Source organism: Alteromonas sp. MMG017, from assembly GCF_018100795.1.
Lineage (GTDB): Bacteria > Pseudomonadota > Gammaproteobacteria > Enterobacterales > Alteromonadaceae > Alteromonas.
Window position 1 is genome coordinate 1 of record NZ_JAGJDY010000002.1, and the last position, 115343, is coordinate 115343.

Here is a 115343-nt window from a genome sequence, read left to right on the forward strand (position 1 = left end):
GAATTCCGAAATAACATGGGTGTCTCGATAAGAGAGTATCGAAATAACATGGGTGTCTTGATAAGAGAATACCGAATTAACATGGGTGTCTCGATAAGAGAGTATCGAAATAACATGGGTGTCTTGATAAGAGAATGCCGAAATAACATGGGTGTCTTGATAATTACGGGCACAAAAAAACCGCCTGATTGGCGGTTTTTTTATGGGTGTCTTTGTAAAAAGCTAGCGCGTAGCCTTACTTTTTATCGAACAAGATATCCATTACATCGGCAAGTTCACCTTTGCCTTCGCGAATTTCTTCTTCGCTTAAACCAGCGATTTCATGTGGGAATACTAGCCACTCGTCACTTTCGTTAACGTAGTAATCTGGCACGATGTCGGTCGTGTTGTTCTGAGGCTTGTACCAAGGGCATGCAATACGAATGTCTTTTGGCATGTTTAAACGCATCAGTTTGCGAATTTGCTGAATAAGCGCATCAACACTGCGGCCTGAATCGAAAACATCATCAACAATAAGTAGCTTATGTTCTGCGTCAGCGTTTTCTACTAGGTAGTGCAAACCGTGAACACGAATTTCTTTAGACTGCTTATTAATGCCATAGTAAGAAGAAGTACGTACCGCAATGTGGTCGGTAGAATAGTCTTTAAACTCAAAATATTCTTGTACCGCTATGCCGATAGGTGCTCCACCGCGCCAAATACCAATGATGAAATCGGGGCGAAACCCGTCATCATACACCTTTGCTGCTAAACGAAAGGAATCCTGAAGCAACGCTTGCGAGGTGATAAAATTCTTGTTCATGACGTCTCACTGGCCGAAATTTAAAGACCGCGATTATAGTGAATTTCGCCGCAATTTGCACGGCAATTTCACTAACTTATTCGTTTTGAAGTGCTTGCGAAGGTTGCGTTTTCATGGCACGCCTAGCAGGGTAAATACTCGCCACAATACAAAGCAACAGTGAAAATAGCGTGACAGAAACTATTTGCAGCCAGTGCATATCAATAGGCAGCCCCTGCCCGTCTGACGACAACGCAATAGGCACATTAAGCAAACTCATGACAGGGTTTAACAGTAAAGTAATAACCACACCTGCAACTAATCCAATACCCGCACCTTTCACGCCATTAAACAGCCCGTTTAAAACAAATACCGTCATAATGGTGCTTGGCAGCATGCCTTGGGTTTGTAATACCGCAATATCGCCCTGCTTTTCCGACACCACCATCACCAAAGACGAAACTAAATTAAACGCCGCTACAGCAATAATTAACAGCAGCATTAAGAACATCATGTTCTTTTCCATTTTTACTGCATCGAACAAGGGGCCTTGTCGCTCACGCCATGTTCGTACCGGCAAATCCGCGTCAACAATAGGCTTCAGTGTGTCTTGATACAAAAAAGCATCATCTAAAAATAATCTGGTCGCTGTATTCTTGCCCGATACATCTCGCAATAGCCGGTTCACATCATCAAGCTGCATATATATAACTTTGTCATCCATTTGCGAGCCCATATCGAACACACCTGAAATAGTCACCAACCGTTGGCTTGGCATACGGCCAAATGGGGTGTACACGCTGGCACCCGCCACCATTACTCGAAGTTTGTCGCCGGCCCGCACATTTAATTGCATTGATAGCGCCCTGCCAATAATGGCGTTATAGCTACCTGCCGTTAGGCTATCAAAACTACCCTGCTGCATCTCGTGAGCTACCATGGTGTACTGCGTCATGCTATCAGCTTGCACGCCATGTAACTGCACACCCCGTAAGTCTGAACGAGACTGCACTACCGCTTCGGCTTCTCGAAACGGCATGCTTGCCACCACATTGGGCAGACTCATTACAAAGCTTTCTTCAACAGGCGCATTAATTTCAATATGCGGCACTATGCCCAAAATGCGTTGTTTTAATTGAGCCTCAAAGCCGTTCATTACCGAAAGCACAATAATGAGCGCCGTTAGGCCAAGAGCAATACCAGCTACCGAAAAGCGATTGATAAAGGAAACAAAGCTATTTTGGCTAGACGACTGCGCCGGGCCAGATTTCGCATATCGATAAGCAATAAATGCGGGAAGAGGGAAATACATAATGCGCGCTTAGTCCAAAGGTGTGATGACGGGGCAATCTCAAAATAGTAAAGTGCGTATACTACGTGTAAGCTACTGGCCGTACAAGATAAGTGGCGGGAGATATGATGGAAAACCTAAGCCTAGAAGAAAAAAAAGCCCAGTTCGATGAGTATTTCTCTATTCAGCACAGCGTTAATATTAACGTAAAACCACTGGCTGAAGGTGAATCCGTGCCTTCTGAAGCGGGTTTAGAGCAAGCCATGCCCTACGCATTTCGCGTGGCCAGCGAAATGGCTAGCATTGAAGCCCAAGCACTTCGCCCGTTACGCCATTTAAGCGATCACGCTGAATCCTTGGCTGAATATCTAAATCACCAAGCCCGCAAAATAGATTTGATGATGTCATTTATTTTGCACCAACAAGATGAACCAGATCATCGTTTTAGCACAATAAAGCTCGGGGGCGGTGGCGTTATTATTAAAAGCCCAACCACCATGGACATTGGCAGCCAAGCTGAACTGAAATTATTTCTTGATACCGAAGCGGCCGCCATCTTTTGCTACGGGGAAGTTATTACTTGCGAGAATGTTGAGGATGACTACCATATAGCTTTTGTTTTCAATAGCATCCGAGAGCAAGATCAAGAATTGCTTGTTCGTGCCAGCTTGCATCTGCAAACGCAGCAACTTAAAAAGCGCGCGCAAGATAAGGCTTCGGGATCCTAATACTAAAATAAAAGCTAGAAACTAAACACCAGAAAACAAAAGCCCAGCAACACATTTAAATTGAATAAGTAGTTTATAGGACGACATGACAGCAACTCTTTTATCTTTGCCTTTGCCGACCCAGAAAAAATCTGCCTCTGTACAAGACCACAAACAGTGGGGTCAGTTACAAGGCAGCAGCGCTGCACTGTGCATTACGCAAGCACAAGCCCAATACAACGGCCCTATTGTGCTGGTGACAGCCGACACACCCTCGGCGCTAAAATTAGAAAAAGAGTTGGCGTTTTTCATGCCTGGTGGCCAAGCAGGTGAATCCAATGTACCTATTACCGTATTCCCCGATTGGGAAACCCTGCCCTACGATTCGTTTTCACCGCACCAAGATATTGTTTCTCAGCGCTTGGAAACCTTATTTCGCTTTACCCAGCAGGTAAACGGTATTTTCATTGTGCCGGTAAACACGTTAATGCAACGGTTGGCACCTACCGATTACCTCGCAAAATACTTGTTGATGCTGAATAAGGGAGACACCCTTGATAGAGACCAATTCAGACGCAACTTAGAGCAAGCTGGCTATTTACACGTTAGTCAGGTTATGAGCCACAGTGAATTTTCAGTGCGTGGCAGTATTATCGACCTATTCCCTATGGGTAGCGATAAGCCGTTTCGAATTGATTTGTTCGATGACGAAGTAGACTCTATTCGCTTTTTCGATACTGAAACCCAGCGTTCGGGCGATGCGGTAGAAAAAATAAAGCTGCTACCTGCTCGTGAATTCCCCACCGACAAAGAATCTATTACGCTTTTCCGTCAGCGCTTTTTAGAAAAATTTGATGCAAACAACGCCTCAGAGTCGGTGTTTTCACAAGTCACTAAAGGCACCATGCCAAGCGGTGTGGAATACTACTTACCGCTGTTTTTTGATAAAACCGCCACGCTGTTCGATTACTTGCACCCTAAAAGCGTATTGTTATTACACGGCGATGTGCAAGAGGCCAGCGAGTTTTTCTGGGCCGATATTCAAGAGCGTTACGAACAACACAGATACAACCCCGCTAGGCCTTTGCTTCCACCTGAAGATTTATTTCTACCTATTAATACCTTATTCGGTGAAATTAAACAGTGGCCGCGGGTAACCCTTTCAAAAGAAATCATTGAAGAAAAGCCGGGTAGCTTCAATTTAGGTTGTGACAAGCTTGACGACATTGCCATTAACAGCCAAAAGAGAGTACCTGCAGAGCAATTAATTTCCACGGTAAACAATGCCAAAAAGCGCGGCGCTAAAGTGCTCTTTTGCGCAGAAACCCAAGGTCGCCGTGAAGGGCTGCTAACCGTACTGCAAAAGGCGGGCATTAAGCCCAAAGCCGCTGAATCATTCAACACCTTTATTAGTGCCAGCGACAACATAGGCATTACGGTGGGCATGGTTGAAAATAGCTTTAACTGGCGCAGTGATAGTGGCGAGTTGTTGTTTATTACCGAAACCGAGCTATTAGGCCATAAGGTCAGCCAGCGTAGGCTTCGTGATAAACGCACGGCTACCGACGAAAGTGCCATTATTCGCAATTTGGCCGAGCTTACTACTGGCCAACCCGTAGTGCACTTAGATCATGGTGTGGGCCGTTACATTGGCATGCAAACCCTTGATGCTGGCGGCGTGACCACGGAATACTTGTGCATTGAATACGCTAAACAAGCCAAGTTGTATGTGCCTGTAGCCTCGCTTCACCTAATTTCTAGGTACACGGGCGGCGATGCCGATCATGCCCCGCTTAATTCACTAGGCTCTGATGCATGGAGCAAAGCAAAACAAAAAGCGGCTGAAAAAGTACGCGACGTAGCCGCTGAATTACTAGATGTATACGCACGCCGTGCCGCCAAGCCTGGCTTTGCTTACAATATTGATTGGGACGACTACCAAAAATTCTCCGACAGCTTCCCGTTTGAAGAAACGCCCGATCAAGCGCAAGCTATTGCGGCGGTTATTCATGACATGGGTAGCCCACAAGCCATGGACAGATTGGTATGTGGTGATGTAGGTTTTGGTAAAACTGAAGTGGCCATGCGCGCAGCGTTTTTAGCCGCGAACCAAGGCAAACAAGTGGCTATTTTGGTGCCCACCACTCTACTTGCTCAACAGCATCATGAAAACTTTAAAGATCGCTTTGCCGCATGGCCGTTTGAAATTGAAGTGATGAGCCGATTTGTTAGCGCCAAAGGTCAGAAAGAAACCATGCAGCGCCTAAGCGAAGGCAAAGTAGATATTGTAGTCGGTACGCATAAGCTATTGTCGAACGACATTAAATTTAGCGACTTAGGCTTAGTGATCATTGATGAAGAGCATCGCTTCGGAGTTCGCCAGAAAGAGAAGCTAAAATCGCTTCGTGCTGATGTAGATATTCTTACTCTTACTGCCACGCCAATTCCTCGTACGTTAAACATGGCCATGTCGGGCATGCGCGATTTATCGATTATTGCTACCGCGCCAGCAAGACGTTTATCAATTAAAACCTTTGTACAACAACGCAATAAAGCCACGATACGTGAAGCTATTATGCGGGAAATTCTACGTGGTGGGCAGGTGTATTTCCTTCACAACGAAGTAGATAGCATTGCCAGAACCGCTGAAGAAATTGCCGAAATTGTACCTGAAGCTCGCATTGCCATGGGCCACGGCCAAATGCGCGAGCGTGAACTTGAAAATGTAATGAGCGACTTCTACCACCAGCGCTACAACGTGTTGGTGTGTACCACCATTATTGAAACCGGTATTGATGTACCCAGTGCTAATACCATCATAATGGACAGGGCCGATCATTTAGGCTTAGCCCAATTGCACCAATTACGTGGTCGTGTGGGGCGTTCGCATCATCAAGCTTATGCGTATTTGTTAACACCGCATCCTAAGCGTATGACTAAAGATGCCGCTAAGCGACTAGACGCCATTTCTAAACTTGAAGATTTAGGTGCAGGTTTTGCGCTAGCCACCCACGACCTTGAAATTCGTGGTGCAGGTGAGCTGCTGGGCGATGACCAATCTGGCCAAATTGCCAGTATTGGCTTTAGCCTTTACATGGACATGCTAGATAGAGCGGTAACATCACTAAAAGAAGGTAAAGAGCCATCGCTAGACGATGCCATGGCCGGTCACACCGAAGTAGAGCTTCGCATTCCAGCCCTACTTCCCGATGACTATATTGCCGATGTTAATACCAGGCTGTCGCTATATAAACGTTTAGCCAGCTGTAAAAACCAAGACGATATAGACGAATTCCAAGTAGAATGTATCGACCGTTTTGGTTTGCTACCAGAACCCGCTAAAAACTTAGTTGAAGTAGCGGAAATAAAAATAAAAGCAGAAGCTATTGGCGTGCTTAAAGTAGACTTGTCAGCACAAGGCGGTACCATAGAGTTTACAGATACCACCAAGGTTGACCCTGGCTATATTATTCAGCTTGTGCAAACCAAGCCAAATACCTTCAAATTTGAAGGCAGCCAAAAACTACGATTAGTAAAACAGACTGATACTGCAAAAGCGCGCATTGCGTTTATTAGCGATATCATTGCCGACCTTGCAAAGGAGTCGCGATAACATGAGGTTTTTTCGTTGGAGCCCACTACTTGCTGTATTGGCTTCTACCCCGTTGTTGGCAGATGACGACTGGTGGTTTGATGTTGAAGTTATTGTTTTTGAAAGAAAGGTGGCAATGTCAGCTCTTGAAGAGCAGTTTGATTTAGCCGACTCTTTAGCCATTCCCGCCACAGATGCCGATGTAATAGGTGCGGTTATAACCCCAGATATCAGCATGCTTAAACAAGGCATTGCAGTTTGTGGTGAGACCAACACCCTAAAATGGCCTGAATTTGATTACTTTGCGAGTGCTACTAGCGAAGTGAATACGCAACCTGGCCAATTAAATGGCCAATTAGCCGGGCAAGCGACGGGTATTAAGCCAGACACTGCCTATTCAAACCAAACCCAAACCACTCAAACTAACTTCGCCGATGAGCTAAACGTGCTGTCATTAAAGGGCTCTCAGTCATTCACAGATGCTCAAGCATTAACTGATGACTTATCAAATGATGGCTTATCGCCAGAAGAAATAGCCGCTCATTGGGTTGCGTTTTTAGGGTTAGATGAAACTGAAACCATTACCGTACCGAACCAGCCGTATTGTGTGGAGCATAAGCCTTGGTTGAGTTATTACGACAGTAAATGGCATATTCATCGACCAGACAACCGCTTACCAGCCCCAAAAGAGCTACCAATTACACCTGAAGGCAGCGATTGGCCTCTGGCCAGCCACGCCCATTTATTGACGAAGAACGCACAAGAAATGTCGTCGTTGTCGCGTCAAATCAGGCAAAATCGCGACCTTACGCGCTTGCTACATGTAACCTGGCGTCAGCCGGTAAAATTCGGTAAAGACAACGCCTTTAATGTTCGCCTTTTTGCTGGTAACAACTTTTCCGATGAGTTCGACCAAGACGGCGTTCAGCGCCCGCCCCAGCCACCTTTGCGCTTTGGTAACTCCGCGTCAATCTCTGACAGCTCTGGCTCAAACCGCTTTGATGAAAACAGCTATCAGAATTTGGAAGACAAAATCCAGCGTCTTGATGTTAGCTCTGGTTCTGGAAGCTCTGGTTCTGGAAGCTCTGGTTCTGGAGGCTCTGGTTCTGGAAACTTAAGTTATGCTCGCTCAGCAGGCGAATTAAATGAAAGCCAAGGTTACACCCAACAGCTTGCATCAAATACCGCTACCACAGACACCATGACCAGTGACTTCTTTTATGATTTAGATGCACGGCTTGCTAGCCCCTCACCTATTTTGTTTGAAGATTTACTGGCGTTAGATACCGCCGATGTGGTGGACGATGCCGATGAAAGCAATATAAGCGCCGCATTTCGTGCGCCTATTTGGAAAGTAGACGGCAACATGAAAGTATTTTTGAAATACATAAACCGCGTGCCCTATTTGCATATTGATAGCGAGCTTTTTTATCGCCAACCTATTCCTGTTAATGGGCAAAGCGCTACTAGCTTAGCCCCCTCTATTAGCAGTACGGACAATAGAGTAATCAGCGATGCTAATGCTAACAATGTTACCGCCAATGCTTCGCCGGAATATCAATTAGTATCGTTACCCTTTAGTGAGCAACGACGCGTTATCAGTAATCAGCTTCATTACTTTGATCACCCTTTGTTTGGCATGGTAGTGCAAATTCGCCGTTACAAACGCCCTAGCGCGCCCGAAGAGTAAGCTTCAGAAAACTATTTCTGAGAGTATAAAACTAAGGACTACATACTAGCATGAAAATTTATACCCGCTCGGGTGACAAAGGCAGTACCCAAATATATGCCGACAAGCCAGTAAGAGTTGAAAAGGATGATGCAGTAGTACAAAGCTACGGTGATATTGATGAACTAAACAGCCACTTGGGTTTGTTGGCTGCGATGGTAGCGGTGCATTTGAAAGAAGATCTTTACACCATTCAACGTAACTTGTTTCAAGCAGGCTTTGCTATTTCAGCCAGTTCTACCCTAACGCAAGACGATATTACTAAGCTTGAAAGTGATATTGATAAGATGACAGCCACTTTAGGCCCGCAAACGACATTTGTATTGCCTGGTGGCAGTAAAGCCGCTGCGCAAAGCCATGTATGCCGTGCCGTTTGCCGACGCGCAGAACGGGCGGTTATCGTACTGACTAAACATTACGATGTACCCGCTGTAGTACCCGCTTATTTAAACAGGTTGTCTGACTACTTGTTCACCTTCGCCCGCTTTTTAAATGCCGAAGCCGGGTTCGACGAAGTAGCCGTGTAAACACGGCTAACGCTTCACGTTTTTCACGTCTTTCACGTCTTTCACGTCTTTCACGTCTTTCACGTCTTTCACGTCTTTCACGTCTTTCACGTCTGTGATATTAGCGCCAATTAAACGCTAATCAATGGCTAAACAACGCTTATCTGTTCAGATAAGAAAACTAGGTGCGCGTTAATAGCACCCCAGCGGTAACCACAAACGCCACAATAATATTTAGCACTACGCCCTCCCGCACCATTGTTTTCACCGTAAGCTCACCACTGCTATACACAATTGCATTTACCGGCGTTGCTACTGGCATCATAAACGCGCAGCTAGCACTAATAGCAGCAGGCATCATGAGAATAAGCGGATCGACATCTATTGCCACGGCCGCGCTGGCTAAAATAGGCATTAGTAACGTGGCAGTGGCCGTATTTGAAGTAATTTCGGTTACAAAGCTTACCGATAAACACAGCACTAACACCAATAAGAACAAAGGTAACACTGCTAAACCCGTTAAGCCTTGGCCTAATAACTCGCTTAATCCCGACGCCGAAAAAGCTTGCGCCAAGCAAATCCCCCCAGCAAACACCAACAGCATACCCCATGGAATTTGCTGCGCGGTATTCCAGTCAAGCAAGTAACCTTGCTTGCTACCCGTAGCAGTAGGTTCGCGTTCACCATTTGGAATAACACACATTAGCACTACCCCTGCCAAGGCAATGGTACTGTCGCCCACAAAATCCATACCAAACCATGCTGTCCAATATGGCCTAAATACCCACGCCATCGCCACAAAAGTAAACACACCCAGCACACGGGCCTCTGCACTTCGCCAAGGGCCAACATCGGGTAACCCGCCTGTTTTCTCGCCTTTTAAATGCCGAGTTAACCACAGCGCCATTAACGGCAATGCCACCAACACAATAGGCACACCCGTTTTCATCCAGTTGATAAAACTAATTTCTGTGCCTGTGGTGTGCTGATACACACTCATAAAAATGATATTCGGTGGTGTGCCAATAGGCGTACCCACGCCGCCCACACTGGCCGCATAAGCAATACCCAGTAGCACGGCTACACCCAATTTGGGCGAGTTAGACGCATGAATAATGGCAAGAGCGATAGGAAGAAGCATAAGTGTGGTGGCAGTATTTGAAATCCACATACTTAAAATGGCTGAGGTAAACATAAAGCCAAATACCAGCCTGCGGGCACTGTTCGCACCGGTTAGCCGAATAAGGTACACCGCTAACCGCTTATGTACACCCGATTTCTCTAGCGACTTAGACAACATAAACGCGCCCATCAGCAACAAGATAACGTGGTTACCTAACGCCGAGGCGGCTTCTTGATAACTAATAACCCCCGCCATAGGAAAGGCGAAGAAAGGAATGAGTGCGGGCAGCGCTATGTGCAGCGCTTCGGTAACCCACAACATAGCCACCAACACGGTAATGGCCGCACTAATGGCCATAATATGTGACAGGCCTACAAACAACAGCACTCCATACAGAGCAACTGCGCTAACCAAGGATATTATTATTAGTTTCGGTTTAACCGATTCCATAGCGCGACAACACCTTTAATGCGTTTTTATAAGCTGCACTGGCATGCACAGCTGGTTTGCGCCCATAAAGTGAGGTTAAAGCCTCGAAAGAATTCGTTGAATGAGGCAACGCATCTACAATAGACTCTGCCCCTTTCGGGTTGTTACATGCCAATACCATATGGCAACCTGCCGACAACGCAGCCATAGCACGGTCGACATAATTTCCGGCAACACTGGCACCATGCATAGATAGGTCGTCAGAGAACACTGCACCGTTAAAACCCAAGTCTTGCTTTAATATTTTTTGTAACCAATGCTCGGAAAAACCGGCTGGCTTGCTATCAACTTGAGAATAAATAACGTGCGCTGGCATTACACCATCTAGCAACTGTTTAGAAATTAATCTTTCAAAAACAACCATATCAGTTTGTTTAATTTCTTCAAGCGCTCTTTCGTCTATAGGTAAAGCCACATGAGAATCTGGCGCCACACTGCCATGCCCTGGAAAATGCTTACCAATGGCAGGCATATTGGCTACCTGCAACCCTTCTATTAGCGCACTGGCCAAGGGGATAACCTTTTCTGCGGTTTCGGCAAATGCTCTGTCGCCAATAACTTTCGATACGCCATTAATATCAAGCACGGGCGCAAAACTAAAATCGATGCCTATTTGCTTTAGTTCATGCGCCATAATAGTGCCGCAAGCCTTAGCCAATGCTAGCGTGGCGTCGTTTACGTTAGCTTGGTTAGTTTTATCTATTGCGGTGCGGTCGTACTCTTTGCCCGCCGTATGCGCGTCTACTAACGCGGTTAATTCACCCATAGCAGGCAATGCAGTAAAACCATCACGAAAGCGTTGTACTCTGCCCCCTTCGTGATCTACCGCTATTAACAAAGGCTTATTCGCACTTTCTCGAATTTCTTTTACCAACTGAGTAAGCTGTTCGCCATCGTAATAATTACGGCTAAATAGTATGACCCCGCCCACTACAGGATGTGCTAGTTTTTCTCTTTCTTCAGGCAATAAACGCTCTGCCTGACAATCTAGCATTAACGGGCCCATAGTGTTTCTCGCAAACGTGTCATAAAACATCACTTCAAATTTGTATGTAGTGTGGTTAGGATAGAGAAAAAAATGGAGTAATACACGTGTTAAATTGGATTAAGTGGTTGGTTTTAGGTGCAATTGCATTAGTCGTTTTAGCACTAGGTGGTGTGTATATGGCGTTGCACTTAAGTTTACCCACATTAGACGGTAACCACGCCACGTCTCGCATTACCGCGCCCGCTACCCTTGCCCGCGACAATATGGGCCATGCAGTAATACATGCACAAGATAAATTCGACGCCGCTTATGCCCTAGGCTTTGCCCACGGCCAAGACCGTTTCTTTCAAATGGATTTACAACGACGCAGCGCGTCGGGCCGCTTAGCTGAATGGGTAGGCGATGTAGCGCTAGAGATTGATAAAAACGCCCGCTTCCACCAGTTCTCAACACGGGCTGTAAAAGTTTTCGACAGCCTACCATTAACCCATAAGCAACTGCTGGTTAGTTACTCTCATGGTGTAAATGCTGCGCTAGACGAATATACCGTACCGCCTTTTGAATACATTGCAGCAGGTTTAACACTAACGCCTTGGCAGCCCACCGACAGTATTTTGGTGGCCTACAGCATGTATTTAGATTTACAAGGCGGGCAAATTGAAATTGATTTGGCACGTACTGCACTAAAAGAAACTTACGGCATGCCCTTATATAACTTCATCACCCAGCCTAGCCGTTATCAAGCGGCATTAGATGGCAGTGAGTTAGCGCTTTACCACGCAGATGTACCGCCTTATCCGGTTTTACCCGAGCCAGCTTTAACAGAGCCAACTTCTCCTAAAGCTATTTCAACTGAAGCTATTTCAACAGAGCCAAGCCCTTCTGAGTCTACCCCGTCTGAGCCTAGCCAGCGCGAGCAGGCCCCTAAACCTAGTGGCGGTATTGATGATTCGGTGCCACCTATAACAGCAGAAATATCACTACAGTCATACAACGCAGAAGAACTGCCTGACATAGGCAGTAACAATTGGGCAGTAACCGGTAACCTTACCGCTACAGGGAGTGGTTTACTGGCTAACGATATGCACCTAGGTTTGCGCGTGCCTATTATTTGGTATCGCACTCAACTGAATTACAAAGACACAACACAAGCCACCTCAAACGAAGGTCAAAGCTTTGGTTTGTCGAGCACCAACTCATCCGTTACTGCCGTGTCGGTAACTGGCGTATCACTTCCAGGGTTGCCTGGCGTTATCGTTGGCACTAACAACAAAGTGGCGTGGGGCTTCACCAATGCCAACTTAGATAACCTTGATTGGATAGCACTTGCCGACGACACACCTACTCAAATGGTAGATGAAGTCATAGTAAGCAAAGAGGTATCGCATAATTACACGTTAGAGCTTAGCGAGTATGGCCCCGTTAAACACGTTAACGGTAAACGTTACGCATTAAATTGGGTGGCACATCATCCTTTTGCGGTTAACCTTGCTATTGTTGATTTGGGTACAGCTAACAACGTTGATGATGCTATTGCCGTTGGCAAAGACATTGCTATACCTACCCAAAACATGGTGATAGTAGATGATTCAGGCAGCGCAGCATGGTTACCCGGCGGCGCAGTAATGAACAGAGAACAGGCTTCATTTACCGCCATTGACGAAAACTCAGTGGCAACAACCCAGCCCACTCGCGCCACTAACCTTCCAGTAGTGAAAAACCCAAGCAGTAACAGAATATGGACCGCCAATGCGCGGGTAATTTCCGCCGATGATGTAGCAAGGTTAGGTGATGGCGGCTATGCCCTTGGTGCTAGAGGCCAGCAAATAAGAGATCGTTTATTCGAAAAAGACCAGTTCAACGAAAACGACTTTTATGCCATTCAGTTGGACAACCATGCGCAATTTTTACTTCCATGGCAGCAGTTGTTGTCAGGCCTGTTGCTTAACGACAATATTGAATTTAAAGCCGATCTTGCCTATTTGCGTAAATGGGGCGAATGCGCGTGCGAAGAATCTGTAGGTTACACTCTGGTAAAACATTTCCGCAAAGAAGTGGTAAGCCAGCTATTTGGAAACATACTCAATAGTATTGATACCCAAGGCGTACAGAGCCGTTCGTTACTGCGCGGTATAGAGCCTGCGGTATGGCAACTTATTCACACCCAGCCCGATAGCTGGCTGCCTGAAGGTTCTGAATCTTTTGATGACCTACTTGTAGATGCCTATAGGAAAGCCAAACATTCGCTGTTAGATAAATACTCGCCAGTTGAAGCTAATATGGAAGACTTACGTTGGGGCAGCGTAAATGCACTTACTGTGAAGCATCCGTTTTCAAAACAAATTCCCTTTGTGGGGCATAAGCTAAATATGGACACGGTAGAAGGGTTTGGCGATACCTATATGCCAGCGGTACAGTCTGCTACTTTTGGGGCTTCTGAACGCTTTTTTGTAAGTCCAGGTCATTTAGATGATGCTATTTTAACGCTGCCGGGAGCACAGTCTGGCCATCCACTGTCGCCCTTCTTTAAGACGGGGTTTAGTGATTACGCCACACAAGCGGCCACCCCACTATTACCGGGCAAACGTGTTCATTTACGTCAATGGTATCCGAAGGACGAAGGATAAACCGATGACCCCTGCAGTTACCCTACTAAAGAAAAAGCGCATTGCCCATACTATTTTAAAGTACGATCACGACAGCAATGCGCCCTCTTATGGCCTAGAAGCAGCCGATAAACTAAACCTTGAACCACGTTCGGTATTTAAAACGCTAGTGGTAAGTGATGAAACCAATAAATTAGCTGTGGCGCTAGTGCCCGTAAACACAACGCTGAGCGAAAAAAAGCTGGCAAAGGTATTAGGTGTTAAAAAAATCACCATGGCCCCAAGCGAGACCGTGGTTGCCACTACCGGTTATTTGTTAGGTGGAGTAAGCCCATTAGGGCAGAAAAAGCGCTTGGTAACCGTGTTGCATGAAAGCGCGTTAGCTTTCGACGTAATTTATGTTAGTGCAGGTAAACGGGGTTTAGAGCTAGAAATAGCGCCGCAACACATTATTAGTTTAATGCAGGCCAAAGCCGCAGAGATTGCCGCGGGGTAACAAAGTAAGGTTATCGTTAACCTTAATTTTCAAACTTACTTTCAGCCTTCTTTTAGCTTTGTTTTAGCTTTGTTTTTACTTATTTAGGCTCGTCTATGGTTAGCGACAGCGAGTCACCCTCAGCACGTGCTAACCAGCGCTGCTTCGCTTCATTCAATGCCGCTTCACTGGGCGGCGTTGTGCCCGAAATTGCAGAGGCCATTTGAACAATAATAGCATCACGTTTTTCAAGCAACGCTTCTGTACGCTCGTATAAATCGTACGCCTCAGGGTATTCTTCTTTTAAATTACCCATATCTTTCAGTGCGTAATAACGCGCTTCAAACGCTTCGTTAAACAGTTGACGTTTAGCGTTAAACACCACGTAATCGTGAGCTTGTTGCGAACCTAAGTATTCAATATGTGTTTGCGCTAAATAGCCTGCTTTGGCAACCACTTGCGCTTGTTCCATCCACGTATTAATGGCTTCTTCGTCGCCATTTTTAACGGCCTCTTTAACCCCAGCTTGTAAATCACTGGCGTGCAGAATTTCCATTAAGGTAATAACAGGAACTTGTGCCGACGCTTGATCGCGCTGATTAGTATCTTCCGCTAAATAAACAAACCAACCTGCAACGGCAAAAACAATACACATGAAAACAGCAGCAATAATGAGAAGCGCTTTAACCACACTTTCCTCCAGACATAATGAAAAGAAACGCAGCAACAAGGTTACTGGTTTTTAAAAAGGCAATACAAAAAAGAGCGAGTTGCCCCGCTCTTTCATAAGTATTGTAACGACCGGTAGATTACTGGTCGATAGGTGAAGAGTTTTCTACGCGACTCTTCAATTTCTGACCCGGGCGGAAAGTTACCACCCGACGCGCTTTAATTGGAATGTCTTCACCGGTTTTAGGGTTCCGGCCCGGACGTTCATTTTTATCACGCAAGTCGAAGTTGCCAAAACCTGACAGTTTTACTTGCTCACCAGCTTCTAAAGCGCCTTTTATCTCTTCGAAAAAAAGCTCTACCAGATCTTTAGCATCACGTTTGTTAATGCCTAACTTTTCGAATAGGTGTTCAGCCATCTCGGCTTTGGTCAATGCCATAGTTTACTCTCTTAACGCGGCCTCAAACTCAGATTCCAGACCTTTAACCACAGTATCTACAGCCTGCTGAATTTCAGCTTCTTCTAAGGTTTTTTCCGGATCTTGTAAGTGAAGTGACAATGCAAGGCTCTTGTAACCAGGTTCAATTCCCTTGCCTTTGTACACGTCAAACAAGTTTAAGCCAACTAGTTGATTTACGCCAATTTCTTCTATGTAAGAAAGAATATTTCCTACACTCACTTCATCTTTAACCGTAATAGCAATATCACGGCGGTTCGATGGGAAGCGGGATACAGGCGCAGCAGACGGTAATTTGCGTGCAGTTACAGCTTCAACTTCAAGCTCGAACACAAAAACGCGACCATTAACACCCAATACCTTCGTAAACTGCGGGTGTATAGCACCAATATAGCCAACTTCTTCATCATTAAGCAAAATTTTTGCAGTCATACCCGGATGCAACGCACTATGTTGGGCACTTACAAAACTAAACTCCCCCGTTTTACCGGTAAGCGCTAGTAAAGCCTCTACATCTGCCTTTGCATCGAAGAAATCAACTGGGTTGTCGCCTAAATCCCAATGCTCTTCGTTACGACGCCCTGCTACTACACCACCAATAACCTGCTGTTGCAATACACCATTAGGCGTATCTTGTTGAGGTATAAAGCGTAATCCTGTTTCAAAAAGACGTACTCTGCCCTGTTGACGCTTTTGGTTGTAAGCTGTTGCACCTAATAGGCCAGGCCACAAGCTAACGCGCATTACAGACATGTCTGATGAAATAGGATGCGGCAATACCATGCTCTTCGCATCAGGAAATAGCGCACTTTGAATTTTAGGGTCGACAAACGAGTATGTAATCGCTTCATTATAGCCACGGCTTAATAATAACGACTTCATCGAGTTAACCGACAACACTGCTTCTTGTGAAGGCAACATAGACAACGCAGCCGTTGGCGCAACATGTGGAATGTTGTTATAGCCATACACACGCGCTACTTCTTCTATCAAGTCTTCTTCAATGGCAATGTCAAAACGATAACTTGGCGCCTTCGCTTCCCAACCTTCATTGGTTTGGACAACGTTTAAGCCAAGACGTTCAAGAATTTCAAGCACTTGAGCGTCGTCTATGGTTATACCTAACACGCGGGCTAAACGATCACGTCGAAGTAAAACACTGGCTTGTTTAGGCAGTTTGTCTTCTTCACACGCTTCAACCACTGGGCCTGCTTCACCACCGCATATCTCTAAAATAAGGGCTGTTGCGCGCTCCATGGCGTTACGCTGAAGTTGTGAATCTACGCCACGCTCATAGCGGTGCGACGCATCGGTATGCAAACCGTACTGACGTGCGCGGCCCATAATGGCATCGCGGCTGAAAAACGCACTTTCTAGCAAGATATCTTTGGTTTCTGTATTTACACCTGAATGTAAACCACCAAAAATACCTGCCATAGCAAGGGCTTTATTGTCGTCAGCAATCACTAACGTATCGTCGTTAAGCTTAGCTTCTGTTTCATCTAGCAACGTAAGGGTTTCACCCTTATTCGCCATACGCACGTTTACACTGCCTTCAATTGAAGCAAGGTTAAATGCGTGCATTGGTTGACCAAGCTCTAACAAAATAAAGTTAGTAACATCAACAATAAGGTCGATACTGCGAATACCACAGCGGCGAAGCTTTTCGCTTAACCATAGCGGCGTAGCAGAAGCTACGTTAACATTGCGCAGCACTCGGCCTACATAACGTGGGCACGCTTCTGGGGCGCTCAAGTTAATCGTAATGCTGTCGTCAATGGTAGCAGCCACAGGGCTAATAGCCGGTTCGCACACGTCTAGGTTGTTTAACACACCCACTTCGCGTGCAATACCACGAATACCAAGGCAATCGGCTCTGTTTGGCGTTAAATCTACTTCAATAGAGGTATCGTCTAGGTCTAGGTAATCACGAATATTAGTGCCAACTGGGGCATCGGCTGGCAATTCAATAATGCCATCGTGATCGTCGCTAATACCTAGCTCGGAAAAACTACACAACATGCCCATAGAAGGCTCGCCGCGCAATTTTGCTTTTTTAATTTTAAAGTTACCCGGTAGCACCGCGCCTACAACAGCAACGGCTACTTTAATACCTTCACGGCAATTCGGCGCACCACAAACAATATCGCGAAGCTCGCCATCACCTACGTTTACTTTAGTAACACGTAATTTATCGGCATTTGGGTGTTGGCCACATTCAACCACTTCCCCAACCAATACGCCGCTGAATTCACCGGCAACAGGTTCAACACCATCAACTTCAAGGCCAGCCATGCTTAACTGTTCAGACAGTTCGTTAGCCGACAAAGCAGGGTTAACCCATTCTCTTAACCACTTTTCACTGAATTTCATGCTTACTCTCTGCCTTAGTTGAACTGTTTAAGGAAACGAAGATCGTTTTCAAAAAACGAACGCAAATCATTCACGCCGTAGCGCAACATGGTTAAACGCTCTACGCCCATACCAAAGGCAAAGCCAGTGTATTGTTCAGGGTCGATGTTTACCGCTTTAAGTACATTAGGATGTACCATGCCGCAGCCTAGTACTTCTAACCACTGGCCGTTTTTACCCATCACATCTACTTCGGCAGATGGCTCGGTAAACGGGAAGTAAGACGGACGAAAACGCACTTCAAGCGACTCTTCAAAAAAGTGATTCAAGAAGTCGTGCAAAATACCTTTAAGGTCGGTAAAGCTTACGTTTTTGTCTACCATCAAACCTTCAACCTGATGGAACATAGGCGTATGGGTTTGGTCGTAATCGTTACGATAAACACGCCCTGGCGAGATGATACGTAATGGCGGCTGTTCAGCTTCCATAGTACGAATTTGCACGCCCGAGGTTTGGGTACGCAGCATCATGTCTGGATTGAAATAGAAGGTGTCGTGATCGGCACGGGCTGGGTGATTAGCCGGAATGTTCAAGGCGTCGAAGTTATGAAAACCGTCTTCAATTTCAGGGCCGGTTTTAACTGCAAAACCAAGCTCACCAAAGAAAGATTCAATACGCGCGATGGTACGGCTAACCGGATGCAAGTTGCCCGGCGCTTCGGTGCGGCCAGGTAACGTAACATCAATGGCTTCTTCAGCAAGCTTCTTGTTAAGTTCTTCGCTGCGCAGGGCTTCACCTTTCGCAGAAATAGCTTGCTGAATTTGCTGTTTGGCCACGTTAATTTTCTGACCAGCCGCTGGGCGTTCTTCGTTAGATAACTTGCCAAGCCCTTTAAGTAAGTCGGTAAGTTTACCTTTCTTACCCATGAATTCGACCCTAACTTGGTCTAGAGTGGCTGCATCTTGTGCAGCGTCAATCAGTTCTTTTGCCTGATTGATAATAGCGTCAAGCTCCATGTTTTCCTCAATTGACATGATGACTGGATAACCACGGTGCACTATGTATAGCTTTACAACATAGCCCTGTAAAAGGCTAACTATAGTGCGTGAATTTGTGGCTTGCCTGAATAAAGGCGACAGTTTACACGACTGATAGACATAACCGCTACCCTATATGGCTGATATTGGCAGATTTTTGTACCAAGCTAGGGTAAAACATCCCGGATAGGGGTTTATCGTTACCCTAATATCAACATTTATTCAATTGACTGCCTATATTTATGTGTAAACGCCAGACTGAGTATACCAATTAGCTTTATAACTGTGCCGCCTAAAAAGAGCACCGCTACATTACTAACGTGACAATACATGCTATGTATGCATTGTTCAGACATGAAGATAAAAGTATGGTAACGTTGAGTAGTTGTTGTCACATGAGAGCTAATGTTGTGCAAAAGTGGGTTAAGTTCACCGCGGCGTTCTTCTTGTTTTATATCAGTCTTCCCGCGTATTCAAACGAGCAAGCTAACTGTTTAAGTTGTCATGCCAAACAAGTAAATGAATGGCGGGAATCTGATCACAGCAAAGCCATGAGCCATGCATCAGAACAAACCGTTTTGGGTAATTTCAACAACGTAACTACTACTCACTTATCTCAAACTGCGCGCTTTTACAAAAACAGTAACCAGTTTATGGTCTCGCTTACCGAAGCGAGCAAAACAACTAATTACACTATTTCGTATGTGTTCGGACACTTCCCTTTACAACAGTATTTAATTGAGACTGAATTGGGCCGTTTTCAAGTATTCCCTTTTGCGTGGGATAGCAGAAGTCAATCAAATGGAGGGCAGCGTTGGTATCCTAATTATCAAGCTGAAGACATTGGTGAAAAGGACAGGCTACACTGGAAACAGCCAATGCAAAACTGGAATGGTATGTGTGCTGACTGCCATTCGACCGGTTTGAAGCGCAATTTCGATAACAAAACACATTCGTTTAACAGCCACTTTGACACAATTAATGTATCCTGTATTTCTTGTCATGGAAATATGAAAGCACACCATGATTCCGCAAAGGTCACACAAAGCTTAGCGCCTTCACAAAAACAGTATTCCCATACCAATCTTTCAACAGTTGAGCAGAAAGCACTGGGGCAGTGGTTATTAGAAAACGACGAAAAAATAGCAAGCTGGAAAGAATTAGATAACGGTGAATACAAGCCAGCTAAGCGAGATAACCGTTTCATGGATACCTGTTTTGGCTGCCACTCGTTGCGCTCGCCTCTCTCTGACGGAATTAATCCCGAACAAGCTTATTTGGAACAATTTACGCCTTCGTTGCTTATTTCTCCCCTTTACTTCGACGATGGGCAAATTCGAGAAGAAGTTTATGTCTACGGCTCGTTTCTACAAAGTCGTATGTATGAAGCAGGCGTAAACTGTATTGACTGTCACAACCCTCATACAATGAAAGTGAAAGCAAAAGGGAATGGCTTATGTTTGCAGTGTCATTCAGCAAACGCCTATGAAGGTGAAAAACACACAAAACATCCGAGTGATAGTGAGGCTAGCCGATGTGTAAATTGCCATATGCCTACTCGCACTTACATGGGGGTTGACGCAAGAAGAGATCATAGTTTTAGTATTCCCACCCCTCACGTATCACAGAAAACCGGCGCACCCAATGCATGTCTAAATTGTCATGAAAACGACAACTCATGGGTATCTGAGCACTTAACTGATTGGTATGAACGTGCGTCTACCTTAAGTAATGAAGAAGAAAAATATATTGATTTTATGCACGGCGAGCCGATGAATAAAACAACTATGCTTGGTCTAGTTCACGCTAAATCACTACCTATTATTAAACGTGCAACCGTTTTATCGTCTTTGCCTACTCGCTTGAAAGCATTGAGCGACAGAGACCTACGAACATTTATTCGAAATAAAGAGCCGCTATTACGGCTAGCTGCAGCGCAAGCAGGTAGAGCTCTTCCATCCAATGAGCGAATAAAATCATATACATCATTGCTAAGCGACAAATACAAGGCGATAAGGGTTGCAGCAGTAAATAACCTCATCGGTTTTGGTTTAAAAACTGACGCATTTAAAAAAGCGCTGAACGAACTTAGTTTATCCAACGAAGTTAATCAGTGGCGTGGCGAAGGAAACTTAAATCAGAGTTTAGTTAACTATCAATTGGGTGATATCAATGAAGCCGAAGCGCTATTAAAACAAGGTATTAAAATAGATCCTTACTTTGAAGCAAATTATATCAATCTCGCTGAACTTTACCGCAGCCAAAATAAAGCAGAGCTTGAAAAACAAACCCTTGAAGATGCGGTAAAAGCGGTTCCAAATAGCGACCTTGTTTACTATTCACTTGGTATGTTAAATATTCGCCTACAAAATAAACCCACCGCCGTTAAGTTATTTAAAAAAGCGACTGAACTAGCACCTACTAATGCGCAAAACTGGTATATTTATGCCCTTGCTTTGGACAATATTGGACAAACGCAAAATGGTATTACCACGATTAAAGAAGGCGTATCACATGTGCAAGAGAGAACCCTTGTAGAATTAGGCATGTCTCTTTCTAAAAAGCAGGGAGATCGTGAATCGTTTAGTTACTTTCGTTCAAAAATGCCGGATTAAAAAGAGAAATCAACGGCTCATCCCCCTCCCTCTTTAGTTTATTAACAATTTAACAACAATTAATTGCAATACGCCCCAAAACAAAACATCATATCTTAAGCAAGGTATCACCACTAAATTGGAAGCTTACGTTATGATGAAAAAACAATACAAGAGGGTTTGTCTGGCCTCGTTATTACTGAGTATGAACACTGGGTACAATGCATATGCAGATAGCCTTTTACCGATGTCAGACCCATCAAACAAGGGAAACTGGGTACTTAATACAGAAGTTAGTGATGAATTTGATGCAGACAAAATTGATGAAGACAGGTGGTTTATTGTCGGTAAATTCAAAGATGGCGTACCACAATATGTGCACCCAGATAAACCAGAAAAATGGGTGTGGAAAGGTCGAGCACCGTCCCAATTCTCTGGTCGTAACTACCGTTTAGAAGACGGAAAACTAATGCTTGAAGCCCGCTGGGAACCGGACTTCCCTTTCACTGATGAAGTTAGAAAACCGGTATTTGGTGAGCCGATGAAGCACGAGAATATCACCACCCCCTGTTTCATCGGCCGCCGCTCTTTTACCTATGGGTACATTGAAATAAAAAGTAAATCTGCAGATGCAGAGGTAACCAGTGCTTTCTGGTCTATGGGGCCCAAGATGGAGTTCGACTTTTTCGAATCGTTTGGTGATAGCCGTGAAGACCCAAATAAAGATCATTTAGACAGCGAGTTATGGTGGTCAATTCGAGACTGGGAAAAACCTGTTGGGGGCAAACCTAGCTACACAGAAAGAAAGCAACTAGGTTTTAGAATGTCCGATGACTTTCATGTTTATGGCATTGAATGGAGCGAGAGTGGCATAAACTACTACATTGACGGAAAGCTCTTTTCCTCGATGACACCAAAACAAGCAACTGCGTGGGCTAAGCAAAACCGTAAAGATCTTCCCGATGACTATAATGGCTATGTCGCCACCCGTCCTATTAATTTATGGCTGGATATGGAAACCTTCCCTTGGCATGGCTACCCAAATAGTCTGGAGGATTTAGAACAGAACAGCCCTGAGGATAAAAAACATGATGGTGTGGTAGACTTTGAAGTTGAGTATATTCGCGTGTGGCAAAAGCCTGAAGCTAAGTGATAAAAACTACATACTTTCTAAATAAAATACCGAATCAGCAGGCTGAGCAACAAAACTGTTCTTCAGCCTGTATTTTAACTGAAGCACGCTACCTGGTAGCGTGCTTTTTAAACCAGCAAAGCGGCAACTTACATAGGGTTTTGCTTTTACGGCTAAAATTTTCATATGGCCAATTTCTTTAAGACCATAATTAGCAAGATGTAAGGATAGAACATTTTTTAATGTTAATACTCGTACACTAATTCGCCATTTATGTAATGCTTTAAAACCTTAATCTCTCTTATCAGGTTTGCAGGCACTGTACGAGGATCATGGGATAAAACTACAAAATCAGCGAACTTTCCTTTTTCTAATGTGCCTCTTTTTAGTTCGTCGTTCAGTGAGTAACTATTTGTTACTGTGTAGGCGGTGAGTGCTTGTTCTACCGATATTTTTTGTTCTGCAATCCAGCCTTGGGGGTTAGTATTATCAAGAGTGCTTCTTGTAACTGCGGCATAAATGCCTTCAAAAGGTGACAAAGGGGCAACGGGCCAATCCGACCCAAACGTCAATAACCCACCTTGCTCCAAAATAGATTTAAATGCATAGGCTGTAGGCAATCTTTTAGGGCCTATTCGCTCTTCTGCCCACTGACCATCATCGATTGCATGATAAGGCTGCATGGATGCGATAACGCCAAGTTCAGCTAACTTTCTGATTGCATCTTCAGAGGGGTGTTGAAACGAACGCTCTTATCTTCATAATTTCGCGTTTTTCTGCGAGCTTAAAAATGTCTAGCATTGTTGTTTCAGATGGATAAGCAGTTACAGCATGTACTTTTGATATTCCCAAACTCAACGCGAGCTCTTGCGCCATCGCAAATTGTTTCATTAATTCATCGTCACTCGGCGATGGTAAAATATTTAAGATAAGATTAAGGGCGTTTCCCTTTAAAAGTCCTGTAGGCTCGCCATGTTCGTCCCGTACTATGACTCCACCTTTTGGATTTGGGGTATTGCGATCAATACCAGCAAGCCTTAATCCCAGTGAATTTACTAACGCTTGGTGTCCGTCAATTCGAATAACATAAACTGGGTTATTTAATGTAACTGAATCAATCCAAGATTTATCGGGCAGCATTCCGCCCCAGTTTTGATGATCCCAGTTGCCATTTAAAATCCATTGATGAGGGGGTAAAGTTTTTGCGTAAGCGGCCATTAGTTGGGTAAATTCTTTTGGAGTAGTAACGGGTCTTAAATCGATACTAGCTAGTGCAGCGCCCCCCTCCATGAAATGCACGTGGTTATCTGTGAAGCCATGCATTACAAACCTCCCACCGAGATCTACGATCTTCTCGCCTTTTAACTGCTTAGGTATATCGTTTCCAACAAAGACAATCTTATCCTTGTCTATGGCTATTACAGACTGTTCTGTTTTACCCTTTGCTCCTGTCCATACTGTTACGTTTGTAAAAACAGTAGCAGCCGAAGTACATAGTGAAAATACAGAGATGATTAAACCAAAACTTATCAAAAGAAATGTGTTCAATTTTAATAGCCTTAAATTGATTAGCGGTTTGCTTGTAGAATACTAGGTTGCACTTTAAACGTTAAGTCGCATTAAAGCTGAAAACTTAGTCTATTACTTACCGATCCTCAATACTTTGTTTATGAACAATAATTTTACAGTTTAACCTTCGATCCAGCCTCTCTATCTTCTAAAGACTTTTCTTCACCATTAGGCCAAATAACATGCACTTTCTCAACGCTGTCACATTCACCAATACCAAAGTGCATATTATTGTTTAACATATAATGGAAACCGTCACCCGTGGCACCAACATGCTGCGTTTGTTGTTTGCCGCAGGCTGTAATAGTGACTTTAGCGCCTGTTGGCTGAGCTTTTTGAACCTCAGATACTCCGACTTCTACTTTGATGAAATTACCCAACGCATCTTTTTGAATTTGGTTTTTAGCCAAATACCAACGCCCCCTCTCATTGCCGTATACCACGTCAACCCGACCATCTTGGTCATAGTCGAAAGCAGTTATTCCAACACCTGTAGCGCCAATCTCATCGGATGTTAAGCCTGCGTGAGAGAACTTACTAAAGCTCTTCCCCTGCTGATTCATCAATACGTAGTGCTCAATAGGTAGCGCCATATTTCCATAGGGGGTTATGGCTAAATCCATAAAGCCGTCGTTATTGAAATCTGCCACTGCAACACTGGTGGTTTGTTCCTGTATATTGATACCTAAGCGTTGGGTAACATCTACAAATTTGCCGTTGCGATTTTCTAGTAAAAGAGCAGGTAAAGGCTTTCGCTTCATCTCATCAGGGTGATTAACAACATTCTTTATTACTGCCGATAATCGCGACTTCACTGCACCACCAATACGCCATTTACTGTTCCCCAAATAGCCAATATGTAGGCCTTTTAGTTCGCTATCTGCCGGCCAGCCCATTGCGTTTTGTGGTGTTATTTCAAGACGACCATCCATATAGTGAGCTGCACGCACTGCTTCAACAACTTTCCTCTCTCGGCCTAGCTGAATGTTATAGGTTGCCCACGTTTCTTGGATGTTTTCCAGAATAAGATTTTCACCTTCAATAGTGATGTCTTCAAACATAAAACTTTTTCTAAATACAAAGAACGCAAAGTTTTTATCTTTAGGGTCGTAATAAGATTCCTGTTGAAATTGATATTGGCTGCGGGCTAGAAACAGGTCAAAGTCACCGTCGTTGTCATAATCTATTTCTGCAATATTGATCACATTGTGGGTATTAGCTAAATCACCTAAGACTTCTTTTGTACTATCAACATAACTTCCTTCGCCCTGGCCTATCGATAGCGTCATATCTTTACCACCAAAAGTAAGTACGTCGGAAATATCGTCATTATTCACATCAGTGACCAGCGTTTTAAACGATAGCGGGTCATGAGGAATAGATAGTGTTAGAGGGGGCGAAAAGTTCTTGCCCGAATTAAAGTAAAGTTGATTTGTTGTCAAAGACTTTACGCGTTTAGGCGCAAAGCCGGTTGTGAATAAATCCAACTTATTATCACCATTGGCCTCTAGAAATTTAATGGCCCGTCCTCTACTGGCACTGAAGTGCGAAAACGTGCCGCCTTTTGTGATATTTCGTTGTTTGTCCACACTGAAATAAATGGGTCGCCTTGGATTTCCTCCATCGCCACCACCTGGTGATACAACAATATCCATCTTGCCGTCACCATCGTAATCCGACACGCCTAAACCATGTGTGTCTCCAGTTACTATTACAATAGGTTCAGAGAAGTGCCCTTCGTTGTTCCAGTAAATAAGTGCGTTAGTACCATGCTGAGTGGTTATCACATCATCCCACCCATCTTGATCAACGTCGGCAGTAACAGCGGCTCCCCACTTTCGTTGAAGAGACTGAGTAAAAGGAATAATCCCATTCGTTCTTTTGAAAACCAGCGGGGGGAGTTTGTTGGTTTACTCATTGCTGAAGCATGCTCGCTAGCGCATCCACTAAGTAGAGCCGATGCCACTATGGACATAATGCAACACGCAAAAGACACATTTTTTACTGGGTTCATTTTTACTCTCTCAATCTGTCATTACCAGCTAACAATAAAAAACAACTGAAAAAATACATATTAGTTATTAAATTTCACAGCAGCATGTACATATTATATATTTAAACATATTATGTTTATGGTTTGTTATTAAAATTTATCGGTAATATTAATTTTTACGTGGAGAACATATGAAAAATTTCTGCTTTATCAGCATTGTTGTGGCAATTTTCACTATTACAAACAGTGCACACGCTGCTGAAAATTTACAAGTGGCAAAGCTTTTTGCAAATTTGCCAGATAACTGCCCTACGCCAGATGCTTTTGCAATCGCGCCAAATGGATCGCTTACGCTTTCATGCCCTAATTTCGCTAATAACAAGCTACAAGGAGAGTTGTTTTCTGTAGACAAATTAGGAAATGTAAGCCATTTAGTCACTGTTCCAAAACTTGGCCTATCGAAAAAAGCCAATCCAATGGGGATCGCATATGACTCTCAGGGTGCACTATATGTCGCAGATGCAAGAGGAATCAAAGATGGGCGTATTCTTAAAATGTCGTTTGACCAGAACAAGTTGGTTAAAACAGAAATAGTTGCGTCCGGTATCAATCCTAATGGACTAAGAATTCACGACAGCGCGGTATACATTACTCAGCCTATGATGCCTAAAATCAATACAGACGGAATGACTAGTGGAATTTATCGATTCTCATTAACTGACAGAGACAAGACAATGACTAATTCATTACTGGATAAGGAACTCATTTTCAATGTTCAAACCGATAATCCAGATATTCAAGTAGGTCTTGATGGACTGGATTTTGACAAAGATGGCTATCTATTTACAACTGATTTAGGTGATGGCGAAGTGTATAAGTTGACGCTAGACAGTGATGGGAATGTTGTAAGAAAAGAACTGTATATGAACATTCCGAATGACGCTCGAATAGATGGCATGGTGTTTGACGATGAAGGTAATTTGTATCTCGCTGGCTTTGGTCTAAATCAAGTTTTTAAAATAACATCCAATAAACGGCTGATAAAAATTGCCGACTATCCCGATAATGATGGAAGTAATGGTCAAATTGATCAACCCGCAGACCTCATGGTTTACGACGGAAAGCTTGTAATTTCGAACTTTGACCTGATGAAAGGAAATGGGCTTCGTAATACTGAACATAGCAAGCCCTACACCCTGTCATATATAAATCTAAAGAAGTTTTAGAGAAAAGTACGATACCTGCAATGTCGTAAAGTTGTAGCATAGCCCCTGTAAAATAGGCGTCGGCTCATAAGGGGCTAAATAGAATGAAGAAGACGCCAATTTTGCCTTGTCTTTAAACAATCTGATCCTATCGACACATTACTGCTAGCGTGAACATTAGTGCGCAGACGCCGGACGTATCAACAGCTTCCCTTCAGACTCTTTCCCATCTGACGGTTTCTGCCAGTAGTGGTCCATCCTATCTATATCGTAATTTTCAAACTTGCGTTCTAGTAGCCAACGAGGTCTTTCTAACGTGGACTCCCATTCGAATATTTTCTTGAACAGCATTTTTACAAGTTCTGGATTCTCAGCGGCTACATCTCTAAATTCCTTTTCATCGTTATCGATGTAATAAAGCTCTGCAGGACGGTCTGGAAAGCGCATTAATTTCCAGTTTCCAGCGCGTACAGTGGCTCGCGTATCTTTTTTCCAATATAGAAATTCATGGGGTGCATCTTGAAGCGTACCTTGAACAAAAGGTATCAAGTTAACACCGTCTATATTTTCTAACGTTGATGTATCACCACCGCCAGCCGCAAAAAACGTAGGAAGTAAATCTAATGTACTTACAGGATGCGTGTACGTAGTTCCGTGATCAAATACACCAGGCCATTTCATAACGTATGGCACCCGTACCCCACCCTCCAAGTGATTAGATTTAGTTCCACTTAAAGGGAAGTTATCTGAAGCGTTCATATCGGTAGGGCCGCCATTATCATTGGTGAATACCACCAAGGTGTTATCTTCAATACCTAAGCGTTTCAGCGTGTCTAATACCTTGCCAGACGCTCGGTCCATGGCATACATCATGGCGGCAACTGTTTTTCGCTTGCCGGTTAGATTAGGAAATTTCGCTAAGTCTTCTTTTGTAGCTTCCATAGGAGTATGAGGAGCATTGAACGAAAGGAATACAAAAAACGGCTTTTCAGCCTCTGTGCTCCGTTCGATAAAGTCTATTGCTTCATCGGCAAGTTCATCTGTTAAATATTCTTTGGGCTCTTGGTATTGAGCAAAATTTCGCTCCATCAATTCAAGTTTTGAAGGCGCTTTTCCCTCATCATAAGCAAAATAACTGCGCGCACCGCCGCGAAAACCATAGAATTCATCGAAGCCTCGATTTAACGGATGAAATTTATCAGCTCCTCCTACATGCCACTTACCATAATAAGCGGATGTGTAGCCTTGCTCTTTAAGGTAATCGGCCATCATTTTTTCTTCAACAGGTACACCCATTTCGTCCCCATCAAGGGCTGAATTCTTACTCATATAGCCTGGAACGTTATTTTCCTCAAAGCCAAAGCGTTGCTGGTAACGTCCGGTTAATAATCCAGCCCTTGACGGTCCACATGTAGGATCAGAAACATAACCTTGCTCGAACCTTACTCCCTCGTGAGCAAGCTGGTCGAGGTTAGGGGTTTTTATTACTTTACTTCCTTGAAAGCCAAAATCACCATAACCAGCATCATCAGAAAAAATAAAAACGATGTTGGGTTTTGATTGCTGTTTCGAGTCAACTTCTGTGCCGTGAATACTTCCTTGAGCAAACGATATTGCTGGGATCACAGATAAACACAGTGCCCATAATCCAAGCGCCTTGTGATTATGTTTTTTCATTGCTTTGTCCTTCTAGTACAAATTTATAAATACAAAAAATCATGTGAAGTTTTCTTCAAACTGCGGACGGATCACAAGTTCGTGAATATGCACTAACTCCTCTGCCTGCAGTAAATTAAAAACTGCCTTCGCGACATCTTCGGCGTGCAAGTATTCTGGTCGCTGAGCCTCTCTAAAGTCAGTATCAACTCCACCGGGGTAAACTGAGAGCATCTTAATATTGTCGCCGCGTAACTCCTTTCGCATCACTTTGGTATAAGCATCTAGCGCCGCTTTACTTGCCGTGTAAGCGGCTATTCCAGGGTTTGAGAATAAACAAGCCGTAGAAAGAATATTAATGATTACGCCCTGCTTGAGACTTTGCATACAGGAAGCTACCGCCTGCATACATCGTATTGGCGCATAGCAATTTACTTCCATTAACCAATCTAGTTCTGAAAGTTCGGTATCTAGTCCTGTTTTCCTAATATTATTAAGCCCAGCACAGTTTACGAGAACGTCTACACTTCCATGTCTTTCAATAGCACGTTTAAAGAAACCAGAGGTTTGTTGAACATTGGTTAGACAAAAGCTCTCGCTGTAGAGCGAGTCAGAAGGTAAATCCCTCACTGTTTGCATCAACTTTTCATCGCTACGCCCACACAGGCTCAACAAATATTTATCGCCTGTTAGAAGCATGGCTAATGCCTTGCCTATTCCAGAAGATGCGCCGGTAATTACAATATGCATTTTCCTATCTGCCATAACGGCACCTTGACGCATTGCTATCTCGCTTTGTCATTATTCGCCAACTCTTACCACTTCAGGTAGGTATTCAACTTGCTAAATGTCTTAGTAGCTTGCGTTTTATCACTCCACGTGATGGTAACGGTTACAGGCTCATCACAGCTCCCCACACCAAAATGTAAAGCATTGTTAGCGCTTAAAGAGTAAGCAGCCGATGTTTGTCCTACTTTCTTTCTTTGCATATTGCCACACGCTAAAATCTCTACAACCGATCCCATAGCGTTACCATTAGCCTTCGGAGAAGAAGGAACATATATTCCGAAAAAGTTATTTTGTGAGAATGTATTGTGAAAGAGGTGCCATTTGCCACGATCGTTACCTACAAGCAGGTCAACTTGACCATCCAAGTCGTAATCTAGAGGTTCTACACCAAGTCCTAACGCACCAAGCTCCGCACTTATTACGCCATGAGATGCATTCAACTTTAATTGCTTACCTTGTTCATTTGTAAAAACCAACGCTGTATTAGGGTGAATAAGATCGCCTTTCTGGGCGATTACAAGGTCGCTATAACCATCGTTGTTGATATCAGCCACTGCAGATGCAACCGTGTTTGCCTGATACATTATCCCTAGCTGCTGAGAAACATCTTCAAATTTCCCACCGTTATTTTTTAATACCACATCGCGTATAGCTTTAGGTTTTTCCATATGTGGGAATGCGGCAACGCCTTTTATAACCCCCGTGGAAATAGAAAAGGTTGCTGTCGCAAATTGCCATTTATCATTTCCAACATACCCAATATATGCTCCTTTTTTGTCTAAGGTGTCAGGAAAACCAAGCGCGTCACTATTTACAATTCGCACATTTCTGCCAATGTGCGTTTCACCTTCAAACGCGTAGGGATAAGCAGATTCACCAACAAACAAATCTTTTGTTGGCCATTGGCTTTGAAAGTTGATCAGCTCTATGACTGGACCCGCTTTAAACTGAGGGAATTTATGGGCACCTCGCAGCCAATAGTAGCCCATTAATTGCTGGCTTTTATCGTAGAAGGTTTGGCCAGGTTGATATTCAACCGAGCGTGTTATGAATAAATCAAAGTCTCCATCGTTGTCGAAATCAATTTCATTAAAACTTGTCACGTCATGTAAGGGGAATGGAAAAATGCTGTCAGTGACTTCATTATAATCAAATGCTTCAGTCGCTTGATAAGCCCTCGCCTTATCGTTGCCATAAATTATAAGATCAGGCAGACCATCGTCATTAAAATCGGTAACCAGTGTTTTCTGCCCATCACCTTTCACTGAAGGAAATTTAATGATTTCGTTAAATTGACCATTCTTAGTATTTTTAAACACATAGCTTTCACTCTCTCCTTTCATCTCGCGCGATGGGAAAGCAAAATTTAGCATATCAAGCCAACCATCTTGGTTTAAATCTATTAGTTTTACCGTTCGCCCACGCATAAATGGCATGGGGTTATCGAAGTCTGGCATAGCTGAAATTGAACGGTCTTTACCTATGCGGAAGAGCTTAGTATTCCTAGCATTACTCCCGGAACCGCCTCCTCTTGAAACCGCTATCTCTGTGCTACCGTCTTTATCAAAGTCCCCGGCAGTAATGCCGTGCATGTCCCCCATTATGAGATCATAGGGCTTAGCAAAGCGTCCGTTATTGTTCCACAATACCTTTAAACTAAAACCGTGATCGTTCAACAAGAGATCTGGATAGCCGTCCTGATCAAGGTCTGCGACAGTCGGCACATCCCATTTACGTAAATTACTATTTTTAATCGGAAAATTGATTGTATCCGGCTCGAATTGAATGTTTTCTTTATCACCAGTAACGGTATGAAAAGTGCCCTTATGATTGAAATTCTCTGCACTAAGTGCCGTGTCGTTTTTTTGTGGAACACTTGCACAAGCAACATTGAAAGTACTGACCGCAAATGCTATCAAAATGACTTCTAATATCTTTTTATTTGGAAAATCGACACTCTTAAAGGTGCCAATAAATAGACGCTTAATAAACATTTTTAGTTCTCTAGGCAACGAGCTATTTCAAAATCAACAAGCCCTTATCAAATACCACCTTAATATACATCATATGTTTTGTGAATGTTAAGTAATTTTACAAATAATATCTGACGCCTTAGTCGGTTGAGTATTTGAAATGACTTTTGATGCCAAGGAAGGTATGGCTTGTTTTCTCGCCATATCCTAATGAAGAATGGATTGTGGTCTAACACAATATATTTAATAAAAGCTCGTAATTTTCGGTTGATAACAAGTGCGACTTGTTTAAGGACCTCCCCTAGCTACAAACTCTCGCCTTAACCCATTTTTACTAGAAAGCCCTATCCTCAACACTTTCACCTATATTTTTTACGATTCATTTCAATGATTTACCTCTATAAACACAAAACATTGTTAATTAATTGTGAACTATGTTTGAATTTATAAACATCATATGTTTATATTTGTTAAATGAAAGATAAGGTGTTTTCAAATTAGTTAAAAAACGCTGAATTCGCTTGCTATCAAAATGAAATGCCAACAGTGCCTTTTTTTTAGATAGCGACGTGAAAACTTATCCCGTTTGGCATTTCGTATTGTCTGCCAGTGAAACGTTGATATGCAATACTTTAAATCAGAGATAAAGCTTTAAAATCAATAGATTAAAATCAATTAGGGAGCTTAAATTATTTTATTGAGAAATAAATGAACTCATTCAAACTACGTTATAACGATAGGTAGAAAACCACATGCACAACATATTTAAACTTAATGCGATTACGACCGTGGTGCTCGCATCTTGTTTGAGTCAGCCTCTGTGGGCTCAAGAAGCCCCCCAAGAGCGCGACGAGCAAGAAATTAAAAACACAACGAAAAATGAAAAAGAATCAGATATCGAAGTTATTGAAGTACAGGGAATTAAAGGAAGCTTACAAAAGTCAGTAAACTCCAAACGATTTAACGATAGCGTTTCAGATTCAATACACGCAGAAGATGTAGGGAAGTCAACTGACCAAAACATCGCTGATGCTCTATCGCGCGTTACCGGCGTTACTGTGCAAGAAGAAGCTGGAGAAGGTACCAGAATTTCTGTACGGGGTGCAGGTCCATCACTAAATCAAGTGTCTATCAATGGCGTTGCACTTACAGGCGGATTAAGTGGTGGCGGTGGTAACGGTGTTAACAATAATAGTGTTGACTTGAGTTCATTTTCTGCAGATATTTTATCCTCGATAGATGTAGTAAAAACAGCAGCTGCCGATCAAGACGAAGGTTCTCTTGGCGCAAATATTGAGTTAAAAACAGTACGCCCTCTCTCTTTAAATAAGCCACGGCGATCTTTTACCTTCGAAGGTAGATACAACGAGTTTGCTGATGATGAAGATTATCGAATTGTTGGAAGCTTTTCAGAAAAACTATTTGACGATCGACTCGGTTTTATTATCACCGCCACTAAAGATAGGCAAAACACACGCGTCGATAGAATTGATACTGATTGGGCAAACCAAGCAGTACAAATATCAGATGCGCTGGATGAAGGCAGCCGAGCAAGATCAGCAACTGATTTAGCAACAGGGCAACCTATTAGGGTTCTTGGGTATCAGCGCGACAACAGTGGCGAACTTATCCTTGGCGAAGACGGCCAACCTATATCGAACCCGATTGAAAGCCTCTTAAATTACGACCCAACAACTCAAACCCTGGTTGAGGGGGATTTATTCGTTATGGGTCGCGAATTTATAAACTACAACTTGAATACTGACCAACGCGACAGACTTTCTATATCGACTGGTATCCAGTACGAAGTGAGTGACGACACTATGCTTCAAGTCGATATTACGCATACAAATCAGAAGATACTCACAGACAACCATCGCATGTTCATGAACATTGCGCCGTTGACTCCTCTTATTCACCAAGATGATAACAATGTAGCGTTGAATGTTGTCGATCTTTCAACGAATACACTACAGCGATCAACGAGTCGCTCTATTACAGGGGGGTTCAACAGAGCAAGGGGGCTGAGGGAGCTAACGACTAACGTAGTCACGTTAGATTTACTTCACAGCTTTACTGACGACCTAACGATGAACTTTAGAGCGGGTTATTCTGGCTCAAAAGATGAAACGCCTGAAAGAGCTGACCCCGATGCCTTTTTTACAATAGGTACAGCAACATGGGGAACTGCTGGACGAAACGTTGTTGAAGCGATGCCGTCAGATATTCTCGAATTGGTTGGCTACGATTGTACTCAAGGTTCATTATCAGATTGTGAGTATTTCACGGGAAGTACACCGGGCGAATTTGATGCCTTTGACGGTAGTGCAAACAGCGTGACCAGCCGTTTCAATCCGTTTGACTTGCAACATAATCATCTTGGAAATCTAGCGTTTAGAGAAAACAAATTTAAAGATACGAACAAATCTGTTTTCATCGACTTCGACTATGCGCTTAATAATGATTACGTAACCAGTATAGAGTTCGGCGGGAAATACGCGCATAGAAACCGTGACGTATCGATAAAAAATACCGCGATTACTAACGGCGAGGACCTGATTGCTTTAGACGATCCTGATGCAGAATTTGACGTTCGGGGTTTAGCATCTATTCGTGTCGCAAATATGCTTTCAGACGAAGCATTTCCATATGATAACTACGGCGAAGATTTACAAGCAAACCTAAATAATGAGTTCTGGGGTGGTTGGCCGTTACTGGATGCCCAAAAAGCGTTAGAACTGCTCTCTGGTAAAGACCCTTCAGAGATTGGCGTACGGTTTAGCGACCAAGGTACCCGTGAAATCACCACAGAGACAATGGCTGCATATTTCAAAGCTAACTTTGAATTTATGGATGGCCGACTTACCGGTAACGTTGGTGTTCGCTACGTAAAAGATGAAAACGAAGCTTCTGGCATTGGCGGTATTAATTATATTAGAGCACCTCAAGTCATCGACCCTTACAACTTGTTTGTAGAAAGAGACTTAGGGAACACAAGCCTAGCCCCCTGCCCGCTAGGCGTACCGATTGCCAATGGCGATACCCGCTACACGCCTCAAAATGAAGCTGAATTGAGTAATTGCTGGGCCTGGGCATTAACCCATGGATACAACTTCAACAACGCTGCAACCATACCTTTTGACGTTAATACGGGTCAGTTTCTTGTTATGGGCCCTGATGGACAAACTGGTATAGACGTAAACCGCTTGGTATTTCAAGATGAAAATGGCAATTTCGTCTTTAACGAATTACCCGGCCAAATTTATGACGCTAACGGCAACTTAGTGCCAACAAACGCATCTAGCTGGGCGCGATTTAACCAAAGTGGTTATGTATGGCCTTTCTTGGATAGAAGTACATCGTTTACCGGCCCTAATGGTACAGGTCAAGAAGTACAAGTTAGAACAGCACCAGTCACTGATTCAGCTTCAAGCTCTATTTGGTTACCCAGTCTAACCTTAAATTATGCGCTGAACCAAGAAACTATTGTGCGCTTTGCGTTAACCAAAACGATGACTCGTCCGCGGTTCGACTCTTTAAACCCCTCCGCTTTCATCCGCGAAAATCAATTTGGTTTAGCGTCTGGGAACGCAGGTAATACGGCGCTTAAACCGCTAACGTCTAATAACATTGATTTGTCTTACGAATGGTATTTCAGCAATTCAGGATTGTTGTCTGCGGCTATATTCTATAAAGACATGGATAACTTCGAAGAGACCGTTGTTACCCCTTTTCACTATCGCGATGTAAGAGAAGAAGTTGATCTGCAAAGCTCTGATCTACTTCTCGACTTTGATGAAAACCGCACACCCGGAGGTGAAGATGATTGTCATCCACTTCGACTTTCTGCGGGCTTCTTCGAACAATGGAGAATTGAATGTGATGTTGCCAATATCAATACTTCAAAAAATGGATCAGGTGCAACTACTGAAGGTCTAGAGCTTGGCTACACACAAAACTATGATTTCTTACCGGGAATTTGGTCTGGTTTTGGTGCAACCATTAACTACACCTACCAGAAATCTGAGTCTGATCCTGTTGAAATTGGATCGTCTGGTCGTTTCTTGAAACCACTACCCCAACCTTTTACGCCTAGACATTCCGCTAACGCGACACTGTTCTATGAAAAAGATGGTATTCAGTTAAGACTAGCGCATCGTTACACAGGTCAGCAATTAGTTAACCGCGGATTATCTGGCGTATCGCTATGGCAGGATGATTCCCACAGACTGGATCTCAGTGCGTCTTATGCCATTAATAAAAACCTTACTGTTACGTTTAACGCGCTGAACATTACCGACGATACCAGAAGAAACTTTGTAACCGCTGCAAATGCTATTAATCCAAATAACGTGAATAGCAACGAAATTGTGCTTGATGAAGGCAGTATTTACGAAGACAGCAGTATTCCTCAAGAACGCACGGCATCGTTATTTAAGTTCGGTCGTCAGTTCCGAGTAGGTATTCGCGGAACATTCTAATCATTCAATTTATTCGGCCAGATTTAACTCTGGCCAATTTCATATTTTTGGAGAAGTAAGATGAAAAAAAACTTACTAAAAATATCTGCTCTCGCTGCTACGATAACAACTGCGCTCACAGGATGTGGCGGTGGAACAGACGAAGGTTTTAACCCTAATTTCAGTGCCGACACACCACTTGTTATTTCTATGCCAGTGCTAAGTGCTGAAATGGCGGAAGAGTCTGGTGAGCAAACTATCGATCTTGTGGCGGGCGTTACGGTAGATGGTCAACCTGCCCAGGGTAATATCGTAATTTCTGATTTACAGTTCACCACTTCACCTTTATACAGAACACCGCAATCGCCTTCTATTGGGCAGCCCAACCAAACCATATCACCTTTCACAGTAGAGGGCAGAAACTTGGTTGTGGATACTGATTTATTCGCTGATCGATTAAGCACATGCGATACCAGTGACAACTTCGGTTCAACGCCTGGTTCTGAACCCGATGGCATCTTAGATAACCCTCCATCGGTTACTTATACCATTGACTTTGCCATAGACAACGGTTTTAACTTGCAGCCTGGCGAGATTCTGCCTCGACGGATTCTTGAACTCACCGTAAACGCCATTTTCGATGAAGTAGAGAATGTAACGGCAGAACCGGTAAGAGTATCACTTGGCAAAGAAGGTGCACTATTCGCTACTGTGTTACCACAAAAGGCATGCGATCAACGTTTATCCTATAACGTAGCGGATGAAAGCATTGCTACGATAGATGACAACGGTAATATTACGACTATCGCTATAGGTGAAACAACGGTAACAGTCACCAGCTTAAGTAACCCCGAACTATCTACAACAGTGGCTTTGGAAGTGTTCTCTGAGTTTACTCTAAATTTGACAAATAAAGACACTGATGAAAATGGGCTAACAACCGAAATTAAGACTACTCCATCATGTGTTTCTGCTGGTTTATATGTAGAACCACAGCCGGCTTCAGGCGAAACGCTTACTGGAGAGTATACCTACGAATGGTCTTCATCTAACGACATCGACTTCCCATTAACTGAAACAATACATTTCGGTGAAGGTGGAATCGGCCGCTTTAGCACAGGTGATTTAAACAACGTAGGCTCACAATTTGAAGCAAGTGTTGCTTATTTATCGGGTAATACAGGCACGTTCCCTAGCGATGAGGTTGAGAGTAAAAGTGCGACTGTTATTGTTGAAAAGAACTTAATGTGTGATCCGGGTACGTCGGCGCATCCAGCAGGGTTTAATACCGACTTTAACTTAGATGGTGAGGGCGCCCCTTGGAAACCAGATGGCTTAGTGACTACTGTAAACGAAGCCTTATCAGGTAACGCGTTAGAAGTAACTATGACCAATGCCAATTCAGGCTTTACGCGTATTTTACAACAAGTATTCAATAAGCAACGCAATTGGCACAGTTCAACCTATGGCCTTGGTGGTGCAAGTGTAGGGAAAACCTACAAGTTTGCAATGTGGGTTAAACTTCAAGAAATGCCTCAAGAAGAAGTGCAGTTACGTCATGTTGTGCTGCCATTTGCGTATGAAGGTGGACCCACAGGTCCGGGCTTCGACAAAAGGCTAGATGCGGCTGGAATATTTACAGCCATGTTAAGGCCCACCACTGAATGGCAACTCATTGAGTTTGTTGATGATGCTACTGGGAGTCGGCAATGGTCAGTGCCAGAAAATTGGTCCCTAGTTACAGATGTATTCGTATTTTATGAATTCATTGGCTTCCCAGTAGGCGCTAAAGTATTGATTGATGAATACTCTTCGGTAGAAGTTCAGTAACTACAAATTGTTAAGGCGACACAAAAGCGCGGCCAGAAGGCCGCGTTTTTTTATCCTACACAAAGCAAAATAAAATCAACAACTACGACAAAAACATTCATTAACGGGTGTTGGCGAACTAACGAAGATAATCATGGCATTGATTGTTGATGCCCCCACGATTAACAGTATGCATCAGCTAATAATATTGAAATTCATTGATAACCAAATGGTTGAACGGGTAATTCAGCGTTCGCGCTAGAGGCCCTATAATTGTCAATACCGATGGTAACGCCGATGTGTACTTCGTGTTTAACCGATAGCATAAAAAAACCTCCTAGATAGGAGGTTTGTTTTTATTAGAAGTGAGTTAAATACTGCCTAGGATAAAAGCTAACTAAGCAGAACCCTAAAATTACTCCATTAGCATTGATACACGCTTAGTCGTGTAGAACTCTTGCAAGCTGTACTTCGAGCAGTCTTTGCCTACACCACTTTGCTTTAGGCCACCGTGAGGTAGCTGAACAGAGTAATGCGCTTCGTTAATGCACACACTCCCAGCCTGAATCCCTCTAGCTGCGCTAAATGCTCTGCTTAAATTAGTTGTATATACGTATGCAGCTAACCCAAACTCCGTATCATTAGCTTTAGCGATAATATCGTCGGCATCTGAGAAAGGAATAATAGAGAGCACTGGACCGAACACTTCGGTGCGAGCCACTTCCATCTCTTCGTTCACATTAGCAAGAATGGTCGGTTCCAAATAGAAACCGGCAGTTCTACCAACAGGTATCCCGCCACCTAATGCTATTTCAGCGCCATCCTTAACCGCGTCTTCAATGAGCTTTAGAATACGCCCACGTTCTTTTTCACTGCTTAATGGCCCCATAAGACGCTCAGCGTCATCACCTGTACCTAATTCAATACCACTAGCGTGAGTTACGGCCTTATCAATAAACTCGGCTACGCAAGACTCGTGAACAAAACAACGGTTTGGCGATACGCAAACTTGACCTGAATTTCCATACTTAAGATTTACAATATCAGTTACTGCTTTATCTAGGTCTGCATCGTCATAAACGACAACAGGCGCATTACCACCTAATTCTACCGAAAAGTGTTTTACACTAGTGCATGCGGTTTTCATTGCATTAACACCAGCTCGGGTAGAACCAATCATAGTGAATAATGCTGTGGTATCGCTTGTTAGCAGTGGATTCGTATTATCGTAGTTGTTGCTAGTGATGATATTGATAACGCCTGCTGGAAAGCCTACTTGGTGAGCAAGCTCGGCACACTTAAGTGTCGCAAGTGGCGTTACCTGTGATGGCTTGATGATACAGCTACAGCCAGACGCAAGAGACGGTGCTAATTTGTAACCTAAGTTAAGCAGCGGGAAATTCCACGCTAGATAACCTACCACTACACCTAGCGACTGACGCTGGACAAAATGGTGAAAACGCTCGTCTGGATCTACAATAACTGGCTGCTCGATACGCTTCGCTTCTTCAACGAAAAAGCGTAAGCAATTCGTTAGCATGCCGAAATCATATTCAGCATTATCACGAGGCTTACCTGTTTCCTCAATAAGTATTGCAATGATATCTTCGGCGTTAGCTTCAAGAAGCGTTGCATATTCAAGAATAAGTTCTGCACGTTGAGCAAGCGGTGTATTTGCCCATTGCTTAAAACCCTCATTTGCGTAGTCTAATGTCTTCACAACTTGAGACTCTGAAATGTCTGGCACTTGAGCAATCAACTCACCCGTTGATGGGTTGAATACGGGGAAAGTTTTATCTGCGCCTGTTAACTCGCCATTAACTAGCATATTAAACGTGTGGTTCATTTTGTCTCCGTTTCGCAAAACACGTAAGGTTTCATTGCGTCTAAATTGATTTCTACACCCAACCCATTTCCAGAAGGCACATGAGCATCACCATTTTCAACAACCACTTTTTGAGAAAATATGTCGTCACGTAAAGGATTTTCAGTGCGATCGTACTCTAAGAAAAGCGGCTTTTCTTCCGCTCTACCAGGTTCGTGATAAGCGGTTGCCAAAAAGTGACAAGCACTGGCCAAGTTAAACTGCGTGCCCCAGACATGAGGGATCATATTCAGCCCTTGTGAAGAGGCTAAGGTTCTTATTTTTAATGCTTCGCTTGGCCCACCACAATAACCTAAATCGGCCTGCACTAAATGTACGCCACCAGCGCTGAGTAATTTTTGAAAACCAAAGCGGGTTTGTTCGCACTCACCTGTGGCGATGGGCGTTAAACACTTATCACTTAATTGTCTGAACTGGCCTGCATGCTCAGGCGATAACGGCTCTTCAAACCACGCATAATTGCACTCGTCTAACACTTGCCCTACTTTTACAGCTTCGCTTAAATCAAACGCATGATTTGAATCTGCCGCTAAAATGGTGTTGGGAAAACGCGCTCGCATGGCGCGAATAAAGGCAATATCAAAGTCTGGATTTTTACCCACTTTAATTTTTAGCGCTTTATACCCTTCATCTACGTAGCCTTGCGCCTCATCAAGTAAATGGGGTAAAAGTTTGTCTTCTGGTAAGTCGATATAATACATACCCGTTGCGTAACAAGGCACTGTGTCACGGCACTTTCCCCCCATAAGCGTACTAACACTCTGGCCTAACGCTTTACCTTTTAAGTCCCAAAGTGCCATGTCAATACCTGACATAGCAGCGGTCATAACGCCTGCTCTTGCGAAGTCCAGTGAAGCTCGCCACATAAAATGCCACAAGGCATCGGTAGAAAGAGCTTCATGCCCAATTATACGAGGAGCGTAGAACTTCTCTACGGCCGCCTGAATGACGTCTGCTGGGCCATAACATTCCCCCCAACCGCTTACGCCATTGTCAGCAATAACTTGAACAACAAGCACATTCCGCTGATCATAAAACCATTGAGAAAACCCAAAAGGCTGCTCCAGATGACACCGCAGATGATACGTTTTGATACATTCAATTTTCATTTTTAGACTCAACTTTCAAGACAGCCGTCAGTGGTATCTTCAATACAATATCGTGTAATATAACAAATATAAACATATGATGTTTGCATTTCAACCATATTCACAGCCTTTTAACAAAAAAACTAAAAATTCACTTAGGAACCAACGTTGCATCGCTATTTCGAACAAAATGCAATCAAAAAGGCTTATCAAGAAAGCTCACGGAATCGTTACTGTAAAAAAATAGGGATGTTGGCAGATAGCAAAGATGCTTTCTGTCTGAAGATAAAGGGAAAGGCGTGTAGAGAAAGCCTGAACCTTATGAATGGCGCAGGCTTTTATTATACCTAGCGAACTATTAATCCACTTTTATTGTTACGCTATCGGTTTTTCCTTTATTCTTTGTTTTAACAGTAATCACCGCCTCACCTTTATTTCGTGCTGTCACCACACCAAGAGCGTTAACTGTTGCTACCGCTAAATTACTACTGGAATAAGTCACTGATTTGTTTGAAGCACATACTGGTGCAACTACCGTATTTAAATTGGCTGTTTGACCAACGTGTACACGATTATCGTCTATGGATAACATCACCCCCGCCACACTCACCCAGCCACCATCACACGAAACGGCATCTGAAGGAGTAACAGTTATCACCGTGGCATCTGTAAAGCCGCCATCATTCGTTTTAGTGGTTATTCTGACGCTCCCTTCACCAACAGCGGTAACTAAACCAGCATTATTTACCACTGCTATTAACGGGTTACTTGTGTTAAAAGTCACTGTTTTATCATGTGCATTGCTTGGACTTGTAGTCGCCGTTAGCAATATCGTTTCACCAACAATTAATTCATCTCTGGCTGGATTGGTGCTTACGCCGGTTACGTTCACAGGCTCTGAAGAATTTCCTCCGTTACTCTCTTTAGATACAACGATATCATCAGCGTATGCCTGAACGCCTTTTTGACCATTCCAAAAGAAAATTTTAGCCTTGGTGTTAGACTCACCAGTGGTAAAAGTTGTGCTTAGCTGCTGGTAAGAGAGGCGCTTAAATCTAAGGCTTTTTTCATTACCACCATATTCTTTTACGCCCAGCCTTACTTTTTCTGTCAACGAAGAAGCCTTACCATAACCCGATAGGGTGTATGTGGTATTTGGCTGAACATCGATAATTTGAACTAATGCGCCTGTACCATCTATATAGCCAGCGTTGCTACCACGCTTTGCATTGTTATTGACAATATCGACATTCCCCCAACTATTAGTCCACGAAGTGGCGAGATTGTTTTGTTCAAAACTGCTGTTAAATACCAAATTTTCAAGCGAGTCCCCGCCAGAGTTATCTGTATTTACCGTAACGGAAACCACGTCAGCAAATCGTCCATCAACCGTCTCGACGTCAATACTCGTGGTACCTTTTGAATAGCCCGTAAGTACACCGTTACTATCCACATCAACAATAGACGAATCGGTTGAAGACCAAGTCAGTTGCTTATTGGAAGCATTGCTCGGTTGTACTGAAGCTGCCAACTGCAAAGATTCACCAACATTGATTACCCTGCTATTACTCCCCGTAATACTCACCCCAGAAACAGCGACACCTGCGGTACTGCCTGACACAATGTTGATATTATTAATCGCATTTTGTAGAAATATATCGCTGCCGTTGGAAGACTTAAATACGGGCGCTAATGCGTAATAATGACCCACGGGTAACTCGGCTGCTGGCATGACGCCGCTTAAATCCAAAGATATGGTTGTTTGTCCTGAATATTTCTTGTTATCGTTGACAACACTAGCATCATTGGCTGATGCGACAATTCCTACGAACCCTTGCGCATTCTTTTCCACTAAGTTAACAGTTATACCGTTATACTTGTCTGACACTACGTGGAAATTGCTCCCACCGTGATAGTTAACCACCACGTCTAACGTGCTGCCAGAGCGGTAGTTCGTTGTAGTATATTTATCTACATCATCTACCCAAATTGATGGCAATACTTCCCATGTTTTTACATACTCAACTTGCATAGTCGCATCTTCAGGAAAGCCCTCTTTTATAATATTGTCAGGGTTTGGATCGGCTCGTTGACAAGCAGAGTTATATTTAATTAAGTGACGACGTAGACCTTGAGAGAAAATCAAATGCATGGGCCTATGCCACCATTTGTTGACTTTCTCTCCCACTTTTACACCATCCACATACCAGATGATTTTGTCAGGACGATTTTCTACTGCATAAGTATGAAAGTCTTTTGACGGATCAAATGGCGCTTCATAGTGCAGCAACTGAGCATCAGGGTTTGGCTTGGGTCGTTTCCAAACTATTTTTCCATTCTCTTCAACTCGGGCGTGAAGATTATGGTCCATATCATTAACTTCGTCGAAGTCGGTCGGACTGCGCCAATCGGCTTGCTGTAATTCGACAATATCTATCTCGCTATAATCGACATACTGCTCTCCCTGAACACGGGGGAATGGGTGGCCGTCGCTGTATAGCCAAAAAGCAGGGCTTAATCCGGGGAAAATGTTTACACCTTTAATAGAAGCTTCGTAGAAACCATAGGTTCCTTCCACTGTAGAGCGTACAGCACCAGACTTATAATAAAGCTCTCTTTGAACAGTCTGAGATGGACCTCCAGCAACACCGTCCCAACAGCTGTCTTGAAATGACCTAGTATGCGTTTCCTGTGTAGAAGCAATTTTTAATCTGCCATTCTCTACAAAAGCATTGTCATTATCGAATGTCCAAGCGCCTACATTTAAACTGGCAGGCGCATTTTGCCACTTACCATTGTTAAAGCCATTTTCAAAATCATCTGTTTGCGCCCCCAGCTCCTTAAACCTTATTTCTCCCGCATTCATTCCCGTTGGTCTGACAACTTCCGCATTCACTTGAGTGCCAATGGCAATGACTGCGGATACAAATAAAAATTTAGTCTTCATTTTGTGTCCTAATAGTTTGATGAAAGAAGTAGGGCAAGACATTTGTTATATGTATTATTTAGATAAACATATCATGTTTGATAACATTATGTGAATTAATTGTTATAATATTAATAAAAAAAACCGACATCATATGACGTCGGTTTTTTGTGATTGGCGAAGCAACGTTAATTGTTAATCTAGCGCAAAGGTTTCGCCGTAGCGCGGCATATCCTCGCTACGCCATTCGTCGCCTTCTTTATGGATGTGAAACCATTGTGGCGGTTTGTTTGACCATGCCCAATGTCCTGCATCTTTAATCATGTCAGCAAGAAGCTTTGGGTGCTGTTTACTTAAATCTATTGTTTCACCCATATCTTCAGCAACATTAAACAACTTCCAGCCATCTGTGGTGGTAGTGCGAACGGCTTTAAAATCGTCACGACGAACAGAAACATCATGCCCTCCTTTTCGATGTCGCATAATAAACAAGCTGGCGCCTTCGCGGGCACTCGTGTTATCTACGATATGCGGAAGAACGTTTTTACCATCAAGTTTTTTACCAGAAGGAATATCACTATGGGCAAGGGCTAGGAACGTAGGGTAATAATCTAAAGTTGAAATAGGCGCATTGTACTGACGACCGCCTATTAACCCCTTAGGCCAATGGAAAAACATAGGAACGCGATGGCCGCCTTCTCTTGCACTGCCTTTCCCTTCTTGCAAGGGTAGGTTTACCCCGCCCCATTTGCGTTTGCCACCATTATCACTCACAAAAACAATGAGTGTATTGTTAAATTGGTCACTCTTTTTAAGCGTATCGACCACTTCGGCAATACCGCGGTCAACTGCGTAAACCATTGCCAAATAAGTACGACGTTTTTTATCTTTAACATGCGAAAAGAGTGCGAGGTCTTCTTCTTTCGCCTCTAATGGCACGTGAGGCGCATTGTAAGCTAAATATAAAAAGAACGGCTGCTGCTTGTTCTCACTTGCTCTGTTAATAAAGCTAACCGCTTCTCGAGTAAATGCATCGGTAAGATACTCAGTTTCTCTTACTTCTTCGGTATTTCGCATCAAGGGAGTTATGTAATCGTTAATGCGTTTAAGGCCGGAAGTTTTCGCAATTTCATATTGGGCGCGGTACTGCTCTGGAAAAAATTTGTGACCACCGCCCAAAAAACCGTAAAACTCATCAAAGCCTCGGCTATTCGGTTGATAAGGTTTTTCCTCACCCAAATGCCATTTTCCAATAGCGCCGGTATGGTAGCCAACTTGCTGAAGCGCTTTACTAATAAACATCTCATTAGTATCGATGCCAATGGTAGAACCATCTACTGGAAGGTTAAAATCTGCACCAATTTTATGGGGGTAGCGTCCTGTCATGAGTGCAGTTCGACTAGGCCCACAAAAAGGATGAGCAACATAGCCGGAACTAAAGCGCACCCCTTCGGTAGCAAGCATGTCTAAATTAGGAGTTTTAACGTCATTATCAAAACCGTGATAGCCAACGTCCGCATAACCTTGATCATCGGTTATGATAACCAAAATATTGGGCCTCTCCGCCTCTGTCGCTACAGCAGGCACAGCTGATAAAAAACTAAGCGCCGCTATTAACTTAATGGCTTGTTTTTTCATTACGAGTGTCCTTTGAATAATGTTTGGCGTGGTATTCTAGTTTTGTGAGCGCTGGGTCTTCAGTTCGTTTAAGCTCAGACATGAGCAGCTTAAGCATGTCCCCTCGAACACCCGCATAATTTTTATTTTCAATAAGATTAGTTACTTCTCCTGGGTCTTTCTCAAGATCGTACAATTCATCTAAATCCTCACCTGGATTCCAAACCAATTTATATTCAGGAGTACGAATTGCGCGAATACCAAACCAGGAGCCGTTGTACCACTCGTAAGCATAGAGCGCTTTATCTACTTGCCCCTCCTCTGCTATATCACCTTTTAACATCAAGGGCATTAAGCTGTGGCCGTCGTAGTCTTTGTCAGCATCTAAGCGCATCATTTCAGTCAATGTAGGGGTAACATCAATGAGCGACACTTGGCGGCGAACAACCCGAGGTGCTATGTCAGGATCTTTAATGAGAAGCGGCATACGCATTAGCTCGTCATAGGCATAGGGACCTTTGTCATATAGCGTATGCTCTCCTAGCATAGAGCCCTGATCACCAAACAAAACGATATGTAGATCTTCATAAATCCCTTCATCTTTTGCTTGTTGAATAAGGTCTCCCACAATGCGGTCTACCATAGCGATAGCGCCATAATAGTGAGCGCGCGCTTTACGCCAATCTATGCCACGCATATGCCCAACATCATGCCAGGGCCACCAGATCTCCCCCTGTGCCATGGGTTTATTAACACGTTCAGCAAGATGATTAGCCGGTAATTTTAGTTCATGGGGGTTAAACATACTGGCATATGGCTCGGGAACCCGATAAGCGGGATGTGGCTGATTAAAGCTGATTACACCAAAAAAAGGCCGTTCATCTCTCGCCATTTGGCTAAGCATTTTTTTACCCGCAACGACTTTTTTATAGGCTTCAGTATCTTCATATGAACCAGCAAGCGTTTTGTAATATTCATGCTTCTCGCTATTGGCGTCTAGGTTACCTTCATAATAGCCCTTTACTTGTTGTACCTTGTTGATGGGCGTGTAAACTCGAGAATAGCGTTGTCGTGGTTCATGACCATGTGAGAGGTCAATTTCAGCGCCTCGCAGTGCCGTACCTTGAGCACCTAAATGCCACTTTCCAACGTGGCCGACAAGATAACCTGCCTCAGATGCTTTCTTGATCAAACCGCCTTCTTTCAAATCTAGCTCAGCTAAACGCGTGTGGTACAGTTCTACATTGTCATCAAGACCTGTTTTATGCCCCCATTTTCCAGTGTAAAAAGCTGCCCTTGATGGTGAGCATAATCCAGTGGTAGACATTGCATTGTCAAAGCGTGTACTTTCGGCCGCTAATGCATCAATATTTGGTGTGCTAACAGGCCCCCCTCGATAAGAAAAAGTATCGAATCGCATATCATCAAACATTAGAATAAGAATATTTGCGGGACTTTCTTCCTTTTCCTTATTTGTATTTTTATCTTTTCCGACGCTGTCGGAAGCAATTGACCATTGGCTTATGGTAATGAGCAAAACACCCACAAACTTTGTTAATAACCGCCAACTAAAAAATTGTGTTAATGGCATAGAATTCCCCCTTCTACTACTCATAAAAATGTTGAAGTTCCCTTTTTAATACCCGCTCATAAATGCGTGTGGGTTATCGCTTGTAGCACTGCTTTTGCATCTTAATCACGTTAAAATCGGCTAAACCACTTTTCGCTACGTTTCCCGAAAACACGGTTTGTACGGCAAATATAAAGTTCAATCGCGAGATGGTATAATCAATTTAAACATATTATGTTTAAATGTAAATAGACAAACCTTTCCGTTAACACAAAATGTACAATGACAAGTGAAAACATTGACTTGAAAACTGAGTACGAAAAGGAGAATAAAGAAAGGGGGGGGATGAAATTTAGAAACGCATATCACTGGCTATTCAAGAACGAAGACCAGCATTGTCAGGGCAACACGCTGGCCTTAGTAAAAATGAGAGGTGAATTACTCCTCTCTAAAATCGTTACCAAATGCTTCTTTTAGTCTTCTGATAGCATCGTTGAGTAGTTTTTCAGTAAGTACTTCGGCTCCGTCACCGTCGCCCTTTGCGATAATTTCATATAAATCTCGATGAAATTTAACTGAATCACTGTTTTTCCGGGGATCTTGATTAGTAATTCGCACACTTACCAGCAATGCCGAATAAATCATACCTTCCATAGACGTTAGAAATTCATTTTGTGCAGCACGTAATACCGCTTGATGAAACAGTGCATCAGCTACAATAAATTTTTCTAAAGAGCCGGATTCTTGTTCCATGCGAACAACGGCTTCCTCAATTTCCTTCAAGGCTTCCGGGTTGGCGCGTTCGGCGGCCCAGCGGGCTGCTTTAGGTTCGAACGCAAGCCTTACATCCATAAGTTGGCTGATAAAATGCTGATTAGGTGGTGCCGTGATATGCCATGCTAAGACATCATCATCTAATAGCGTCCACTCGCTGCGAGGGCGTACTTTTGTACCTATACCTCTTCTTACATCTAAGAGCCCTTTACCTACTAGAATTTTCACCGCGTCGCGAATAACAACACGGCTAACTTGATAGCGTTCTGCTAGGGAGTTTTCTTCTTCTAGTAGCGTGCCTGGCTCTAAAGAGCCTGCAACAACTCGACGACCAATCTCTTTCGCAACCTGAACCGACAAGCTCGGCGTCATTTTAGCGGCGCGTTTTAGGTCGTAATAAACTAATTCATTCATTTAATTGAATCCGGTTACATTAAACATATGACAAATTCAATCATAACACTTTACATTGAATCACGCTATTAAGCTTAAACTACAAGACAAGTAAGCCACCATAGCTTAACGCATTTTATGTCAACAATTAAAAACCTAGTGTGCTAGTTATAACAGTATCGTAAATTCATAAAAAACCAAAACTAAAACCACTTAGTATCTGGTGAATTATGTCTGGCCTAGGTAGATGTAAACAAGTATTCATACTCTGGCGATAAAAGTAAAAGGTAGTTGTTTCCAGGGAAGTATGGACATATCGACAATGAAACAGGCATAACACTCTCAACTTACAACAAAATTCATCTTTACACCGTTATACCTAAATTTACATCTGCCTAGTAAGCCAAGACATTTTTTAAAAAACGCTCACAAGGCTAATCTACTTACACGTAGAAAACACCTTAACAAAAGCCTTCGCGCGTTCACTTATCTCGTTTATTGACATTGATGGGGAATACAACTGTGATCCCAATCCAAACCCTTTAGCGCCCTTATTTAAAAAAGGAGCCATTGCCTCTGATGTAGCGTCAATGCCCCCTACAGGATACAAATTGATGTGTTTTGGCAACACACTTTTAATAGTACTCATGCCCGCTACACCAACCATGCTAATAGGAAATAATTTAAGGTTTGTTGCTCCGGCATGAACCGCATTAAATGCCTCGGTTGGGGTTACCACGCCTGGGTAAGTAATACACCCTGCCCCAACAGACATTTTTATAACATCTGTGTTGCAGTTAGGGGTTACGACGAGGTTTGCGCCTGTAGCCAAAACGTCTTCCGCTAAATCTATTCTGGTGACGGTTCCAGCCCCTAGTTCGAACTCTTTTGTTCCATACTCTGACACTAATAACGAAATACTTTCAATGGCCCTGGGACTATTCAATGGTATTTCAATTTTAGTAAAGCCAGCGGCAACCAGAACCTCAGACACCTCCAAAATAGATTCTGGGGTTATCCCACGCAAAATCGCGATTAGCGGCAAATCAACTCGGGTTTCAACGACCATGACTTAACTCCTTAACTATTCGAGACATGCCATGTAGAAAGCACGTATTTCCTGAAAATGTGTGAGTTTCTATATCAAATTGACGTGCAGCTAATTCGTAACGTTGACACAAAGCTTCACCTCCCACCAAATAGATGTTTGGCCGCTTAATACTTTGCAGTTCGTTTCCGATAAGAATACCTGAGAGGTAATCAGCAATTTCATTATCATTAAGTTCTCCGAATAATCGAAGCGCACGTGCGGAAAAAATATCATTTAGTAAGGTACCAGCTGCCGCTTTTTTTACCCCTTTGAGGAAAGCATCTACATTCACTTCTTTTCCTGCAGGTGAGGGTGGCTTAACAGAGGAGTATTGGCTCAATAAAGCGTAAAGTTCACCAGTGAAATACGTAGAAAAATGACTTATGGCACCATTCTCTATAAAAACATGTTTGCTATGGGTACCAGGAAGTACCACTTGCGTATTCTCCGACTGATTGAACAGTGACAAACCAAAGATTTGTACTTCTTCTCCTCGCATCACATCACAAAAAAGCGCAGAGGTACGATAGCTTACTCCCGGTAAAATGTACGCCTGAGCCCCCCAAGGAAGTTGAAAGAGCAGCGCATTCTTCGCAATATCAGATACGGTTGCTTTTGCCTTCACATAGGGCACATTGAACCATCCAGATGCGGAACCAACCATGCCAGCCATAACAACAGTCTTGTGCTGATAGTCTGACGTCATTTCTTTTAACTTCTGTTCCAACGCCTCAGCAAACTCTGCATGCTTTATTTGCAATACACCTAACGGTGCTTCTATTGTGCTTACTAGCGAACCTTCGCTATCAAGCCCAAATAGGCGAAAATTACTCGTTCCCCAATCAACAACAAATGTCGCTATGTTTTGACTACGCATTTCTGTTCTTTTGCTCCATCGTTGTGTTCTTTGTTAGTTCAACTTCAAGTGCTTCAATTGTTTTTCCTTTGGTTTCTGGAAGGTAGCGATACATAAGAATTAGCCCAAATGCGCCGATGCCGGCGTAAAGCAAAAATATGTTAGCCACGCCCATATTATCGAGTTGCCACGGGAAAAATTGCTGAATTGACCAAGAGGAAATGGTTTGAACCAACGCAGCGAATGGCAAAGCTACGCTACGCACTTTATTAGGGAATATTTCAGAAAAGATAACCCACATAATTGGGCCGATAGATAAATTAAAAGCCGCTAGAAATGCGAAAATACCAAATAAAACAAGGACCGCATTAACATTACTAATTGTTTTTTCGATAATTACTCCACTTACCAACGGCAGTGTTTTCTTATCAAATTGCTTAGCGAGTTCTGTCTTTAATGCCACATCCGAACTAAAACGCTTTCCAGAAAAAGGAGCAAGCAAAGCTATCGAAATCTCTTTTTCTTCAAAATGGGCTGTTAATTCTTCCATAGCGCTGTCGTTGAATTCGTAGGAGGCCTGTTTAAACCCAATGTAGGTAGACCCATGCGCAACAACAACCAGAGCAAGGCCCGCTAGCGTGAGTGTTCGTCTTCCCAACTTTTCTACAAACCCGATCGCTACCAGGGTAGCAACCAAACCCACAACCCCAGTGGTAATGGTTTGCATAAAGGTATTTTCAACGCTCATTCCCACTTGCTCAAATACCATGGGAGCAAAAAATAATACGGCGTTCATGCCTGTTGCACCTTGCACTACCGCATAAACCACAGCAATGAAGACAACGAAACGCAACTTTGCACTAAACAGTGTTTTAAGCTGAGAGAAAGTATCTAAGTCGGTATTGTTTTCCAACGATACCTTTACACCCGTTAGCAACGCTTGCGCACTGCCCTTAGAGGCGATCATTTCGAATACAGAAAGCGCTTCACCGTCCCTTCCCTTTTTCGCTAGCCACCGAGGCGACTCAGGAATACAAAAAATAAGTGCTATCCAAATGGCGTTGGCAAATAGTTCTGCGCCAAGCATTACACGCCATATATTTTCTTCGGTAAGCCAAGAGGAAGTAGGCAATGCTTTAACTAAGAAGTAATTAATAACAAAAGCACACAGCAAACCTAAACCAATCATAAATTGGTTAATTGATACAAACTTTCCTCGCTTTTCTGCTGGTGCAATTTCTCCTATGTACATCGCAGAAACGGTAATGGATGCAAAAGCGACTCCACCAATGAATCGCCCTACAAAAAGCATTTCATAGCTAAGCGCAAATGCAGAAACCACAGAGGAAAGAGAGTATGTACAGCCAATCGCAAGCAAAACGGTTGCTCTACCAAATTTTTCACAGAAGGTGCCGGTGAAAAATAGTGCTAAAATAACACCAAGAAGTGCACCTCCCACTAATGTCCCTTGCTGAATTGAATCTAATTCAAATTCCGCACTTACGAAACGTAGTGCCCCAGAAATGTTCGCGGCATCTAAACCAAAAATAAAGCCACCAAAAGCGGCAACAAGGGCGAAGAACGTAACGTTCATGTTTGCAGAGTTAAATTTAACGAGTTGTCGCATAACTTCACATTTAATATACTACCAATATAAACATATTATGTTTAATGTGAAGATTATTCAACCCTTAATCAACATTTGGTTAACGGTTGGGATGATATTCGCTGAGTTAACTTCAACGCAACAGCACGTTAGTTGATTCTTCTACATGAATCCGATTAATTTAACGAAGTAAATTAAACATACTATGTAAATAAAAATAATATGTTTTATTGTATGATGTGTCGTCATTAAACCTAATGAAGAGTGCCTGCACATAATGCGGCTTACAGGCACACTTAATTCGTAAGAAAGGAGGGAAAAGATGGTAGCTCAAACGGTTACGATTAAGGATATTGCTAAGCTGGCAAACGTTTCAATTGCCACTGTCTCTAGGGTTTTAAACCACAACGGTAAAGTAAAAAGTTCAACGAAAACTAAGATTCAGCGCGTAATTGATAAAATGAACTTCAAACCAAATGCCTATGCTAGGGATTTAGTGAGAAGTCGTGTTTCGTCTTTGGGCGTTATCTACCCACACTTTTCCTTTGATTGCCATGCGTTTATTGGCATAAGTCAGAAAAATACAGCAGCTCCACTTCCTGCTTTTATAGCGCAGACCGCCCATTCTGAACTCGAAGAAGGCGTATGTATTCAAAATATGAATGCAAGCTATTGTTCTGGCATTGTTTTATGTCAATCAAGAGCCACAACCCAAACATTAAATAGTTGGGCAAAAAAACTCCCCCATTTATTCTGTATTGACCGACAACTTACCTCTTCACCGTTTCAAAACGTAACTTTCAATCATTTAGAAGCCGGCGTTTTGCAAGCAACTGAAGCTCTTAAAAACGGCGGCAAATACGGAATTGTTATTCACTCAACTAAAATGGACCATGCCAGTTCGCAACGCTTTGCAGGCACAATAGGAAGATTAAGTGGAAGTAAGCACAACATAGAATTTGAGACATTCCATATAGACCTATGCAATATAGATAGCTCGATAGAATTAGTAATGAAACACGAAGCGCAATTTAAGCGCGCAGACTTTGTTATTGCTGAAAATGACTTTTCTGCATACGGTGTTGTTGAAGCGTTAAAAGCACTGGCAGTTAACATACCTCACGAAGTCACGGTTATTGGGTTTGGAAACCATATGATTTCCACAATAAGCTACCCTAAGCTGACCACCGTTCAGTATCCCTTTCACCAAATGCTACATGAAGTAGTACATCGAATTGAAAAACAGACTATTCAAACCAACCAGTTCCGCCCTACGCTTGTAAAGCGTCAAACAAGTTGAGCAGACATTTGCTACTGTAGCAACTTAACTTCTTGTTCTGTCTGCCCCTATTTTATCCGCACTTCCCGACCCACAATTATTGATGCAACCCTATGAAGCTGGCTCTCATGTTGCGTGATGGCCTTCATGATTTGTTCTTCACTGAAGGATTTGCTGAGCAATTCCGCTATCGCTCATCCGAAATAAAAAAAGCACCTCAATTGAGGTGCTTTATGTTACCACTTAAATATACGTTAGCTTAAAATATAGCTCTGGCACCAATGACATATCTTGCACCTGGATCTTCAATTCCACCAAATCGACTTTCAAATCTGCCCGAACGCTTAACAAAAGAGTTCGTTAAATTCGTAGCCTCTAAAAACACTTGATATTTTTCACTAACATTCCATGCCACGCGTGCATCTAGCTGGTCGAAATCTTCAGTAAAAATAGGCTCTGGACCTTGGCGGCCGCTAAAGAAACGGTCTCGATTATTATAAGCCAACCGTGCCTCGATTGTGCTGTCATCGTAGTAAAGCACAAAGTTTTGCGAATCACTAAGGCCTGGAAGCGCAACGGCAGCATCAATAAGCTCATTACCTACTTCATCGTCAGAGTTCACATAAGTTAAGTTTGCGCTAACACCAATATGCTGAAGTAGCCCTGGCAGATTATCGAATACATGCTGAAACGAAATCTCGATACCGTCAACCACAGTAGAGTTTAAGTTTCGTGGTCTATTAATATTTAAGAATATTGTATCGCCTTCAATATTGCTTCTATCCTCGGTAACTTCATCTAGTCGATTGCCCGCTGGAAGTGTTATCGCTTCTCGTTGCTCTTGCTGTGCGATAAACGCTGACACATCTTTTCTAAAGAAACCAACACTTACTGCAGAAGCTTCGTTGAAGTAGTATTCAATCGACAAGTCTATGTTGTCTGATACAAACGGGTCGAGATCTGGGTTACCTGATGACCCCGTTAAGTCAGAAAGTCGCAACTCTGGTGCCGTGTTAATGCCAGGGTTTAAGTCAGCCAAATTCGGACGGGTTAAAGATTTTGAATAAGAAGCTCTTAACACCCACTCATCCGTTACATTTAGTCTTGCAGCAACAGAAGGAAGAAACTCGTCGTAATCTTCTGTCTGCTTAATAAATTGAGCCGGTAATCGAGTACTCAACAATACGTCAGGTCTAGTTGGGTCGGGAAAGATAGTGGCAAACGGTTCAGCAAAAGCTTCTGATGTTGTTTCTGTTTTGGTGTACCGGAAACCTACATTAACCGTTAGCCCCATGTCAGCGACTTCACCGGTTAGCTTGGCATTAGCATAGGCAGCCATTGTTTTTTCACCAATAACGAAAGCGTTTCGTGGTACGTCTATTGCGTTGAATCCAACCCCTCCATCAGCGCGAGGATTTGAAGGGTCTAATCCTAACCGAATGGCACTCGTTCCTAACGGTAGGTTATTTAGGAGATCACGCTGAGCAAGTGCTGCGTCCGATTCCAAGTAGGCAATAACCTCTTCAGGATCGTAGGCTAAATATTGAGACGGTGCATTTAGGTTAATGCCGTCTAAGAAATTATCGTTGTTTCGTAGCGTAAATAATTCAGCAGGAAGTGGAATCTGACCTTGTAGATAGGCATTGTTAATACCATTACCACCACCTGGCGTACGCGCGTCTGAGCGGGACTTTTCTTGATCTGCGTAATACGCACCGAAAGTCACATTCTCAAGTACCCCTTTATCTAAATACCATTCAAAGTCGGTACGCAATTCTAAAATTTCATCGCTACTACCTTGTCCTTCTCGCGTACCGAACCATGAATACGTATCATTGGGATCAGGCGCGGTAATTTGATCGCCCACTACACGGTCTAAACTGTTAATTTGACCGTCACCATTAAGATCGCTGGTTGCCAGTTCAAATTCGTAATTAGTAAATAAAGGGGCGTCTAACCCTTGTGTATTATCATAGCGTTGCACCGCTTCTGGACCCGCTACTACGAAGAAAAAGTCATCTCCAGCAGAATCGTCCTCAGCTTCAGAATAAGACAAATCGACCGTAGCAATTAAGCTATCGCTAATATCCCACTCTAAATTAGCCCCTACCTGCCATACTTGCGAAACACGATTGTCTTCTACAGCAGCTTGAAATGGGCGACCAATTTGATCCCAAGCAACAAGCACATTGTTTTCGTCTGTAATGGCATTATTGTAGGTAGCACGTTCATTAAACATGAAGTTGTGAGTCGTTTGATTGGAAATATCAAATTGGCTAAACAAGCCGTCCATCGTTAACAAAGCCGTGTCAGAAAGTTGATATTGGAACACCCCTGTTAAACCAAGGCGTTCACGATCTTGAAACTGACGAGCGTATCGAATTTGCTGTTGATGAATATAGCGCCCTGCGCCGTTCCCTTCCCCATCAGCGAACAAAACAGAAGCCTGTTCTTCGTTAACTTCTGGCCCAACAAAAGGACCACTCGTCACAGCGTCTTGCGCCGATTTACGTTTTTGATAAGACAGCGAAACCAAAGCGCCCATTTTATTGTCATCAAACGTATTGCTATAAAGCCCGAAAAATTGTGGGGCTACATCGCCTGAGTTGTCTTCATAAACAGCACGTGTACTCAATACTGCTTTTTCTTCACCTATACTCAGTGGACGTTGAAGCTGTAAATCAATGGTTGAGCCTATGCCACCTGCTTGCAAATGAGAAGGAGCAGACTTATAAACATCAGCGCCCCCTATAAGTTCGGCTCCCAACAAGTCGAAACGAAAGTTTCTTCCTGCCGTATCAGTAGCCAAGCGTCGACCTTCGACTAAAACAGAGTTGAAACTAGGCCCGAACCCTCTAACGGTAACTTGTGCACCTTCGCCACCCGCTCTATCAATAGATACGCCAGGAATACGCTGCAACGACTCAGCTACATTGGTATCTGGGAACTTACCAATGTCTTCTGCAACTATGCTATCAAGCACTTCATCGCTGTTCTTTTTCTTGGCTAAGCTTTGGCTAAGGCTAGCCCGAATTCCTCTTACTTCAATAACTTCTACGCTACTGTCATTACCATCGACGCTTTGCGCGAAGCTCGTTCCAATGGAAAATGACTGTGCTACTGCTAACGCTATCGCCGTATTTTTCACGCCACTAACATATCTACTGTTTTTCATGATCTGTTCCACAAGCCTATATAAATTTCACTGTGTTTTTCACTTAGCGTATTCATGTTCTGATGGATGGTTTTAACACACTTTTTTAAGACGCACCCAAAGAAACATTAACAACCCTAAAAGATAATACAATTTTAAACATACTATGTTTGTATGATCAATATAAATTTAACACTAAATAAACATGAATTTAAATTAAGGTTTATAAGAGGAGAACAATAAGAGCTTGAAAAGAGAAGAAAAACGTAACACATCACAAAGTGATGTGCTTGTTAAGCGGTAGATGTAAAACAAAAGGTGCCCACTAGGGGCACCATTTTTAATTAGTTAATCCATTCCACCTCTAATAAAAGTACTTCTTCAGAAGCCAGTACAAACGAGGGTGACACTTCATTACCGGTCATCAAATTAGTTACTTTCAGGCTTCCCCCATTTCTGTGTGAAAGCAAGACATTTACTGGTTCATGTCCAACACTTAAAAGGTTAACAAGATATTTGCTTCCCTCAGTATGCGCTACACGAGTAATGGTGGTTTTGTGTGATAGCGGGCTTTTTATATCAAATTTGATATCAGGCAAGCTAGTGGGGTTAACTTGCTCGAGCGCAGCAGATTGTAGCGTGCTAATGCCACTATCTGGCGCCAAGAGTTTAAGATTCCCCTTCCCAGGCGTAAGTGCTTTAGTGCGCTTCTGACCGTATTCGTTGAACATCAACGACTTGGCATCAACTACCACCGAACCACCGGCATTTAAATACGCTTGCAACGCATTAAACTCGCTATCGGTTACATGGGGGGTGTTGTAAATTACTATGGTATCCCAAAGCGTATTATCCTGCTTCTTGATGATATTTTCGGTGGCGTAACCTAAAGGGAAACCTTCAAAAAACATAGATTTATACAGTTGTCCTTGCTTGGTCATATAATCTTCGACATTAATTGCTGACGTTTCAGAATAAAATAGGCGAATGGGCCTAGACTGCTTACGCAGCGCTATTATTTCTTCAGAGAACGAGTTCATGTCGAACATCACTTGCGTGACTTCGTTGGCAACATGAGGCTGCATATTATTTGAACCGGCAAACGCGCCTGCAAGTCCAGGGTCGAAGAAATTGAGTTCGCCTTCTAGACGGTCTTCTGGTGAACCATCTGGATCACGCATCCAGAACCAGCCCATATTGGCGTCCATACCTTGAAGTGTTGCTAACCAATAAACGTTACGCACGTAGCTTACCCGTGGTTCCATAATCTTCCACTGACCTGAAGACAAGAAGTGCGACTCGGAATTAACGTTAATTTTATGAGGCGATACCGACTCGGTAAAATCGTGGATCATACTCATACCGTCCCACTTGTAGGTATATTTTTCCCACCAATCAGACGAAATGTGCGGGCGAATACTTGGGCTTCCCAACGCTTTTGCATCATGCCCAATCATAGTAGTAAGTTCAGTTAAGGCTTCTATATCGATGCCATGAGAACGCGAGTCTTCATAAAAAGTACGTGGGAAAATTTTTATATGGGTATCAGCTTCTGGATTAACCGCATGCAGTTCGTCTTGCATAAAGGTAAACCACGACGTAGCGCGGTACATGTTATAGCGGTTCCAATCAAACCAGATTGGCTTTCCGCGTAAATCAGCATTAATAGGAATTTCAATATTTACGTCTGCAAAACTATTAAAACTAGTGCCCCAGTTTTCATTTAGCTGGCTTAAATTATTACTATATTTCTTTTTCAACCAACCTTGAAATTCAGCTAACGTATAAGATGATATCTCTTGCATCTCTTCATAGTTACCCGTCCAATGCCCAGATTCTGAATACCAGTGCGGCTCGTTTGCTAAAACAAACCCTAATTCAATAACCTTTTTGTTTTTTGTTACCTCTGCCGCTTTACGAAGTATTTTACTCCAGACGTCACGGGCAAGTGGATTATCTAAATCGAACCCTTGGAAAAGCGAACGCCCCTTTCTTATTTCTGGTTCTTTGGCTTCTACCCATTCTGGTATTCCCATTAACCATGCCACCAAATAGCCGATATTATCGTTGGGTATTTCTGTTAACTCTTTAAGCAAATCTTCATCAAACGAACCATCTTCTTTTACCAAAAATGAATTGATAGCACGGTCGTGATCTACCGGATACAAATTTTCTCCACCATGGTACAACGCACCTAAGTAATCGTTGTAAACATCTGGTTGTCCGAGAGGCTGCCCTACAGACTTTGAAAAATAATCATATAAAAATATAGGTTTACCATTACTAACAAACATATCGTCAGCCGCTTTGGTATCTTGCCAATCTACCTTTACCACAGGCCGACGCGTAATTTCATTGCGAAGTACTTTGCCCAGCTGCTCAATAGCCGAATCAACAATATCGATAACCTTGCGACGTTCAAAATCGGGAAGGTCAGCAGCAAGTTTCTTTTTATTCGGAGCAAAGTGCCGTTCGTAACCAAACGCGGCTTCTATAGCGTCAGGGTTGGCTTGGTCCCAGTTTGCAAATTTTAAAAATTGGTTGGCAAACCAAACCACTGCTTCTTCGCGCGTAACATCAATGTTTTTAGACTTGGCTTGGTCCATCATAGTTTCAAGAGCGTCTATTTTGCTACGCGCTGTTATTTCTAACTTGCTAGCATTAGTTAACCGCTTTATTTGCGCAGTCTTTGGTGACATGTTTTCAACATTTTCTACTTGCGTGCACGCGGCACCAATCATCATAAGCGGTGCCAATGCGGCAACCTTGAATTGGCGTTTCATGGTTCAGTTCCTAATGTAAGTACACATTGCTATTTGTTATTAACGTTAATATTAGTAGCTATGCGCATCTGATTATCTATTTTTTAACATACCATTAATACTACATAAGCAAACATCATATGTATAGTCTTATCACGTAATTTTCACTACTAATAACGCGTTCTTTTCCAGATAACAGAAAACAAAAAGCCCGCTGAATAAGCGGGCTCAATTTTCACGTTTAGCGATTGCCTTATTACTGCCAAATCACAGGCATAAATACACTCATCTCAGCTTCACCTCTATTACTCCATGCAAAGTAAGGTACAAACTGCGCTGAATATTTATTAAATTCCGGTTGTGTTATATCACGATACATTTCGTTAGAAGCAGCTTTCGTAGTATCTGTGCGCAACATCACATCAGCATGAACTGTTGTTACACCACCTAACAACGAAGCCTGTTTCTGCGCGGTGAATGGTGCGTTACTTGGAAGATATACATCAGTAATGTTAACTGATTCAGGCAAGTCAGGAGACTCAACACAATAAACTATGGGGCCGCGTTTTACCGCAACTTGATTACGTACTTCTTCAATACGATTATGGCCTTCAATTAATTTAATGTGCATGGGCATGTTTAGCTCTATGGTATCGCCCGCTTTCCATTCCCGTGAAATAGTGGCAAATTCACCTGCAACTAGCGGTATATCGATAGCGTTGCCATTTATTTTAAGGCTATTGTCTTTAGACCACTCAGGAATACGTAACATAATATCAAACGCGTCTGCTTTGCATGAATCTACGGTAATGTTTACTAGCCCTTCCCATGGGTATTCGGTGCTTTGCGTTAGTTTTAACGTTGAACCATCAAGCAGCGTTGTTTCTAGCTTATTGCCACCATACAAGTTTACCGAAATTCCATTTTGGGCAAGGTTGTATGCCCATAGAGAAGATTTAGCAACCGTACGAACAAGATTTGGTGGGCAACAAAAGCAGAAAAGGTAAGGCTCCCGATCGGGTGATTCCGTATTCATGTTTTCATAATCACGCGCACCAATTATTTTACGAAGCGGATTCGCGTAGTAATACTTAGTTCCACAAACACTAATACCAGACATCATAGAGTTATGAAGTACAAGCTCCATTATATCTGCGTACTTAGACTCGCCATGAATACCCAATAACCGTTGGCTAAACATTGCATTACAGATGTTTGCACAGGTTTCATTGTAGGCGGTTAAATTGGGCATCATGTATTCGTCTATAAAGCCTTCTTCAATCATATCTCTACGCGGCGACGCGCCATAGTGAGTTTGCCCCACAGCGCCAGTTGCATACATCTTTTTCTGCGTTACGTTTTCCCATAATCGGTCTAGCGCATCAATTAGCGCTTTTTCGCCGGTTTCAGCATACACGTCGGCAGCACCAGCGTAGTAATAGAGCGCTAATACTGCATGACCAGCCGCCTCGGTTTCTTCACGAAGTGGCACACGTTCTTGAACCATATCCCCAATGGGGTAACCAACAGTTGTTGAGTCGTGAACCATTTCCGACTGACCACGGTTATTAATGAATTGCTCAGCTAGTTCGAGATAATCCTTATTTCCTACCGTGCGGTAAAGTTCAACCAATCCCATTATTTGAGTTTGGTTGAAACCAAATCTGCGAAGTTCTGGAGGATTAGGGCCGAACTTAGCCACTAAAAGATCGGCATTCTTCAAGGCAATATCTAGAAAGTTTGTTTTACCCGTCATGCGGTAATGAATACACCCAGCCGTATAAAGGTGACCACAGTTATACATTTCGTGGTACTTACGATTAGAAAAGTGTTCAATACCATTAATTTGGATATAGGCGTGAAGGTAACCATCGTCTTCTTGTGCTTTTGCAATAATGTCTATAATTTCGTCGATTTCTTGCAAGAGCTTTTGGTCGTTATTTAAACCATACATGTAACACGCGGCTTCCATCCATTTGAAGAAATCAGCATCGTGCCAATATTCGCCATTGAATGAGCCATTGTAGTCACCGGTCACAATTTTAAAATTGTTTAGTGCATGACCAACCTCTCCGGTTAACAGACTGCCCATATAGGGGATCATAGACTCTTCACATAACTTCGTTTTCTCGGCCCAGAATCCGTCAGTCCATTTGCAATCCCCCATAGAAATAGGCTTGAGCTTTACATTAGGGCTTTTAGACGTATCAACTTCTGTTTTGTTGTGAGTAAACTTTTCTGGCATGGACAACACCTCATTACCGATAACTAAATTAATCTTTAAATAAACGGCACGGCTATACAGTTAAAATAACCGCTGCTGAAAACAATTTATTTGTACCTTTTGGTTCGATTTAGTGCGTAGTTAAGGAGCTTATATGCTTGCATCACCCAACGCACAATTGCGATCAATGTAAACATATGATGTTTAATAATTCAAGAAATATTAACAACTACACTAAACAAATATGAGACGGCAGAATTGTATTAATTCAGCGCGATTTGAATAAACATGTAGTACAAATTTCAACCAGGGCAGCACCACTTACACCCTAGCCAACCAAGGCATTTACAACGCTTTTGAGGATGACTTCTTTCCTGAAGAGCACATTGAGATGTATAACGGCCCCGACTACGACGGCGGCCCAATTGGCGATGGTGAATCTTTTGGCGATTTTGCGAGAATTTCAGAGAAAACCTCGGCAGGCGAAACCATTTCAACTTACAACTTAAGCATTTATTTCTTTGACTTAATTAATGACTTTTTGGTGTTTAGTGAAGAAACTGAACTATTCGACAAACAACCCGACTTCTCGCAGCCCTTTTCGTGGATTGACCTAGACGTCACTGATGATAACCAGAAAGGTAGCGGCACCCTTCGCGTAAGAGAGAGCTTTTACCCTGCCGCTGGCGGCTTCGAACGCAATATTGATTCCACACTAGGTTTTACATTGGCTAGTGTTAATGCAGTTAGGGTGAGTTCGCCAAGTACTTGGATGATTATGATCATTTTTTGTGGTTTGCTTATAAGAAAACGCATGACTCTTAAATAAAACATTTATAAATTCAATTAGTAGTTCGAACACACCTCTCTCTCGCAAGTTTCGGGTAGTGCGACAGTTTGAAAACTTTAGCTGGAGTCAGGTGTGCATGTCGCCCGTCTGGATGATGAAGCCATCATTTTTGCGCATCCTGAGTGTTAATTTCCCACCTTATCAGATGTAATTTTTGGTAGAACCAGCCTTAGATAATGCTAATGCATAAAAAAGAAAAATAATAAAATAGTTATATAAAAACGAAGTTAGCAATTTTTTTGTTCCGACTAATCGCTTGTGTAGTTTAAATCGTATTACTAGACTATAAGTCTCTTCCGTAAAAATACGTTTATTCGCGCCAGAACACACGTGTTTTTTCTTTTTCGACTCAGCCTAAGGATTTTCTCATGGAATCCCTTTCTATGCGTTACAGACAGTTATTCTCTTTATTTATTATAGCGTTGGTGGTGGTACTAGCATCTTGCTCAGTGTCGAATCCCCCTCAAAAAAGTAACTCCGTTAACAACCAATTGGGAGCGGTAATTCAAGCTCACCTTGCTGCGAGCAAAGCGAGTAATGAAACCGACTTAACTACTGCCCTATCAAGAATGAAGATGTCGAAGTCGGCTAAAGTAATTATCTCGAAACACAACGATAATATTATTCACTTATATAAAACAGGAACATTATTGCTAGTTGTACAGAACAAATATCGGGGAAATGAAATTTCAGAGAAATTGGCTTATACGGATGATACACCTTCGTCAATTTCAACCCTTGTTTCTTTGTTCCCAATAGATGCGTATAGAATTCTGACTTACGCGAGTGCAAAGAACCTAATTGACGAAAGTAGCCTGTTAGCAATCGCGGTTGAAAATAAACTAGACCCAACAATTGTATTGGATGCTTCTGCCACAGGCATGGAAAATAGTGCCACCCCACTTATACACTCAGTTGGCCTAGTAATTTACGGGCAAGACGAGGATAGTACGAGTGAAGTAAAATACAGAAAAGTTGGCAATAATAAATGGCTTCCAGCATTAGAGCTTGCATGGGAGCCGATATACGGTGCACTTTCAGGAAGCATTGTACATCTAGAGCCAGATACCCAATATGAGGTTGAAATCTTAGTAACTGATTACCACGACACTAAAAAACAGTACTTTTTCGATTTTAAAACGCGCCCTAATTCTCCCCCGATAGATCCTGAGAAAATTTATTACCTTTCTGAAATATACAACGGAGGTCAATTAGATTTAGAAGCACTAAATATACACGGCGATGAAAACGGTTACGCAAAAATTATTGGTGACGGTCCGGTTATAACTGCTTCTGACGAGTTCCTGTCGGCTGTAAACATCGGCTCCCAAGCTTACATTATGCTTGAAAATCTCACTATTAAAGGTGGGCAAAGATATGGGGTTTACTCAGATAAAACTCATCATATATGGATCAAAGGTTGTGACATATCTGAGTATGGAAATGTAGCAAATGATTATAGAGGTGGTATTGGTTATAAGTCTGTCGAAAGCACTTCACCTATTAATTACGACTCAGGAATTTACTTAGAAAAAACAGGGGTATCAGTAATTGAAGACTGCATTATTGAGAACCCAAATGGTAAAGCGAATCACTGGGGCTTTGGCCACCCCAAAGGGCCAAATGCTCTACAGATTTACGCATACCACCCAGAAGAAGTTTACCGTGGACAGATAATTGTAAGAAATAACCGCTTCTTCGGCACCGACTCAAACAGGTTCAATGACGTAATTGAAGGTCGAAAAAATGCATATAGAACTGGTGGGTTTGTACGTGACTCCGCTATATATGGGAATTATTTAGCGTACGCAAATGATGATCTGATTGAAATAGATGGCGGCCAACGGAATGTATTAGTTTATGAAAATGAGATGACACAGGGCTATGTTGGCATAAGTATTGCTCCTAATATGTTAGGACCGAGCTATGTTTTTCACAACTACATACATGACTTGGGCGATGAAACTGGTAAAGAATGGGCAGCCATAAAAGCAGGAGGGTTGCTGTCAAAGCCAGCCGGAAAAACATATATACTTGAAAACTATATTATTACAGATAGAAACGGGATAGCGGCCTCAAGCGTGAGCAGCGACAGGACCTTTTGGGTAGAAGCGACCAATAATATAATAATCAATAGATTATTTAATAATGCTGTTGGACTTGGGATTTTCGATAAAGAAAAATCACCCCTGTCGCAATTTACAAACAATGTTATCTTTAATACCAAAATAGGTAGACCAAACTTAGATGTAGCGTCCGATAGCTTACTTACCCACCCATTAACTACCGACACGGTCTTTAATTACGGGCTGAAAAATGAGCCGAGCATCGTACTGCCTATCTCTGATTCACATTTGGTGCCTAACTTTAGTCGATTATCGGATAATAATTCAACTGGCACGCCGCTTGCCTTTAATATTGAAATTAAAGAAGAACAGCTTTCGTCATTTGATAACCAAACTCAATATGGCAATGTAGATGTAGAGAATGAATCTAGTATCAGACTCAGTGGGAATATTTGGTATAAGCTCCCGTTTGAATATGTTATCGAAGATGACACTATATTGTCTTTAAATTATGAGATTATCGGTGAAGCTGAAATTGTTGGTATTGCACTAGAAACAAATAATTCACTTACCGCATCCAAAGTTATTAGACTTAGTGGTTCACAACAATATGGAAATAATCTGACTCAATTAGTTGGGTACGATAACTACGGGGAAATTACTATAGAAGCTGGTAAATACCATTCAGGGAAAATCAACTATATCGTGTTTATATTGGATAACGATATAGAACAAGAAAAGAATAACAGCTCGGTTACATTCTCAGAGTTGAGAATAAGTAAAAAAATTGTTGGTATGAATTATACCGATGAAGGCAAAGATATCGTAATCGGGTTAACTAACTAGATAAAATTTAAATAAAAGCAATGCACTTAAAGGTAAAGCATAAATGCGAAATTTAATAAAACAAAATGCTGAAAGTTTTCTATCACGTTACCCAAAAGTCTTTTTTTGTCATATACCCAAATGTGCAGGGGTGTCACTATCGAACGCAATTCACGCTTCTCTATACCCTAGTATTTTTAAAGCTACTAGGATAAGTAGCCATATAGATCTTAAAGCTAGCAAAATAAGTGCTCAACTATTAGATATAGATATGATCATGGCTCGAGAAGTGCAGCTGGCTTTTCATCTTAGCGACAAGTACAAACGATTTACGACAGGTCATTGTAGAGCGAGACCTGAAATTGTTGATAACTTCAGTGATACTTGGAATTTTGTAACTATCCTACGAGACCCTAACAAAAGATTTGTATCTGAGTTTGTTTACAACAAATACAAAGAATCTGATTGGATGAGGCATAGTGATGAAATAGAGGATTATCTAGCGTCTGCTGCAGCACTGCATTCTGCGACCACATACGCCAGATATTTTTCGAAATATAATAATGCCGAAGAAATTTTTGCTAACGAAGACGAAGCTATTACCTCCGCTATTACTAACTTGAAGAGTTTTGCTGTATCTGGAACTCTAGAAAAGTTAGACGAGTGGCAAAACAAATTTAACTCACATTTTCAGACAAGAATAAAAATAGATAGTAAAAATTCTAGTCCCAATAAGACAGCATCATCAAACCTGTATGAAAATAAAGATATAATGAGTAAAATTCAAAATATTAGTAGGATAGATTACGCAATATATAGCTCTCTTGTTAACACGTAGCTATGAAGTGTTTTTATTAAAAGTTCAAAATCTTCCTCGAACACTTCATAATATTGGTAAAACATTCAGTTAATACTCTCTAAAAAGGAAATCTATCAATGAAACCAGTCATTTTAGCTGGCGGCACAGGAAGCCGTTTGTGGCCGAAGTCTCGTGCGGCGCTACCAAAACAATTTTTGTCGTTAACATCAGCCAATACGATGTTACAAGATACTGTTACTCGTTTAGGTGACAAACCCACAGAAGCGCCTGTATTTATTTGTAACGAAGCACATAGATTCCTCGTCGCGGAGCAATTAAGACAAAAGAGCATCATCCATGGCGGGATTCTTCTGGAGCCTGTCGGTAGGAATACGGCGCCGGCAATAGCTTTAGCTGCAATACACGCAATAAAAGCTGGTGAAGACCCGACCCTACTCGTTCTAGCCGCAGACCACTTAATACAAGATAACGAAGCTTTTCATTCAGCCATAAATCAAGCCGAAAAACTTGCAGAAAAAGGGAAACTAGTGACGTTTGGAATAGTTCCTACTAAAGCTCATACTGGCTTCGGCTATATCAAATCTGGAAGTTCACTAGAAGTAGGCTTCGAAGTAGACAGCTTCGTAGAGAAGCCAGAATTATCTATAGCTAAAGAATATATTTCATCCGGTAACTACTACTGGAATAGTGGTATGTTCATGTTCAAAGCGAGTAGATATTTAGAAGAGTTGGAAAAATACAGCCCAGAAATTTTAGAAGTTTGTAAGCAAGCAATTGAATCTGAAACTCCCGATTTAGACTTTATCAGAGTCGATAAAGATATTTTTTCTAACTGTAAAGACGACTCAATTGACTATGCCGTGATGGAAAAAACAACTAGCGCAGCCATGGTGCCTTTAGACGCTGGTTGGTCTGACGTGGGAAGTTGGACTTCACTGTGGGAAACCGCTAAAAAAGACGAAAATGGTAATGCTACTATCGGCGATACTATCTTGGAAAACACCACAAATAGTTACGTTAACTCTGAGCAGCGACTAGTAGCAGTCATTGGCTTGGATGATGTAATTGTGGTTGAAACTAAAGACGCAGTAATGGTTGCGCATAAAAATGATGCTCAAAGTATTAAGAATGTAGTCAGTAAACTAAAATCTGACAAACGTCCCGAATTTGAGTTTCACCGTGAAGTATTTAGGCCTTGGGGTAGCTACGATTCAATCGACAACGGATCGCGATTTCAAGTTAAACGAATCACTGTTAAACCCGGCGAGAAACTATCGGTGCAAATGCACCATCACAGAGCAGAGCATTGGATAGTCGTTTCTGGTAGCGCGAACGTCACCATAGACGACAAAACCAAATTAGTAACTGAAAACGAATCTGTCTATATTCCAATAGGTTCCGTCCACGCGCTTGAGAACCCCGGCAAAATCCCGTTAGAGCTTATTGAGGTCCAGTCAGGCGCTTACTTAGGTGAAGATGACATTGTTCGTTTTTCAGATAGATATGGAAGAACAGCGAAGTAACCACCGTTACAAGGTTTAGTAAAATCGTAAAACGGATTTAATTAAGGAATATAAGTGTTTAAACGTATAAAAGGTAGCCCAAAAGTCGAAAGTGCTCTGAAACTACAGAACAAGGTGTATTTCTGGAACCCTAAAGACAAGAAGCCCAACATCGGAGACTATTTGGCATATGAAACAGTTTTATATGCCTTAAACCTTAGAGATAAACATCCACTAGATATTGATACAGGTAAAATATTGTCCATCGGATCGGTACTTCATTTTGCGAATGATAATGATGTGATTTGGGGTACAGGAAGAAACGGAAAAATTGATGAAAATAAACATACCTTCTCTAAATTAGATGTGAGAAGTGTACGTGGCCCTTTGACCAAAGAGTACCTAGAATCTAAGAATATAGAGGTGCCTGAGGTATTTGGTGACCCTGGTATACTAGCACCATTCCTTTACCCTAAAGACCTGTTGAATACAGTAGGTAAGCAACGCAAAAACGGGATTGCCGTAATTCCACAATTAAATGATGACTTCAAAATTTATAGTGCTTACGAGAGTCAACTTGTTTCACCAAGGCAGCTACCCGCAAACTTTATCTCTCAAATATGCAATGCTGAGAAAGTAATTACGAGTAGTCTACATGGAATTGTTCTGGCAGAAGCATTTGGCATACCAGCAGTGTTTTACGACTCAGGTAGTGGGGAAAACATATTCAAATATAACGATTATTATCAGGGTACTGGCCGGAAAGATTTTGCGATAGGAAAGTCTATAGAGGAATGTTTAGACCTTACTACACAGCCAATTCCTGACCTCCATGAACGTCAATTGGCACTTTTTGCAAGTTTTCCATTCGATCGCTTTCAGTAAAAATACTAAAATTACTTTAGTAAAACCAGTAAGTCTGTTACTGGTTTTACCTTCTACTGTTGCATTAATACTTCCCACTTTACCCCGACACACTAGCCTGTATTTAAACAGGCCAAAACTTCCTTATTAGTTCCTCAAGATTTAATGATTCAAAATAAAAATATTAGGGCTTAGTTATTTTACAGCTTATCTAAGCTCTAATCATTTTTGCCGATAAAAGTACAACCTGAATATCTTTTCCGCTGGCGAATTTTTAATAGAATAACATCGTGCATTTTTAGTCGACAAAGCAGTATTGTAATATCTTAATTTTCTGAATGGGGAACGGGAATGGAAAATAATTCTGTAGGTAAAATAGCAAAGACAAATACGTTAGTTCGATTAGCCACAAAGAAAAAACCACTTGCCAACTAGGGGCAAGTGGTTTTTATTACCGAATAGGATTTTACATAAAAGCTAATTAAACCGCTTTACGTGCTCTTGAGGCGCCAAGTAATAATACTGAAGCAAACATCAACCCCAAAACACCTGGTTCACTCACTGTGGCTACAGGAGCTGAAGGTGCCGCAGTAGGAGCAAAGCTACTATCTGTAGTAGATATACTGTATAGCGACTGGCCGTCAACACCATTTTGATCTTGGTCGTTAATGAAAACCAAATAGTTGTATGTGCCAGTTAAATAGTTGCCCAAGTCGACTGTAAAAGTAACCGTAGAACCTTCTGTTGTATAAGTATTAAAATCCTGAACACCGAAAGTTTGGCTTCCAGCTAACTGAAAATACCTATCACCGCCATTGTTATAATCGGCTGACGTATCAAAAATAGTGTCATTATCGAAACCGAAACCGTGTAATTCACCGATTGATGATGAAGAAAACGTAATTTCCAATATAGTGCTGCTATCGATTACATAAGGACCGTTAAAAGCAACCCAATTGTTCCCGAACATATCAAGTGATGTACTATCAGTGCTTGCTACCACAGTACCATCTGTAAACTGGTTACCATAATTGACGAACGGCTGACTCATATCCAATGTAATTACGCTTGCGCTACTGCTGAAGCTGAATACAGCTAGAGCCATCAACAAATACTTTTTCATTTTAAGTCCTAAATTAACAACTAATACTAACCAAGACAAAGCAAATACCTTGCCAAAAAACAAAAAACCTTAACATTCATAGACTTGAAACTTTATGGAATTATAAAACCACCTATAAACGTCAAGCTTGTAAAATATACTGACACTTAAAATTAAAAAGGCTTTATTGATTTTTTTTCAATAAACCAACTACTTCACCCACGCTACTTCTAAAGAATATCATAATCACAATAGCGTAAGTTAATCCACCAACACAAATGAGCGCAAGTAGATCAAAAATCAAAGGGATACTATATAAATCCAAGTACACTTCAGCAACCTTTATTGCCGTTATCATAACGAAGCTTGAAATTATTGATGGTAAACAGAGTTTAATCATCTTTCCTAGTTCAATGTCGTAGTGCTTCTTAACTACACTTACAATAATAGGCATTATTAAATAAGAGGCTACAGTCATTGAAATAAGCATAACTTCGACACCGAACCAAACTGTACAACCTGAAACTAGGACACTTCCAATGACGCTTATAAGCTTCAATCGCAGGGCATCTTTAGTTTTTCCTTCAGATATTAACAAATTGGGTAAAAACCATGTGAGGGTTTGAGCTATTATCATTGATGTTGTAATTTGAAGGAATATAGCACTCTCTGAGAATTTCGCACCAAAGGTTAGAAGTATGAACTTCTCACTAACTGCACCTAGCCCCAGAAAACTCGGTATTACTACCAATGAGGTGAAATGCAGCACTTTATAGAAAGCTGCAACTTTTTTTTCATTCGCAACGCGTGACATCGAAGGTACTATCATCTTATTAATTGAAGTAATCGATAATTGGCTAAGAACTTCGGTTCCTTTTTTCGAAACAGAAATTAATGCGAATTTTTCTGCCCCTAACACTAAACCCACATATAAATTTGATGCCTTTCCGTGCAAAAAGTTAATCACCGCAATAGCAAATAAGGGTAAACAGAAAGAAGTAATTTCATTTAAATGTGAACGCTCTATGCTAAGTGAGACTTTTAACTTTGCCTTAGCAAAAAACCAAATAAGCACAACAGTATGTTGAGTTATTTTACCGACAACTACTGACCAAAGCCCTATTCCATTATATGCTAAAGTAATAGTTAACAAGCCTGAAAACACCGCAGCGCTTCCTTTTATTGTTGTAATCTCCTTGTTAAGAAAGTCCCTTTCCATTTTTGCAGAAAAAATAGATTGAAGGCCTACAAGTATTGGTAAAATAGAGAGAGACAGTATCACCAAAGCGGCAAGCTTCGAATGGGTATAAAAAGCAACTCCCCCACCAATTAAACCTAGTAAAAATGTAAGTACCACTGAAGCCGAAAGAACAAATGTAAATACACTCGAAAAATAACTTAAATCCCATTCTTTACGTTGGATTAAATTTTGGTTTACTCCAACATTTGTCAACATGTTTGCAAATTCAACTATCAGCAAACAAAAAGTGAGAACTCCGAACTCTTCAAGAGTAAGTAATCTTGCCAGGTACATATAAACGAAAAGATCTATGAAGCTTATAGTAAAAGTTCGTACAACGTTCCACAGCGAGCCCGTGAGTGTTTTCTTTTTAACGTTCAACTTTAATTTTTCCGAAATCAGTCTAAGATTTTAGCCCAACAGGACTGAAGGTTTGCTCTAGAGTAGTTAGCCAGCGAGCTTTCAATAACACGGCTTCTGTCTATATATATTTCTTGGAGATAAAGTGGATTAAGCTCAGCGAAATCGACCACATTTACAAAGTTATGTCTCTCTGATTTTGCAAGTGCAAATCGAGACTGTTTAGTAAGTACATTGCAGCCATAAGATATTGCGTGATAGAAAGTACCTGAAGAAATCATACTTTCATCTTCGTGAGGTAGGATTATGAAGTCTGTGCACTCAAGTAAATTTTCTAATTCACTGTCAGAAACAAAACCGTTCACCCAAGTTGCATTAAGTTTTCTTCGTATTATGATCTCCATCAGTTCGGAAGCATATGATAAATCCACACATTTCCCTCTAATGATTAACTCTATTTCAGGCGGCCATTCTTCTAGTAGTGTGTGTAAACCCTTGTATTTTTTTACTGCTCCGAAAAATAGAACTTTTTTTGCTTTATTTTTAGAAGTATTTTGAACAACACTAACTTTACTACTTAGCTTTTCATCCGCTAAATAAAGTGGATGAATGATACTCGAGCCACCTAAATACGATTCCAAGTATACTTTCTCAAATTGGAAAAATTTTAAGAAAAAACAGATTATATTATAGTAAAACAAACTTCCAACCGAGTTATGAGGCTTAAAATTATGTTTTATCCATACCCTTTTGGAGGAAAAAATTGGCGACAATCCAATTAAAACTAGAAATTTAACGGTTATTAAAAAAGCTTTGAGTTTTCCTATATCTTTTCGATAGGGTTGATCCTCTACCCAGTTTAAAACTAATGGAGTTCTGTTTTTAAGATTAGAAATGATACTTTTTAATGAAAACTTGACCGGTTTGTAACCAATTTTTTCCAAAATATTTTTGTTTATTTCAATAAATTGGTTACTGTGTGTGATTGGTTCAAAAAAAATTTTTTTCATTATATATTAATACTTACCAATTGTTGTAAAACATGTCATTGTAAAGTTAAATATCCATAGGAGTGTTTAGTAATTTACGCTTGATTGCAGCAATGAAGAAAACTAATGTTGCTCGTATTCCGGCCATTTCAATAGCTTTTTTTACCCACACCACCTTAGCGTTTTTATGTTTTAAAGAGAACAAAATTTGTTCGCAAACCCGCTTCTTAAACCAGTAATCACCGAGAAAAATTTTATGTTTGTAAGCTGAACCAAGCCTTTTGTCGATATCAGTAGGTTTCATTTTGCGTACTTTTGCACCAATACCATCTTCATTTTGAAATCTATACAGAAAAATGGGGGTAGGCACATTTACAAACGTCACACCTAACTGGAACAGTCGAACGTACATGTCCCAATCTTGCCCATTATTCAACGACTCATCAAAAGCGTTTTGCAGTAATAGTTCACGCTTAGCACTAAAGCCGCTCATTCCACAATAGGTATTTCCTCGCAACAATGAAGATTTGGTAACTAATGTATCTTTATTAACTACAACTACTTCCTCTTTGCCTAGCTGCTTAAAGCCAGAAACACAAGCATCTGCACCTTTTTGGTACTTTTCATTTAAAGTAGTTAAATATTCCGGTAACCAAATATCATCGTCATCAAGAAAGGCAATGATATCGCCACTAGAATATTCAACGCCTAAATTCCTGGCTTTATTCGCACCACATGAAACACTTTGCCTATAATACTTTGCATTCAATGAACTAATAGCAGGCATTACGCTTTCATACGAACAGCTTGAATTGTCGTCAATAATAATAACTTCATGCGGCGAACAACTTTGGCTTTTAATACCATCTAGGGCTTCTAATAAGCAGTCGGGGCGGTTGTAGGTGGTTATCACTACTGAGATTTTCAAACTCATTGGTTATCACCTTTTTTGCCAATCATTTTAATCAGTGAAATAGTATTTTCCGCAATCCTGTCCCAATTGAATTCATATAAAAATGCACTTTGATCTAAGTCTAAATTTAGGGAATCTAAACTTGTTATCTTTTCAGATAATGCTGATGTATCGCCAACGGGAAAATAACTGTCTTTGGGTGCTTCAATATCTTTATTCGGTAGAATGTCACTTAACAAAACTGGCGCACCCGCACTTATGGCTTCTAAAGCTACAATAGGTAAGCCTTCGTGGTATGAAGGCAGAACAAACACTTTCGCATGTTTATATAATGCTTTTAATTCATCACCCGATCTTCGCCCAGCGAAAACTATATTTTCGCTTGCTTCGCCCACCAAAGAAGAAGCATATTCATCTTGGTGATCGGCTTTACCCACAATCACAAGTTTTAAATGGGTACTCGAAGCCTTATAAGCGGTAACAAGATCGTGAAAGCCCTTCTCGGGTACTAACCTGCCCACTGTCAGAATGTAATTTTGTGAAGATATAGATAGTTCTTTCGGAAGCGTGCTTGCATCTATTGCCCCGGTAAAGGATGGAAGCATTCCATTTGGTACATAACTAATTTTATCGGCTTGCTTCGGAAATTGTACTTTTAATCTTTCAGTAAGTGTTTTACCTACTACAAACATTTTATTAGAAAAAAGCACACCCATTTTTTCGCCAGTTTTAAGTATGAATTTTGCCAGTCCATTCCATTTTTGCCTGTCGTAGTCTGCACCATGATGGGTAACTACTACTTTCATTCCTAGCAATCTAGCCAGTGGGGTAAACAAAGCAGGGCCAATAGCATGAAGATGAATCACATCTGGATGTACAAATAGCCTAGCGTATAAAATAGCAAAGAAAGTATGCATAAACGTTTCTAAAAATTTATGTTGTAACGTCCATACACTTATTACGTTAACGCCTTTATAAGTATACTTTTTCTGGTTCACATAAGGAGAGCGTGCAATTACTGTAACCGATACACCACTTTCAACCATACGAGGGTACAACTGTTGACAATGAGACTCTATTCCCCCCATTACATCAGGTATTCCACGCAAACCTATTGCACATATCTTCATATTACCTCGCGAACCTCATGATTTGCTTTTCTGGCATGTACTTTAGAAACAGCCGGTTTTTTAGACGTTGCTGTTGAAAACACTACGCCTATCAAAATGGCAAAAAATACTAACCCTTCAATATTCCACAATGGCATGGTTGCCATATTCATGATCAAAAAACCCACAATAGAGAAGGCAACTATTTTAGATAGCCCCTTATTGGCAATTTTGAGAGCTTGTAGCAAACAATTTACGCACATAAAAATAAACGCAGTGAAGCCCAAAATACCGTATTCATACAAGTTTGAAACGTAAGTATTATGCGCGTATTTCGCAAACACACCTTTCCAAGAATCAGGCCCAAACCCTACCAATTGGTTTAGCATATTAGCATTCGCAAATGCGTCGATATATTGGCTCCAGATGAACACGCGGGCCGACATGATATCTTTTTCTGCTTCACTAAAATAAATTGGCGCTTTGAAAATGATATCTAAATTACTGACTAATAAGCCAACGTCTGCAAAGCGCTCACGCATCGTAAAAGAAAGTAACATAAAAGCGGTAACTAAAAACATGATTACAATAGTTAATACCGGCGCTTTCTGAGATGGCTTTAACCTTTGCTCAACCAAGGTAAAATAAAATACCGCAGCAATCGGCAATATAGTTAAAATAGCGGTTCGATAGTTAACTAAAACAAGAAGAAAAATAGATAGTGTAAACAAGCTGGTCCTAAAGCGAATAGAATTTCTTTCTGTAAGACCTACAACAAATACAAAGCTTACAATTATCATAGAAAAAGCTGCTTCATGGTTGTAACCACCAATATAACTTGTAGATCCATCCGCCTCCGCCGCTTTTGCTTGGCCCAATAATATCGATAATATTTGAAGCGTTACCGGCATTACAAACGCTACCAACAGCTTCTTAAACGTTTCATTCTGCCCTTGGCTTCTGATAGACAAAAACAACGCACCTGCCAACACCAAGAAATAACACCACTTCACCAGTACATTGATGGTGCCTGGAATTTGCATATTCACGAATCCACTTACTGCAATGGCAATAAAAAACACATAAAAAGGAAACAGTTTTTTTAACGTAAACACTGCAGTAGGAATTAGCAGTAAGCCCAACCCCGCTACGCCTATACTTCCCAATGCGTTAATTGAAAAACCAGCCACTAAAGACGGGTAAGTAATAGTATGAAATGCAGATAAGAAGTAACGTAGCCAAATTGCACATATAGCAAAGGCTAAATACTTATTGCAGTTACCGGTAATGGTTCTATAAACCAATATTAGGCTTACCACCCCTACCAGTAGTTTGATTGCTTCAAACATAATTAGTTAGTCATCTTTTTCTAGAATGGCACTTACACGCTTATGAAAAGCTGCATAAGAAAACTGTTGCGCACACGCTTGGCTTTTTTCTACATAACGCATTCTGTTAGCACTACCTTTGAATAACACCAATGCATCGGCAACACCTTGAGCGTTATTTAACTCACACAGTATGCCATTCTTTTCTTCGCTGGCACCAGATACTTGGTAAGGGTATTGTTCAGCAATAATTTCTGCGGGACCCGATTCACAATTTGTCGCAATAACCGGCTTGTCTAAACACATGGCTTCCACTATGGCATTGGGAAAACCTTCTGCATTGCTGGTTGAAACAAAATATTCTGCCTTGGCTACGTACGGGTAAGGGTTTGGCTTAAAGCCTAAGAAATGTACTTTATCTGCTATGCCTAGTGTTTTTGCTAGCCCTTTAAGCATGGCTTCTTCATCGCCTACACCAAGAATAACCAGGTCTTCAACTATATTGACTTTCGCATAGGCATTTAATAATAATGAAAAGTTTTTGTTTTTAACTAACCGCCCTACCCCAATAATGTATGGGGCTTTGGGAATGTCGGTTACCTCTTCACTCGCAAGCTCATGAAGCTGGGCAATATCGTACGGGTTATATAAAAGGGAAATTTTTTGTTCAGGCACCGCATAATTTTCAACTAAATCGGCTTTTACGCCCTCAGACACCGCTACAACATTGTTAGCCCGCTTATACAAAAGCTTAACTAAAAATCGGCTTACAACATCTTTTAAACCGCCTGATAAATGGCTAGTGGTATTCACTCGCTCGCTAATAATGGCGCGGTAACCTAACGATTTTGCTATCGCAATGTTTAAGAAATTGCTACGGGTTAAGAAGCTGAAACATATTTGCGGGTTTAAGGTTTTAAGCAGTGGTTTTAGCTGTTGATAACCGGCTTTAAGGCTGCCATTACTGGTAAGCACCGTTTTAGTAACATATGGTGGGCACTGCTGGCTTTCTTCAAGGGTATCTAACAGTACAAGGTGAACAGGTACGTTTGCGTGGGAAAAGTAATCTTCCATAATTGCTAGCAACTTTGCCATTACCCTTTCAGCGCCACCGCCTTCAAGGGAATTAATTATAAATACCACTGGGCGGTTACTTTTCAGCATGAAACGTCATTATCCTTGTCTTTAGACTAAATGCTAATGCTAATATTAACACAGCTCGATTTTAGTTTTGTAGTAAAATTACAACATTACAACTAGTAGCACTTTTGCTCTATTGTGAATAACTGGTGCGAACACTAGGGGTTTGGGTTAAAACCTAACTGTTTGTGCAGCTGTTTCTTTATAAGCTATCTTTTAAGCTGACTTATTAACTATATTCGCATAGTAGTAATTAATGTTCAGGCTATATACGGTTACTATTATTGTATACGGTTTCTACAAGTATTATTCAGAATGCCATTCATGAAACATGCCAAATATAAGTGCTAACTATTACACCAACGATACTACGTTGAAAACACTTCCAACTTTTCTGTAAGTTTGACATTATCAATTTACTGCCACATTTTTAATATACTATGAAGTGGTTAACTTTTTTTTACAGTTACTTTTTAGTGAATTCGTTTCACTAAGGTGCATTAAGGCTCAATTGGCATGGCAACTCGCAACGCGTGTAAAAATTACCGCCGAACCTGTATTTATGCTCTAACGGGGTTGCTTTTTAGTGCGGCATCGTATGTTGTTGCACAACAAAAAAATATATTCACCCCTGCAGTTTATAGCCGAGTTGAAGCGCTGTTTGGTAAAAATGCCTCTTCTGATGTAGCAAAGTGGCGACAATTAGTTACCAACAGTCAGAACGAAGATATTGATGAAAAGCTTTATCAGGTTAACCGTTTTTTCAATCGGTTTGAATTTGTGGACGACCTGAAGCATTGGCGTCAACCCGATTACTGGGCCACGCCTATTGAATTTATTGCAACAGGTGCGGGCGATTGTGAAGATTATTCTATTGCTAAGTACTTTTCGTTAATAGAACTTGGCATTCCTGAATCGCAACTTCGCCTTATGTACGTTACCGCGTTAGAATTGAACCAACCCCATATGGTATTAGCCTATTATCCAAGCCCTACCTCTATTCCATTAGTGCTTGATAATATTAACCGCCGTATACTACCTGCAAATAAGCGACGTGATCTTGCGCCCGTGTACAGTTTTAATGGTGAAGGTCTTTGGGCTGCAAAGTCTATGGGAACAGGCAGAAAATTAAGAGGCAGCGGCCCCATGAAAATGTGGGACGACATGATAGATCGTTTAAACAGCGTAATGCTCGGAGATACACAAGAACAATGAAATTATCTACCCAACTAAGCGTTAGCTTGCTCATTTTTTTACTGGCCGTGTTCGCCGGTTCTTTTTTTATTAACGTAAAAATGACCAAAGAATATGTGAATGAACAATTGGCTACCCATGCACAAGACACCGCCACCTCTTTAGGTTTGGCTATGGCGCCTTATCTGTCGCAAGAAAATGGCCAAGCAGTGGCTGAAACTATGGTAAATGCCATATTCGACAGAGGTTACTATCAAACAATTTCGTTAAAAGATGCCAATGGCGAAACGCTCATTATTAGGCAAAACCCGAATAAAATAGACACGGTACCGAATTGGTTTACAGAAGCGGTACATGTAACCCCTCCCGTAAAAGATACCGAGCTGAACGATGGCTGGACTATCGCAGGGCAGCTTTCAGTGCAAAGCCACCCAGGCCTTGCCAACGAAAAGCTTTGGGACAGCATTACGCAAAGTGCACTAATGTTTTTTATTGCCTTTGTAATTGCTTACTTAGTGCTGTTGGTAATTATTCGTCAAATTACTAAACCTCTGGAAATAGTGACTGAAAAAATTGGCGATATTCAAAACCAAAAATTCTCAGAAATTGATTATCAACCTTTCACTAAAGAGTTTTCTTTTATCACGCTAGCCGTTAATAAGCTGTCTAGAGCGGTAGAAAGCATGTTTAAAGAACTAACCGCGCGTGCGGAACAATTCAAGGCGATAGCTTATGGCGACACCCTAACAGGCCTTTCTAACAGAAATGCCTTTAATCGACACATGAACGCACTATTAAGTGGCACGGCTACGGTAGAAGAAGGTTATGTGGTATTGGTTAGGTTAACGCAGCTTGCACGGGTAAATAACCTACTCGGCGGTGCCGAAGGTGATGAATATGTAAGTGCGGCTGCAAAAAAACTGAAACTGGCTGTAATGCAATTTCCAGATAAAGTGACGTTATTTAGAGTGTCGGGTTCTGATTTTGCCTTACTAATGGAAGCTGTATCGCAACAAGAATGCGAAAAAAGACTTAAAAGCCTTAGCGATGAAATTAACAAAATAGATTTTCTTAAAGATGGCGACAAAACTGCCTGGATTGGTGCCGCTAAGTATTCAAGTGAAAATAGCTTTTCCGAAGTGATGGAAAAAGCGGATAGCGCTCTGCTGGCGGCAACGAAGCTAGACAGAGGCTGGCAATTTGCTTCAGAGCTTACGTACATACATAGCAATACTGAATGGCGCGAAAGGCTAAACAACATATTATTACAGCAGTATGCCGACATTTTAATTCAGCCAATTTTTAGTACCGAAAACAAAGCGCCTTGTTATTACGAAGGTTTCGCGCGCTTTAAAGATGTGTCTACCAATACAGATATACCCATGTCGCAGCTAATACCAGCATCGGAGCGGCTTCACTTAATACCCCAAGTAGATAGGCTTGTAACATCTTTAGTGGTGAGTAAATTAATGGCATCGCCACATACTGTGGCAGTGAATATTGCTACTGCATCAATTGCGAATGCCGACTTTTGCCAATGGCTAAGTAGTTACCTTATTGAAAACAAATCGTTATGCGATAGATTAGCCTTTGAAATTGAAGATTCAGCTATTATTTATTACCGTGAAGCAACCCTTAAATTCTGTGAAATGGTTAAACGTGCAGGATGCACAATTACTATTGAACATTTTGGCGACAATCTTGCATCATTAAGTGGGTTAAGGGCTATTCAGCCCGACTTTGTAAAAATATCCGGCAAATTGACCAAGGATATTCATGAAGACAAAGACAATCAGCTATTTGTTAGCAGCCTAGTAAGTATTGCTAATGGGTTACAAATTAAGGTTATTGCAGAGCTGGTTGAAAGCGAACTTGAAAGTAATGCGCTGAATAAGCTGCAGGTTGTTTATCAGCAAGGTTATCACTTTGCCAAGCCTACAGCATGGCGTCTAGGGAAGTAAAAAGCTAAGACAAGGGGCGTTCATTTGGTATACAATACCTAATGTATGCAAACAGAATTTTTGAAGTAGGAACTATTATGCGTAATAGAGTTATTTTTTCTTTAGTAATGAGTGTGCTTATTGCTATTTCGCCAGTGGCTATTGCGCAAGAAAGTGCAGGTAGCGTTCCAGGTTTGCAAATTAGAAACCAGTTATTAACCGTTATAGATAATGGTACTCCAGCTGAAGAAGCGTCGGTTACCGTTAGTAACGATGTGCTTGCGAATGGCAGTGTTGCTATTCCAGCTGAAAGCTTGCCTTTTTTACAGACTAACCAAGCTGCGTTTGAAAGCATGGTAGGTTTATTGGTAGATAACGCAACTGGGTTTGAATTAGCTATTGCTGGTTTTGGTGCATTACCAGAACAGTCATCAGAAGTGGTTACCATTGCGATGATTTTATTCCCTGAAGATGCCAACGAAATTTATAACGTTGCATTGCAAACGGGCGTAATTAGTGCCGAAGACGCATTGTTAGCTGCAATTAATGCAGGCATAGATACCTCTACCCTTACCGCTACTGCGGCGGGTGCTGCTGGCAACGACGTATCACCACTAGGTGTGGGTACGGGTGCTGCTGGTGCGGGCGGTGGCGATACTACTGTTTCAGCAAACTAAGTTATATTGTAATTAAACTCTGTGTTAGCGATCGTTAGTGGTAGTAATAAATGGCGATATTAAATGCTGAGTGTTAATAATAGAAAAACCGAAAAGCTTCTTTTCGGTTTTCTTTTATTTACCCTTTTTTGGCTGCCTATCCCTTTAGGAGCCAATCGCCCATGGGCTTGGGCGCTTATGCAAATTTCTGTTTTTTGTATAAGCGCATCATTAATGGCCTTTCACTTTCGCACCGTTACTGTTGTAGTTCGCCAATATCGTGTTTTCGTTCTGCTATGGGTTTTGTTTCTTGCTTGGCAGCTACTAAACTTAATCCCCCTGCCCGCTTCACTTGTTTCCAGCCTACGGCCAGAAAAGCTATTACCCGAATACGCAAATGTACCAACTGGTGCTAGTTGGTTACCGCTTAGTTTTGATGTAGGCCAAAGCCAAATTGTTTTTTTGAAATCTCTTTGCTATTGCTTGTTGTTTTTCAGTGTATTGGCATTGGTACGCTCTACATCACGGCTGAAATTTGTATTAATAACCATTAGCGCAAGTGGCATATTTCAGGCCATTTATGGGTCGCTCGAGGTGTTATCAGGTATTGAGTACAGCTTAGTGTTTAAGCAATCTGTTACCCACATTGCTACCGGCAGTTTTATTTACAAAAACCATTTTGCTAATTACTTATTGCTTTCTTTAAGCGCGGCACTAGGCTATTTAATAGCAAGTTTAGGCGAAGACGATGGCTTGTCTAAAAGAGAAAGATTGCGGCGGTGGCTAAAGTTTTGGCTGGGTAATAAAGTACTGTTTCGTATTGGTATTATAATCATGGTTATTGCACTGGTAATGTCACGTTCAAGAATGGGGAATACGGCATTTTTTGTTAGCATGACTATAACCGCAGCCCTAGGTTTGTGGTATTTCAAGCCTAGACAAAAAAGCTATGTAGCCTTGTTTATAAGCATGCTCGTTATCGACATTATGATTGTAAGTAGTGTATTTGGTTTAAACGAAGTGAAGCAACGCCTTGAACAAACCGATTTAACCAATGAAAGCCGAGACGAAGTAGTTACCGACGTACTGCCCTTGTTATCGGAATACCCACTAATTGGTACGGGTGGGGGAACCTTCTATACCGTTTACCCTCAATTTCAAAGTGAGAGTATTCAACACTTTTACGATCATGCTCACAACGAATACTTACAGTTTAGTATTGAATTTGGTGTTATTGGCGCACTGTTTATGGGCGTATTTGTACTGTGTTGCGGCATAAATGCATTCAATGCTTTTCAGCAACGCCACCACCCTCTGCCACGTGGAGCGGCATTTGCGTGTTTCATGGCTATTATTGGTATGGCCATACACAGTAGCGTAGACTTTCCCTTACAGGCTCCAGCTAACAGTGCGATATTTATTACGTTGCTGGCATTAGGGGCAATGAGTAATCGTATTCGGGTTCGCAAATCAACATCGCGCAAATGAACCTTATATAATTAGGATGCTGCTCAAGCGCCTAATTAAGGGCTTATTTATGCATATACTTATTAATAACATTATGGAAAGTGCAACGTGGTTTTAAAAGTTAATCACCCCATTCAGGAAGAACCCAACGTTAAGCATATGCTAGAAAGAATGCCCAAGCATGTGGCTAACTCTTTTAGTGAAGAACAGTTAACCCATATTAATACCGCATTAGCAGGCAGGCGTTGGGGTAAGCATAAGTTAGATTTAAGGGGTACCCTTGGTATTGGGCACAGCCGTTTTTATTTTGCACTTTTAGGTGGCAAAGATAAACGAGACCCTTCACGTATTGAAAGTAAAATTGGCCAACTTACTTTGGCGTTTGGTTTCACCCTATTTATTTTATTTTCACTGCTTGTAGGTATGGTTCTGCTGTACATATTAAAATCGTGGCTGGGCATTAATTTGTTTGAAAACTTTTCGCTAGGTTTGTGGGATTGGCTTAAAGCTACGTTTTAAGCGAAGGTATTATAAAAATAGCTTAAACATCGCTATGCAAAGCTAATGAAAATGCTAGTAACGGCATGCTTCTACCGGTAAGTCCAACGGTAATAAATGAACCTAAATACTGCTAGTTGTACGTGATGCAATTGGGAATGCGTTTTCTTACTGGGTAAGACGCCAAGCGCATCCATCTGCATGCGGGCTCTTCTGCGTTGTATCTAACGATACTTTGAACAATTGCTTCTCTGCTATGGGGGTTTGCCAACCCTAATTTCATATGATGTTTTAATGGTTGAATAACGTTAATGTATTCAGGCGACCGTGCCGAGAAATTGGCTAAGCCATATTCCACTATAAATTTATGTACTACGGCGTCTTGTGGGCCTGTCTGAGCCGCTTTATTCATATATTGATAGAAAGTATCGTCTACTTCATTAAGTTTCCATTTAACCGACGCTAAGCCTATCCAACTAGCTGGCCAAAGTGGGCGTAGCGATAAACTCTGCTGGTAATTGGTAAATGCCAGTTTCAAACTATTCATCTTGTCACTTTCAGCCGCGCTTTGAGCCGTGCTTTGAGCAGCTTTTTGCGAGACAAAGGCTTGCCACTCATAAAGCTGCCCGCGCATTTGATAATACAATGCGTTATTTGGAAACATGGAAATAGCAGAATCTATTTTGGTGATAGCATCGCTTACTTTGCTTTGTGTAACCAGCTCAGGTTTACTTTGCCATGCTTCTAACTGGTTGTTTACACGATAGTAATAGTTTCCCGATACGAAAAACTGAGCACTCCATATTACGCCCCAGGCGGCGGTAATAAAAAACACGGTACGCACAACACGTTTTATCAATAATTGATTGTTGTTGTATAAGTTAGATAAGGTCACGACTTGCCCCTACTATCTTACCCGGTGTAGTGACGAAAACTTGCTGGGCGTAGGCCGCGTCTACCGCCGATACCACTGCAAATGCTTCGCCCATATCGTTAGGTCTACGAACAGTATCGTGGGTATCAGAAGCCACTACATGAAAACTTTTATTGGCAAGTAGTGTTAGCGCAAAGTTCTGCACTGGCTCACCGAATCGGCCTGTAAGTGCGCCAGCCGTTACTTGAAACCAACACCCTATGCGCTGCAACCAGTCAAATTTGTGTTGCTCGCGTAGTAGCTCTCGGTTTCGCTCTGGGTGTGCAATAAGCGGCTGTACGTTGTTTTTCAATAACCACTTAATTAGCGGTTCTAGCCCAGATGGTATATGACTATGAGGCATTTCAAGCAGCATCACCTTTTTGCCATCAATATCACCTAAAAACGGAACGGCGTTTTGCTTTATCCAAATAGGAATGTGTTCTGACACGCGAAGCTCTGCCGCGTAAGACAATGTAAGCGGTATATTTTGTTGCTGAAGCGCTAACACAAGGTCGTTATACGCGTTTTCAATAATAACAGGAGTATTGTCGAAAAAACCGGGGTGAATATGAGGGGTACAAACTAAGTGCGTAACACCGCACTCAAGCGTTTGTTTGGCCATGTCAATCGACATGGCCATGGTTCTGGCACCATCATCAATACCAGGTAATATATGACTGTGAAGGTCTATCAATTAATTTTTAGCTGTCCTTATGACTAGTATAATCATACTGATCATAAAACCCGCCGTACCTCTGTGCTACATCAGACTTTCGTAAGTCTACTTGATTTAGCACTACCCCATCAAGGCGATGTCCAACTTGTAAGAAACGAGACAACCCAGTATTGATCACTTTCTCGCTAGTACTGTCTGCACGTACTACGTAAATAATAGAGTCGCACGAGTTAGCAATAACCATAGAATCACTTACTGCTTGGGTAGGCGCAGTATCAACTACCACATATTTATATTGGGTCTTTAATTCTTTAATTAATGCATCGAACCCTTTATCGGCAAGAAGCTCTTGTGGGTTAGAAGGTATGGTACCGGCAGAAAGAATATCAATATTCGCCTGCTCATCACGCACCAAGCATTCATCAAAACTGTGGGTTTTAAGAATAAGGTTAGCCACACCGGGTTGGTAATTAGGAATATTAAATTGCTTACCAATGCTCGGGCGGCGTAAATCAGCATCTATCAATATGGTCTTATCTAATTGCCCTAACGCGAACGCAAGGTTAATAGATACGGTAGTTTTACCTTCTTTAGGCACGCTAGAGGTAACCATAATAGCTTGGTTGTCTTTATCTAAATTCAATAACGACAAACTAGTACGTAAGGTTCTAACCGACTCGGCAAACTGATGTTTTTTACCGTCAAAATAAGTACGAATAGGTAAATTGGTTTTCTTCTTATGGGCCAACCATGGAATTAACCCCAACATACGCTGGCCTAATTTACGTTCTACGTCTTCTACAGAACGGATACCGCTATTTAGCGTTTCCATGGTAATAGCTAAAAACACGCCAAAACCAATGCTGAATACGAAAGCCGCACCAATCAAAAGCTTTTTATTCGGTTCAGAAGGAACAGACGGAACAACTGCGCTATCTAACACTCTGGCGTTAGCTGATTCAAAACCACCCAACTCATCGGTTTCTTTCAATCGAGTAAAGAACGAATTATACAGTTGCTGGTTAATATCAACATCACGCTGAAGCGCTTTGCGCTCATTATCTAACGCAGATAAGCCACGGAATTCTGCTTTCGCTATTTCTACCTCTTGTTGTAACTGCGCTACGCGCTGTTCTGAAACTTGATACTGGGTAGTAATACTAGAAATCAGATCGCGGGTTTGGGTATTTAAGGTTTCACGAATTGAAGAAAGCTCGGCATTTGCCGCAATCATTTTCGGGTGTTTAGGGCCGTACACTTTGCTAAGTTCAGACACGCGAGTCATGGCTTTGGCTTCGTCGCGGCGCACCCCTTGAATGGTAGGGTGATTTAGAACTTCTGGCAATCTTGCAATATCATCAAGGGTAACGTTATTGCGTGTTTGTCTGTATATAACCGCATTTAATTTTAGTGCAGTTTGTGCGTCAAGCAGCTGTGAACTCAAACGCTCTAGTTCGTCAGCAGCAAGGCCAACTACACCGTCTATATTAACCACTTGGTTACGCTCATAAAATTGCGCCAAGTTTTTTTCAGCAATATCTAACTTGTCTTTCAAACCTTCTAAGCTTTCAGTAAGAAACGACGTTGCTTTTGCTGTCATGTCTAGTTTAGCTTGAAGGTAGTTTTCAATGTAAACATCGGCAATAGTATCGGCAATTTCCGCCGACAACGAAGCAGATTCAGTGGTTACTGAAATCTTCATTACCTGCGTGTTATCTACCATACTAACTTCTACGGCGCGCATTAACCTGAACACGGCCGAACGTTTTTTTGCAGCGATAATTTGTGCTTCGGTACGCTCAACCGCTTCTTCTTGAGGAAGAAATGGCAACATATCTTTCGCACTAGCAAGAAGCGAATCTACAATACCAGGGCCTTCTTCAGGCGGCATGAATTTATCGTTTAAGTGTAAGTTCATGCCCTCTACAGTACGCTCTGCTATTTGGCGCGAGCGTAGTATTTCGTATTGGGTTTGCATGTAGTCTTTACGCTTAGTATCTAAGCCATACACTTCTTCAATTGACACCACGTTCGCGTTTTCGGAATCGACTAATATGGTAGTAGACGACGTGTAAAGTGGCGTCATACGCATTACCAGCAAAGCCACTAAAATAGTAAACGCAATGGCTAATGAAACTATACGAAAAGCGTAGCGTTTCAGAATTCCAAGGTAGTGTGCAATATCGATAGTTTCGCTATCTAGCACACCATGATTCACATCGTCCCTATTATTTACTGCCATGTTATTTTTGTATCCTGAAATTCTGCTAATTAGAAAAAGCGTTGATTTACGGTAATGATATCACCGGGCTGAATCATGTCGCTTACCGTAACGGTAAAGCTGCGTGATGTGCCATCTTTTTCTCGAACTATAGTTATTTTGTCTCTTGCTGCTCGTTCGGTATAACCGCCAGCTAACGCAGCGGCTTTGTTAACCGACAAACCAGGCTGATAAGGGTAACCACCTGGGCGTTTAACCTCGCCGTCTATAAAAAACGGGCGGTAGTCAATAATCGTCACCGACACTGAAGGGTTTACTAAGTAATCCCCTTTTAAGCCTTCGTAAATGAGCTGTTCTACTTCGCCTAAGGTTAAGCCTACTAATTTTACTTCACCCATAAACGGGTAGTTAATAGTGCCAACATCGGGCAAACGTACTTCCATCGATAAATCGTCTTGGCCAAATACGTTAATACTTATTCTGTCACCTGAGCCCAATTGGTAGCGGCTCATACTCAAATTACCTTCTTGTGCTATGGCATTGAACGACATCACTACAACAAAAAGGAATGCGAAAATACTGTTTACACATTGCTTCACAGGCTAACCTCAGCAGATAAACCAATTACACTTCTGTCGTAACCAATAGTATCTCGGTTACTGTCTCTGTCATTTAATGTGTAATACAAAGAAAAGCTTAAGTAACGACGTGCTTGATAGTTTAATGCAGCGGTATAACGCATTAAATCATCTTCACGATTGGCAATGCCTTCGTCATCTAACACATATTCATCTGTTAACTTGCTAATGCTTGTGGATGTACTTAAACGCTGTAGCCATTCATGCTCCCAAGAGGCGGTATAATCGCGGCCTCGAATGAAGTTACCTTCACCGTTGGTTTCACGAGTATCTGCACTGGTTGCAAATCGAAATGTTGAATAGGTAACAGGTTGCCATTCAACACCCGCTTCCCAATCTACACCATAGAAAGTACTACGAGTTGCAGACTCAAAGTCTTTTTCGGTATAACCCACTTTCGCAAAACCGGTAGTGGCTGCCGTACTTTCCCACGTAATACCACCTAATACACGTAATGTGTCACTATCAAGGCTAGAAGCTGCCGATAATTGACGGTCGTAACGAGTATATGTATTGGTAACGTCAATCACCAAAGCGGTAGAAGGTGCAATTTTGTAGGCGAATTCAGCGCCTACTTTGTTTTTAGCGCGGTCGCGAAGCAGGTAAGCTTGCTCTTCTCGGTCGTAATCTAATGTTTCTCGGTTTGCCTTAAGGGTTAGCATGCCGTTTGACGTTAACGCACCGTAACTGTACTCAGCACCAGCGTATATACTCTTAAAAGTATCAGGCGAAGTAATATCATCGCCAGCCCCAAGTGAAAAACCGGTACCGCGATCTTCATGGCCATCTTCATATTGCGCAGTTCCACTTAGGCGATGACGACTATTTAGCTCGTATTCACCGGTAGCCTCAACAAAATGGTCAGTGTAATCATCTGCACTGCTTGAAAAGTACACACCGCGCTCTAAGCGGTAACCAAATTGAACGGGGTTGCCATCAATTTCGGTTGCCGCAATAATTTCTGGCGAAAGCGTTGCGCGCCAGCTGTAAATTTTAGGTTCACCATCACGAGCATAAGCAACGTTATCAACGTAGCTCAATGAGGTGTTGAACGTGGGGATGATGTCGAATTGGCCTGCTTCAATACGGCCAGCCTCTTGTGCATTCGATATGGCGCTAATTACCGACAGTGCAACAAGGCTTGTTGTCCTTTTAAACATACTCGCTCCTAAAATTTTTTTGGTCTTATTATGGGTTAATGTTGGGGTAAAACAGTGCAACACTTGCCTGCCTGCTCAAAAAAACAACACTAACCACATTTATTTAACCGATTTGAGTGTGAAATTTATAATCTTTGCGCTATATGCCATTAAGCATGCTAATACCGTGCCATGCACTGTAATGAAAATTAAATGAAAAATTAAATGAAAATTTTCGTTACTTTTTATCAGCATCAATCAACACGTACGTATCTACTAAACAATCACCGTATATATTTCAAAACCTACCCATCACCACTACTAGCATAGCGAATGAATATTGCAGCAATGTGTCTAGATTACGGGCTTACCTGTAAATTGAGGCGACTTTTCAACCCCGTTAAACGAAGTTTTCAGGTTGAAAGTTAATAGATTTATGGCACGCAGTATAAAGATAATTAGTTATCTTACAATATCATTTGAAGAATTGCTTTCAATAGTTTTGTAATAAAATTACAACTTGCTTATACTATAGTTAAGCTGAAAGAGTGGTTAATATCGCTTAGTTAGCTTTTTGTTAGCTTGGCGTGGTTAAGCCCCTCTTCTTGTTTTCAATTTTGCTTTCAAAGCTTTTCGGTACAAATCTTGCTTTAGTTTAACTAATCAGCTTAAAAAGTAATTTAAGCTAAAGCTTATAATAAACGCAGTGGTCTTTTGCTTTATTGACAATTGAAGTCGGCGTGAACTTTTATTTCTTAGAGATACTTACATGGATAATAAAGTAGCACCTAACCAAGTCCTCAAATCTCACGAGGTTGAACCCAATGCTTCTGGCGGGCTTATCGTTAGGAACCAAAGTGGTTTCTCAACCATATATAGGCTTATTGATTTATGCTTAGTGACCTTACTTTATTACGCTTCAGCGTTTTATTACCATAGCCCAGTAACCGCTGGCAGCCTTCTATTCCTTTTTGTCTTTGTTATTAGTTTCCAATTATCTGGTGAATTTGTAGAGCTTTACCGTTCTTGGCGTGGCCACAGAACGAATGAAATGCTTCGTGCAGCGGCTATAGCGTGGGCACTTAGTATGTTGTCTACCACCGCTTTTGGGTTCTTTTTCTTTGGCGATTTAAGAATTACGCCACCTGGTGTTTTATTATGGGCCGCATCTTCATTTGTTGTGGTACTTGCTTGGCGCTATGTAATGCGAAAATTCCTTTTTCGCCTTCGCCGCAGCGGATTAAACTCAAGAAAATCGATTGTAATTGGTGCAAGTCAGTTGGGTTACAACATGGCCAATCAAATTGTTTCAAATGAACATTTGGGCATTCGTTTCTTAGGGTTGTTCGACGATAGAAGTGAAGACAGATTGCCTCATGAGTTTAGAAACCAAGTATTAGGCAATATTGAATCGGCCATTGAAATGGCTAAGCGTAATGAAGTGGACTACATATATATAGCACTGCCAATGAGTGCAGAAAGCCGTATTCGCCACATTCTTGAAAAATGTAGCGACACCACGGCTAACGTTTATATTATTCCTAACTTCTTTATGTATAACCTGCTAAATGCCCGCTGGCAGTCGATTGGCTCTGTCCAAGCGTTAAGCGTGTACGACACCCCATTCCAGGGTGCTAGCGACATTTTAAAACGCTTTGAAGACATTGTATTAAGTATTCTAATCTTAATCATGCTGGCTATCCCAATGTTGGGCATTGCTGCAGCGGTTAAGCTTACCTCTAAGGGCCCTGTCATTTTCAAACAGAAACGATATGGGTTAGATGGAAAGCAAATTACCGTTTATAAATTTCGCTCTATGACTACGCAAGATAACGGTGCTGTGGTTAAACAAGCCACTAAGAATGATGCTCGCTTAACTAAAATTGGTGGGTTTCTGCGCCGTTCTTCTATTGATGAACTTCCGCAGTTTATTAATGTGCTACAAGGCAGAATGTCGATTGTAGGCCCCCGCCCTCATGCCGTAGCGCATAATGAAGAATACCGTAAGCTTATAACGGGCTACATGCTACGCCATAAGGTTAAGCCTGGCATTACCGGTTGGGCGCAAGTTAACGGCTTACGCGGCGAAACAGAGACAGTGAATAAAATGGTACAGCGAGTAGAATATGATTTAGATTATATTCACCGCTGGTCTGTTTGGTTCGATATTAAAATAGTCTTTATGACCGTGTTTGGTGGATTAGCGAATAAGAACGCTTACTAACACTATCTGTTTAAATTTGGTTAGTGCCAATTTTATGAGTTTAAGATTGTAAAATTTTGATACACCTAATCTAAGCCTCAACACCACGTGTTGAGGCTTTTTTGTTTCTGTTAACGATATAATTAAATGCGTGAGGCGCTTGCCAGTTCATTCTTCAACGTACTATTGGAGGCCATTTTAATTGTAGTTTCCGGCTCCTTGAGTGTATAAATAAGTGACACCCATTACATTATAAGCCACGTTATGAAGTACCTATTACTGGCAAGTACGTCATTTTTACTCACTGCTTGTTACTTATTACCTACACAAACTCCCTCACCTTGGTTAGTAATTGATGCGTTCAATAACGAATCGCTAACTGGTTGGCAATTAGCCGACACGCAAAATGACACTGAATCTTATGCATCCCCCTTTAAAGCGAACGCCCAAGTGACTGAAATTCGATTTTACGATCCTCGGGCAGCTTCATGCGCAGCCTTAGGCAAAGGTAACCATACAAACATCTCCCCTACTCTGCCTAACGCTAGCAACGGCTATTTAATTAAAAAGCCTGCAGCTGACGGCGTTGTGGGGAATAGAAAAGCCCTAAGCTTCAAAGCACTGCCTGTACCTGTAAACGTGGGCGATACCTATACCTTTTATACCAAAATTTGCGTTGAGCGATTTCCTAACAACCATGCCTTTGGCATTAGTAACATGCAACCTGCCGACATAATTAAACATGGTTACAACGCGTTTGAACCTACCCTAAGAGTTACCGATAAGTACGAATCGAACGGGTATAAGAACGACGGTAGCTTAATGGTGAAAATAGACAGTACGGGTAAATACCGCCAATACGCCAGTGTAAAAAATGCTGACAACAAAATATCACAGCCTCTTACGGTGGGCGAATGGTACGAAATTTGGTACGTGGTTAATAACGCCACGGTTGAAAATGGTGGGCAAGTTTATAGTGTTTACGTGAAAGGCGGCGAGTTCAGCCAGCAAACCTTAGCGTATGAAAGCGCTAATTTTAGAATGAAACGAGAACTGCCACTTATTTACTTTTTGGCTAATAGCAATACAGGGCCAATTGATAAACCATACGGTAATGGCGGCTTGGCTTATGATGATATTTATATGAGTAAGGGTGTGAATTTGTCTACACCTTATTAAGTGCGTGTGAGAGCCGTGGGCTGATCGCTATTTAACACAGCCTGGCTCTTTTCAGTTTTGGTTTTCCGTTTTGTGGTTTTCCGTTTTTTGGTTTCCCGTTTTGGGGGCTGCGCTGTGTACGAATAGTGCTGTTAACAAAAAACTAAACGCCAGAAACGAAAAAAGGCGAGCATCCTGCTCGCCTTTTTCCGAAAGAACTTAAACTTAATTAGTTAATAATTAAGCTAATGCGCCTTTAGCCGCATCGACTAGTGCGCTGAAAGCCGCTTTGTCATGTACAGCAATGTCGGCAAGGATCTTACGATCGATTTCAACAGACGCTTTTTTCAAACCGTTAATGAAACGGCTGTATGACATACCATTTTGACGTGCAGCAGCATTAATACGTGCAATCCACAATTGACGGAATTGACGCTTGCGCTGACGACGGTCACGGTAAGCATATTGACCAGCTTTAGTTACGGCTTGTACCGCTACGCGATAAACACGTGAACGAGCACCGTAATAACCTTTTGCCTGCTTGAGGACTTTTTTGTGACGTGCACGTGCTACCGTGCCGCGTTTTACTCTAGCCATTAATCAGTCTCCTAAGTCTATACGTACGGCAACATGCGCTGAACCAATTTGGTATCAGAATCATGAACCAGTTTCTTGCCACGAAGGTGACGTTTACGCTTAGAGCTCTTCTTAGTCAGAATGTGACGTAAGTGAGACTGTTTGCTTTTAAAGCGGCCAGAACCCGTTTTCTTAAAACGTTTGGCGGCACCGCTTACAGTTTTCATTTTAGGCATTGCTAAAACTCCGCATTGTTAGTATCGACGCTGGGTATGCAGTTACCGGTTGTCGGTTAATGTTTAGCCGCAGGGTGTTTTGAGATTGCAGTACCTCAAAAACTTTTAGACCACTACGACTTCTTAGTTGGGGCTAGCACCATGATCATTTGGCGGCCTTCCACACGACGTGGGAAAGACTCGCACACAGCAATCTCTTCCAAATCCGCTTTAACACGGTTAAGAAGTTCAATACCGATCTCTTGGTGCGCCATTTCACGTCCGCGGAAACGGATCGTAACTTTGGCTTTATCACCACCTTCAAGAAAGCGACGCAGGTTGCGCAGTTTTACCTGGTAATCGCCTTCATCAGTGCCAGGGCGGAACTTAATCTCCTTGACCTGAATTTGCTTCTGTTTTTTCTTCTGCTCTTTTTGAGCTTTACTTTTTTCAAAGAGGAATTTGCCATAGTCCATAACTTTACAGACTGGCGGCTCAGCATTCGGACTGATTTCTACTAGATCAAGACTGGCTTCTTCAGCAAGTTTCGTCGCTTCTGCTAACGTCACAATGCCGGCTTGCTCACCGTCTTTGCCAATTAAGCGTACTTCTTTGGCTTTAATTTCATCGTTTATGCGGGCTTTGTCGCCCTGAGCCTTGTTATTAGCGCCTTTAATGTGCATTCCTCCAAACATTTAATTCTTCTGTTTGCTCATCATCTGTCTTTAATTCAGTACTGATAAGCAAACACCGTCGTGTAGTATACACGAAAACCCTCAAACTATTTAATGGTCTTTTCTGCCACTTCCTGATTTGCCATGGCAATAAAAGCTTCCAGGCTCATTTTGCCTAGGTCGTCGCCGCGTCGTGAGCGTACTGCTACTTCGCCAGCTTCCATTTCTTTATCGCCTACCACTAGCATATAAGGAACACGCTTGAGAGTGTGCTCGCGGATTTTAAAGCCAATCTTCTCATTTCTCAAGTCCGACTTTGCTCTAAATCCACTTTTTTGCAGTTTTTTTGCACATTCTTGTGCATATTCACCCTGACTATCGGTAATATTTAGAATTACCACCTGCTGAGGCGCTAACCAAAGCGGGAAAAGTCCGGCAAATTCTTCGGTAAGAATACCGATAAATCTTTCTAGTGAACCTAAAATAGCTCTGTGGATCATAACAGGCACTTTACGTTCGCCGTCTTCAGCTACGTAAGTAGACCCTAAACGACCCGGCATAGAGAAATCTAGCTGAACCGTTCCACACTGCCATGCTCTGTCTAAGCAATCATGAAGGGTAAATTCAATTTTAGGTCCGTAGAACGCACCTTCGCCTGGCAAATAACTAAACTCAATATTTTTCTTATTAAGTGCTTCTGCCAATGCAGCTTCAGATTTATCCCAAATCTCGTCACTGCCTACTCGGCTTTCTGGGCGAGTAGAAAGTTTTACCACGATTTTTTCAAAACCGAAGGTATTGTACGCATCGTAAACCATGTCAATACAGCTACCCACTTCATCGAGTATCTGTTCTTCGGTACAGAACACGTGTGCATCGTCTTGTGTAAACCCACGTACACGCATTAGACCATGTAAACCACCTGATGGTTCATTACGGTGACAACAACCAAACTCTGCCATACGCAACGGAAGGTCGCGGTAAGACTTTAAGCCTTGGTTAAATATTTGAACGTGACCTGGGCAGTTCATTGGTTTAATTGCGTATTCACGCTTTTCAGATTCAGTGGTAAACATGGCATCGCCAAATTTATCCCAGTGACCCGATTTTTCCCACAACGAACGGTCCATCATTAATGGGCCTTTTACTTCGCCGTAGTCGTACTCGCGCAATTTGCCACGAATAAACTTTTCTAATTCTGTGTAAATAGACCAGCCATCATTATGCCAAAACACCATACCCGGCGCTTCGTCTTGGAAGTGGAACAAGTCTAGGGTTTTACCAATTTTACGGTGATCACGCTTTTCAGCTTCTTCTAAGCGCTGCAAATAAGCTTTAAGTTGCTTTTTATCTGCCCATGCTGTGCCGTAAATACGTTGCAACATTTTATTGTCGCTGTCGCCACGCCAGTAAGCGCCGGCTACTTTCATAAGTTTAAAGTTTTGGCAGAATTTCATGTTAGGCACGTGAGGGCCTCGGCACATGTCTACGTATTCTTCATGGTGGTATAATCCTGGACGATCATCATGACTGATGTTCTCATCTAGAATTTCCATTTTATAGGTTTCACCGCGTGCTTCGAATGCATCACGGGCTTCTTGCCAGCTAACTTTGTTTTTAACAACGTTATAGTTAGTTTTAGCTAGTTGAAGCATACGCTTTTCAAGCTTTTGAATATCTTCCTGGGTTAGGCTTTCTTCCATATCAACATCGTAGTAAAACCCGTTGTCGATAGTAGGCCCAATTGCCATTTTGGTGTTTGGCCAAAGTTGCTTAATAGCATGGCCTAACAAATGCGCACAGCTGTGGCGAAGAATTTCTAAACCAGCTTCATCTTTTGCGGTAATGATTTGTAGTTGAGCATCTGACTCAATAAGATCTACGGCGTCTACCAATTCGCCATTTACTTTACCGGCAATGGTGGCTTTCGCTAAACCTGGGCCGATATCGTTGGCAACATCTAATACAGAAACTGATTGGTCGAAAGCGCGCTGGCTTCCATCAGGAAGGGTAATTACTGGCATGATATGTCCTTTACAGTGGTGACGCCTACTCTGCGCCACTTGCAATTTTAAATTTAAAAACACCTATTGGGTGTTAAAGCGATGTCGTTATGTTCATTGCTTGCGCGGTATTTGCGATACTAGCGCAATAAACAATATAACTTTGATTACCGTTTACTCTTTGCCGACTTCCATACTTGGGCCGGCCGTATAAACGATAATCGATGGGCGATTATAACGACTGAAAACGCACTTGCAATGGGTAAGGGTATTTTCAATGCCTTGCTAGCCACATTTCGTGCATTTGAGTAAAAACATTTTGTGAATTTCACCTGTTTTTACCTGAAACCTTACTTATTCTTATCTTTAAATTATTGGAAATGCTGTCAAACTTAAGCAAACATGCTTGTGCGAAAAGTAACACCGAATAAAAAAATCGAACAAAAGCCCCGAACAACGGAGTAGTGCCTGCCAATGCCTAACGAACAAAAACTTACCGACAACCACACTATGGAAGATGAAGCCGCTAATGCAGACATTGCTACTGAACAAGTGACACAAAAACATTCACCTGTAGCACTGATAACCGGCGCAGCGAAACGCATTGGTGCCACAATGGCGAAAACCCTTCACAGTGCTGGTTATCGCGTGATTGTGCATTACGGTCAATCGGCTGAAGACGCAACCGCTTTGGTAAGTTCGTTAAATGCAATAAGGTCCAATAGCGCAATTTGTTTGCAAGCTGACTTGTGCAAGTTAGAGGATATTACTCGCTTAGCTGAACAAGCCACTGCGCCAGACGCGTTTTCATCTAGCAGTATTGCCAATACACAAAGTCAACGCGGCATCGACGTACTCATTAATAACGCCTCTAGCTTTTACCCTACGCCCCTTGGCGATATTTCTGCGAGTGACTGGCAAGCATTAGTGGGCAGCAACGTACAAGGCCCCTTGTTCTTGTCGCAAGCTTTGTGGCCTGCATTAAAAGCAAGTAACGGCTGTATTATTAATATGGTCGATATGCACATAGACCGCCCACTGCCCCACCATACGGTATACGGCCTTGCTAAAACGGCATTGGCATCTATTACCCGTTCACTGGCAGTTGAAATGGCGCCGCACGTACGCGTGAATGGTATTGCGCCGGGCGCCATTTTGTGGCCTGAAAGAGAATTAGAGCACGATCAAAAACAGCGGTTATTAGACAGCATTCCACTAGGCGGGCTTGGCTCACCCGAGGATATTGCAAACACAGCAACATTTTTAATTTCAGCTCAATACATTACCGGGCAAATTATCTATGTAGATGGTGGCCGCAGCCTACACACTAATGCGTCGGCGTAATTGCCTGGTTTCACAGCGCATCATTCAAACTGAGCGCACACATATTGGAAAGCGTATGCGATTAGCAGGTGTTGTACTTATCTTAGGTTTATTACAAGGGTGCTTTGGTGCGCCCAGTATTGATGACACCATGGATGAATATACCACTCGCTTATCTAGAGTATTAGATAAACCACTGGTAGATGAACGTAGCCCTTCTACGCAGCCATTAAACCCTACTCTTAAACTACCCTCTCAAACTTACCCCTCGCTAACAGAACTTGGTAACAATGTTACCGCCTTAAATATTAATATAAGAGAGTTCTACGCCATACAAGATTGCGAGCTTGGCCGTATAGTGGCCGAAAGAAATACGGCATTGGGTAAAACGCAATTACCTTCACAGCGCTTAGGTTACGAACATCGCGTATTGAAGGCGCTGGCAAATTGCGAAACCACGTTGCAAGGTGCACAAGACCCTATTGCAGCTACGGTCGCGAGTTGGCGTAAACAAAAGCAGGCTCAGTATCAAAGCGTGTGGGCAAACGTAGTACAAACCAGTACCGAAATGCGACTGGGTTTAAGCATGGCTGCCTCGCCATTACAGGCAAGTGAAAATAAAGATGCTAATGCCTCGATTAATGCGCTTAACTTTATTAACGGTTTAGCTGGCACATCAATTGTTAAAGAGGTTGTTGAAGTACAGCCAGAAGCGAAACGTAAAGCTGATGGTAATAGTAGTGGCGATAGTGGAATTAACGGCGATAGCGGCAATAATGACGATAATAGCGTTGCTGGCGTACCCGAGTACGACAGCCGCGAACTTGAACAACAATTACAGATTATTGCGTCTTCAAGGCTTCCCGCCAAGCTATGGCAAACGCAAGCTATACTGCACAATCGTTTAGTGGAACTTAATCAAGCTTTAGCGCCTGCTCTGAACGATGTGCATTGCGAAAATGGAAAAACCAGCGACAAGGCGACTATTTTACGCAACGTATTTTACTTGTATTTTATAGAAGAAATTCAGCCCATTGCTAGCACCTTAAACAGCTACCATTATCAGCTACAACCTTTATGGGAACAATGGAGTAAAAACACCGCATTAAGCGCGCCGTTTAAAGCGCACATTCATACTCATGCTGTTGAAAACTTCACACTGTACAGTGATGCGATGAAAGCCCACGTGGTGTTATGGCAAGACTTTCTGGGTCGCTGTAACTTATCGCCCACCGCGCCATAGTTTACGGCATTCTACTTAGAACAATCTTTCGAGAGACTAATCTTTTAAGAGACTAATCTTTTAAGAGGCCACTCTTTTGAAGGGCCACTCCTTTGAAAAGCTATCTACAGAATATTTTCACCACTTTCTGGGTCGCGGGCTTTTTTAGCTTGCTCTCTTATATCTTCGGCTTCGCTGCTAACGTCATCGTTTTCATGCGCTAAATTGGCTTTGCTGTTAGATGCTGAAAGATAAGATGCCGGTGCTTTATTGTTGGCCGACGTACCTGCTATTTCTACCGCCGGTTTTTGGTTTTCCGCTAACTGAGTGTTGTTACCTTGTGAAAAGGGTTTATTAAGCGATGTGAACCCGCCGCTTTCATCTTCTGCGGCGTTGTTATTGGCGGTGTTGGTGCCGTTATTTTTGCCAGTATTATTGCCGGCATTATCGACGGTTTGATTAGACACTATGGCTAATCCGTTAGGGAAAACACGTTCTCGAGCATCGTCTGGCATACTTATATCTTCTTCTGTGAAGCGGCCCACAATTTGACGCATCAGTAATGACGACATTTTAAGCACACTGGTGTCTTCAACATTTACCCAAAAATACACTTTTAAATTGTAGGTCGATGCACCTAAGTTATCGATTAACACTTGAGGTTCGGGATCTTCAAGTACCTTTGCATGACTAGATATTATCTCAACGGCCAGATTTTGAGCATAACGAATGTCTGCATCGTACCCTACTCCTAACACAAAATGGCCGCGCATTAGTGGGTTGGCGGTTAGGTTTTTAATGACACCTTTATAAATGGTCGCATTGGGAATTTGAATATGGTTTCCGTCGAAATCTACCATGGTAGTTGCACGAGACGTGACCTTTTGAATGATGCCAGTGAACTCGTTCATTTCAACAATATCGCCAATTCGAAATGGCCTTTGAATAGTCAGCAATAAGCTTGAAATAAAGTTTTCGGCAATATCACGAAAGGCAAAGCCAAGAATTAACCCTACTACACCCGTACCGCTTATTACCGCCACCGCAAAGCCGGTTAACCCTGCCATAAACAGGAATAAATACACGCCAAGCAATATAATAATCAAACTAATAGAGCGTTGGGCTACCGACTTAATCAACGGCGTTAACGAGGAAAAAGAAAACGGCTTAAGTAGCAATCGAGATAACGGCCCTGCCGCGATAATAAACAGCGCCATTATTAGCAGGCCGACACCAAGCCCTGGTAGGCGATACAAAAAGCCATGCCATAAATCTAATAAGACCGACTGTGCTTCGGTGAAGTTTTCTACCCCAGATGTGGGCGCAACTGTATCTGCTGCTAATACACTAAGAGGTAACAGGTTTGCTACGTCGGAAAATACCGTGAAAAAGACCGTAGAAAATGCCGTAAATAAACTGATGATGCTCACTTTCGCTCCTTGAAATGAGATTAGCTACCACGAGGGAAGCCAAATAATTATACGCTCAACCCGCTAAGGTGCTTGTTAGTGCTGCTTACCACTATAAGTATATTAATACGCATATGTTAGTACGCACAGGCTCGCGAAGTGGTTTACGCTAAGGGCCAGCCACCACTAAATATGAGCCTAAACCAATGGTGAATAAAAAACTTCCCCAAATAGCATGCTCTATTACCACAATGGGTGTTGAATTTGTTTGCATGTAACGATAGCCAAATATAGCGCCACCGAACCACGATATAACAACCGCCACCCAATTCCCATAAATCAGATGCGCCAGGCCAAATACAAAAGTGCTTAACGCCCAGCGCGCATTTTGTGAAGGTAAAATACGTTTATAACGGTGGAAGAAAAAGGTTCTAAAAATGATTTCTTGAGGAATAACCGACACCACGGGATACACCAACAAGGTAACTACCCACATCCATGGCTCGTTAATTGGCCAATGCAAAAAAAGCTCAGGCTTAATGAGATAAACACACAGCGCAAGCAAACTTGCCCATGGTAGAAAAAGCTTTAGGGTACTTTTTAAATGACGGCCGTAATCTTCCCAATGCCATAAACGAATTCGTTGAAATTGTTTGTCGGCCAATAGCACGCTTAAACAAAACAAACACACTATGCCCAAAATAGGCATAAGCCAATTGGAGACGTGATTAATCCAGTAAAGCACGGCAAGGGGCAATGCTACGAACAAGATGATCAATTCAGACCATAGCTTTACCACGAAGAACACCTACTTAATTGCAAAATGATGACAGAAATATGAACTTAAAAAGATAATGAAATTATAGTGCCAATTCGCGTAGAAGTCTTACGACAGAGCTTATACATTAGGCTTATACGTCAGGCGTAAATAAGTAAGTCACGATAAATTAGCGTTTTTTTGAATTTCTGGCAGTGGAATAAAGTGTGAGAATAGAACATGATGGCACGTGACATGGTATGTAACGAAGGTACGGCGGTTACGGTTTGCTTGTTAACAGGCAATAAACGCTCACTTCGTGTGTATAAATAACACGCAGATGGGCACTGTTGCTGAAATATATTCCTTCACGATATTGTTGTTATTTGCTAAAAAGCATCAATATAGTGCAAAACTACAAGAACGCGACACCCACCACTGAGCAGTTGAAGATTATTCCCTATGGCCAAAAATTCAAACGATGTTATTAAGCAAATAGAGAAGCACTACGCGTCTTTATCGCCATCAGGCCAAACTATTGCTCAGTATTTACAGCGTAATCCTATTGCGGTTGTTACTCAATCAACCTCTCATATTGCTGAACAAACCAACACTTCAAAAGCTACGGTAAGTCGCTTTTTTCGTCAGCTTGGTTTTGAGTCGCATCAAGAAGCAAAAAATACGTTGCTTACCCTACGCGAACAGGGCGTGCCTGTTAGCCCTAGCACCACAGCGGTTTTACAGCACGAGCAAGAATTAAATAATATTTCGCAAACCTTCGACAATATTGATATTGCTACCCTTACTGCCATTGCTGAAAAGCTGGCAAACGCGCAACAAATTACCCTTATCGGGTTTAGAAACGCTTACCCATTGGCCCTGCATTTTCGCCAGCAACTTAAGCAGATTCGCACCTCGGTAAGGCTTTTGCCTCAACCTGGGCAAACCTTAGGGGAAGATTTAGTCGATTTGGGTAAAGACGATGTTGTGGTGTTGTTTGGGTTTCGTAGACGCACCCGCCAATTTAAACACGTGTTGCATACCCTTTCTCACTGCCAAACCATTCTTATCACCGATCCTACCGGGCAAGTATACCGAGATAACGTAAAGCATTTATTGGTGTGTCATTTAGGCAATCATTTAAGTTCACAGGTAGATAACTACGCCCCATTCGACAGTTATGCTGCCCCAATGAGCTTGGTTTCTACTCTATGTAACTTTACGTATTCTGCCTTGGGCGACAGCGCATCAAAGCGTGTTAAAGCCATTACTAGCCTGTATGGCGACCTTGATGAATTAGAGCCTTCCGAGCGAAAGTAATAGGTAAAGTACGATTTAAATAACATGTAAAGTAATATTAACTACTTTTATTTGGTTGCTTTTTAAGCAAGAATGGAAGATCGAATTATTAAATAAGTACGTATAACAATTCGTGTTGCCACACGAGATACAAAGAGACAACTGCGCTGTTCTCCCTTAAAAAGGCAACCAAGCATTTGATGTTGGAGTTGAAATGGATAAATCCCACCTTGTTATAGAAGAGTCTAGCAGAGTTTTAGCGTTTTGGTTTAATGAACTAACCCCTTCCCAGTGGTTTACTCAAGATTCTGCCCTTGATCGCACTATTGCATCGCAATTTTTAACCTTACACCGCGCTGCATCACAAGGTGAACTATGGCCTTGGCGCGCTACGCCTACAGGCCGATTAGCTGAAATTATTTTGCTTGATCAGTTTTCACGAAATATATACCGAGACACTCCCCACGCTTTCTCGCAAGATCCTATGGCGTTAGTATTAGCCCAAGAGGCGGTGAGTGTGGAGGCCGACAAAGCCCTTACGCCTCAGCAATGCATATTTTTATACATGCCATTTATGCATAGCGAATCTTTAGCTATACACGATATTGCGCTTCAACTTTTTGCGGTTCCTGGTTTAGAGCAGCAATACGATTACGAGTTGAAACACCTGCGTATTATTGAGCAATTTGGCCGTTACCCTCACCGAAACTTGGTGCTAGGCAGGACCAGTACCAAAGAAGAGGAACGATTCCTCAGTCAGGCTGGTAGCCGGTTTTAGTGCATATATGTCATTGCATATAACTCATCGCACATATTGCATATAACATTGCATATAACACGCCAGTAACAAACGTTTCACTTGACAACAAAGAGAAACGATTGTTTCATGGAGGTATATTTTTCACTATTGCGAATGTGCCGTGTCTTCTCCTTTTGTTTCGATCCCTGCTGACTATAAAGTAAACGCTAAAAGTGCTTCAGATTCTGCGGCAGCCAATGCTTCACCAACAGCTGGCGAACTAACTGGTATTAGCTTGGAGGGCTACACTTTAGCGGTAAAAGACTTATTTCATATTAAAGGGCTACCAACCGCAGCCGGGAATCCCGATTGGTTGGCAACGCACCCTGTGCCAACGGCCACCAATAGCACAGTTGAAAAATTAATTGATGCAGGCGCTACCTTCAAAGGTAAAACAATTACCGATGAACTAGCCTATAGCCTTCACGGTCAAAATAAACATTATCCGCAGCTGGTGAACCCTATTGCACCTGCTCACATTCCTGGGGGGTCGTCTTCAGGTTCGGCTGTTGCTGTGTCGGCACATTTAGCTGATATTGGTTTGGGTACAGACACAGGTGGTTCTATTCGTGTTCCTGCGAGCTATCAAGGATTATGGGGGCTGCGCACTACCCATAATGCTATACCGTGTGACAATATGGTGGCATTGGCACCGTCTTTCGACACAGTAGGTTGGATGAGCCGCGATCTCGACACCCTAGAAAAAGTCAGCCAAGTTTGTTTAGCTGATGGTTCGCAAGAAGAATTGGTTACACCACAAAACGTAAACGGTGCAGATAAAACCGACGTAGCCAACAGTGATTCAAATACAAGCTTAGTACGAATTGGTGCCGTTCAACACTTGCTGCAAAGTGCTAAACACGGTGTTTTGGCCACAAAATGGGTAGAAACACTTAATAAAAAAGCAGATAACGCCAATGCGGGTTTTACTATTACCCCGATTACCGAACACGAATTAGATTTATCGGCACTGAATACTGCCGCGACTTTTCGCGTATTACAAGGCGCTGAAATTTGGCGACAACATGGCCAGTGGATAACAGATACATCCCCTGACATTGCCCACGATATAATGCTTCGACTAAATTGGTGCGAAACGATTTCTGAACAAGAAGTTGAAGAAGCCAAGAAGCAGCAAGTGGCGTTTCAAGAATACATCAACAGCTTATTTGAAACTGTAGACGTATTGTTGATACCCACTACTCCCGGCATTGCACCACGGTGCGATGCCGACGAAGAAACACTAGCGAACGATAGGAACGCCCTGCTTGCGCTTACCTCAATTGCAGGTTTAGCAGAGCTTCCACAAATTCATATGCCGCTATTTACCCTACAAAATGCCCCATGTGGTTTATCACTGGTAGGCAAAAAAGGCAGCGATCTTGCACTTATTAAGTTAGCAAAAATACTGACAGCCTAATGCGCTAGTCATCAAAGGCCCGCACTGATGTAGTCGTTACTGATTTAAAATGACGCAGTCGCTACTGATTTGAAATGACTTCGTCATTAGGGGCTTAGCGGGCTTAGCAGGCTTAACATGAAAACAAGATCGCATTTGCCAAATAACAAATGGATAAAAAAAGACAATGAGTGAAAAACATAACATAGGCTTCACAGCCCCTCACTTTGCGGCATCGCAAGTGGGTTTACATATTTTAGAAAAAGGCGGCACCGCGATTGAAGCAATGGTTGCCGCAGCGGCCTCTATTGCTGTTGAATACCCTCACATGAATGGTATGGGTGGCGACGGATTTTGGCTAATTAGTGAGCCTGGCAAAGCCCCTATTGGTATTGATGCTTCAGGCGTTGCAGCATTGGGTGCTACCCCTGAATTTTATAAAGACGAAAGCGCTATTCCTAGCCGAGGCGGAAAATCAGCCCTTACTATGGCCGGTGCTGTTGCAGGTTGGAATGAAGCATTAAAAATAAGCCACCAGTGGCAAGACGGCCTATCGCTTAATACGTTGTTTGATACCGCCATTAGCCAGGCTAATTGGGGTATAGAAGTTACGCAAAGCTTAGTAGACGCCAGTAATAAAACCTTTGACGATTTAGCCGGCGACCCAAATTTTGATCAGTTCTTAATTAAGGGCAAAGCCCTTAAAAAAGGTAAAATACTTAAACTGACGGCGCTGTCTAAAACACTTAGCCACTTAGCGAAAGCAGGGCTTGATGACTTTTATCAGGGCGAGCTTGCTAGCAAACTGGCTACCGACTTAGAAGCCGCTGGTTCACCTATTCGTATTGAAGACTTTAACCAATACAAAGCACAAATTGTAGAGCCGCTTTCGGTTACCACCAGCAAAGGTACTTTGTATAACTTACCTGCACCTACCCAGGGTGTGGCGTCGTTAATTATTTTAGCGCTGTACGACAAGGTGCAGCATTTAGGCTCTTCCGATGCCGACATGGTGCACTTATTAATTGAATGCACCAAACAGGCGTTTATTGCACGAAATGCGAACGTTACCGACCCTTCACGTACGCCGGTTGATTTAGCGAGCTTGCTCACCGATGCGTCACTTGATGAAATGGTTAAACACATTTCGATAGAAAAGGCACAGCCGTGGCCGCATGTCGCGAAACCAGGCGATACCATTTGGATGGGTGCCTGCGATAGCGAAGGTCGAATGGTAAGTTACATTCAATCGCTTTACTGGGAGTTTGGTTCAGGCATTGTTAGCCCACAAACAGGCATTGTATGGAATAACCGAGGTACTTCGTTCTCGTTAGACCCAGCTAGCAACCAATATTTAAAGCCTGGATTAAAGCCGTTCCATACGCTAAACCCTGCGTTTGCCGATTTAGCTGATGGGCGCAGAATGAGTTACGGCACCATGGGCGGTGAAGGTCAGCCACAAACACAAGCCGCCCTTTTTGCTCGACATGTTTATCACAACCAGCCAATTGATAAAGCGATTGCCCTAGGCCGATGGTTATTAGGCCGTACTTGGGGCGATGAAAGTAACAACTTAAAAGCCGAGCGTGACTTAGCTGAGTATGTAGGCGAAAGCCTTATTGCCCGCGGCCACGATATGGTGACTGTCGACCCTTGTAACGAACTGATGGGCCATGCGGGCGCGGTTATTCGCACGTCTACTGGTGCAGTCAGCGCAGCAAGCGATCCACGAAGCGACGGTAAAGCTTTTACCGATAAGGTCTAACAACAAAAATTACCCCAAGCCGTTTTATCGGTGTGTTGCTTTTGGCTTATTTTTAAAGGACGTCCACCCCTTTTTAAGTAAGTCAGAGCAACCCACCATAATTTACGTTGGGCGTAAATTTATTAGTAAGCACACTTTCACAACGAGACTCTTAATTTATGCAGTTTTTACTCGATAACATGACGGTAATATTATCGTTAATTGGTACAGGCGTGTTCGCCGGATTACTGGCTGGCCTGTTAGGTGTAGGCGGCGGTATTGTTATAGTGCCTGTTCTGTTTTTCTTATTTCAAGCGCTAGGGGTATCGGCTGAAAGTGCCATGGTGATTGCAACTGCAACATCACTTGCCACTATTGTGCCTACGTCTATTAGCTCTATTCGCGCTCACCACAGTAAAGGCAATGTAGATTTTGCCCTACTAAAAGCATGGGCTGTGTTTATCCTAATAGGTGTATTAGCCGGAAGTTACTTAGTAACGGTACTAGACGCTAACTTCCTAACCTTGATGTTCGGTGTTATTGCCACTTTGTCTGCTATCAACATGTTAGTTGGCAAAAAAGATGCATTGTTTAACGGCCTACCTGGCCGTGTTGGACAGTCAATTATGGCGGCGTGTATTGGCTTTTTCAGTTCAATGGTTGGCATTGGTGGCGGCACGCTTACCGTCCCTACCCTTACGTTTTGTAATTACCCCGCGCACAGAGCCGTAGGTACAGCAGCCGCTGTTGGCCTAATTATATCGCTGCCTGCTGCCATTACACTTTTATTTGTGGGCACTACCCCTGTTGACGCGCCGTTCGCTACCTACGGTTACGTTAACCTACTTGGTTTCGCGTGTATTGTCCCGTTAACGGTTATTTTTGCGCCCATTGGTGCAGGCATTGCCAATAAGTTAGACGCGGGTCTACTTAAGAAGATTTTTGCTGTTGTTCTCATCATTACTGGCCTGCGCATGCTTGCGCAGGTGTTTATCTAGGAGCCTATTATGACTGGTTTTACTCCATTAACACCTCCACCGCGCCTTTTAATGGGCCCAGGCCCTATTAATTGCTATCCGCGTGTATTGTCTGCCATGTCTACACAACTGGTTGGCCAATACGACCCAGTAATGACAGGCTACATGAACGAAACCATGGCGCTGTACCGCACGTTATTTAATACCGAAAACCAGCAAACCATGCTGATTGACGGTACTTCTCGTGCAGGTATTGAAGCGGTTTTAGTGTCGGCTATCGAACCAGGTGATAAGGTACTTGTGCCTATCTTCGGGCGTTTTGGTCATCTATTGGCTGAAATTGCCGAGCGCGCCGATGCAGAAGTTCACACTATTGAAGTGCCGTGGGGTGAAGTATTTACACCTGAGCAAATTGAAGCAGCTATTAAGAAAGTTCAACCTAAGCTGTTAGCCATAGTACAAGGCGACACCTCAACCACTATGTTTCAACCGCTTGAAGACATTGGTGCGATTTGTGAAGCTAACGACGTATTGTTCTATTGTGATGCTACGGCATCGGTTGGTGGCAACCCGCTGGAAGTAGACAAATGGAAACTAGATGCTGTTTCAGTAGGCTTGCAGAAATGTTTAGGCGGCCCGTCAGGTAGTGCGCCCATTACCATGAGCCAAAAATTCGTTGATGTAGTGCGCACTCGCCACCACGTAGAAGCGGGTATTCGCGATGCGCACCATGAAAGTGCACGTGGCCCGAAAATTCGCTCTAACTATTTCGACCTTGGCATGATCATGGATTACTGGGGTGATGAACGCTTAAACCATCATACCGAAGCAGCGACCATGCTTTATTGCGCACGAGAATGCGCTATTTTGCATCTTGAAGAAGGCCAGCAAAATGTTATTGCACGCCATAAAGTGGCAGGTGATGCCATGTTAGCTGGTGTGCAAGCGCTAGGCCTTACGCCTTTTGGCGACCTTGCCAATAAAATGAGTAACGTAGTGGGCGTGGTTATACCTGATGGCGTGCACGGCGAACAAGTTCGCGAAGACTTATTACTGCGTTTCAACATTGAAATTGGTACTAGCTTTGGCCCCCTTAAAGGTAAAATTTGGCGTATAGGCACTATGGGGTATAACGCTCGCCAAGATGCCGTGTTGCACACCCTACAGTCGCTTGAAACCGTATTGCGTAAACAAGGTATGTCGTTACCGGCCGGTGCTGGCGTAGATGCCGCGCTTGCTGTGTACTCGGGAGCCATGAATGTCTGAGTTTTCTGATGCAGCCGCGCTAGTGATGGCGCGCTGCGAAGCGCTAGGTTCATTAAGCCAAAATCCCACCTGTTTAGACAGGCGCTATTTAACCGAACAACATAAGTTGGCGAATCAACTTACCTCTGGTTGGATGATAGAAGCTGGCATGACCACGTGGCAAGACAGCGTGGGTAACATTTGGGGTCGTTACACATCAGCTGTACCTAACGCCCCTCGTTTAATTATTGGTAGCCATCTAGACACCGTGCCCAACGGCGGAAAATACGATGGCATGCTAGGTGTGGTTGCACCTGTTACGCTAATGGCTATGTTCAGCGGCGAAAGACACCAATTCCCTTTCCATATCGATATTGTTGGGTTTTGTGACGAAGAAGGCACACGTTTTGGCACCACGTTATTAGGAAGCCGCGCGTTAACCGGAAAATGGCAAGACGAATGGCGTAGGCTAAAAGACGAAGATGGCATTTCTCTAGAAGATGCGATGAAAAACTTTGGGCTAGATTTTGATGCCATTAACAGTGCCGCAATTGCACAGACTGACTTGCTTGGCTATTTAGAATTGCATATCGAGCAAGGCCCAGTGTTAGAACAAGAAAACTTACCGGTAGGTGTGGTGAATGCTATTGCTGGTGCGAAACGCTTTTCGTTAACCGTAACCGGTATGGCAGGACATGCGGGTACTGTGCCCATGTCGATGCGCCACGACGCATTATGTGCCAGCGCCGAAATGATTTTGGCGGTAGAGTCTATTAGTCAGCAGCGCCCTGGTGTTGTGGCTACCGTAGGTAAAATTGAGAACGCCCCTAATGGTGTTAATGTGATTTCAGGTAGATGCCAGTTCTCTTTAGATATTCGAAGTGAAGAAGACCCGCTCAGAGAAGCCGCATTGGCAGAGATTTTGCAGAAAATCAACGACATTGCTGTACTACGCAATGTGGAATTAAAGATAGAGCAAACGCACAGTGCGCCAGCGGTACATTGTGATAGTGCGCTACAAAATACATTGCTTAAAGGTGTAACTGAAGCTGGGATCGTACCCAAAGTACTGGCCTCGGGTGCAGGGCATGATGCAATGGCAATGGCTGAAATATGCCCTGTTGCTATGCTATTCACACGCTGTAAAGGTGGTATTAGTCATCATCCGGCTGAGTCAATCACTACAGGCGATGTTGCCGCGAGCTTAGCGGTAATGCACCACAGTCTTCGCAAGTTAAAGTACTAAGACTCGCTTTAGTGCTTTGTTATGGGGCTTACGCTAACCCCCACCTTTAAGTGCAATTCGTTGAATGATAAGAAACAGGTGTAAGTAAGATGAAGATAGCAAGGATTTATAATGACGATGAAGGTAAGAGCCACTTTGGTGAAATCGATATTCCGCTAAAAGATGGCGGGCCTATTGGTCTATTGTCAGAAAAGTTTGGCGCCGATAAAATTATCTTTAGAGAAACTCCCGCAGACTATGACTTTAAATGGCATCCTGCGCCAGCACGCCAGCTTCTTTTTATCTTAAAAGGTCGTGCAGAATTTACGGTTTCTAACGGTGAGCGCCACGTATTTGGGTCTGGTGATGTTATTTTACTGGAAGACACTGAAGGTGAAGGGCACTGCTCAAAAGCCATGTATAACGAAGTGCGTCATTCTATCTTTGTTACGCTAGACGAAGGTGTTGAATTCTAATAGCTTTCATCGCCTTGCTGTTAATTTGAGCGCGTCATATTGGCGCGCTTTTCGTTTTAAGGCACCAACTTGGTGCGCGCCACATTTTAACCTTTATTCTTCCCGCATCTATTTTAACTAAAAATATCTGTTTATCATTGAGTTAACCTTCTTATTGAGCATGGACTAACTGGTCAGCTTCTTGCAAACCACCCGCATTATAATTTCAATACTGCTGTAGTACTCATGCGTTTGCGACTTACCTTTTTACCTTTCTATTTTGTTGTATTTATCTCTCTTTCCAGTTTTGCCTATAAAAGCGTTGCTGCATCAAGTGCGGTTGCCGATTCTTCCCCTTCTAATTCTAATTCTTCATTTTCTATGCCGTTGTGGTTTGAAGATTTCAAAAAAACCGCCTCGCCACGCCAGATGTATCAATTTTTACACGCCATGCCAAAAGGAGGTGATTTACATCACCACTTGTCGGGTTCAGGGTTTAGCGAATGGTGGTATGAACTCGGTTCAGATCCTACAAAAAATGGCGGTTATACCTATTACACCCAAGTGAACAATAGAAAGTGCAAGTCAGACAAACCCCAGTCAGATAATCAAAGTCCACTACGCTTTCACACCATCAGTGAAACCACATGGGTGACGCTTCCTGATTGTCTGCAACAAAACTATACCGAATTAGCGTTGCTTAACGAAGATCAGAAGCAAGATTTTATGGATAGTATTCGGCTGCATACGCCCTCAGAAGGGCGAGACGAATTTTTCTCTACACATTGGCAACGGCTAAATGAATTAACCGCCAACCCCATACTGGTTTCAAAAATATTGCTTCGCAATATGCAGGAATATCAAAAAGAAAACCTACAATATTTAGAGACGCAAGTGAATGTACGCTATGCGAAAAAACCCGACGGAAGCCCCTACTCTCCAGATGAAGCATTAGCAGTTTATACCGACATGCTTGCCAGCGAAGAAGCCCAAGCCACACAGGTTACGGTTCGCTTGCAGTATGCATTAGTGCGCTTTTTGCCCGACGCGGAAGCACAGCTGGAATGGATTTATGACTTTGTAGATAAGCATAGAGATATTTATGTCGGCATAAACTTGGTGGGAAGAGAAGATGATAAAAACGGGCAGCCCACGCGTTTTGCATCAACGCTGCGAAAGCTTCGTGCAAAGTACCCCAAAATTTTGTTGGCCTTTCATGCAGGCGAATCAGAAACCGCCGACTCGAACGTGCGCGACACCTTATTACTTGGTGCAGAGCGTATTGGGCACGGGTTAAATACCATTTTTGATCCAGATACTTTATTGCTAATGAGAAACAGCCATTACCTTATAGAAATTAATCTTATTTCAAATTTACTGTTAGATTATGTACCTAATTACGACAGCCACCCGTTTCCAGAATATCTACGTACCGGTATTCCTACCGCGTTATCTACTGATGATCGCGGAATGTTCGATTCCACTTTAACCGACGAATTTTATATCGCGGTAACCCAATTTAACTTGAGCTGGGAAGAACTGCTCAACCTCGGTATTAACAGCTTGCAGTACAGCTTTTTACAACCGGATGTTAAAGCACAGCAACTCGCTTTATATCATCAACGGGTGGCTGAATTTGAAAACCAAGTTGCGTCAGATACCGTGCCTACCCAAACCCCAACGTTTCGCGCATTCATCTGTACATTTGAAAGCCAACTGTGCAGCGGCGATAAGGACTGATCATGCAAGAACAACATCAAGATTTACTTTATGGTTTGCACGATAAACCCAATGCAGTGGCGTGCTTAACCGCCGCGTTTCAGCACATGCTAGCGAGTTTTATAGGGGTGATAACCCCAACGTTAATTATCTCTGCCACTTTAGGGCTTACAGAGCATACTGCTTACCTTATTTGTATGGCGCTTTTTGTCAGTGGCGTGGGTACCTTTATCCAGACTAAAAAATTCGGCCCTGTAGGCAGTGGCTTAGTGGCTATACAAGGGACCAGCTTTGCGTTTATTAGTGCGTTACTTTTAGCGGGTATGAAAGTAAAAAATGAGGGTGGAAGTAGCGAAGAAATATTGTCACTTCTATTTGGTCTTACGTTAGCGGGCGCGGTAGTTGAGGTGGTGTTTAGTTTATTCGTTACCCAGCTAAAGCGCATTATTACACCGCTGACTACCGGTATTGTGATTACCGCCATTGGCTTATCTCTGATTAACGTAGGAATGACGGATTTAGCCGGTGGATTTAACGCTGAATCTTTTGCAAGTTTAGACAATTTAGGTTTAGGGGTAAGCGTTTTACTCATTATTGTATTTTTAAATGCGTCGAATAATCATTGGGTACGGCTGTCGGCCATTTTTGTAGGAATGACGTTGGGCACTGCCTATGTGTGGATCACTAAAGGTTTAGACTTTTCTCACCTACATAACTTGCCTGCCATTGCCGTTCCACAGCCCTTTGCCTTTGGCATTAGCTTCGACATTACCTTGTTTTTACCCATTGCACTTATCTACTTATTTACCGCAATTGAAACCGCGGGCGATTTAACCGCGAATAGCCTGTTTTGCAAAGAGCCTGTGTCTGGCCCGCTTTACTTATCTCGTATTAAAGGCGGTATTTTGGGCGACGGACTTAATTCTATGATTGCTGGCGCCTTTAATACCTTTCCCAACACTACCTTTGGCCAAAACAACGGGGTTATTCAGCTTACCGGTATTGCGAGTAGAAAAGTGGGTTTCTTTGTGGCGGGCATGTTTGTTTTTGTTGGCCTATTCCCTGTGGTAGGCGGTGTGCTACAAGCTATCCCTAAGCCGGTGTTAGGAGGGGCAACCTTAGTGATGTTTGCCATGGTGGCTGTGGGTGGTTTAAAGCTACTTGCTAGCTACGCGTTAGATAGAAGAAGTAGCTTAATTACCGCCTGCGCATTAGGTATGAGTATTGGTGTAATGATGGTACCCAGTGCGCTATCTCAGCTTCCTACTTGGTTGGAAAACGTTTTACTCTCTCCTGTCACGTCTGCGGGGCTAACCGCTATTATTTTAGATCTTACTTTGCCCAGTGCACCGCAAAAAGCAACACAGAATATACCGAAAGCAGCAACAAATACGCACGGCTAAGTGTAAAGGGCAAATTTGGTGCAACATTCACGTTAACCATCACAATGCTGGTGCAGAGATCCACCAGCATTGTTTCATTTCACATTTTAATAACATTGACGCGTTTCCCTCTTTTGAAAAAGTTCAATTAAATCATAAATTTAAATTTATTTAATTTCCTGACCAACTGGACAAGAAGATGGCACTCATTGTGCTATTACCCAGACAGAAAAATAAAAAAGTATAAAAGGCCTTTTTAAAGGCTATTAAAAATAGAGGAAACCATGATTAACACTACATTCAAACTAAACCCATTCGCCCGTGCGCTGGCATTCGGTCTGACGTTGTCAGTGCCTTCAATTGCACTTGCACAAGACGCTGAATCTGCGCCGAAAGACGCTGACGTTGAAAAAATTGAAGTAACAGGGTCGCTGGGCAGTTTGCCTGGTCAAGATGTTGAATCAGTTTTTGGTTTTGGAAAATCAATTCTTGAAACGCCACGTTCTGCATCAACGATTTCTCAAGAACAAATGGAGCGTTTCAACGTTTCAGATATTGATGAACTAGTGGCATTTGCACCTGGTACATTTACCCAATCATTCTTTGGTGTTGCAGGTTCACTTGATGTACGTGGTACACCTGGTGAAACCTATTTTCGTGGCGTTAAACGCCTAGATAACCCAGGTAACTACCCAACGCCAATTGGTGCTTCAAGCCGAATTGATATTGTTCGTGGCCCAGCGTCTCCTATTTATGGCCCGTCTAAGATTGGTGGTTACTTAAACTTTAACCCTAAATCTGCTCGTGCTTCTTCTGGTCAGTATTTAGAGAAGCCTGAAGGTGCAATCTCTTATACTACGGGTTCGTGGGATAAGAGCGTGTTAACTGCAGAGGTTGGTGGTCCAGCACAGGTTGGCGACAAAACAGTAGGATATTACCTGTACGGTGAAGTAGAAAATTCAGATAGCTATTATGAAAATACGCAAACTGATCAAACCATTCTACAAGCCGCGTTCAACATCGATATTACTGATAACCTTCGTGTTGAATTTGGTGGTATGTACCACGATTACGACGGCAACCAAGTTGCTGGTTGGAACCGTTTAACACAAGACCTAATTGACGACGGCACTTATATTACCGGTACTGCTCAATCGCTTGATACTGACGGCGACGGTTCAATTAGTCATGAAGAGTATGGTGCAGTAAACATTGCGGGTAACAGCTTCTTCTACGTTCCTGGCGCTGCATTTACCGATGATGAAGCAACTGCCCTAATGGCACTTGAAAACGTTGGTACGACTACCCTAAACGGTAGCCAAGTATTGGTTGCACCAGACGACCAACTGGGCAACGAAGCGATTACCTTTTACTTCGACACTATTTACTACGCGGACAACTGGGAAGTTCGTAACCAGTTCTTCTACGATTCATACGATAATATCAACGAAAATGCGTATGGTTTCTCGCAGTTCCACGATAGCTGGGTAATTGAAGATAAAATTGTTTTCGCCACTGAATATGAAAACGATAGCTTGTTAGCGCAATTCCAGATTTCACCGTCAATTCGTTATACCGACTTTTTACACGGTGATGATTTTACCTACGAATACTTTAACCGTCGTGATTTGACCATGGCTTCTTCAGCATTAGACAGACGTTTACTGTCCACTCGCTCAGGCATGAACTACGACAACTACGATGAAGGTAACTACCTTGATTTAGGTATTGGTGCCATGACCGACCTTACCTGGGATTGGGGCTTGAACCTTGTTCTTGGTGTGCGTTATGACACTATTGATATCGAAACCACATCACGTCAGGACTTATTATTACCTGGTGCTCGCATTGAAGGCAATGAAGGTACGCCAGTTTCTGCTGAAGACACAGTAGGCGGTTGGTCGTGGAATACCAGTATTTCATATGAACTTCCGTTTGGTTTAATTCCTTACATCACAGCGGCTGAGCAAGCGACTATTGTTGCCGGTCAAGGTGCTGAAATTGGTGTTGGGCAATTAGAAGATGGTGCATTTGATACATCTGAATTGTTTGAATTTGGTATTAAAGGTTCATTACTAGACGACACCCTATACTTTGCACTTTCATCATTCGAGATGGAAAGAACTGACTTTAGCAGCCAAAACACCGTAACGAACAACACGACCAACAACAAAGGTACTGAGTTCGAGTTACGTTGGGTAGTGAACGAAAATCTTGTAATGTCTGCTGGCTACACCAACATCAAGGTTATTAACCTTACTGCACTTGAAAATGGTAACCAGTTTGGTTTCCTAGGCGCTGAAGACCTAACAAGCCTTACCGATCCATCGCTTGTATTTGGTGGTAACGTCATTGGTTTGAACTTAATTGGTGAAGGCTTTGCTAACACTGATGCACGTAAAGCGGGTATTCCTGAAAACGTGTACACAGTAACTGCAACTTACGACTTCCAAAACGGTTATGCGGCTAACGTGAGTGTAGTTGACGTTGAAGAAGTGGCATCAGGTTTCTCTGCATCGGTAATGCTTCCAGCATACACGCTAGTGAATGCTGGTGTGTCTTACCAAGCAGATGACTGGTCTGTTAACTTCACCGTTAAGAACTTAACGGATGAGCGTTATTTCCGTGCTAACTTCCCTGACTTATTCGGTAGCCAGGTTGTATTGCCTGAATTACCACGTCATTGGAGCGCGAAGTTCGCTTATAAGTTCTAAGCCACTGTAATATATGTGTTTGTAATACGTAAAGTTGTAAAGGTAAATCTACCCTCGTAGATTTACCTTTTTTTATACCTAAGAGGACAATTATTAATGCGCTATTTTGCTAATGCTATTCTCGCCCTTTCTTTTTTCGCTTCCGCTGGGCACTGCGCTGAAACCACTCCCCCTATCGAAATCAAAGCCGTTGTGGTTGCCATGTTTGAAATTGGTGAAGACGAAGGTGACAAACCCGGTGAATTCCAACTGTGGAAAAAAGGCCAAAATCTTTCAACCCGCTATGCCCTTCCCCATGCTCACCATGATATTTTTGTTAACGAAGAAACCGGTGTACTAGGTATTGTAACGGGCATGGGTATCGCTCGTGCCTCTGCCGCTATAATGGCGCTTGGGTTAGACCCAAGATTCGACTTAACGCATGCTTACTGGCTTGTAGCAGGTATTGCAGGCATGGATCCTGCCGATGGCACTATTGGCTCTGCTGTATGGACAGACTATGTGGTTGATGGCGACCTAGCCCATCAAATTGACGCACGTGAAATTCCAAGCGATTGGAAAACCGGCTATTTCCCGCTTTTCACTCATTCACCTTACGCTAATGCTGCGTCGGTAAACCCGGAACAAGCCCCTAACGGCGAAGTTTATATTTTAAATGCGAATTTAAGGGATTGGGCGTTTAATCTTACTAAAGATACGGCGTTACCTAATACTCCCGCTATGGATAAGTTACGTGCTACCTATACGGGGTATCCTAAAGCGCTTTCGGCACCCACAATTATGACTGGCTCTCATTTATCTGCTTCTACATTTTGGCATGGTGCTTTGCTAAATGATTGGGCGAACGACTGGGTGGGCTACTGGACACAAAGTAAAGGTAACTTTGTCACTTCAGGTATGGAAGATTCAGCAACCCTTCAAGCTCTCACCTATTTAGATAACGCTGAATTGGTTGATAAAGACCGCGTACTTATTCTACGTACTGCCAGTAACTTTACTATGCAGCCCAAAGGACTGACTGCTGCTAAAAACCTTGAATTAGAAAGTTCTGGGGAAGGCTACGCAGCGCTACAATCTGCCGTAGAAGCAGCTTACGCTGTAGGTTCGGTGGTTATTGAGGAAATTACGACAAATTGGGATACAGTGAAAACTGACATACCGGTTAAGTAATAGTAAGACAGTAGC

Annotated in this window: 82 protein-coding genes; 38 read left to right on the forward strand and 44 right to left on the reverse strand. The window is 42.5% G+C overall.

The window, feature by feature from the left end; translation table 11 throughout:
- Positions 1-235: 235 nt before the first annotated feature.
- Together J8L84_RS02465 and J8L84_RS02470 are read right to left on the reverse strand one after the other, a co-directional pair.
- The gene (locus tag J8L84_RS02465) at positions 236-802 is read right to left on the reverse strand and encodes a phosphoribosyltransferase family protein (RefSeq protein WP_208805016.1); all 567 of its coding nucleotides are present in this window, start codon (positions 800-802) and stop codon (positions 236-238) included.
- Positions 803-878: 76 nt separating this feature from the next.
- On the reverse strand, positions 879-2093 hold the full coding sequence (locus tag J8L84_RS02470; RefSeq protein ID WP_211069315.1) for a lipoprotein-releasing ABC transporter permease subunit: 1215 nt from the start codon (positions 2091-2093) through the stop codon (positions 879-881).
- A gap of 107 nt (positions 2094-2200) precedes the next feature.
- Between J8L84_RS02470 and J8L84_RS02475 the strand changes: the two genes are divergently transcribed.
- The 4 genes from J8L84_RS02475 (at position 2201) to J8L84_RS02490 (ending at position 8627) form a co-directional block, all read left to right on the forward strand.
- Positions 2201-2800: a PilZ domain-containing protein gene (locus J8L84_RS02475; RefSeq protein WP_211069672.1), complete on the forward strand. Its 600-nt coding sequence runs from the start codon at positions 2201-2203 to the stop codon at positions 2798-2800.
- Between the two features lie 85 nt (positions 2801-2885).
- Positions 2886-6392 carry a transcription-repair coupling factor gene (gene mfd, locus J8L84_RS02480; RefSeq protein WP_211069316.1) on the forward strand — a complete coding sequence of 1169 codons (3507 nt, stop codon included), beginning with the start codon at positions 2886-2888 and terminating at the stop codon, positions 6390-6392.
- Position 6393: 1 nt separating this feature from the next.
- Positions 6394-8061, forward strand: a complete 1668-nt coding sequence (locus J8L84_RS02485) for a CsiV family protein (protein ID WP_211069317.1) — start codon at positions 6394-6396, stop codon at positions 8059-8061.
- A gap of 50 nt (positions 8062-8111) precedes the next feature.
- A complete protein-coding gene (locus J8L84_RS02490) occupies positions 8112-8627 on the forward strand; it encodes a cob(I)yrinic acid a,c-diamide adenosyltransferase (RefSeq protein ID WP_211069318.1) in 516 nt (171 codons plus the stop codon).
- A 160-nt stretch (positions 8628-8787) separates the two neighbouring features.
- On the opposite strand, the gene J8L84_RS02495 is transcribed toward J8L84_RS02490, so the two are convergent.
- Together J8L84_RS02495 and nagZ are read right to left on the reverse strand one after the other, a co-directional pair.
- Entirely contained in the window at positions 8788-10179 is a 1392-nt protein-coding gene (locus tag J8L84_RS02495; RefSeq protein ID WP_211069319.1) for an SLC13 family permease, read from the reverse strand.
- Positions 10166-11224, reverse strand: coding sequence for a beta-N-acetylhexosaminidase (gene nagZ / locus J8L84_RS02500; protein WP_211069320.1), 1059 nt, complete (start codon positions 11222-11224; stop codon positions 10166-10168). The genes J8L84_RS02495 and nagZ overlap by 14 nt, the downstream gene beginning before the upstream one ends.
- A gap of 86 nt (positions 11225-11310) precedes the next feature.
- Between nagZ and J8L84_RS02505 the strand changes: the two genes are divergently transcribed.
- Together J8L84_RS02505 and ybaK are read left to right on the forward strand one after the other, a co-directional pair.
- Positions 11311-13833: a penicillin acylase family protein gene (locus J8L84_RS02505; RefSeq protein ID WP_211069321.1), complete on the forward strand. Its 2523-nt coding sequence runs from the start codon at positions 11311-11313 to the stop codon at positions 13831-13833.
- Between the two features lie 4 nt (positions 13834-13837).
- Complete coding sequence (ybaK, locus tag J8L84_RS02510; RefSeq protein WP_211069322.1) at positions 13838-14308, forward strand: Cys-tRNA(Pro) deacylase; 471 nt, start codon at positions 13838-13840, stop codon at positions 14306-14308.
- 79 nt (positions 14309-14387) lie between these two features.
- Here ybaK and J8L84_RS02515 read toward each other — a convergent pair whose 3' ends face one another.
- The 4 genes from J8L84_RS02515 to pheS form a co-directional block, all read right to left on the reverse strand.
- On the reverse strand, positions 14388-14978 hold the full coding sequence (locus J8L84_RS02515; RefSeq protein WP_211069323.1) for a hypothetical protein: 591 nt from the start codon (positions 14976-14978) through the stop codon (positions 14388-14390).
- Positions 14979-15096: 118 nt separating this feature from the next.
- Positions 15097-15396 carry an integration host factor subunit alpha gene (gene ihfA / locus J8L84_RS02520; protein ID WP_013784550.1) on the reverse strand — a complete coding sequence of 100 codons (300 nt, stop codon included), beginning with the start codon at positions 15394-15396 and terminating at the stop codon, positions 15097-15099.
- A 3-nt stretch (positions 15397-15399) separates the two neighbouring features.
- Positions 15400-17787 carry a phenylalanine--tRNA ligase subunit beta gene (gene pheT, locus J8L84_RS02525; RefSeq protein ID WP_211069324.1) on the reverse strand — a complete coding sequence of 796 codons (2388 nt, stop codon included), beginning with the start codon at positions 17785-17787 and terminating at the stop codon, positions 15400-15402.
- Positions 17788-17801: 14 nt separating this feature from the next.
- Entirely contained in the window at positions 17802-18782 is a 981-nt protein-coding gene (pheS, locus tag J8L84_RS02530; protein WP_211069673.1) for a phenylalanine--tRNA ligase subunit alpha, read from the reverse strand.
- Between the two features lie 431 nt (positions 18783-19213).
- Between pheS and J8L84_RS02535 the strand changes: the two genes are divergently transcribed.
- Together J8L84_RS02535 and J8L84_RS02540 are read left to right on the forward strand one after the other, a co-directional pair.
- Positions 19214-21418, forward strand: coding sequence for a multiheme c-type cytochrome (locus J8L84_RS02535; protein ID WP_211069325.1), 2205 nt, complete (start codon positions 19214-19216; stop codon positions 21416-21418).
- Positions 21419-21644: 226 nt separating this feature from the next.
- Positions 21645-22550: a family 16 glycosylhydrolase gene (locus tag J8L84_RS02540; RefSeq protein WP_247670533.1), complete on the forward strand. Its 906-nt coding sequence runs from the start codon at positions 21645-21647 to the stop codon at positions 22548-22550.
- 224 nt (positions 22551-22774) lie between these two features.
- Here J8L84_RS02540 and J8L84_RS02545 read toward each other — a convergent pair whose 3' ends face one another.
- From J8L84_RS02545 to J8L84_RS02555, 3 genes are all read right to left on the reverse strand, one after another.
- Entirely contained in the window at positions 22775-23248 is a 474-nt protein-coding gene (locus J8L84_RS02545) for an amidohydrolase family protein (RefSeq protein ID WP_348771807.1), read from the reverse strand.
- Positions 23249-23255: 7 nt separating this feature from the next.
- Positions 23256-24077: an amidohydrolase family protein gene (locus J8L84_RS02550; RefSeq protein WP_211069327.1), complete on the reverse strand. Its 822-nt coding sequence runs from the start codon at positions 24075-24077 to the stop codon at positions 23256-23258.
- Positions 24078-24211: 134 nt separating this feature from the next.
- A complete protein-coding gene (locus tag J8L84_RS02555; RefSeq protein WP_211069675.1) occupies positions 24212-25990 on the reverse strand; it encodes a CRTAC1 family protein in 1779 nt (592 codons plus the stop codon).
- Positions 25991-26282: 292 nt separating this feature from the next.
- Here J8L84_RS02555 and J8L84_RS02560 point away from each other — a divergent pair, with 292 nt between their 5' ends.
- Positions 26283-27317 (forward strand): SMP-30/gluconolactonase/LRE family protein, encoded by a 1035-nt coding sequence (locus tag J8L84_RS02560; protein ID WP_211069328.1) that lies wholly within the window; start codon positions 26283-26285, stop codon positions 27315-27317.
- Positions 27318-27473: 156 nt separating this feature from the next.
- Here J8L84_RS02560 and J8L84_RS02565 read toward each other — a convergent pair whose 3' ends face one another.
- Genes J8L84_RS02565 through J8L84_RS02575 form a run of 3 tightly spaced genes read right to left on the reverse strand, consistent with a single transcriptional unit; the run spans position 27474 to position 31735 of the window.
- A complete protein-coding gene (locus J8L84_RS02565) occupies positions 27474-28973 on the reverse strand; it encodes a sulfatase-like hydrolase/transferase (protein ID WP_211069329.1) in 1500 nt (499 codons plus the stop codon).
- A 39-nt stretch (positions 28974-29012) separates the two neighbouring features.
- Entirely contained in the window at positions 29013-29717 is a 705-nt protein-coding gene (locus J8L84_RS02570) for an SDR family oxidoreductase (RefSeq protein WP_211069330.1), read from the reverse strand.
- Between the two features lie 50 nt (positions 29718-29767).
- A complete protein-coding gene (locus tag J8L84_RS02575; RefSeq protein WP_211069331.1) occupies positions 29768-31735 on the reverse strand; it encodes a CRTAC1 family protein in 1968 nt (655 codons plus the stop codon).
- A 731-nt stretch (positions 31736-32466) separates the two neighbouring features.
- Here J8L84_RS02575 and J8L84_RS02580 point away from each other — a divergent pair.
- Complete coding sequence (locus J8L84_RS02580; protein ID WP_211069332.1) at positions 32467-36195, forward strand: TonB-dependent receptor; 3729 nt, start codon at positions 32467-32469, stop codon at positions 36193-36195.
- Between the two features lie 60 nt (positions 36196-36255).
- Positions 36256-38004, forward strand: coding sequence for an Ig-like domain-containing protein (locus J8L84_RS02585; RefSeq protein ID WP_211069333.1), 1749 nt, complete (start codon positions 36256-36258; stop codon positions 38002-38004).
- A gap of 394 nt (positions 38005-38398) precedes the next feature.
- On the opposite strand, the gene J8L84_RS02590 is transcribed toward J8L84_RS02585, so the two are convergent.
- The 9 genes from J8L84_RS02590 to J8L84_RS02630 all read right to left on the reverse strand — a co-directional run bounded on the left by J8L84_RS02590 (position 38399) and on the right by J8L84_RS02630 (position 51809).
- Positions 38399-39829: an aldehyde dehydrogenase family protein gene (locus J8L84_RS02590; RefSeq protein ID WP_211069334.1), complete on the reverse strand. Its 1431-nt coding sequence runs from the start codon at positions 39827-39829 to the stop codon at positions 38399-38401.
- A complete protein-coding gene (locus J8L84_RS02595; protein WP_211069335.1) occupies positions 39826-40977 on the reverse strand; it encodes a mandelate racemase/muconate lactonizing enzyme family protein in 1152 nt (383 codons plus the stop codon). Before J8L84_RS02595 ends, J8L84_RS02590 begins: the two co-directional genes overlap by 4 nt.
- A gap of 337 nt (positions 40978-41314) precedes the next feature.
- Positions 41315-43903, reverse strand: a complete 2589-nt coding sequence (locus tag J8L84_RS02600; RefSeq protein WP_211069336.1) for an Ig-like domain-containing protein — start codon at positions 43901-43903, stop codon at positions 41315-41317.
- 174 nt (positions 43904-44077) lie between these two features.
- Positions 44078-45520: a sulfatase-like hydrolase/transferase gene (locus J8L84_RS02605; RefSeq protein WP_211069337.1), complete on the reverse strand. Its 1443-nt coding sequence runs from the start codon at positions 45518-45520 to the stop codon at positions 44078-44080.
- Positions 45501-47090 carry a sulfatase-like hydrolase/transferase gene (locus J8L84_RS02610; protein ID WP_211069338.1) on the reverse strand — a complete coding sequence of 530 codons (1590 nt, stop codon included), beginning with the start codon at positions 47088-47090 and terminating at the stop codon, positions 45501-45503. The genes J8L84_RS02605 and J8L84_RS02610 overlap by 20 nt, the downstream gene beginning before the upstream one ends.
- 417 nt (positions 47091-47507) lie before the next feature.
- Complete coding sequence (locus J8L84_RS02615; protein ID WP_211069339.1) at positions 47508-48257, reverse strand: FadR/GntR family transcriptional regulator; 750 nt, start codon at positions 48255-48257, stop codon at positions 47508-47510.
- Between the two features lie 418 nt (positions 48258-48675).
- On the reverse strand, positions 48676-49305 hold the full coding sequence (locus J8L84_RS02620) for a 2-dehydro-3-deoxy-6-phosphogalactonate aldolase (protein WP_211069340.1): 630 nt from the start codon (positions 49303-49305) through the stop codon (positions 48676-48678).
- A complete protein-coding gene (locus J8L84_RS02625) occupies positions 49295-50203 on the reverse strand; it encodes a 2-dehydro-3-deoxygalactonokinase (protein WP_211069341.1) in 909 nt (302 codons plus the stop codon). Before J8L84_RS02625 ends, J8L84_RS02620 begins: the two co-directional genes overlap by 11 nt.
- Complete coding sequence (locus J8L84_RS02630; RefSeq protein ID WP_211069342.1) at positions 50196-51809, reverse strand: MFS transporter; 1614 nt, start codon at positions 51807-51809, stop codon at positions 50196-50198. Before J8L84_RS02630 ends, J8L84_RS02625 begins: the two co-directional genes overlap by 8 nt.
- Positions 51810-52110: 301 nt before the next feature.
- On the opposite strand from J8L84_RS02630, the gene J8L84_RS02635 reads away from it, so the two are divergent.
- Positions 52111-53088: a LacI family DNA-binding transcriptional regulator gene (locus J8L84_RS02635; RefSeq protein WP_211069343.1), complete on the forward strand. Its 978-nt coding sequence runs from the start codon at positions 52111-52113 to the stop codon at positions 53086-53088.
- Between the two features lie 238 nt (positions 53089-53326).
- Here J8L84_RS02635 and J8L84_RS02640 read toward each other — a convergent pair whose 3' ends face one another.
- From J8L84_RS02640 to J8L84_RS02650, 3 genes are all read right to left on the reverse strand, one after another.
- Positions 53327-56242 (reverse strand): TonB-dependent receptor, encoded by a 2916-nt coding sequence (locus tag J8L84_RS02640; RefSeq protein ID WP_211069344.1) that lies wholly within the window; start codon positions 56240-56242, stop codon positions 53327-53329.
- Positions 56243-56565: 323 nt separating this feature from the next.
- Positions 56566-59004, reverse strand: a complete 2439-nt coding sequence (locus J8L84_RS02645) for a glycoside hydrolase family 42 (RefSeq protein ID WP_211069345.1) — start codon at positions 59002-59004, stop codon at positions 56566-56568.
- A 235-nt stretch (positions 59005-59239) separates the two neighbouring features.
- The gene (locus tag J8L84_RS02650) at positions 59240-61228 is read right to left on the reverse strand and encodes a beta-L-arabinofuranosidase domain-containing protein (protein WP_211069346.1); all 1989 of its coding nucleotides are present in this window, start codon (positions 61226-61228) and stop codon (positions 59240-59242) included.
- 370 nt (positions 61229-61598) lie between these two features.
- On the opposite strand from J8L84_RS02650, the gene J8L84_RS02655 reads away from it, so the two are divergent.
- From J8L84_RS02655 to J8L84_RS02675, 5 genes are all read left to right on the forward strand, one after another.
- Positions 61599-62036 carry a hypothetical protein gene (locus J8L84_RS02655; protein WP_211069347.1) on the forward strand — a complete coding sequence of 146 codons (438 nt, stop codon included), beginning with the start codon at positions 61599-61601 and terminating at the stop codon, positions 62034-62036.
- A gap of 389 nt (positions 62037-62425) precedes the next feature.
- Positions 62426-64969: a right-handed parallel beta-helix repeat-containing protein gene (locus tag J8L84_RS02660; RefSeq protein ID WP_211069348.1), complete on the forward strand. Its 2544-nt coding sequence runs from the start codon at positions 62426-62428 to the stop codon at positions 64967-64969.
- Positions 64970-65012: 43 nt separating this feature from the next.
- Positions 65013-65786: a sulfotransferase family 2 domain-containing protein gene (locus tag J8L84_RS02665; protein WP_211069349.1), complete on the forward strand. Its 774-nt coding sequence runs from the start codon at positions 65013-65015 to the stop codon at positions 65784-65786.
- Positions 65787-65884: 98 nt separating this feature from the next.
- Positions 65885-67291 (forward strand): mannose-1-phosphate guanylyltransferase/mannose-6-phosphate isomerase, encoded by a 1407-nt coding sequence (locus J8L84_RS02670; protein WP_211069350.1) that lies wholly within the window; start codon positions 65885-65887, stop codon positions 67289-67291.
- Positions 67292-67345: 54 nt separating this feature from the next.
- The gene (locus J8L84_RS02675; RefSeq protein ID WP_057792525.1) at positions 67346-68155 is read left to right on the forward strand and encodes a polysaccharide pyruvyl transferase family protein; all 810 of its coding nucleotides are present in this window, start codon (positions 67346-67348) and stop codon (positions 68153-68155) included.
- A 460-nt stretch (positions 68156-68615) separates the two neighbouring features.
- On the opposite strand, the gene J8L84_RS02680 is transcribed toward J8L84_RS02675, so the two are convergent.
- The 7 genes from J8L84_RS02680 to J8L84_RS02710 form a co-directional block, all read right to left on the reverse strand.
- Complete coding sequence (locus J8L84_RS02680) at positions 68616-69257, reverse strand: hypothetical protein (protein WP_211069351.1); 642 nt, start codon at positions 69255-69257, stop codon at positions 68616-68618.
- Between the two features lie 163 nt (positions 69258-69420).
- The gene (locus tag J8L84_RS02685) at positions 69421-70857 is read right to left on the reverse strand and encodes an oligosaccharide flippase family protein (RefSeq protein WP_247670534.1); all 1437 of its coding nucleotides are present in this window, start codon (positions 70855-70857) and stop codon (positions 69421-69423) included.
- 17 nt (positions 70858-70874) lie between these two features.
- Positions 70875-71846, reverse strand: coding sequence for a hypothetical protein (locus J8L84_RS02690; RefSeq protein WP_211069353.1), 972 nt, complete (start codon positions 71844-71846; stop codon positions 70875-70877).
- A gap of 46 nt (positions 71847-71892) precedes the next feature.
- Positions 71893-72759 carry a glycosyltransferase family 2 protein gene (locus J8L84_RS02695; RefSeq protein WP_247670535.1) on the reverse strand — a complete coding sequence of 289 codons (867 nt, stop codon included), beginning with the start codon at positions 72757-72759 and terminating at the stop codon, positions 71893-71895.
- Positions 72756-73868 carry a glycosyltransferase family 4 protein gene (locus tag J8L84_RS02700; protein ID WP_211069354.1) on the reverse strand — a complete coding sequence of 371 codons (1113 nt, stop codon included), beginning with the start codon at positions 73866-73868 and terminating at the stop codon, positions 72756-72758. Before J8L84_RS02700 ends, J8L84_RS02695 begins: the two co-directional genes overlap by 4 nt.
- Entirely contained in the window at positions 73865-75196 is a 1332-nt protein-coding gene (locus J8L84_RS02705; protein ID WP_211069355.1) for an O-antigen ligase family protein, read from the reverse strand. Before J8L84_RS02705 ends, J8L84_RS02700 begins: the two co-directional genes overlap by 4 nt.
- A 6-nt stretch (positions 75197-75202) precedes the next feature.
- Entirely contained in the window at positions 75203-76339 is a 1137-nt protein-coding gene (locus tag J8L84_RS02710) for a glycosyltransferase (RefSeq protein WP_211069356.1), read from the reverse strand.
- Between the two features lie 492 nt (positions 76340-76831).
- Here J8L84_RS02710 and J8L84_RS02715 point away from each other — a divergent pair, with 492 nt between their 5' ends.
- From J8L84_RS02715 to J8L84_RS02735, 5 genes are all read left to right on the forward strand, one after another.
- Positions 76832-77530 (forward strand): transglutaminase-like cysteine peptidase, encoded by a 699-nt coding sequence (locus J8L84_RS02715; RefSeq protein WP_057792539.1) that lies wholly within the window; start codon positions 76832-76834, stop codon positions 77528-77530.
- Positions 77527-79470, forward strand: coding sequence for an EAL domain-containing protein (locus tag J8L84_RS02720; RefSeq protein ID WP_211069357.1), 1944 nt, complete (start codon positions 77527-77529; stop codon positions 79468-79470). The genes J8L84_RS02715 and J8L84_RS02720 overlap by 4 nt, the downstream gene beginning before the upstream one ends.
- Before the next feature lie 77 nt (positions 79471-79547).
- Positions 79548-80126, forward strand: a complete 579-nt coding sequence (locus J8L84_RS02725; RefSeq protein WP_211069358.1) for a hypothetical protein — start codon at positions 79548-79550, stop codon at positions 80124-80126.
- Between the two features lie 63 nt (positions 80127-80189).
- Positions 80190-81593: an O-antigen ligase family protein gene (locus J8L84_RS02730; RefSeq protein ID WP_211069359.1), complete on the forward strand. Its 1404-nt coding sequence runs from the start codon at positions 80190-80192 to the stop codon at positions 81591-81593.
- An 87-nt stretch (positions 81594-81680) separates the two neighbouring features.
- Positions 81681-82091: a 3-phosphoshikimate 1-carboxyvinyltransferase gene (locus J8L84_RS02735; RefSeq protein WP_211069360.1), complete on the forward strand. Its 411-nt coding sequence runs from the start codon at positions 81681-81683 to the stop codon at positions 82089-82091.
- A 112-nt stretch (positions 82092-82203) separates the two neighbouring features.
- On the opposite strand, the gene J8L84_RS02740 is transcribed toward J8L84_RS02735, so the two are convergent.
- From J8L84_RS02740 to J8L84_RS02760, 5 genes are read right to left on the reverse strand one after another with little or no spacing between them, the layout of a single operon-like run.
- A complete protein-coding gene (locus J8L84_RS02740; protein WP_211069361.1) occupies positions 82204-82965 on the reverse strand; it encodes a VpsP family polysaccharide biosynthesis protein in 762 nt (253 codons plus the stop codon).
- Positions 82952-83680 carry a CpsB/CapC family capsule biosynthesis tyrosine phosphatase gene (locus J8L84_RS02745; protein WP_211069362.1) on the reverse strand — a complete coding sequence of 243 codons (729 nt, stop codon included), beginning with the start codon at positions 83678-83680 and terminating at the stop codon, positions 82952-82954. Before J8L84_RS02745 ends, J8L84_RS02740 begins: the two co-directional genes overlap by 14 nt.
- A gap of 7 nt (positions 83681-83687) precedes the next feature.
- The gene (locus J8L84_RS02750; RefSeq protein WP_211069363.1) at positions 83688-85904 is read right to left on the reverse strand and encodes a polysaccharide biosynthesis tyrosine autokinase; all 2217 of its coding nucleotides are present in this window, start codon (positions 85902-85904) and stop codon (positions 83688-83690) included.
- A gap of 29 nt (positions 85905-85933) precedes the next feature.
- Positions 85934-86482, reverse strand: coding sequence for a polysaccharide biosynthesis/export family protein (locus J8L84_RS02755; protein ID WP_348771799.1), 549 nt, complete (start codon positions 86480-86482; stop codon positions 85934-85936).
- On the reverse strand, positions 86479-87681 hold the full coding sequence (locus J8L84_RS02760) for an outer membrane beta-barrel protein (RefSeq protein WP_211069364.1): 1203 nt from the start codon (positions 87679-87681) through the stop codon (positions 86479-86481). Before J8L84_RS02760 ends, J8L84_RS02755 begins: the two co-directional genes overlap by 4 nt.
- A gap of 748 nt (positions 87682-88429) precedes the next feature.
- Here J8L84_RS02760 and J8L84_RS02765 point away from each other — a divergent pair.
- Positions 88430-89884: an undecaprenyl-phosphate glucose phosphotransferase gene (locus J8L84_RS02765; protein ID WP_211069365.1), complete on the forward strand. Its 1455-nt coding sequence runs from the start codon at positions 88430-88432 to the stop codon at positions 89882-89884.
- Between the two features lie 243 nt (positions 89885-90127).
- Positions 90128-91042, forward strand: coding sequence for a hypothetical protein (locus J8L84_RS02770; protein WP_211069366.1), 915 nt, complete (start codon positions 90128-90130; stop codon positions 91040-91042).
- A 219-nt stretch (positions 91043-91261) separates the two neighbouring features.
- Here the strand turns inward: J8L84_RS02770 and rplT are convergent, their stop codons facing one another.
- The 4 genes from rplT to thrS form a co-directional block, all read right to left on the reverse strand.
- The gene (rplT, locus tag J8L84_RS02775; protein WP_013784592.1) at positions 91262-91618 is read right to left on the reverse strand and encodes a 50S ribosomal protein L20; all 357 of its coding nucleotides are present in this window, start codon (positions 91616-91618) and stop codon (positions 91262-91264) included.
- Positions 91619-91635: 17 nt separating this feature from the next.
- Positions 91636-91833, reverse strand: a complete 198-nt coding sequence (gene rpmI, locus J8L84_RS02780; protein WP_012518091.1) for a 50S ribosomal protein L35 — start codon at positions 91831-91833, stop codon at positions 91636-91638.
- A 113-nt stretch (positions 91834-91946) separates the two neighbouring features.
- Complete coding sequence (gene infC / locus J8L84_RS02785; protein ID WP_126873690.1) at positions 91947-92495, reverse strand: translation initiation factor IF-3; 549 nt, start codon at positions 92493-92495, stop codon at positions 91947-91949.
- A 98-nt stretch (positions 92496-92593) separates the two neighbouring features.
- On the reverse strand, positions 92594-94510 hold the full coding sequence (gene thrS / locus J8L84_RS02790) for a threonine--tRNA ligase (RefSeq protein WP_057792559.1): 1917 nt from the start codon (positions 94508-94510) through the stop codon (positions 92594-92596).
- A gap of 489 nt (positions 94511-94999) precedes the next feature.
- On the opposite strand from thrS, the gene J8L84_RS02795 reads away from it, so the two are divergent.
- Positions 95000-95833 carry a pteridine reductase gene (locus J8L84_RS02795; protein WP_211069678.1) on the forward strand — a complete coding sequence of 278 codons (834 nt, stop codon included), beginning with the start codon at positions 95000-95002 and terminating at the stop codon, positions 95831-95833.
- A gap of 55 nt (positions 95834-95888) precedes the next feature.
- Entirely contained in the window at positions 95889-97055 is a 1167-nt protein-coding gene (locus tag J8L84_RS02800; RefSeq protein ID WP_211069367.1) for a DUF3080 family protein, read from the forward strand.
- A 104-nt stretch (positions 97056-97159) separates the two neighbouring features.
- Here J8L84_RS02800 and J8L84_RS02805 read toward each other — a convergent pair whose 3' ends face one another.
- Both J8L84_RS02805 and J8L84_RS02810 read right to left on the reverse strand, forming a co-directional pair.
- Positions 97160-98395, reverse strand: a complete 1236-nt coding sequence (locus J8L84_RS02805; RefSeq protein ID WP_247670564.1) for a mechanosensitive ion channel family protein — start codon at positions 98393-98395, stop codon at positions 97160-97162.
- 217 nt (positions 98396-98612) lie between these two features.
- The gene (locus tag J8L84_RS02810; protein WP_211069369.1) at positions 98613-99242 is read right to left on the reverse strand and encodes a CPBP family intramembrane glutamic endopeptidase; all 630 of its coding nucleotides are present in this window, start codon (positions 99240-99242) and stop codon (positions 98613-98615) included.
- Positions 99243-99662: 420 nt separating this feature from the next.
- On the opposite strand from J8L84_RS02810, the gene J8L84_RS02815 reads away from it, so the two are divergent.
- The 12 genes from J8L84_RS02815 (at position 99663) to J8L84_RS02870 (ending at position 115328) form a co-directional block, all read left to right on the forward strand.
- Entirely contained in the window at positions 99663-100520 is an 858-nt protein-coding gene (locus J8L84_RS02815) for a MurR/RpiR family transcriptional regulator (RefSeq protein WP_057792570.1), read from the forward strand.
- A 193-nt stretch (positions 100521-100713) separates the two neighbouring features.
- Entirely contained in the window at positions 100714-101277 is a 564-nt protein-coding gene (locus tag J8L84_RS02820; RefSeq protein ID WP_211069370.1) for a DUF924 family protein, read from the forward strand.
- A 142-nt stretch (positions 101278-101419) separates the two neighbouring features.
- Positions 101420-102718 (forward strand): amidase family protein, encoded by a 1299-nt coding sequence (locus tag J8L84_RS02825; protein WP_211069371.1) that lies wholly within the window; start codon positions 101420-101422, stop codon positions 102716-102718.
- Positions 102719-102884: 166 nt separating this feature from the next.
- A complete protein-coding gene (locus J8L84_RS02830; RefSeq protein ID WP_211069372.1) occupies positions 102885-104462 on the forward strand; it encodes a gamma-glutamyltransferase in 1578 nt (525 codons plus the stop codon).
- 158 nt (positions 104463-104620) lie between these two features.
- A complete protein-coding gene (locus tag J8L84_RS02835; RefSeq protein WP_129737666.1) occupies positions 104621-105439 on the forward strand; it encodes a sulfite exporter TauE/SafE family protein in 819 nt (272 codons plus the stop codon).
- 9 nt (positions 105440-105448) lie between these two features.
- Positions 105449-106684 carry an alanine--glyoxylate aminotransferase family protein gene (locus J8L84_RS02840; protein ID WP_211069373.1) on the forward strand — a complete coding sequence of 412 codons (1236 nt, stop codon included), beginning with the start codon at positions 105449-105451 and terminating at the stop codon, positions 106682-106684.
- Entirely contained in the window at positions 106677-107909 is a 1233-nt protein-coding gene (locus J8L84_RS02845) for an allantoate amidohydrolase (RefSeq protein ID WP_211069374.1), read from the forward strand. The genes J8L84_RS02840 and J8L84_RS02845 overlap by 8 nt, the downstream gene beginning before the upstream one ends.
- Positions 107910-107998: 89 nt before the next feature.
- Positions 107999-108364: an AraC family ligand binding domain-containing protein gene (locus tag J8L84_RS02850; RefSeq protein WP_013784606.1), complete on the forward strand. Its 366-nt coding sequence runs from the start codon at positions 107999-108001 to the stop codon at positions 108362-108364.
- A gap of 225 nt (positions 108365-108589) precedes the next feature.
- The gene (locus J8L84_RS02855) at positions 108590-110083 is read left to right on the forward strand and encodes an adenosine deaminase (protein WP_211069375.1); all 1494 of its coding nucleotides are present in this window, start codon (positions 108590-108592) and stop codon (positions 110081-110083) included.
- Between the two features lie 2 nt (positions 110084-110085).
- Positions 110086-111465, forward strand: coding sequence for a nucleobase:cation symporter-2 family protein (locus J8L84_RS02860; RefSeq protein ID WP_211069376.1), 1380 nt, complete (start codon positions 110086-110088; stop codon positions 111463-111465).
- Between the two features lie 263 nt (positions 111466-111728).
- Positions 111729-114158: a TonB-dependent receptor plug domain-containing protein gene (locus J8L84_RS02865; protein ID WP_211069377.1), complete on the forward strand. Its 2430-nt coding sequence runs from the start codon at positions 111729-111731 to the stop codon at positions 114156-114158.
- A gap of 96 nt (positions 114159-114254) precedes the next feature.
- Positions 114255-115328 (forward strand): purine nucleoside permease, encoded by a 1074-nt coding sequence (locus J8L84_RS02870; RefSeq protein ID WP_211069378.1) that lies wholly within the window; start codon positions 114255-114257, stop codon positions 115326-115328.
- The last annotated feature ends 15 nt before the right edge of the window (positions 115329-115343 follow it).

What these genes read in the sequence shown, in the direction of transcription:
- J8L84_RS02465 (WP_208805016.1), bottom strand. Translation starts at nt 802, where the DNA reads ATGAACAAGAATTTTATCACCTCGCAAGCGTTGCTTCAGGATTCCTTT.
- J8L84_RS02470 (WP_211069315.1), bottom strand. Translation starts at nt 2,093, where the DNA reads ATGTATTTCCCTCTTCCCGCATTTATTGCTTATCGATATGCGAAATCT.
- J8L84_RS02475 (WP_211069672.1), top strand. Translation starts at nt 2,201, where the DNA reads ATGGAAAACCTAAGCCTAGAAGAAAAAAAAGCCCAGTTCGATGAGTAT.
- mfd (WP_211069316.1), top strand. Translation starts at nt 2,886, where the DNA reads ATGACAGCAACTCTTTTATCTTTGCCTTTGCCGACCCAGAAAAAATCT.
- J8L84_RS02485 (WP_211069317.1), top strand. Translation starts at nt 6,394, where the DNA reads ATGAGGTTTTTTCGTTGGAGCCCACTACTTGCTGTATTGGCTTCTACC.
- J8L84_RS02490 (WP_211069318.1), top strand. Translation starts at nt 8,112, where the DNA reads ATGAAAATTTATACCCGCTCGGGTGACAAAGGCAGTACCCAAATATAT.
- J8L84_RS02495 (WP_211069319.1), bottom strand. Translation starts at nt 10,179, where the DNA reads ATGGAATCGGTTAAACCGAAACTAATAATAATATCCTTGGTTAGCGCA.
- nagZ (WP_211069320.1), bottom strand. Translation starts at nt 11,224, where the DNA reads ATGGGCCCGTTAATGCTAGATTGTCAGGCAGAGCGTTTATTGCCTGAA.
- ybaK (WP_211069322.1), top strand. Translation starts at nt 13,838, where the DNA reads ATGACCCCTGCAGTTACCCTACTAAAGAAAAAGCGCATTGCCCATACT.
- ihfA (WP_013784550.1), bottom strand. Translation starts at nt 15,396, where the DNA reads ATGGCATTGACCAAAGCCGAGATGGCTGAACACCTATTCGAAAAGTTA.
- pheT (WP_211069324.1), bottom strand. Translation starts at nt 17,787, where the DNA reads ATGAAATTCAGTGAAAAGTGGTTAAGAGAATGGGTTAACCCTGCTTTG.
- pheS (WP_211069673.1), bottom strand. Translation starts at nt 18,782, where the DNA reads ATGGAGCTTGACGCTATTATCAATCAGGCAAAAGAACTGATTGACGCT.
- J8L84_RS02540 (WP_247670533.1), top strand. Translation starts at nt 21,645, where the DNA reads ATGTCAGACCCATCAAACAAGGGAAACTGGGTACTTAATACAGAAGTT.
- J8L84_RS02560 (WP_211069328.1), top strand. Translation starts at nt 26,283, where the DNA reads ATGAAAAATTTCTGCTTTATCAGCATTGTTGTGGCAATTTTCACTATT.
- J8L84_RS02565 (WP_211069329.1), bottom strand. Translation starts at nt 28,973, where the DNA reads ATGAAAAAACATAATCACAAGGCGCTTGGATTATGGGCACTGTGTTTA.
- J8L84_RS02570 (WP_211069330.1), bottom strand. Translation starts at nt 29,717, where the DNA reads ATGGCAGATAGGAAAATGCATATTGTAATTACCGGCGCATCTTCTGGA.
- J8L84_RS02575 (WP_211069331.1), bottom strand. Translation starts at nt 31,735, where the DNA reads ATGTTTATTAAGCGTCTATTTATTGGCACCTTTAAGAGTGTCGATTTT.
- J8L84_RS02580 (WP_211069332.1), top strand. Translation starts at nt 32,467, where the DNA reads ATGCACAACATATTTAAACTTAATGCGATTACGACCGTGGTGCTCGCA.
- J8L84_RS02585 (WP_211069333.1), top strand. Translation starts at nt 36,256, where the DNA reads ATGAAAAAAAACTTACTAAAAATATCTGCTCTCGCTGCTACGATAACA.
- J8L84_RS02590 (WP_211069334.1), bottom strand. Translation starts at nt 39,829, where the DNA reads ATGAACCACACGTTTAATATGCTAGTTAATGGCGAGTTAACAGGCGCA.
- J8L84_RS02595 (WP_211069335.1), bottom strand. Translation starts at nt 40,977, where the DNA reads ATGAAAATTGAATGTATCAAAACGTATCATCTGCGGTGTCATCTGGAG.
- J8L84_RS02600 (WP_211069336.1), bottom strand. Translation starts at nt 43,903, where the DNA reads ATGAAGACTAAATTTTTATTTGTATCCGCAGTCATTGCCATTGGCACT.
- J8L84_RS02605 (WP_211069337.1), bottom strand. Translation starts at nt 45,520, where the DNA reads ATGAAAAAACAAGCCATTAAGTTAATAGCGGCGCTTAGTTTTTTATCA.
- J8L84_RS02610 (WP_211069338.1), bottom strand. Translation starts at nt 47,090, where the DNA reads ATGCCATTAACACAATTTTTTAGTTGGCGGTTATTAACAAAGTTTGTG.
- J8L84_RS02615 (WP_211069339.1), bottom strand. Translation starts at nt 48,257, where the DNA reads ATGAATGAATTAGTTTATTACGACCTAAAACGCGCCGCTAAAATGACG.
- J8L84_RS02620 (WP_211069340.1), bottom strand. Translation starts at nt 49,305, where the DNA reads ATGGTCGTTGAAACCCGAGTTGATTTGCCGCTAATCGCGATTTTGCGT.
- J8L84_RS02625 (WP_211069341.1), bottom strand. Translation starts at nt 50,203, where the DNA reads ATGCGTAGTCAAAACATAGCGACATTTGTTGTTGATTGGGGAACGAGT.
- J8L84_RS02630 (WP_211069342.1), bottom strand. Translation starts at nt 51,809, where the DNA reads ATGCGACAACTCGTTAAATTTAACTCTGCAAACATGAACGTTACGTTC.
- J8L84_RS02635 (WP_211069343.1), top strand. Translation starts at nt 52,111, where the DNA reads ATGGTAGCTCAAACGGTTACGATTAAGGATATTGCTAAGCTGGCAAAC.
- J8L84_RS02640 (WP_211069344.1), bottom strand. Translation starts at nt 56,242, where the DNA reads ATGAAAAACAGTAGATATGTTAGTGGCGTGAAAAATACGGCGATAGCG.
- J8L84_RS02645 (WP_211069345.1), bottom strand. Translation starts at nt 59,004, where the DNA reads ATGAAACGCCAATTCAAGGTTGCCGCATTGGCACCGCTTATGATGATT.
- J8L84_RS02650 (WP_211069346.1), bottom strand. Translation starts at nt 61,228, where the DNA reads ATGCCAGAAAAGTTTACTCACAACAAAACAGAAGTTGATACGTCTAAA.
- J8L84_RS02655 (WP_211069347.1), top strand. Translation starts at nt 61,599, where the DNA reads ATGTATAACGGCCCCGACTACGACGGCGGCCCAATTGGCGATGGTGAA.
- J8L84_RS02660 (WP_211069348.1), top strand. Translation starts at nt 62,426, where the DNA reads ATGGAATCCCTTTCTATGCGTTACAGACAGTTATTCTCTTTATTTATT.
- J8L84_RS02665 (WP_211069349.1), top strand. Translation starts at nt 65,013, where the DNA reads ATGCGAAATTTAATAAAACAAAATGCTGAAAGTTTTCTATCACGTTAC.
- J8L84_RS02670 (WP_211069350.1), top strand. Translation starts at nt 65,885, where the DNA reads ATGAAACCAGTCATTTTAGCTGGCGGCACAGGAAGCCGTTTGTGGCCG.
- J8L84_RS02680 (WP_211069351.1), bottom strand. Translation starts at nt 69,257, where the DNA reads ATGAAAAAGTATTTGTTGATGGCTCTAGCTGTATTCAGCTTCAGCAGT.
- J8L84_RS02690 (WP_211069353.1), bottom strand. Translation starts at nt 71,846, where the DNA reads ATGAAAAAAATTTTTTTTGAACCAATCACACACAGTAACCAATTTATT.
- J8L84_RS02695 (WP_247670535.1), bottom strand. Translation starts at nt 72,759, where the DNA reads ATGAGTTTGAAAATCTCAGTAGTGATAACCACCTACAACCGCCCCGAC.
- J8L84_RS02700 (WP_211069354.1), bottom strand. Translation starts at nt 73,868, where the DNA reads ATGAAGATATGTGCAATAGGTTTGCGTGGAATACCTGATGTAATGGGG.
- J8L84_RS02705 (WP_211069355.1), bottom strand. Translation starts at nt 75,196, where the DNA reads ATGTTTGAAGCAATCAAACTACTGGTAGGGGTGGTAAGCCTAATATTG.
- J8L84_RS02710 (WP_211069356.1), bottom strand. Translation starts at nt 76,339, where the DNA reads ATGCTGAAAAGTAACCGCCCAGTGGTATTTATAATTAATTCCCTTGAA.
- J8L84_RS02715 (WP_057792539.1), top strand. Translation starts at nt 76,832, where the DNA reads ATGGCAACTCGCAACGCGTGTAAAAATTACCGCCGAACCTGTATTTAT.
- J8L84_RS02720 (WP_211069357.1), top strand. Translation starts at nt 77,527, where the DNA reads ATGAAATTATCTACCCAACTAAGCGTTAGCTTGCTCATTTTTTTACTG.
- J8L84_RS02725 (WP_211069358.1), top strand. Translation starts at nt 79,548, where the DNA reads ATGCGTAATAGAGTTATTTTTTCTTTAGTAATGAGTGTGCTTATTGCT.
- J8L84_RS02730 (WP_211069359.1), top strand. Translation starts at nt 80,190, where the DNA reads ATGCTGAGTGTTAATAATAGAAAAACCGAAAAGCTTCTTTTCGGTTTT.
- J8L84_RS02750 (WP_211069363.1), bottom strand. Translation starts at nt 85,904, where the DNA reads ATGGCAGTAAATAATAGGGACGATGTGAATCATGGTGTGCTAGATAGC.
- J8L84_RS02760 (WP_211069364.1), bottom strand. Translation starts at nt 87,681, where the DNA reads ATGTTTAAAAGGACAACAAGCCTTGTTGCACTGTCGGTAATTAGCGCC.
- J8L84_RS02765 (WP_211069365.1), top strand. Translation starts at nt 88,430, where the DNA reads ATGGATAATAAAGTAGCACCTAACCAAGTCCTCAAATCTCACGAGGTT.
- J8L84_RS02770 (WP_211069366.1), top strand. Translation starts at nt 90,128, where the DNA reads ATGAAGTACCTATTACTGGCAAGTACGTCATTTTTACTCACTGCTTGT.
- rplT (WP_013784592.1), bottom strand. Translation starts at nt 91,618, where the DNA reads ATGGCTAGAGTAAAACGCGGCACGGTAGCACGTGCACGTCACAAAAAA.
- rpmI (WP_012518091.1), bottom strand. Translation starts at nt 91,833, where the DNA reads ATGCCTAAAATGAAAACTGTAAGCGGTGCCGCCAAACGTTTTAAGAAA.
- infC (WP_126873690.1), bottom strand. Translation starts at nt 92,495, where the DNA reads ATGCACATTAAAGGCGCTAATAACAAGGCTCAGGGCGACAAAGCCCGC.
- thrS (WP_057792559.1), bottom strand. Translation starts at nt 94,510, where the DNA reads ATGCCAGTAATTACCCTTCCTGATGGAAGCCAGCGCGCTTTCGACCAA.
- J8L84_RS02795 (WP_211069678.1), top strand. Translation starts at nt 95,000, where the DNA reads ATGGAAGATGAAGCCGCTAATGCAGACATTGCTACTGAACAAGTGACA.
- J8L84_RS02800 (WP_211069367.1), top strand. Translation starts at nt 95,889, where the DNA reads ATGCGATTAGCAGGTGTTGTACTTATCTTAGGTTTATTACAAGGGTGC.
- J8L84_RS02815 (WP_057792570.1), top strand. Translation starts at nt 99,663, where the DNA reads ATGGCCAAAAATTCAAACGATGTTATTAAGCAAATAGAGAAGCACTAC.
- J8L84_RS02820 (WP_211069370.1), top strand. Translation starts at nt 100,714, where the DNA reads ATGGATAAATCCCACCTTGTTATAGAAGAGTCTAGCAGAGTTTTAGCG.
- J8L84_RS02830 (WP_211069372.1), top strand. Translation starts at nt 102,885, where the DNA reads ATGAGTGAAAAACATAACATAGGCTTCACAGCCCCTCACTTTGCGGCA.
- J8L84_RS02835 (WP_129737666.1), top strand. Translation starts at nt 104,621, where the DNA reads ATGCAGTTTTTACTCGATAACATGACGGTAATATTATCGTTAATTGGT.
- J8L84_RS02840 (WP_211069373.1), top strand. Translation starts at nt 105,449, where the DNA reads ATGACTGGTTTTACTCCATTAACACCTCCACCGCGCCTTTTAATGGGC.
- J8L84_RS02845 (WP_211069374.1), top strand. Translation starts at nt 106,677, where the DNA reads ATGTCTGAGTTTTCTGATGCAGCCGCGCTAGTGATGGCGCGCTGCGAA.
- J8L84_RS02850 (WP_013784606.1), top strand. Translation starts at nt 107,999, where the DNA reads ATGAAGATAGCAAGGATTTATAATGACGATGAAGGTAAGAGCCACTTT.
- J8L84_RS02855 (WP_211069375.1), top strand. Translation starts at nt 108,590, where the DNA reads ATGCGTTTGCGACTTACCTTTTTACCTTTCTATTTTGTTGTATTTATC.
- J8L84_RS02860 (WP_211069376.1), top strand. Translation starts at nt 110,086, where the DNA reads ATGCAAGAACAACATCAAGATTTACTTTATGGTTTGCACGATAAACCC.
- J8L84_RS02865 (WP_211069377.1), top strand. Translation starts at nt 111,729, where the DNA reads ATGATTAACACTACATTCAAACTAAACCCATTCGCCCGTGCGCTGGCA.
- J8L84_RS02870 (WP_211069378.1), top strand. Translation starts at nt 114,255, where the DNA reads ATGCGCTATTTTGCTAATGCTATTCTCGCCCTTTCTTTTTTCGCTTCC.